Here is a 111,871-nt window from a genome sequence, read left to right as displayed (position 1 = left end):
GCTGGATATCGAGCACCTGCGGGATCTCGCCCGCGGGGCGGCGATCCTCGGGACCGGTGGTGGCGGGGATCCGCTGATCGGGCGGCTGCTGGTCGAGCAGGCGATCCGCGAACACGGGCCGGTGACGGTCCTCGACCCGGACGAGCTGGACGACGACGCGTTCGTCATCCCGACCGCGCAGATGGGCGCGCCGACCGTGATCGTGGAGAAGATCCCGCGCGGCAGCGAACCGGTCGGCGCGCTGCGAGCGCTCGAGAAGCACCTCGGGCGGACCGCCGACGCCACGATGCCGATCGAGTGCGGCGGCATCAACTCGATGATCCCGCTGCTCGTTGCCGCCCGCACCGGTCTGCCGGTGGTCGATGCCGACGGCATGGGCCGGGCGTTCCCCGAGCTGCAGATGGAGACGTTCTCGGTGTACGGCGTACCGGGGTCGCCGATGGCGATCGCGGGCGAGCACGACGAGACCGTGGTGATCGACACCGGCACGGACAACAAGCAGATGGAGTGGCTCGCGCGCGGGATCACGATCCGGCTCGGCGGGGTCGCGCACATCGCGGAGTACTCGATGACGGGCGCGGAGGTGAAGCGCACCGCCGTACCGCGGACGCTGTCGCTCGGACTGTCGATCGGGCGTGCCGTCCGGGAGGCGCGGGCGGCGCACAAGGATCCGGTCGAGGCGATCCGGGCCGCGCTGGCGCCGACGCTGTACAGCCACCTCCGGGTGCTGTTCCGCGGGAAGGTGGTCGACGTGGAACGCCGTACGCTCGAGGGCTTCGCGCGGGGGCGGGCACGCTTCACCGGGTACGACGGGACGTCGGAGCTCGAACTGCGCTTCCAGAACGAGAACCTGGTCGCCGAGGTCGACGGCGAGGTGGTGTGCACGGTGCCGGACCTGATCTGCGTACTGGAGGCGGACACCGCGGAGCCGATCACCACAGAGGGTCTGCGGTACGGCCAGCGGGTCACCGTGGTCGGCATCTCGACGCCTGACCTGATGCGTACGCCGGAGGCCCTGGCCGTCTTCGGACCGTCCTGCTTCGGTCTGGACGTGGAGTTCAACCCGGTCGAACGCCGCGGCGACCTCGTAACCACCCCATGACTCTCGGCCCGCCGTGCTGACCCCTCCGCGGCGGGCCGGGATTCCAACCTGTCGTGCAAGGATCGGCCTATGACGACAGTCGTCAAGGCGCAGGACCTGGAAGCGCTGGTTGTCGGCGTCACCCTGCTGGGGTCGGGTGGTGGCGGCGACACGGGGTCGTTCGGACGCATGTTGCGCCGGCGGCTCGGTGACGGCGAGCTGGTACTGCGGGACGCCGCCGACGTACCGGATGCGCTGGTGAGTCCGATCGGTGTGGTCGGGGCGACCAGTGTGCTGATGGAGAAGCTGCCGAGCGGTGGTGAGTTCGACACGGCGGTGCGGGCGGTCAGCCGGTGGGCCGGTGCGGACGTCACCGGGCTGATGCCGCTGGAGGCCGGAGGGCTCAACGGGCTGACTCCGTTGATCGCTGCGCTGGATCTGGGCCTTCCGGTGATCGACGCCGACCTGATGGGGCGGGCGTTGCCGCGGCTGGATCAGTTCTCCTGGGCGGTGGCGGGGCGTTCACTGACGCCTTGTGCGCTTAGCGAGCCGAGCGGTCAGGTGATCGTGGTCGACAACGTCGATGCGGCCGGGCTTGAGCGAGCTGTGCGCAGCTTCGTCGCTCACACCGGTGGCTGGGCGGTGCTGGCTCTGGCGCCCACTCCGGTAGAGGCTGCGGCGGCGGACGCCGTACAGGGGAGTTTGACGCGGGCGCTGGCGCTCGGGCGTGCGCATGCTGCGCTGGAGCCGTGGGCTACGCCGGCTGATATTGCTGACGGTTTGGGTGGGCGGCTGCTGGCGAGTGGTCGGGTCGAGCAGGTCGCTCGGCATTTGATTGCTGATGGTGGCGCTGCGTTCGGTCGCGGCAGTGTGTGCGTGGTCGACTCCGGCAGCCGTGCGGTGATTCGGATCGAGACCGAGAACGAGTACCTGCTCGCGCTGGTCGACGGTACGCCTGCGGTCACCACACCGGATCTGCTGTGCCTGCTGGATCGCCGTACCCTCCAACCGATCGCTGTCGACGCCATCCGGACCGGCGACGAGGTCCTGGTACTTGCATTGCCCGGACCGGCGTGGTGGCGACGCAGCGACCGCATCGCCCATGTCGGACCGCAGGCGTTCGGGCTCGCGTGCGAACCGCAGTTGCTGGAGGCATCATGACGCCGGGACTGTCGCCGACCTTGGCGGCCATGCTCGCGTCTCCTGGGTGGCGGGATGTGGTGGTGCTGGCCGGCGGTGGCGATCCTGGGCCGCGGCTGACCGGGTCCGTGGTGACGCTGGAGGTGTCGGTGCACCCGGAGCCGCTGGACGGGCAGGTGCTCGTCGTACTGCTGGCGAACGACCACACCGACTGGCGGATCGACGCTCTGATCAGCCGGGCGTCGGCGGCCAAGGCAGGGGCGGTGTTGCTGGCTGGTGTGGAGCCGCTGGGACGTGGGGCTCAGCTGCTGGCTGAGCGGTTGCAGCTGCCCGTGCTGGGATGCCCGGATCCGTTGGCCGCGCACGAGCAGCTGCGGCGGGTCACGGCCGAGCCTGAGGTGGTCCGGTCTGACCTGGTGCTCCGGGCGGTGTCAGCGTTGCGGCGGGCGAACGGTGATCTGGCCTCGGTACTGCGGACCACGGCAAGCGTCCTGGATCGACCTGTCACGTTGGCTGGTGCGGACGGCGGCACACTCGCCGGGGAGCCGCTGGAGCCTGAAGAGCGGACCGAGCTGGTTGCTGCGTTGCCTCGGGTGCCGGTCGGGTGGGCTGCGCCGTACCGGGTTGATCTGGCCAGTGGTGCGGTGCTGATTGCCGTTGCTGTGCTGGGGGTTGGGCCGGTGTGCTGGTTGGTTGCTCGGCTGCCCGACGTGGTGCCGGCTGAGGTTGCCGCCGTACCTGAGGTGCTGAGTGTGGTCGCGCCGGCCGTGGGGGAGCGGTTGGCGTTGCGGCGGTTGGAGCTGGAGCGGGATGCACGCCAACGTACATCGCTGCTTGGTGAGCTGCTGCATGGTGAGCCGTCGGAGGCTACGCGTCGACGGGCGGTGGATCTGGGGTGGCAGCTGGACGGGTGGCACACGGGGATCCGGATCGGCGCTGACGGACAGGTGGACGTTGCGGGGCGGCGTACGGATGTTGTGGAGGCGTTCGACGCCGAGGGGCTGCAGGCGGTTGTGGTGGAGCAGGGGGATGGGTGGTCGGCGTGGATCACCGCGGTGAGCGAACCGACGGCGACAGAGGTGCAGGAGCAGGCGGCGACGATCCGGCGGGTGCAGCGTCGGCTGGTGAAGACGGTTGACGCGTACGTCGGTGTCGGTCGGGTGCAGGCTGGTCCGAGCGGAATCGCCACCACCCTCGCCGAAGCCGGCGACGCGGCCGGGTTGGCCCGCGGACGCCCGGAAACAGGCCGTTTCCTTCACGTAGACCGTCTGGGCCTTGCCCAGCTGCTGCTCGCCTGGACGCGCACCGACACTTTCCAGCCAGCTGCCCAAGCCCTCCTAGCCCCCATCAAAGACCAACCCGGCGACCTGGTCACCACCCTTGCTGTCTACCTAGACACAGAGTCCTCAGTAGCCGAAACCGCCGCAGTCCTAGGCATCCACCGCAACACAGCCGCGGCCCGCATCCAGAAGATCCAACACCTACTAGGCGTAGATCTCACAAACCCCGACGAACGCCTGGCGCTACACCTCGCCTCCCGCACAACGCCTACGGAGTAGGCGCGTCCTCGCGGAGTAGGCCGGCGGACTTCAGGTCGGACCAGAGGGCTGTTGGGACCTCGGTGCGGGATAGGGCTGCGTTTGTGTGGACTTCTTCGGGGGTGCGGCAGCCGACTGCGATGCCCGCGACGGCTGGGTGGGCTAGCGGGAAGGCGAGGGCTGCGGCGGGGAGGGTGGTGTTGTGGGATTCGCAGAGGTCGGCGAGTTTGTTGGCTTTGTCGAGGAGGGCTTGGGCGGCCGGCTCGTAGTTGAAGGTGGTGCCGGCTGCGGGGCGGGGCTGGGAGAGTAGGCCGGAGTTGAAGATGCCTACGGCAACGACCTGGACGTTGTTTGCCAGGCAGGCGGGGAGTACGTCGTCCAAGCCGTCGGGGTCGATCAGCGTGTAGCGCCCGGCCAGCATGATCACGTCGATGTCGATCTCCTGCACGAACCGCGTCAGCATCGCGGTCTGGTTCATCCCGGACCCGATCGCGCCGATCACGCCCTGGTCGCGGAGCTCGATCAGCGTCGGGAACGCGGTCGCGACCGCCTCCTCGTAGTGATCGTCCGGGTCGTGCACGAACACCACATCGAGCCGATCGGTCCCGATCCGCTGCAGCGAGTCCTCGATGCTCCGCAGTACGCCGTCCCGGCTGAAGTCCCACCGCCGCCGACGCGTCGTGTCGACAGCGAACCCCTCGTCGTCCGTCGCAGCCTCGTCGGCGTGGTAGATGATCCGCCCGACCTTGCTCGACAGCACGTACGAGTCGCGCGGCTTGTCCCGCAGCCCGGCGCCGAGTCGCTCCTCGGCCAGTCCGAGACCGTAGTGCGGCGCCGTGTCGAAGTACCGCCAACCCTCGTCCCACGCTGCATTGACCGTGGCGATGGCCTCGACGTCGCTGACCTCGCCGAGCAGGTTGCCCAGCGGCGCGCCGCCGAGCCCGACGCGCTGGTCGTCCGGGAAGAGCTTCATCAGCGCGCCGCCGGGAGCCGCAGGTTCTGCATGCCGCCGTCGACGGCCAGCGCCGTACCCGTGGTCGAACCCGACAACGGGCTGGCCAGGTACGCGATCGCGTTCGCGACCTCGTCCGCCGACACCAACCGACCCATCGGCTGCCGAGCCTCGAGCGCGGCCCGCTCGGCCTGCGGGTCGGTTGCGACGTCGAGCAGCCGGCCGACCCAGGGCGTGTCCGCCGTACCAGGGTTCACGCAGTTCACCCGGATCCCCTCGCGCACGTGGTCCGCGGCCATCGCCATCGTCAGCGCGAGGACGGCGCCCTTGCTCGCGGAGTACAGCGCACGGTTCGGCAGGCCGGCGGTCGCGGCGATCGAGCAGGTGTTGACGATCGCGGCCGACTCCGACTTGCGGAGGTGCGGCAGCGCGGCCCGGGTCACGCGGGCGATCCCGACCACGTTCACGTCGAACACCCGGTGCCACTCGTCGTCGTCGTTCGCGGCGACCGTGCCCTGCGCGCCGATACCGGCGTTGTTCACCACGATGTCGATCCCGCCGAGCTGCAGCGCCGCGGCCGCGACCGCGTCCCGGATCGAGCCGTCGTCGGTGACGTCCGCGGCGATCCCGGTCAGCGGTGCGTCGACCTCAGGCTTCAGATCGAACACGACCACCTGGGCACCGCGCGCCGCGAGCAGTTGCGCCGCCGCGAGGCCGATCCCCGAAGCACCACCGGTCACCACGGCCCGAAGGCCGGCGAAATCCGTCACTTCTTCTCCTCTGCCAGGTCAGTCCAGATCTTGCCACTCGGGTACCGGAAGTCGGTCAGCGTCTCAGCGTCCATCTCAGCGCCGAACCCGGGCCGCACCGGTGCCACGTAGTGCCCGTCCCGGATCACGACCGGGTCCAGGAAGTGCTCGTGCAGGTGGTCGACGTACTCGATCACCCGGTCCTGCATCGATCCGCTCACCGCGACGTAGTCGAACATCGACAGGTGCTGGACCAGCTCACACAGTCCTACCCCACCCGCGTGCGGACACACCGGTACGCCGAACTTCGCCGCCAGCAGCAGGTTCGCGATGTTCTCGTTCACGCCCGCGACGCGCGCCGAGTCGAGCTGCAGCACCGACAGCGAGCCGGCCTGCAGCAGTTGCTTGAAGATCACCCGGTTCTGCACGTGCTCACCGGTCGCGACCTTGATCGGCGCGATCGCCCGCGCGATCGTCGCGTGCCCGAGGATGTCGTCCGGGCTGGTCGGCTCCTCGACCCAATAGACGTCGTACGGCGCCAGCGCCCCGACCCAGCTGATCGCGTCCGCGACGTCCCAGCGCTGGTTGGCGTCGACCGCGATCCGGATGTCCGGCCCGACCGCCTCGCGGGCCAGCTGCATCCGGCGGATGTCGTCGTCGAGGTTCGCGCCGACCTTGAGCTTGATCTGGGTGAACCCGTCCGCGACGGCCTCGTGGCAGAGCCGGACCAGCTTCGCGTCGTCATACCCGAGCCAGCCGGGCGTCGTCGTGTACGCCGGGTAACCGCGCTCGCGCAGTACCGCCTCCCGCTCCGCCCGCCCGGGCTTCGCCTTCCGGAGGATCTCCAGCGCGTCGTCCGGTGTCAGCGCGTCGGTCAGGTAGCGGAAGTCGACGAGGTCGACGATCTGCTCCGGGGTCAGGTCGGACAGCAGCTTCCACAGCGGTACGCCGGCGCGCTTGGCGGCCAGGTCCCACACCGCGTTGACGACCGCGCCGATCGCCATGTGCATGACGCCCTTCTCCGGGCCGAGCCAGCGCAGCTGCGAGTCGTGCACGAGCGACTTCCAGAACCCGCCGAGATCGTTCAGCGTCGTGTTCAGGTCGAGCCCGACGACGTGGTCGCGGAGCGCCTCGATCGCCGCGGTCTCGACATCGTTGCCCCGGCCGATCGTGAACGCGAAACCGTGTCCCTCGAGCCCGTCGCCGGCGTCGGTCCGCACGATCACGTACGCCGCGGAGTAGTCCGGATCGGTGTTCATCGCGTCGGAGCCGTCCAGGTCCAGCGACGTGGGGAAGCGGACGTCGTACGTCTCGAACTCGGTGAATCGTGGCATCGAGAACCCGATCTGCAGCGGTGGGCGGGACTGTCGAAGGGAATCCTATAGGATATGTGGCGATCGCGGCACCTGATAGGGCATGTACGCGGCGGCCCCCGTTACAGTCGGTGGGTGACTGGCGAGCGCGACGGGGTACTCCGGCTGGGCAGCCGGTCGTTCGGGGTGGGTGAGTTCGCGCTGATGGCGATCATCAACCGGACGCCGGACTCGTTCTTCGACCGCGGCGCGACGTTCGCCACCGATGCGGCGTACGAGGCCATCGACAAGGCGGTCGCGGACGGTGCCGACCTGGTCGACATCGGTGGCGTGAAGGCCGGGTACGGCGAACCCGTCAGCGAGGATGAGGAACTCCGCCGGACCGTGGATTTCGTGGCCGGTATCCGGGCCCGCCATCCGTCGCTGGTGATCAGCGTGGACACGTACCGTAGCGGCGTCGCCCGCCGGGTCGCCGAGGCCGGCGCGGACCTGCTCAACGACACCTGGGCGGGTGCCGATCCGGATCTGGTGTACGCCGCCGCGGAGTTCGGGACCGGACTGGTCTGCAGCCACGTCGGCGGTCTCTCACCCCGCACGGACCCGCACCGGATGGCGTACGACGACGTAGTGGCCGACGTGATCCGTACGACGACCGCGCTTGCGGACCGGGCGGTCGAGGCCGGCGTACGGCCGGACGGGATCCTGATCGACCCGACGCACGATTTCGGCAAGAACACGCTGCAGTCGCTGGAGCTGACCCGCCGCCTCGACGAGCTGGCTGCGACCGGTTGGCCGGTCCTGGTCGCAGTGTCGAACAAGGACTTCATCGGCGAGACATTGGAGCTGCCGCCGGGTCAGCGCGGGAACGGGACGCTGGCGGCGCTGAGCATCTCCGCCTGGCTCGGTGCGCGGGTCTTCCGGGTGCACGACGTACCCGCTGCTCGTCAGGCGCTCGATTTCATCGCCGTACTGCGGGGCAGTGCGCAGCCCGCCGGAACCCGAAGGAGCCTGGCCTGATGCGTGGACTCGACGAACTGACCGACGAGGAACTGATCGCGGTTTACGAGGTCGAGGACCGGTCGACGCCGCATCTGCGGGCGAACTTCGTCAGCAGCCTGGACGGCGCGGTCGAGATCGACGGGAAGTCGAAGGCGTTGTCGAGCGATTCCGACAGCCGGGTGTTCAGCATGGTCCGGCGGTTGGCGGACGTGGTGCTGGTCGGCGCGGGGACGATCCGTGACGAGGGGTACAACCCGCTGCGGCTGTCCAAGGCGGCGCGGGAGTGGCGCACGGCGGCGGGGCTGGCGGAGAACCCGACGCTGGCGATCGTGTCGTCGCGGCTCGAGTTGAGCCCGGTGAACCCGGTGTTCCAGTCCGCCGTACGGCCGATCGTCGTCACCCACGAGGCGTCACCGGCGGAGCGGCGGGAGGCGCTGGGCGAGGTCGCGGACCTGATCGTCCTGGGTGCCGGTGAGGTCGACCTCCAGGCGGTCGTCGAGGAGTTCGCCGCGCGCGGGATGCCGCAGGTGCTGTGTGAGGGCGGACCGCACCTGTTGGGCGCACTCACGGCGGCGGATCTGGTCGACGAACTGTGCCTGGCGCTCGCCCCACTCCTGGCCGGCCCTGGCTCCGGCCGCATCACAGCAGGTCTCCCAACCACCCTCACCCGCCAGATGAAGCTGAGGTCGACCCTGCAAGCCAGCGACGACTACCTCTTCTTCCGCTACACCCGAGAGGCCTGACCCGTGTCCGTAGTCGCGGCCGCGGTCTGCCCCCACCCGCCCCTCCTGGTCCCCGAAGTCGCCTCCGGTGCCGCCCCCGACCTGGACGAGCTGCGAGCCGCCTGCCTAGCCGCAATAGACACGCTGTCGGTCGCGTCAGCAGTCGTAGTCATCGGCTCCGCGCCGACGCCACCCGCCGTGTCGTCCGCCGCAGCACGCGCGGCCCGCTCGTCCTCCGCCGTTCCCTCAACCTCCGCCCCCCACCTGACGCCCGCCACCTATCCCGCCGCCGCAGGCGGCTCGTTTGCGGCCTACGGTGCGCCCGGCGTGCGGTTCGGCTCGGGCGATCCTGTCCTCCCGCTCTCCCTGGCGATGGGCGGTTGGCTGCTCGAGCAGTCCAAGGCGACCGGCCTGCCGCGCACGTATGTCGCCGTGCCGACAACCGCGACGCCGGACGACTGCATCTGGCTCGGCCGGGAGATTGCTGCAGGCAACGACCGCGTCGGCCTGCTGGTGATGGGTGACGGCTCGGCGCGCCGGAGCGAGCATTCACCGGTCCACCTCCACCCCCGCGCCGAGATCTTCGACACCACCGTCGCAACCGCCTTGCAGCGCAGCGATCTCGACGTACTGAAAGCCCTCGACCCGGACCTGGCCACTGAACTCCAAGCCGCAGGCCGAGCCCCCTGGCAAGTCCTCGCCGGAGCACTAGAAGGCACCGCGCTGACCGCCGATCTGACCTACAACGCCGCCCCGTACGGCGTCGGCTACCTCGTCGCATCATTCACCTAGATACTGGCCCCGTGACTGAGGAACGTGCGGGGTATCGACGGTCGGTGAAATCGCCGCGGGGTGAGGCGCGGCGCCGCGAACTGCTGGACAAGGTCGCCGACGAACTAGGTACCAACGGCCTGGTCGACTTCTCGCTCCGCCGCGCGGCACGAGCGGCGGGTACGACCCACAAGGTCCTCCTCTACCACTTCGAAGGCGCCGAAGACCTCCTCACCCAAGCCGTCCTCCAGCTCCGCGAACGCCGCATCACCCGCGCCCTCGCCGCCGCGACCGAAGGCCCAGACAACCGGAGTCTCGCCGACCGCGTGCGCTCGATGTGGCCGACGCTCATCGGCGAGGAGTCGTGGGTCCTCGACCAGGCGATCGGGCTCGCGATGTACGACGCCGGACGGTACGCCGACCTCGCGCGGACGGCCTCCCGCCAGTACCTGCCCACGCTGCTGTCACTCTGCCCGGAGTCGTGGTCCGAGCAGCGCCGGCAAGAGGTGGCCGAGTTCATCCTCGCCACCCTCCGCGGGTTCCTGATCGAGTGGCGGACGAGCGGTGACGCGGCCGGGATCGACGCCGGGCTGGCGGCGTTGACCCGCGCACTGGAGCGTGAAGAACAGGCGTAGACAGTTTGCGAACCACGTGGTTCACTTTTCTCATGCGCGAGAAAGTGAGCTTCATCAGTGGTGGGGTCGCGTGCGCGGCCTGGCACTACCCGGGGACCAACGGTGGGTGCGTGGTGATGACCGGCGGCTTCGCAGTGACGAAGGAGCCGGGGACGGACCGCTTCGCGGAGCGGTTCAATGCGGCCGGGTTCAGCGTGCTGGCCTTCGACCACCGGAACTTCGGCGAGAGCGCCGGCGAACCGCGCCAGGTCGCCCGGATCCCCGACCAGCTCGACGACTGGCGGGCCGCGATCTCATGCGCCGCCACGCTGCCGGGCGTGGAGCGCGTGGCCATCTGGGCGTTCTCCCTCCCCGGCGGCTACATCCTCCAGCTCGCCTCGGAAGACCTCGGCATCTCCGCCGCCATCGCCCAGTCCGCGAACGTCGACGGCCCGACCGTCACCCGGAATGCGTCCCGCTACCAAACCCCCGCAGCCGCCCTCCGCCTGGTCGGCCGCGCCCTCCTCGACAACCTCGGCGCTCTGTTCGGCCGCAAACCCAGACTGGTCGCGTTAGCCGGTCCGCCCGGCACCGTCGCCCTCCTCAACACCCCCGACGCGCAACAGACCGACGAGGCTCTCGACCCCGACAACCGCTACCGCGACTGGCAACAGACCCTCGCCGCCCGCTCCGTCTTCCCGGCCGCTTTTTACCGCCCGATCAAGTACGCCCCGAGCGTCCGCTACCCACTCCTGTACGTCGTCTGCGAAGACGACCAATCAGCCCTCGCCGCACCCACTCTGAAAGCCGCCGCCCAAACCCCGAACAGCACCGTCCTCAAAGTCCCCGGCGGCCACTACGCCCCGTTCCTCGACTCCCACGAACAGACTGTGGAAGCCGAGCTGACCTTCCTCCGCAAGCACCTGTCTAGGCAGGTTCAACCGGAACAGCCGGCCACCGAGGTGCGGTAGCCGCGAACTCGTCCCGGCCGGCCGCGCGCAACTGCTCGACCAGTTCGTCTCGTGCTGCTTGTACGGCGGTGACTGCGGCCTCGGCTGACTCGTGCGGGCCGGACCAGTTGCAGACGGCGTCCCCGGCGTACCAGGCGCCTGACGCGGCACGTCGTACATGAGCCGCCGCGAGTCGCGCCGCTGGGAGGTCCACGCCGGCGAGCTCGACAACCGCCTCAACCGCGACCACCTCTGCGTCGGGGTCGAGCACCGGTCGCAGCTCGACGGCGTCTGTCAGGACGAACTGATAGCCAGCTGGTGCACGCTCGGCCAGCCAGGCGAGGGCCTGCTGGGCGGTGTCCTGGAGGAGCTGGGCGTTGGACGGGTCGGCCAGCGTGTGTACTCCGACCAGTCGCGTGTGCGTCGGCCGCAGTTCGTTCTGCCACATCCGGACCTGCAGCTCCTCCCGCCCGGACAACCGCCGCCCGAGGATCCGCGCCAGCCCCACCACGTCGAAGTTCAGCTCGTCCGGCGTCCGCTTCCGCCCGGGCTCGAGCGGCTCGCCAGGACGAGTGCCGCGAGTGGTCCAGGGGCCGACGTGCCACCGAGTCAGAGTCACCCCCAGACCCTAACCAAGGCGGATCGCGGACCTTCCGACGGCGTTTCGCTCAGAGCGAAATGCGCTGTCCTGATCCGGCCAGAAAGTGTCGGTGGCCGCGGGGAACATGGCGGGCATGAGTCGATCCGCTGCCCAGGCGTCACCGATCGGTAAGTTTCTGGTCGGTTGTCCAGCCTCTGACCCGGAGCTAGGTTCGCTGACGTGACCTCGCCCGGTGGTTCTCCGGCGACGACTCCGATCGGCTCCCGGGCCGAGGCGGAGGGGTACGTCGCGATGGTCTGTTTCAAGCACGGTCCACCTCGGCTGTTCGGCGTCGAGCTCGAGTGGACGGTGCATCACGCGGATGATCCGCACCGGCCCCTCGACGCCGGCCGGTTGAGCAAAGCCCTGGGGCTGCACGCCCCCGCGACCCTGGTGAGAGGCAGTCCGCAACTGCCGCTGAGCCGGGGCGCTCTGGTCACCGTGGAGCCCGGTGGCCAGGTAGAGATCTCAGTGCCCGCGGCGGAATCGATTCCCCGGTTGATCGACGACACCGCCGCCGACGCCGCCGAGCTCACGGCGCTCCTTCTCGACGCGGACCTGATCCCGGGCGACTACGGCCTGGACGCCTTCCGCGCACCCCGCCGCATCCTCACCGTCCCGCGCTACGCGGCGATGGAACACGCATTCCAGCGGCTCGGACCGCACGGCCCGCGGATGATGTGCAGTACGGCGGGCCTGCAGATCTGCCTCGACGCCGGCGAGACCGATCAGACCGCGCTGCGCTGGCGCGCTCTGCACGATCTCGGTCCCGCCCTCGTCGGCCTCTTCGCCAACTCCCGTCGTCGCGCCGGTTCGGACACCGGGTGGGCCTCGGCCCGGACCGAGGCGACCTTCGGGACCTGTGCCCCGTTCACCGAGCCGCCGCCACTCGACGGCGACCCGGCCGCGGCCTGGGCGCGGACGGCGATGGAGGCACCGGTCCTCTGCCTCCGCCGGGGTGACACCTGGGACGCACCGACCGGACTGACCTTCGGTGCCTGGGCAGACGGACAGCTGCCCGGCGACAGACCGACGTACGACGACCTGGACTACCACCTGTCCACGCTGTTCCCGCCGGTCCGGCCGCGCGGGTATCTCGAGGTGCGCTACCTCGACGCGCAGCCGGGGGACGGGTGGATCGCCCCGACCCTGCTGCTCACCGCACTGATGTCCGCTCCGATGGACCAGGTGCTGGCCGCGGCCGAGCCCGCAGCCGGCCGCTGGTTCCCGGCGGCCCGCGAAGGGCTGGAGGACAAGCTGGTCCTGCAGGCCGCGCGAGACGTGGTCGACCTGGCCACCGAGGTGCTCGACCGGACCGGTGCGGATCCCGAACTCATCGCTGCCGTCGCAACCCGGCTGCAGCGCATCGTCGACGACACCCACGGAAGGCGAGCTTCGTGAATCACCAACTATCAGATCTGTCACCGGAAGGCCTGCGCACCTTCGTCGGCGAGCAACTCGAGCGGTCCCGGTCGCGGACCGTCCAGCTGACCGACGCGGTCGACACCGACGACCTGGTCCGGCAGCACTCCAAGCTGATGTCACCGCTGGTCTGGGACTACGCGCATATCGGCAACCAGGAGGAGCTCTGGCTGGTCCGCGACGTCGGCGGCCGCGAGCCGCTGCGCCAGGACATCGACGAGCTGTACGACGCCTTCCAGCATCCGCGCGCGGAGCGGCCTGCGCTGCCGCTGCTCGGCCCGTCCGAGACCCGCGCGTACGTGACCGAAGTACGCGACAAGGTCATGGACGTGCTGGACCACGTGAAGTTCGACGCCGGGCGGGAGCTGGTCGACAACGCGTTCGCGTTCGGCATGATCACGCAGCACGAGCAGCAGCACGACGAGACGATGCTCGCGACGCACCAGCTCCGTACCGGTGGTCCGGTGCTCGACGCGCCACCGCCGCCTCCCGGGCGAGAGCTGAGCCGCAAGGAGGTGTTCGTCCCGGGCGGTGTGTTCGAGATGGGTACGTCGATCGAGCCGTGGGCGCTGGACAACGAGCGGCCGGCGCATGCGGTGTACGTGGCGCCGTACGTGATCGACACGGTCCCGGTGACGAACGGGGACTACCTGGCGTTCGTGCTCGGCGGTGGGTATCAGGATCCGCAGTGGTGGTCCGACGCCGGATGGGCGCACGTGCAGAGGGCTTCGCTGGTCGCGCCGCGGTTCTGGGAGTCGCAGGACGGGGAGTGGTGGCGGCTGCGGTTCGGGCACCGGGAGCGGTTGCCGTTGGACGAGCCGGTGATGCATGTGTGCTTCTACGAGGCTGAGGCGTACGCGAAGTGGGCCGGGAAGCGGCTGCCGACCGAGGAGGAGTGGGAGTTCGCGGCCCGGTTCGACCCGGCCAGCGGCCGGACGCGGCGGTTCCCGTGGGGTGACGAGTCGCCCGGGCCGCAGCACGCGAACCTCGGCCAGCGGCACCTCAGGCCGGCGCCGGTCGGGGCGTACCCGGCGGGTGCGTCGCCGTTGGGCGTCGAGCAGCTGATCGGCGACACCTGGGAGTGGACGTCGAGCGACTTCCACGCGTACCCCGGGTTCCGCGCGTGGCCGTACGACGAGTACTCGCTGGTGTTCTTCGGGCCCGACTACAAGGTACTGCGCGGCGGCTCGTTCGGCACCGACGAGATCGTTGCCCGCGGCACCTTCCGGAACTGGGACTACCCGATCCGGCGGCAGATCTTTGCCGGTTTCCGCTGCGCCCGCGACCCGCGCCCCGAGGAGCTGCACGACTGATGTGCCGCCATCTGGCCTACCTCGGCCCGCCGGTCACCCTGGCGTCACTCGTCCTCGACCCCGACCACTCGCTCTACGAACAGAGCTGGGCCCCCGCCGACATGCGCGGCGGCGGCTCGGTCAACGCCGACGGCTTTGGCCTCGGTTGGTACCCCGAGGGTGATGTCGTCGTGTCCGGCGGCCCGGTCCGGTACCGGCGGAACGTACCGATCTGGACCGACGAGAACCTCCCCGGTCTGGCCGGCTCGATCCGCTCCGGCGCAGTCATCGCCGCCATCCGGAACGGGACGGTCAACATGCCGTACGGGCAAGCGGCGGTCGCGCCGTTCGTGCACGGCAACTGGCTGTTCAGTCACAACGGACGGATCCCCGGCTGGCCCGACTCGACACTGAAGCTGGCTGAGCGGCTCCCGGTCGCGGACCTGCTCCAGCTCGACGCTTCGGTCGACTCGGCGCTGTTGTGGGCGCTCATCACCAACCGCCTGACCGAAGGCGTCCCGCCGGCCGACGCGGTCGCGACCGTCGTCCAAGAAGTCGAGGCGGCCGCGCCCGGTTCTCGGCTGAACGTCCTGCTGACCGACGGCGAGCAACTGATCGCAACCACCTGGACCCACTCCCTGCACGTTCACCGGACCGCCGACTCCGTGACCGTCAGCTCCGAGCACTTCGGTCCCCACCAGTGGACCGAAGTACCCGATCGTTCACTGCTGGTGGCTACCGCCACGACCTTGCACATCACCCCGATGGAAGGACAAGAGTGACCCTCATCGACGTACATCTGACCCCGGACTACGTGTCTCGTGCGCTGCGGGAGGACGTTCGGGCGGGGCTGTCGGCGACGCCGAAGTGGTTGCCGCCGAAGTGGTTCTACGACGCGCGGGGGAGTGAGCTGTTCGAGGAGATCACCCGCCTGCCGGAGTACTACCCGACCCGGGCCGAGCGGGAGATCCTGCGCGCCCGGGCCGGTGAGATCGCGGCGATCACCAAGGCGCACACGCTGGTCGAGCTCGGATCCGGATCGTCGGAGAAGACCCGGCTGCTGCTGGACGGGCTGCGCGACCGCGGCACGCTGACCAGTTTCGTACCGCTCGACGTCTCGGAGTCCGCGCTGCGGGAGGCTTCCGACGCGATCAACGTCGATTACCCGACGCTCGACGTACACGGCGTGGTCGGCGACTTCACCGCGCACCTGGACAAGCTGCCCGGTGAACCGCCGCGGATCGTCGCCTTCCTCGGTGGCACGATCGGCAATCTGATCCCGGCCGAGCGCGAGGCCTTCTACACCTCGATCCGCGATGTCCTCGAGGCCGGCGAGTGGCTGCTCCTCGGCACGGATCTCGTCAAGGATCCCGCCACGCTGGTCGCGGCGTACGACGACTCAGCCGGCGTCACCGCGGAGTTCAACAAGAACGTGCTGCGGGTCATCAACCGGCAGCTCGGCGCGGACTTCGACGTCGACGCGTTCGAACACGTCGCGATCTGGGACGCCGACAACGAGTGGATCGAGATGCACCTGCGCGCCACCCGCGCGATGCAGGTGCTGATCCCGGAGATCCACCTCGAGGTCACGTTCGCCGAAGGGGAGGAGCTCAGCACCGAGATCTCCGCCAAGTTCCACCGCTCCGGCGTCGAGGCCGAACTCGACAAAGCAGGCTTCACCCCAGCCGCCTGGTGGACCGACACCCAAGCCCGCTTCTCCCTCTCACTCTGGCAAGCGGTCTAGCTGTCAAGAAAAAGAGCAAAGAACAAAGAACAAAGCAGGGAAGACAAGAAAAGAGAAAGAGAATATAGAGGGAGCTAGGTGCCGGGTCGAGTTCGGCTTCCGGTGACCGTCAGAACAGGCATCCGCAGACCGCCACCGGACCGGCGGAAGCACTGAGGGCCCTCAAGAACAAAGAACATCAGACAGCGAAGATCAGAGAGGGAGTTGGGTGCCTGGCCGGGTTCGGCTTTCCGGTGATCCCCAGCTACGTTCGGGCCTATTGCCGCCCCGCGGGCGGCCCCACGGCCTAACTGTTGCACGTGGCGACCGTCAGTGGACCGCCGGACGCCACGTGGCAATCAACTCCCACTCTATCTTTCGTCTTTCATTGTTTGTTCTTGGTATTCCTCTCTATCTCTTTTCTTGTTCTTCTTGCTTCTTTGAAGACTTCTGAATTGCCTTCTTGAGGCTCTAGCCGCCCTGCTTGATCAGGCCGTTGATCTTGTCGATGTAGGCCGGGAGGTCGCTGATCGGCTTTTTGCCGCTGAGGATGGGCTGGTAGTTGGCCGTGGTGAGGTCGCCGACCTGCTGGGCCCATTGGGTGGTGAAGCGGACGCCGACCGTCTTCTCGGCGCCCAGGTCGGCCTTCACGGTGTCGGCGACGGTGGTCTGCTGGGCCTTGGTGAGCGCGTCGAAGTAGCTCGCCTGGGCCGGCTTGTACGCCGGCGGCGCCACCGGGGAGGCCGGCAGTACGGCGTCCCAGACCTTGGTGTTGAGGTACTCGAGCACCTTGAACGTCGAGTCCTGGTCCTTCGTGTACTGCGGCGTGCAGATGCCGACCGAGTCGTACAGCGTGGTCGGCGTCTGCACCTGCGGGAACGGCGCGAACCCGTACTTGACCTTCGGCTTGTCGGTCTGGAACCCGGCCGCCAGCCACTGCCCGCCGAACGTCATCGGCACCTTGCCGGCCGCGAACAACGACTGCACGTTCGACGCGTCGTACCCAGGCGGTGCGACCGAACCGTTCTTGATCGCGGCGACCAGCTTCTCGACGCCTTCCTTGTACTTGTCGTCGGCCTCCGCCTTCGTCGGGTGGTTCACGTTGTCGGTGAACGGCGCACCGCCGGCGGACACGGAGTACATGCTCATCGTGAACGGTCCGTCCCCGGACGTCAGCTGGTCGGCGACCAGGCCGTACTTCGCTCCGTTCTTGTTGGCGAGCTTCGCGGCGTCGGCGTACATCTCGTCCCACGTCCAGCCGGCCTTCGGCAGCGGAAGACCCGCAGCGGTGAACGCGTCGGCGTTGTACCAGACGCCGTACGTGTTCATCAGCGACGGCAACCCGCCCATCTGGCCGTCGGCGGTCTTCCAGTTGTCCATCGCGGACGAGACGAAGTTGTCCGACTTGAAGTCGCCGTTGCCGTTCTTGATCTTGTCGGCCCAGTCGACCAGCAGGCCTTGCGACGTGTATTGCTGCTCGGTGTCGTTACCGCACCAGAACAGGTCCGGCAGCTTCTTCGCCTGGGTCAGCGACGCGAGCTTGTCGCCGTACTGACCGCTCGGTGTTTCGAGCAGTTGGACGGTGATGTTGTCGTCCTTGAAATCCGCCAGTGCCTTCTTGATCGCGGCGTTGGTCTCGGCCGACTCCCACGTCATCACCGTGACCGTGACCGGTCCGCTGCTGGAGCTGCCGCCGGAGTCCGAGCCGCTGCAGGCGGTTGCCGCCAGCAACCCGGCACAGGCCAGGGCGGTCACACCCAATGTCCTTTTCACAGGAGATCCCCTCTATTTCTGGTTCGTGCTGCCGAGAGCGCCGAGGCCCTGGATGAAGTAGCGCTGCGCGGCGAAGAAGATGATCAGCGGCGGCAGCATGTACAGCAGGTTGGTGGCCATGTAGTAGCTCCAGTCCGGCGTCTTCCCGGCGAACGGGGAGATGAACGACGCCATACCCACCGACAGTGGCCACTTGCCGGACGAGTACAGGTAGACCAGCGGATTCAGGTAGTCGTTCCAGGACGCCTGGAACGCGAGGATCGCCATCGTCAGCCAGGCCGGCCGGGTCAGCGGCAGCATCACGCTGACGAAGATCCGCAGGTGTCCGGCGCCGTCGATCTTGGCCGCTTCATCGATGGAATAGGGGATCGCGAGGAAGTACTGCCGGGCCAGGAAGATGAACAGCGGGTTCCCGCCCAGGAACGCCGGCACGATCAGCGGCAGCCAGGTGTCGTACCAGCCGATGCTCTTGTAGAGCTGGAACAACGGGATCAGCCCGACCACGCCGGGCAGCAACATGCTGCCGACGAACAGGTAGAACCACACCTTGCGACCCGGGAACCGCAACCGGGCCAGCGCGTAGCCGGCCATCATCGCGGTCAGCACGCCACCGAGCACGCTGAGCGCGGTGATGATCACCGAGTTGAGGAACAGCCGCGGGAAGTGGATCGCCTTCGGCCCGTTGATGAAGTTGCTCCAGGTCCACTCGTGCGGCAGCAACTTCGGCGGGATGTCGAACACCGCGGTCCGGCTCTTCAGGCCGATCGTGATCATCCACAGCAGCGGGACGATCATCACCGCGCAGATGAAGAACGCGACGACGTACCACGACGTCGTACCGATCAGGCGTGGTTTCTTCGCAGCGGGCGCCCTCGTCGCCGGCTCGGTGCCGGCCGTCAACGCGGTCGCTTCAGCGGCATCAGTCGGAAGTGTCACTGTACGTCCAGAGCGATGAGAACTTCGCGGTCAGGGCGATCACGGCGATGATGATGATGAACAGCACCCACACCTGCGCCGAGGCGTACCCGAGCTGCGGGATCCGGCCCAGGGTCGGGAAGCCGTTGTTGTAGATCGACAGCATCAGCACGTTGGTGCTGAATCCCGGCCCGCCGTTGGTCAGGATCTTCGGCTGATTGAACGTCTGCAGCGCGGCCGTGGTCTGCAGGATCACCTGCAACAGCACGATCGGGCTGATCATCGGCAGCGTGATCCGGAAGAACACCGACCACGGGCTCGCACCGTCGACGCGCGCGGCCTCGTACAACTCGGTCGGCACCGACTGCAGCGCGGCCAGGAAGATGATCATCGTCCCGCCGACACCCCACAGCATCACCAGGACGACCGACGGCATCGACGTACTCGAGCCCTGCAACCACAGGCTGGTCGGCAGCCCCAGCCGGTCGAGGATCGTGTTCAGCAGCCCGACCTGAGGGTCGAGCATGAACTTCCACAGCGTGATCGTCGCGACCGCGGGCAGCACCACCGGCAGGTACGCGAGCGTCCGGACCACCCGGACCCCGGCGAACCGCTGGTTGCAGAACATCGCCAGCGCCAGCCCGAGGATCAGCGAGAGCGGGACATAGAGGACCACCAGGTACCCCGTTGCCCGCAGCGCCGGCCAGAACGCCGGGTCGGTCGTGAACAGCCGCCGGAAGTTGCCCAGGCCAACGAAGACCGGATCGGTCAGGCCGTTGTACTTGGTCAGCGCGAGGTAGAACGAGCGGATCAGCGGATACCCCACGAAGACCAGGAAGCCGATGATCGCCGGCGCGATGAACAGGTACGCCGCCTTGACGTCGGACCCGGCGTTCCGACTCATCCCACCTCGGGACTTTGCAGGAGAAACTCTGCTCATGCTCCCCTCGCTTCGCTCGGACAGGAATTCACCCGGCCTCCTGGACGGTAACGTTTCCAACGTTTTACTGTTGGGTGACGATGCCGTGTCGCGAAAAGGAAGTCAACCCCGTGTCCGAAACGTTTCCAACCAAGCCGGAGGTACCCCGGCCGACGATGATCGACGTCGCCCGGCGGGCCGGTGTCGGGCTCGGTACGGTGTCCCGGGTGGTGAACGGCGGGCACGGTGTGCGGGACGAGACCGCGCAGCGGGTCCGGGCCGCGATCGACGAGCTCGGGTTCCAGCGCAACGAGGTCGCGCGGGCGCTCCGGCCGGGGAAGAAGTCGACCAGTCTGGCCCTGGTGCTGGGCGACCTGACCAACCCGTTCTACGCGACGATCGCGAAGTCGTCGCTGGAGATCGCGGGGCAGTCCGGGTTCGCCGTCGTACTCGGAAGCGTCGACGAGGATCCGGAGGGTGAGAAGCGTGCCATCCAGGAGCTCGTCAGTCGCCAGGTCGCGGGTCTGATGATCGTGCCCGACCAAGGCGATCACGCCTTCCTGGAAGGCGCCGGGGTGCCGGTGGTGTTCGTCGACCGGCCTGCGACCGGGATCGACGCGGACATCGTGATGGTCGACAACGAGGGCGGTGGCCGACTGGCCACGGAGCATTTGCTCGCGCAGGGGCACGAGCGGATCGCGATCCTGCTCGCCCCGTCGTACTACACGATCGGACGCCGGCTGCGTGGTTATCGGCGGGCGCACCGGGCGGCGGGGATCGACGTCGACGAGTCCTTGGTCATCCAGCTGCCCGAGGGCAACGCGGAGGCCGCGGAGAAGGCGACCCACGAGGTGATGCTGCGGCCGGATCCGCCGACCGCGATCTTCGCCTCGACGAACTTCCTCACCGAGGGCGTACTGCGCGCGCTCGGCGAGCTTGGTCGCGAGCCGGCTGTGGTCGGGTTCGACGACTTCCGGCTGGCCGACATGTTGCCGACGCCGGTCACGGTTGTTGCCTCTGACATCGCCGAGCTCGGTCGGAGTGCGGCGCGGTTGTTGCTCGATCGCGCGTCCGGCGCCGACACCCGACCGCCACAGCGGATCGTGCTGCCGTGCGGGCTGATCAAGCGCGGGTCCGGCGAACGCCCACCGGATTCTGCTGCCAAGAGAAAGGCTCGATGACAGGCTTCAGCGCTGGCTAGGGTCGGATTGTGTACTACGAGTCTTTCGGTGACGGCCGTCCGATCTTCTTCCTGCCCTGCTGGGGTGGCGACGGCGGCGAGGGTCGCGCCGTCCACGAGCCGGTCTTCGCAGACCGATCGGGCTGGCGACGGATCTACGTCGACCCGCCAGGCACCGGGAAGTCGCCGGCCGTTCCGTCGATCACCGACCAGGACGGCATGCTCGACGCGATCGCCGCACTGATCGACGACCTGTCCGGCGGCGAGCCGTTCGCGCTGGCCGGTACGTCGGCCGGCGGGCTGCACGCTCGCGGCATCGTGCGCCGCGACCCGGCCCGGGTTCTCGGATTGTTGCTGAGGGCACCGGGCATCGTCATCGACCGGGCCCGACGCACGCTTCCGACCGATGAACACCTCGTCCCGTCACCGGATCGGCAACGCCAGCATCAGTACTACGACGCAGCAGAGGCCGCCGCGGACCTCGCGTTCCTCGGTCACATCCAGCGCGACGTCACGACGTACGCCTTGCGCGAGGATCCCGCGGCCCGCTTCGAGCGCCCGACCCTGATCGTGACCGGCCGACAGGACACCACCGCCGGGTACGCCGACGCGTGGTCGATCCTCGACGACTACCCGCGCGCGACCTTCGCCGTACTGGATCAGGAGGATCACCTGCTGCCCGGGCCTGGCCTGGCGATGTATCGAGCGCTGGTGGCCGACTGGTTGGACCGGGTCGATGACATGTTCCGGACATGACCGGCTGGTGAGGGGCGTGCGTCCCCTATAACTGTCGGCATGGCGCCCAGATCGACCGTCCCCTGGATCGGCGTGCTGCTGGCGATGACGGTCGTCGTACTGGCCGATCCGCTGATCAAGGCGGATTGGATGCTGATCCCGCTCGCAGTCGTGGTCGCAGCAGTTGCTGCCTTCGCGATCTCCAGCGGAGTCAACCGGATCTCCGCGGGGACGCCGCGAAGCGCGGCGTGGACGACGGCCGTGGTGCTGGTGGTGGCGTGCATCGCCGTCGGGGTCGCGATGGCCTCGAAGCGCACGTCCTCGGTGCAGTCGCTGGTGCTGGCGTTCGGGCCGTTCGTCCTGTTCCGGCTGGTGGCGAAATCGATGGATCGGTTCATCGACGAGTTCACCCTGCCGCTGGTGGCCGGGATGATCGCGGCGGCGGTGTTCGCCGGCGCGGTTCCAGTGATCGCCTACGGGCATCCGGGGCTGCCGATCTGGCCAGCTATCGGCATCGGTGCGGGGCTCGGCTTCGCGGAGGGGCTCGTGTCGGGCGCGCTGTTGTGGCGGATGGTTCCGAAGTTCCTCCGCTGACCGGGTCGAGCACCCGGACGCGTGAGGGGCGGGACGCGCGTCCGGGTGCTCGCGATCAGAAGTTGGGCCAGGCCCAACCGAGGTAGCTGTTGAAGTAGGGCAGTGCGCGGGTGCCGATCGCGCCGCTGACGCTGGTGGCCCAGAAGGTGCCGTCTCCCTTGGCGACTCCGACGTGGCCGTACGGCGCGGCCAGGTCCCAGAACACCAGGGCGCCCTTCGGCGGGTTCAGGTCGCCGCGATGCGCGACCCCGCGGGCCACGGCGTCGTTCCAGTCGGCCTTGGCGGAGGCCCAGATCGCGGTCTTGCCGTACGAGTTCTCGGCGGCCATCTCGCAGTACCCCTGGTATGCGGTCGATCCGCTGCGCGCGGCGTACCAGGCGATGGCGGCGTCGGCGCGCGGGTTGCTGGTGCAGAGCGGCGCGATCAGGCCGCTGCTGCCGGTGTTGACGTAGGAGTCGGTGATGAAGCCCTTGCCGGGGATGTGGTCCCAGACGAGGCTGCGGCCGTACTTGCCGGTGACGGGTTCGCCGTAGATCTGGCAGTCGATCTCGACCGGTCCGTTCGGCTGGGTCCCGACCGAGCCGAAGCTGGTCGCATTGCCGGACCGGATGGCGACGCCTTGGCCGCTGTCGGTGACCACGGTCCCGGTGGCGGCGCTGGCGGTCAGCGTGCCGGTGCCGAGGGCGGCGGCGGTGGCCAGCAGGGTGGTGAGGGTGATGCGCAGGAGGGCGGTACGCATGATGTTGGTCCTTTTCGCTGGGCGACTGGCGAAGTGACACTTATTTACAGAGAACCAGCGCCGCCCGGCGTTGTCGCAGTAGGCAACGACCCCCTCATCTGCGCAGGTGGGCGCGCGCAGCGATCTCCTCGGCGTCCAGGTACGTCATCATCGGCACGTCGGGCGCGCACAGCATGAACACGACGAACTTGCTCTCGATGTCCGTGCGCAGGTTGGCAGCCTGGTAGTGGACGACGTCCCCGCCCGGCTCCCAGAAGGCTTCACCAGCCTTGATCGGGTACGGTGCCTCGCCCTCGAGCTCGAACAGGATCTCGCCCTCGAGCACGTACCCGAACACGGGCCCGGAGTGCCGGTGCGGGCCTGATCCGGGATCGCCCGGCGGGACGGTGACGGTCGCGACCATCGCGTGCGATCCGGGGGCGATCGTGGGCGTCTGGGTGAGCAAGCTGTCGAAGGTGTTTCTTCGCCGGTCCGATGATTCCCATGCTTCGACGGTAGGTCGCCGAGGGCCGCCGTCCTTGGGCCAGTTCGGGGCGGATTTCCTGGACCAGTTGAGATTCGCAGGGTTACGGTGTAGTCGCGGTACGCAACGATCGGAGTGCGGTGTGAGGCCTGCGCAGCTTCGTGTGGTGATCGGGTCGCGGATGCGTGAGCTCCGGGAAGCCGCCGGCGTACCTCTGAGCCGCGCCGCCGCGGAGTCCGGCTGGGACAAGGGCCACCTGTCGCGGGTCGAGCGCGGACACACCAAGCCCAGCCGCGAGCTCACCGAGTGGTACGACGTCTCGTTCGGCGCCGGCCAGTCGTTGGTGAACCAGTTGATGGAGCTGGACGCCGCCGTACGCGCCGGTCGCGACATCTCCCAGCGGGACCTGCGCCGGCACATCCAACCGGTGCTGCTCGGTGGATCCGTGCCGATCGACCATCACCCCGAGGACCGCGCCGAGCTGGTGGGGGAGACAGTCCCCGACGGCACCCGGGTCTGCCGGGACGAGGCGTTCGAGAAGACGTGGGAGATCCGCAACAGCGGCGAGCGTCCTTGGCGCGACCGCTGGCTGACCCGTCAGGGTGCGGCGGGTGCGCCCGGCTGGCTACGCTCGCCCATCCGCTCGCGAGTCCCCGACGCAGACGCCGGGGAGACCGTGACCGTCGCGATGCGGCTGCAGGCGCCGGCGCAGGTCGGCGCGTCGACGGCGTACTTCAAGATCACCGACGAGGCAGGCCGTCTGTACTACCCCGGGCTGGAGTCCCCACCCATCTACTGCACGATCTTCACCGTCTACGAGCTCTAGCCGAGCTCGGCGTCGATCTCCGCGTCCAGTTCGGCCTTGCGTTTGATCCAGCGCTCGCTCAGGCCCTTGACCTCTTCGCCGATGAAGTCGATGAAGCCCAGTGAGATGCGGATGCGACGGTGGGCGTCCGTGCCGTCGCCGGAGGCGTCGAGGACCTTGCGAAGGGACTCCGACCAGCGCACCAGCGAGGCGTCCTCGCTCATCATCGTCTGGTACCAGGCATCGTCCTGGACGACGTACACATCGCGGCGGGTGCCGGGCTCGCGCTCGCGGGTGGCGAGGCGCAGCTGCAGCAGATAGTTGACCGCACCGGAGACGGCGGCGGGACTGGCCTGCAGTTGGTCGGACAGCTCGGCGGCGGTCATCCGGCCCGACACGCTGGACAGGATCGCGGCGAACACCCGGGCCGCCATCCGCGGCCAGCCTGTCTCGGCGAGCAGGTTGCCGAACTGCTCGGTGTACCGCTTGACGGCGTCGTCGTCTCGATGTGCACTCACCGCCCCATCATCCCCTCTGAGCTGTCAGGAAGCTGTTAGCAAGATTCACAATCTTCTGAACACAGTGTACGTTATGAATCATGACATCAGCCATCGTGGTCTCTGGACTACACAAGTCGTACGGAAGTACGCACGCCCTCGATGGTCTCGACCTGGAGGTCGCGACCGGTGAGGTGCACGGCTTCCTCGGCCCGAACGGCGCCGGGAAGTCCACCACCATCCGCGTCCTGCTCGGCCTGCTGCGGGGTGACGCCGGCGATGTCTCGCTGCTCGATGGCGACCCCTGGCGCGACGCCGCCACGCTGCACCGGCGGCTCGCATATGTCCCCGGCGACGTCAACCTCTGGCCGAACCTGACCGGCGGTGAGGTGATCGACCTGCTCGGCCGGCTTCGTGGCGGACTGGACGAGAAGAAGCGCGACGACCTGCTGCGCCGGTTCGACCTCGATCCGACGAAGAAGGGCCGGACGTACTCGAAGGGCAACCGGCAGAAGGTCGCCCTGGTCGCGGCGCTCGCGTCGAACGTGGAGCTGCTGATCCTGGACGAGCCGACCTCCGGTCTGGACCCGCTGATGGAGGAGGTCTTCCGGCAGGTCATCGAGGAGGACAAGCGCGAGGACCGCACCGTACTGCTGTCCAGCCACATCCTCTCCGAGGTCGAGGCCCTGTGCGACCGCGTCAGCATCATCCGCCGCGGCAAGGTGGTCGAGACCGGCACGCTGTCCGACCTCCGCCACCTCACGCGTACGTCGATCCACGCCGAGCTGGCCGGATCGCCGAACGGGCTGGCGCAGCTGCCCGGCGTCCACGACCTCGATGTCGAGGGCAACCGTGTCCGGTGCGAGGTCGACACGGCACAGCTCGACGCGGTGATGCGGCAGCTGTCCGCGAGTGGGATCAAGAGTCTCGTCGCGCAGCCGCCGACGCTGGAGGAGCTGTTCCTGCGCCACTACGAGGACGACGTACCTGCTGAGGCTGAGGCGGCCGTGCGATGAACGACTTCGTCGGGACCGGGACGTTGGTGCGGCTCGCGCTGCGCCGGGACCGGCTGCTGATCCCGGTCTGGATCGTCGTGTTCGTGATCTCGGCGGCCGGGTCCGCCAAGGCGTCGATCGACCTGTACTCCGACCAGAACGCTCTGGCCGAGGCCGCGCGTACGTCGAACGCCTCGCCGGCGCTGGTGTCGCTGTACGGGCGGATCTTCGACGAGTCCTCGCTCGGGGAGGTCTCGCTGTTCAAGCTGACGGCTTTTGGCGCCCTGCTGGTCGCATTGCTCGCCGGGATCCTCGTCGTACGGCACACGCGCACCGAGGAGGAGAGCGGCCGGCTGGAGCTGCTCAGCGCCGGAGTCCTCGGGCGGTACGCCGCTTTGACCGCAGCGCTGATCGTCTCCGCTGGGACCGTCATCGTGCTCGGTCTGGTCACCGCACTCGCGTTGATGGGGAGCGGGCTGGACACGAAGGGCTCGTTCGCCTTCGGGCTGATGTGGGCCGGGGCCGGGCTTGCGTTCGCCGGTGTGGGTGCTGTGACCGCGCAGGTCACCGAGAGCGCCCGGGCCGCGAACGGACTGACTGCGGTCGTCCTCGGCGTGGCGTACGTGCTGCGGGCGATCGGTGACTCGTCGGCTGACGGCGGTACCCAATGGGTGTCGTGGCTGTCGCCGATCGGGTGGTCGCAGCAGGTCCGTGCGTACGCCGGCGACCGGTTCGTCGTACTGCTGATTCCGGTGGTGTTCCTGGTCGTGCTGATCGCTGCCGCGACCGCACTGATCCGGCGGCGCGACCTCGGCGCCGGACTGGTTCCTCCGCGTCCCGGTCCGCCGCGAGCTGCCGCGTCGCTGCGCTCGCCGCTCGCACTGGCGTGGCGGCTGCACCGAGGCTCGTTCTACGCCTGGGGATTCGCGTTCCTGCTGCTCGGATTGCTGGTCGGCAACATCGCCAGCAACGTCGACGGGTTCGTCACCAGCGACAGCGCCAAGGAGATGGTGCAGAAGCTGGGCGGCGTGGAAGGCATCACGGACGCGTTCCTGGCGACGGAGATGGGCGTCATGGGTCTGCTCGCGTCAGCGTTCGGCATCCAGGCTGCGCTCCGGCTCCGCTCCGAGGAGACTGCACTCCGCGCCGAGCCCCTGTTGGCGACCGGCGTCACCCGGTCGCGCTGGCTCGGCAGCCACGTGCTGATGGCGCTGCTCGGGACCGGTGCGCTGATCCTGATCGCCGGACTCGGCTCGGGGATCTCGAGTGGTGCGTCGCTCGGCAACATGGGCCGCCAGGTGCCGCGGATGCTCGGGGCGGCCGCCGTACAACTGCCTGCGATCTGGCTGGTGACCGCGCTGGTCGTCATCCTGTTCGGTTTCGCACCGAAGCTGGTGACCGGCGGCTGGGTCCTGTACGGCGTGTTCCTGCTGATCGGCCAGTTCGGCGAGATCTTCAACCTGCCGCAATGGATGATCAACCTCAGCCCGTACGGCCACACCCCGCGGCTGCCCGGCGGCGACTTCTCCGTCACCCCGGTGCTCTGGCTGACCGCGATCGCCGCCGCCCTCACACTGGCGGGGTTCGCGACCTTCCGCCGCCGCGACATCGGCTAGCTCCAGACCGCGCTGGTCTGAGGGGTCCAGCGCACCACGGCCCGCCCGGCACCGCACCGGGCGGGCCGTCTTGTCTACGATCGCTGGGTGTTGAGTGAGCGGCTGGCTGAGTTCTGGACCGAACGGCATCTGTGTGTGCTGAGTACCGTCCGCGCGGATGGGACTGTGCACGCGACGCCGGTGGGAGCGACGCTGGACGTCGAGGCGGGGCTTGTGCGGGTGATCTGCTCGGGTACGTCGTACAAGGCGCGGGCGATCCGCCGGCTCGGGGAGGCGGCGGTCGCGGTGACGCAGGTGGACGGGCGGCGCTGGAGCACGATCGAGGGGCGAGCCGTGGTGAGCGACGACCCTGAGCGTGTGCGGGAGGCCGAGCGGCGGTACGCCAAGCGCTACAAGGAACCGCGAGTGAACCCGCAGCGCGTGGTCATCGAAATCACCATCACCAAGGTCCTCGGCAATGCCTGACCCCGTCACCGTCGTGGGCATCGGCGCCGATGGCTGGCATGGCCTGTCACCCGCGGCCCGCGCTGCCATCGAGTCAGCCGACATTCTGATGGGCAGCGCCCGGCAGCTTGCGCTGGTCCCGGATGCTCCTCGAGTTGCCTGGTCCTCGCCGTTGTCCGAATCGCTCCCTCGGCTCCTGCAAGAGCATCGCGGCAAGCGGATCTGCGTACTGGCCAGCGGCGACCCGACCTTCCACGGCATCGGTACGACGCTGGTCCGGATGCTCGGCGCGGACGCCGTACGGGTCATCCCGCATCCGTCGAGCGTGTCGCTGGCCTGTGCGCGACTCGGCTGGCCGCAGGACCAGGTGCAGGTGGTCAGCCTGGTCAACCAGCCGGTCGAGCGCCTGCACCCGCACCTGCAGCCCGGTCGGCAGCTGCTGATCCTCAGCCGAGGTACGCAGACGCCGGCTGAAGTCGCCCAGCTGCTGGTGGCCCGCGGCTACGGCTCCAGTTCGATGACTGTTCTCGAGCAGCTCGGTGGATCGAACGAGCGTGTACGACGAGCAGCCGCCGCCGACTGGTCCGACGATGTCGATGCCCTCAACGTCATCGCCGTCGAGTGTGAAGGCCCTGTCCTCTCGACCGTGCCCGGCCTGCCCGACGACGCGTACGAGAACGACGGGCAGCTCACCAAGCGCGAAGTACGCGCGGTCACGCTGTCGCGGCTCGCCCCGGTGCCGGGGCAGTTGTTGTGGGACATCGGCGGCGGCGCGGGCAGTATTGCGATCGAGTGGTCCCGGCATCATCCGTCCTGCCGAGCAATCGCCATCGAACGCGACCCTGACCGAGCCAAGCGCCTGGAACGCAACGCTGCCGCGCTCGGCGGGGCAGTCACCGTCGTGGAAGGCGCCGCACCCGCTGCACTCGACGGTCTCGAGTCACCGGACGCGATCTTCATCGGCGGGGGAGCGACGGCGGCCGGCATGTTCGACGTCTGCTGGAACGCGCTCAAACCCGGCGGCCGCCTGGTGACGAACGGCGTCACCCTCGAAACCGAGTCCCTCATTGCCGCCTGGCACAAGACCCACGGTGGCGACCTGGTCCGCCTGTCTGTGCAACGCGCAGCCCCCGTCGGCACCATGACCGGCTGGCGCCCAGCCATGCCAGTCACGATCTGGAGCGTCACCAAATGACGGTGCACTTCATCGGTGCAGGCCCGGGTGCTGCCGATCTGATCACCGTGCGCGGGCGCGATCTGATCGCCTCGTCGCCGGTGTGTCTGTACGCCGGCGCGCTCGTCCCCGTCGAGCTCCTCGACCACTGCCCGCCCGGCGCGCGCAAGATCGACACCGCGAACCTGAATCTCGACGAGATCATCGCCGAACTCTCCGCCGCCCACACCGCCGGCCACGACATCGCCCGCCTGCACTCCGGCGACCCGTCCGTCTTCAGCGCGATGGCCGAACAAATGCGCCGCCTCGACGCCCTGAACATCCCGTACGACGTCACGCCCGGAGTACCCGCCTACGCCGCCGCGGCAGCAACTCTCGCCCGCGAACTGACCGTCCCCGAGGTCGGCCAAACCGTCATCCTGACCCGCATTGCCGGCAGCGCGAGTGCGATGCCCGCCGGCGAGGACCTCGCAACCCTCGGCGCGTCGCAGGCAACCCTCGTCCTCCACCTCGCCGTCCAGCAGATCGACCGCGTCGTGGACGAACTCGTCCCGAACTACGGCCCCGATTGCCCCGCCGCTGTCGTCGCCCGTGCGTCCCGCGATGACGAGGTGATCGTGCGGGGAACGCTCGCCGACATCGCCGACCAGGTGAAGGCCGCGGGCATCCGTCGTACCGCGGTGATCATCGTCGGAAAGGTGCTCTCGGCAACAACATTCCGAGACAGCCATCTCTATTCAGCCGACCGCAGCCGATGAAGGTTCTGCTGCTCGGAGGGACCGGGGAGGCGCGCGAGCTTGCGCGGGTGCTCGTCGGTGCGGGGGTCGGCGTGATCTCTTCGCTCGCGGGACGGACGACGGAGGCCCGTCTGCCTGTCGGGGAGGTGCGGACGGGTGGGTTCGGCGGCGCGGACGGTCTCGCGGACTGGCTTCGTGAGCATCCGGTCGACGCTGTGATCGACGCGACGCATCCGTTCGCCGCGACCATGACCGCGCACGCAGCCGCCGCACGCCGCGAGACCGGCGTACCGCTGCTCGTACTTCGCCGTCCGGGCTGGACTCAAGGTCCCGACGACAACTGGCACTGGGCCGACTTAGCCACCGCCGCTAACCTGCTCCCGAGTCTAGGGTCGCGGGTCTTCCTGACGATCGGAAGGCAGGGCCTCGACGCCTTCGCCACCACCGGACTCTGGACCCTCGCCCGCTGCGTCGACGCTCCCGAACCCCGCCCGACGTGGTGCACGCTGATCCTCGCCCGCGGTCCGTTCACGCTCGCCGACGAGCTGGCGCTTCTCCGCGAACACCGCATCGACGTCCTGGTCACGAAGGACAGCGGCGGCCCAGCCACCTCGGCCAAACTCGACGCCGCCCGCCAACTGCACCTTCCGGTCGTCATCATCCGCCGTCCGGACCTTCCCGCTGGCCTCGAGACGGTCTTGTCCGTCGACGAGGCCGTTCGCTGGGTGATGCGGCCCACCTAGCGCCGGTCGGGTGACGGCTCGATAGATTGGCGTCATGGGGATTCAGATCGCGCCAAGCATCCTGTCGGCCGACTTCGCTCGGCTGGCCGAGGAGGCTGTGGCGGTGTCCAATGCGGACTGGCTGCATGTCGACGTGATGGACAACCACTTCGTGCCGAATCTGACCCTCGGGATGCCGGTGGTCGAGTCGCTGGCGAAGGCGACCGACAAGCCGCTCGACTGTCACCTGATGATCGAGGACCCGGATCGTTGGGCGCCCGGGTACGTCGAGGCGGGCGCGTCGAGCGTCACGTTCCACATCGAGGCCTGCCGGGCGCCGATCCGGACCGCGCGGGAGATCCGGTCCAAGGGAGCACGGGCCGCGATGGCGCTCAGGCCCGCGACGCCGATCGAGCCGTACGAGGACCTGCTCTCGGAGCTCGACATGATCCTGATCATGACCGTCGAGCCCGGCTTCGGCGGGCAGAAGTTCCTCGACATCTGCGTCCCGAAGATCCGACGTACCCGCCAGCTGCTCGACAAGCACGGCCTGGACCTGTGGATCGAGATCGACGGCGGAGTCTCGGCCGACACCATCGAGCAGTGCGCCGAAGCAGGCGCTGACGTCTTCGTGGCCGGCTCGGCCGTCTACGCCGCCGACGACCCCAACGCCATGGTCGAGAACCTACGCACCCTCGCCGAGCAAGCCACCACCAGCTAACTCCGCCCGCACGGGCGCAACCGACTCCGGCGGCACGCGTAGCAGCAGCACCATCGACAAGCCGGCGAGTACGGCCGCCAGTAGCCACACGTACCGCACGCCGAACCCCTCGATCACCGCACCCGACACCGCCGCCCCGATCGCCGCGCCGCCCATGGCAGCGCTACCCATCCACCCGAACACCTCGGTCCGCGCCACATCCGGCGTCAACGCACCCAGCCGCTCGTACAGCGCGCCGATCGCCGGCGCCAACGTCAGCCCCGACACCATCAACGCGATCCCCAACGACACCGGCGACCACGTAGCAAATACACACAGCAGCATCCCAAAGGACACCAGCGCAGCCCGCCGCCAAAGGTACGACGTACGCCGACCAGGCAACGCGCCCGCGACGGCACCGCCGACCAGGCTGCCGAACGCCCAGACCGCCTCGAAGATCCCCGCGATCAGCCGCTGACCGTGCTCATCCGCGAACGCGACGATCCCCAGCGAGATCCCGTTGAACGACATCACCCACAGGCCGAACGAAAGGATCAACGGCAACCGATACCGATGCCACAGCAACTCCCGCGTAGTCACCCTCGCGTGGTGATCGTGCGCAACCGGCTCAGGTTGTCGAAGTGCATACCACCAGATGAAGACGGCCGACATCGCCGCCGCGAGCAGTACGCCGAGCCGCGGACTGGCAACGCTCACAGCAGTTGCCCCAAGCATCGGCCCGACCATGAACAGCAACTCCTGCGCCGTCGCATCCACCGAGTACGCCGTCCGCAGCGCCGGCCCCTGCACTACCCGAGGCCAGGCCGCCCGCAACGTCTGCATCACCGGAGGCACCAGCGCACCCGCGATCACCGCCAACGCAGGCAGCAACCGATGCAGCCCAGCCGGCAACAACGCGATCGCAAGCAGCGCCACACTCCACGCGAGACCCGTCACCAGCAACACGCCCCGGGGCCCACGCCGATCCGCGGCCCGCGACCACACCGGCCCGGCGATCGCCGTACCGATCGAGTAGGCACCGGCCACCACGCCGGCCCAGCGGAACGAGCCACTCGCATCCTTCGCGAGGAACGCGATCGGCACCATCGTCGCGAGCATCGGTAGCCGCGCGAGCAGCGAAGCCACCAGCAGCGACATCACGCCGTGTGCTCGCCACAACTCTCGGTACCCGGACAACTCCATGGCCGCATTCTCGCCGCCTCCACCGACAGTTTCCGTATTTCTCCGGGGCAGGCCACTACGATGAGCCGCGTGAGCGAGCACAAACCGGTCGAGAGTTGGCTGACGGACATGGACGGCGTGCTGGTGCACGAGGAGCGCGCGATCCCCGGAGCCGGTGAGTTCATCGCCGCGCTGCAGGCGTCCGGCAAGAAGTTCCTCGTCCTCACCAACAACTCGATCTTCACGCCGCGCGACCTCCGGGCCCGCCTGCTTGCCGCGGGCATCGACATCCCGGAGGAGGCGATCTGGACCAGCGCGCTCGCCACCGCCCAGTTCCTGGACGACCAGCGCCCGGGCGGTACGGCGTACGTGATCGGCGAGGCGGGCCTGACGACGGCGCTGCACGAGATCGGGTATGTGCTGACCGAGCGCAACCCGGACTACGTCGTCCTCGGCGAGACGCGGACGTACTCGTTCGAGGCGATCACCAAGGCGATCCGGCTGATCGCCGACGGCGCGCGGTTCCTCGCCACCAACCCGGACCCGACCGGACCGTCGCAGGAGGGGCCGCTGCCCGCGACCGGTTCGGTGGCCGCACTGATCACCCGCGCGACCGGCATCGCGCCGTACTTCGTCGGCAAGCCGAACCCGCTGATGATGCGCAGCGCGCTGAACCGGATCGAGGCGCACTCCGAGACCAGCGTGATGATCGGCGACAGGATGGACACCGACATCATCAGCGGTCTCGAGGCGGGCCTGCGCAGCGTGCTTGTGCTGTCCGGCTCCACCGGCGAGCACGAGGTCGAGCGGTTCCCGTACCGCCCGACCCGGATCGTCGAGTCGATCGCCGACGTCGTACCGCTGGTCAGCGCGCTGTCCTAGCAGGTCAGGGTGCGGAAGCCGTACCCCTGCGCCTTGAGTGTCTTGAGGATGGTCGGCAGCGCTGCGACCGTCTGACTGCGGTTCCCGCCGCCGTCATGCATCAGGATCACCGAACCGCTGTGCACGTTCTTCACCACACGCTGCACGATCGCCGCCGTGCCGGGCTTGGTCCAGTCACGCGAGTCGACGGTCCACACGACCAGGTCCTTGCCCAGCGCCGTGGCCCGTTGCCGGACGGTCGCGCTGACTCCGCCGTACGGCGGTCGCAGGCAGCCCGGCGTACTGCCGATCTGCGCGCGGATCGCCTGGTCCGTCGACATGACCTGCTGCCGGAACGCTGTCGCGCTGAGTTTGCGCAGGTCGGCGTGATTCCAGGTGTGGTTCTCCACGCTGTGACCGGCGGCGTGGATGCGCTTGGTCAGCTCGGGATGTTTCTGGACGTTCTGGCCGACCTCGAAGAACGTGGCCTTCGCGTCGTACTTCGCCAGGATGTCGAGCACCTTCGGGGTGTACTCGATATCGGGACCGTCGTCGAAGGTCAGTACGACGTACTTGGTAGGTAGCGGTGTCTTGGTCGGTGCGGCCGCTGCCGGCGCCGCTGCGGGTGGTTCGGGCGTGACTGGTTTGGCGGGTGACTTCGCGGCCGCGACCACGACCGTGCCGATCACCGCGCTCACCAGCATCATCATCGCCAGACCGATCATCCGGTTCCCGGCGCGGGTCAAGCGAACATCCATGCGTCCCCCAGGGCGGTGGGTGGCTCACTCCTCTCGTCCACCCTGTGCATGTCGCCGCCGAAAGCCAGCGCCCACGCCGCTGCCGCGTCAACGAGTAACGAATACCGGACGCCGGCTAGTGACACCACAACGGATAGAAGAGGTAACCCCGGGCCTTGAGCGCCTTCAGGATCTTCGGCAGCGCGGCGACGGTCTGACTGCGGTTGCCGCCGCCGTCGTGCATCAGAACCACCGAGCCGCTCCGTACCTTCGCCAGTACGCGGCGCACGATCACCGACGTACCCGGACGGCTCCAATCGGCCGGGTCGACGGTCCACAGCGTGAGCTTCTTGCCGAGCATCGCGGCTCGTTTCGCGACCACTCGGTTCGTCGCGCCGTACGGCGGTCGCAGGCAGCGCGGGGTGTAACCGGTCTGTGCCTTGAGGTAGCGGTCCGTGGTCCGGACCTGGTACTTGAACGTGGGCCAGCTGACCTTGGTGAGGTTCGGGTGCGACCAGGAATGGTTCTGCACGCTGTGGCCGAGCTGATCGACCCGCCGGGTGATGGCCGGGTACCGCTTGATGTTCTGGCCGACCTCGAAGAACGTCGCCCGCACGTGGTAGGCCTGAAGGATCTTCAGGATCTGTGCGGTGTAGCGCGCGCTCGGCCCGTCGTCAAAGGTGAGATAGACCCACTTCGGCCTCGCCACCTGCTGTTTCACCGTGGCTTGGACGGGCGCAGCCGCGGTGGCGGTGGCTCGTGGCTCGGTGCTCACCGTCAGGCCCAGCGTCGCTGTCAGCCCGACGGCGAGCGCCGTCGAGATCATCAACCGAAGATCTCTCACCACAACCATCCCCCAGCCATGGTCGACCCGGTCCCGGGCCTGTCTCCATAGTGGCCCTCGGCAACCAAATGCGCCAGAGGTGACTTTTACAGCACCTGCGAGAGGAACTGCCGCAGCCGCGGCGAATCCGCGTCCGTGAACACTTGCTCCGGTACGCCGGACTCCACCACCACGCCCTGATCGATGAACGCGACCTGATCCGCCACCTCGCGCGCGAACCCCATCTCGTGCGTGACCACGACCATCGTCATCCCCGCCTGCGCCAGATCCGCCATCAGCGCGAGCACACCCTTCACGAGCTCGGGATCGAGTGCCGACGTCGCCTCGTCGAACAGCATCACCTCGGGCTTCATCGCGAGCGCCCGCGCGATCGCGACCCGCTGCTGCTGACCGCCGGACAGGTTCCCGGGCCGCGCTCCCGCCTTCTCGGCCAGGCCGACGAGCTCGAGCTGCTCCCGGGCCGCCTGTTGCGCGGTGTCGGTGTCGAGCTTCTTGATCTTGCGGAGCGGGAGCGTGATGTTGTCCAGCACGGTCTTGTGCGGGAACAGGTTGAAGTGCTGGAACACCATGCCGATGCGACGACGCAGTACGTCGGGGTCACCGCGCAGTACCGACTCGCCGCCCAGCCTCACATCACCCGCATCCGGCTCGAGCAGCCGGTTGATCGCGCGCAGCAATGTCGACTTGCCCGAACCCGACGGCCCGATCACGCAGGCGGTGTGGCCGGCCGGTACGGCGAGGTTGACGCCGCGCAGGACCTTGTTGGTACCGAACGCGAGCTCGACGCCCTCGACCTCCAGGCTCGCGGCCTCAATGGTTCGCATGCGCGAGCTCCTCCAGCTTCACATCGTTGTTCTCGGTCGGCCGCCCTTCGCGCAGCCGCTTGTCGAAGTGGTTCACCAGGTGGGTCAGCGGCACGGTGATGCTCAGGTAGAAGATGCCCGCGAGCAGCAGCGGCGACAGGTTGCCGTTGGTCGCGGCCGCGTCCTGACCGATCCGGAACAGCTCGCGCTGACTCGCCAGCAGGCCGAGGAAGTAGACCAGGCTGGACTCTTTCACCAGCGCGATGAACTGGTTCACGAGCGCCGGCAGCACCCGCCGTACCCCTTGTGGGATGACGACCAGCCGCATCCCGCTGGGGTAGCTGAACCCGAGCGCGCGGGCGGCCTCGAGCTGGCCTTTCTCCACGCTCTGGATGCCGGAGCGGAAGATCTCGCCGATGTACGCGGCGGCGATCAGCGAGAGCGCGAGGATGCCGAGCGGGTACGGGTTCGGGCCCCACCAGTGCCGGGTGATGGGGGACAGGCCCTGACCGATCAGCAGGATGGTCAGGATCGCGGGCAGCCCGCGGAAGATGTCGGTGTAGATCTTCGCGGGCCAGCGCAGCCAGGGCTTGGTGGACAGGGCGAGGACCGCCACGATCATGCCGAGCACAGTGCCCAGCACGACCGAGGCGGCCGCCAGGATGAGGGTGTTGACCAGTCCCACCTTGAGCATCTCGGGCAGGACCGCCTTCATCGACTCCCAGTCGAGGAAGGTGTCGCTCAGCGTGGACCAGATGTCCATGCTCAGGCCTTGGGGGCGGTGAACTTCACAGACCCGCTGCCGGGCTTGAAGTTCGCCGGTACGGCGCGACCGGGGTAGTACTGCTCGACCAGCTTGGTCCAGGTGCCGTCGGCGATGACCTCGTCGAGCGCCTTGTTGACGGCGTCGCGGAGCTTGTCGTTGCTCTTGGCCACCGCGAACGCCATCGGGGCGTCGCTCAGCTCCTTGGCGGCGAGGATGACGGTGCCGCCACCCTGCTCCTTGGCCATCTTCTCGCCGATCTCGGCGGGGGAGACCCAGGCGTCCGCCGTACCCGCCTTGAGCTGGCCGAGGGCGGCGTTGTAGTTCGGTACGCGGACCGGGTTGAGGTTCTTGCCGGTCGCGTAGTCGTCCTGGACGGTGCCTTGTACGACGACGACCCGCTTGCCCTGGAGCTGGTCGAACGACGTGATGCCGGAGTTCTTGGTGGTGTTGAGACCGAGGTAGCCGAAGTCGTATCCGTTGCTGAACGCAACCGTCTTCTTCCGTGCCTCGGTGATCGTGATCGACGAGCTGCCGAGGTCGAACTGGCCGCCGTTCACCTGCGAGAGCAGCGCGGAGAAGTCCGTCCCGACGAACTCCGGCTTCAGGTTCAGCTTGGCCGCCACCGCGGTGATCAGGTCGTTGTCGAATCCGGTGAACTTGCCGTCCTTCACGTACACGTTCGGCGGCGCATCGGTCAGCGTCCCGATCCGCAACGTGCCGGCCTTCATCAGCCCGAGATCAGGACCGCCCGCGGCTTTGTCCTGATCGCTGCCGCAGGCAACCATCGACACTGCGAGCGTGACCGCTCCCGCCACCGCAACAACCCGCCGAAAAGCGCCGAACGCGCGCACAAGCCTCTCCTCACAACGTCAACGAATGCAGGACGATCCGCCCCGCCGAGGCAACCCAACAGCAGAGTTGGCGACGGAATTCCACGCTGACAAAGGATGAGATCGGGCCGAATGTCTACTCGACTCGTGCTATATAGAGGGCTCAGCCGTGATGTTGCTCATAGTGGGCGAGGGCGTCGGCGGTCCTGCCGGTCCCGTAGGCCAGCAGCAGTTCGGCGAGCGCGGGTGACTCCGCTTCCAGGGCGGCTGCTGCTTGCTGGATCTCGTCGGCTGACGCGACCTCGCGGAGGAGATCCTGGATCGCCCGTACGACGGCGCGAGCCGTGGCACCGTCATCCACCCGCACGCCCACGCCGGCGGGCCAAGCCGTATGGATGCCTGAAGCAACATCCGCCCCGGCCCCACCCGGCACCTGCCCGGCGATCCCCGACGACACCGTCCCCAACCCATCAGGCAGCTGGCCGGACCTCGGCGGGTGGCCGGTTGATCCCGAGGTTGTCAGTCCGCCGGTGGTTTGCCGGATGCGATCGAGCTCGGCCGGGATCTCGTGGTCCCCGATCTCGCTCGTGATCGCCAGATCGGCCAGCTCCGAGGCGGCCCGCAGGCGGGACATCACCGCCGGGTTGCCGATCTTCACCCGCTGCGCGCTGACCAGTTGGGACAACATCGGCGCAGACATGCCGATGAGCTGCGCGAGCCCGCCCTGCGTCAGCCCGAGTGGACCCAGGACACGCCGTACAGTCTCCCCGAGCGGCTCGCCGTACAGCTCGATCTGCTGCTGGAGGTTGTGCGCTGTCTGGTCCATCGGTCCGCCCCTTCCGTCGGCCACCGCATCGCGATTGCAAATATCTTCGCACCTGCGAACGCAGATATCCAGACCAAATCGGCTTGACATTTGCAATCGCAAACTGAAAGTGTTTGCGGCAGCGAATCTCACTGGAGGAAACGATGACGACTCACCAGGGACACCGCCGCCGCCCAGCGGTCTGGGCGCTCCTCGCCATCACACTGACTGCTGTGCTGGCCGGCCTGACCACCGGGAGCGCGGTGGCCGACCCTGCTCCGTCCGGCGGCAAACTCGTCCTGGTGCTCGACTCGTCCGGCTCGATGAAGGAGCCGGCCGGCGACGGGCAGACCAAGATCGCCGCGGCCCGGACCGCCCTGACCCAGGTGGTGACCAAGCTCCCGACGGCCGCCGAGGTCGGCCTGCGGGTGTATGGCGCGACTGTGTTCAAGCGCACCCAGCCCGGTGCCTGCTCCGACACGCAGCTCACCGTCCCGATCGGCACCGACAACCGGCCGCAGTTGCAGGCCGCGATCGCGAAGTACAAGCCGTACGGCGAGACTCCGATCGGCTATGCGCTCCAGCAGGCAGCCAAGGATCTCGGTCCGGTCGGCCAGCGCACCATCGTGCTGGTCTCCGACGGTGAAGCCACCTGCGCGCCAGATCCCTGTGTGGTGGCGCAGTCGATCGCCAAGCAGGGCATCGATCTGAAGATCGACGTCGTCGGGTTCCGCGTCGCCGGGAAGGCACGCACCCAGCTCCAGTGCGTCGCTCGAGAAGGCCGCGGCGACTACTACGACGCCGACTCGACCATCGACCTCGAGGCCGGCCTGGACCGCCTGTCCACGCGAGCCTTCCGCCCGTTCCGCATCTCCGGTACGCCGGTGCAGGGTGCGGCCCAACAGGAAGGCGCGCCGGAGCTTGCCCCGGGCCACTACTCCGACACGTTCGGGGTGGACAGCACCTCGAAGCACTACCTGCTCAAGCGGACCATGACGGGCTCGACGCTGCGGGCCGGGGTGAGCTTCCGGCGCCCGTCAGGTGGCAGTTTCGTCATCCAGACCGAGGTGAAGCTCAACACGCTCACCGGTGAGCAGTGTGGATGGAGCTACCCGAGAGGGTTCGACGGAGATCAGGGCCTCGCTACCGGGACCGCCGCGAGCTGGTCGAAGTACGAGAAGAAGAACGACGAGTGCGCCGAGTCCGAGCAGCTGGTGCTGACCGTCAACCCGGGCAAGGACTTCCGGGAGCTCAAGGGCGTGCCGTACGAGCTGCGGATCGACGAGGAGCCGCCGGTGGAGTCGACCACCAGCCTCCCGGCGGCGGCCGACGACCCGACGTGGGTTCCGATGCGGGGCTCGACGCCGCGGGCGATCGTTCCTGGTTCGAGCTTCCCGGATGCGCCGCTGCTGCAGCCCGGTAGCTACAAGACCACGCTGATGCCGGGCGAGCTGCAGCTGTACAAGGTCAAGGCCGATTGGGGTCAGCGCATCCAGGCGCAGATCACGGTGCCGGAGATGGCCGGTGCCACCGCCGAAGCCATCGACGGGATCCGGTATCTCGACACCGCACTGATCTCGCCGATCGGTGAGGACGTCTACGCCGTCTTCGCCAAGAAGGTGCCGGGCGGCTCGTACACGAAGGGCGTGCTCACCAAGCGTGGCCTGGTCAAGGCAGTCACCAGCAAGGAGATCCGTTACCTGAACCGTAACGGCGCCAACAACCAGGACACCGGCACCTCGACGCCCGGCGAGTACTACATCGCGGTGTCGCTGACCCGGAAGGACGACGACAAGGCGTTCACGATCCCGCTGACGCTGACCGTCGGCGTGGTAGGCACAGCCGGTGCGGGGAAGCCGACGTACGTCGACGGGGCGACGCCAGTCTCGGGCGACTCGATCACGCCGACACCGACCGCGGAGCCGTCAGCTTCGGACACCCCCGGCGATGGCGACAAGACCGAGGCCGGCGGCCCGGTCCAGGGCAGCAACTCTGATTCAGGCGATGGCGACGGCACTCCGGTTGCCCTGATTGCCGGTCTTGGCGGCGGGGGCGTGCTCCTACTGCTGGTCGGGGTGTTCGTGGTACTCCGTCTCCGCGCGAAGCCGGCCACCGCCCAGGCGGCAGGACCTTGGCAGCAATACCCGAACCAGGGCGGTCAGAACCCGCCGCAGCAGCCGCCGTACCAGCCATAGGCCGCGGCCCCATCAGAGTGTCGGTGCGATTGTCACCGTGATCTCTGGTGGGGCAGCGACCGCTGGTGGTCTGCCGGCCTCTGCGCGGACCTCGAGCGGGCCATGCGGTGTCGGTACCGTTGCCTGGGCCCACTCGAGGCCGCCGAGCTGGGGAGTGATCGTGACTGCGGTCATTCCGGGTGCGGTTGGCCGGACGCCGAGCAGCGTCGAGATGTAGTGGTAGAGCGGATGTGCACCCCAGGCGTGACAGTCGCTGCGGGTCGGCTCGGGGTGCTCGATCGCGGTCCGCAGGCCCCGGTCCAGCAGGCCGTACCAGAGTCCGAGCCGGTCCAGCAGCACATCGGTCCGGCCGATCCGCTGTAGTGCCTCGAACAGGTAGTGGTCGAAGTACACAGTCGTCCGCGCGAGGGCACCGGCCGGCTCCTGGAGCATCGTCCGGACGGCGGTCTCGCCGTACTTCGCTCCCGCGAGTAGTGCCAGCGACTGCGCGTGCTCGCTGAACGCGCTGTGCGCGAGGTCGTCGGCGTACAGCCCGCGGTCGGTGTCGTAGAAGGCGTCGTCGGCGGCTTCGACGAGCTGGTCGGCCAGCTGTGAGTATCCGGCGGCAGTGCCGACCCAGGACTCCAGGTCGGCGGCCTGCCGTGCGACCAGAGCCAGCTGGAGTTGCAGGACCGCGGACACGCCGCGTCCCGGGCCGGGCCAGTCGGGGTGTTGTTCCCCGTCCTGGACGATGCCAGGTGGGGTGCCGGCGTCCCAGCCCGGCACCCAGTCGGTGAAGTTCCAGCCGTGCAGCGCGTGGAAGATGCCGCGGTCGTCGACGGTACGGCGGTGTGCGTCGAGGGCTGCGCGGACGCCTGGCATGAGTTCGGTGACGAAGGCCAGGTCGCCGCGCCACAGGGCGAAGTCGTGCACCATCGCCACCCACCACAGCGTGAACGGCGGGATGGGGGAGGCGTGCCGGGACGGTGTCCGGGACTGCACCAGCCCGTTCTCGCCCTGGCTGCGGCTGAAGGCGCGCAGTGCCTGGCGGGCTAGCGCGTCGTCGCCGGTGGTGGCGTAGGCGACCAGGCACTGGAGGCGGGTGTCGCCGGCGTACTGGAGTTGTTCGTAGTACGGGCAGTCCATTGTTGTTTCGTGGCTGCAGGCTTGCAGGGTGCGGAAGGCGAGTTCGCCGATCTGGGCGAGCCGTGGGTCGCTGGCGGTGAAGGCGGTGCGGTTCTCGTACGGGTAGTGGGTTTCGCGGAACCGCAGGCCGGTGATCGTGAGCGGTTCGGTCGCTGTGGTGATGAGGAGCTCGACGTAGCGGCCGGACTGCCACCACAGGGTGCTGTGGTGCTCGCGGCCGCCGCCTGCGATGAAGAGGTCACCGATGCCGTCTTCCACGAGCCCTGGCCGGCCGAACAGCTTGCCGGCGACAACGTCGCGATGTCCTTTACCTGCTTGGGGATCCGTCTCGTAGAGGGACTCCTGCCAGTGCAGTCGTACTTCGGCATCGCGACCGCCCTCCAGGTCGAGGACGGGGTAGGCGCAGACGTACTGGTCGAGGTCGATCAACACCCGCCGACAGGTCGCGGGCGGCACCACGAGCGCGGTACCGCTGAGCAGCCCCTGCCAATCGCCGGCCTCATCGTCCAGGTGATCCGCCGGATCCACGACACAGTCACGAGTCGGTCGTCCCACCAGATGCTCCGCAACATGCCGAACCCGAGCCCCACCAACCCACCGCTGCACCGCCGCCGGCAACCGCCCCGGCACCAACAACCGCCCACCGCCACCAGACCGTCCGCCCGCTCCGCCCGGTCCGCCTGGTCCGCCCCCGCCTGCCGCGCCGCCCCCGCCTGCCGCGCCGCCCGCGTCTGCCGCGTTTGCCGGGCTCAGTCGTGCGCCGTCGCTTGGTCGTCCGGGGGCGCCGCTGGGCTTGGCTGGGGACCAGGTGAGGTTGTCTGTGTTGGTTTGCCAGCCCCAGGGATAGGTGCGGCCGTCGGTGGTGTGTCTGGCTCCGCAGCCGTAGCCGTCGCCTTTGGAGCGGCGGCCGTGGCCGGGGAGTGCGGCTGTTTGCCAGGGCGCCGTGCCGGTGGCAAGTTCAAGGTGTTGGCCGCGGACGGGCTCGGCGGCGAGGAGGAAGGTGGGACCGTCGCCGAGGCTCAGCTGCGCCAGTGGTGCGTCGTCCCCGAGGCTCCACACCCGGGCAGCAAGCCAGTGGCCGCCGGCGGGCAACCGCAGACGGTAGCTCTCGAACGACCAGTGGCTGACCTCGCCTCGCGAGGGGCCACGGCCGACGAGGTCACCGTCGACCCACAGTTCGTACCGCTCGTCGGCAGACACGTGGACAACGACCTCACCCGGCTCCGCGCAGTCGACCCGCAGCCGGAACCCGACCACGTCACCGCTCTCCGCCGCCCGGATCCACCGCGCCGGCCATTCGGTGACCACGTCGCCGCTCTCCGCCGCCCGGATCCACCGCGCCGGCCATTCGGTGACCACGTCGCCGCTCTCCGCGGCCCGGATCCAGCGCGCCGGCCAGTCGGATCGTCCGCCCGGTCGCCGGTCGGTCCTTGGTGCACCGACGAACGGGTCGTCCTCGAGTTGCAACTGCTCAACGTCAACGGTTCTAGGCATCGTCACAGTTGGGCCTCTCGGTGTCGGCGATGGCGGATCAGCCATTACCCAAATCCTGACGGTCCACCTGTAGCGGGCGGCGGACTGCGCTCAGTGGACGGTAGTTTCTCCGGGGTGGATGCGTTTGCGGGGCGGTACCGGCTGATCGACCTCGTCGGGACCGGAGGCATGGGCTCGGTCTGGCGGGCGTGGGACCTGCGGCGTTCGGCGTACGTGGCGGCGAAGGTGCTGGGCCAGCATGATGCGGCGACCTTGCTGCGGTTCGTACGGGAGCAGTCGCTGCGGATCGAGCATCCACATGTGGTCGCGCCGCACGGGTGGGCCGCGGACGACGACAAGGTCGTGTTCGCGATGGACCTGGTACGCGGCGGGTCCGTTGCCACACTGCTCGGCGATCACGGTCCGCTGCCGGAGTCGTACGTCGCGGTCCTGGTGGATCAGTTGTTGCACGGGTTGTCCGCGGTGCATGCGGCGGGCGTCGTACACCGCGATGTGAAGCCGGCCAATCTCCTGCTCGACGCGACGGGTACGGCGCGACCGCACCTGCGGCTGTCCGACTTCGGCGTGGCCGGCCTGGTCAACGAACCGCGGATGACCCGGCACAGCACAGTCCTCGGTACGCCGGGCTACCTAGCGCCCGAACAGCTGGCCGGCGCCGACCCCGACCCACGCCAGGACCTGTACGCCGTCGGCGCCGTCGCGGCCGAACTCCTCACCGGCGAGCGCCCCGGCACGGACAGCAGTCTGCCTGACCTCGACGGGCCCCTGGGCGAGTTCGTTCGCCGCCTGACGGCGAAGAATCCAGCCGACCGGCCCGAGTCCGCCGCCTCCGCCGGGCGCCTGCTGGCCGCGACCGGCGCCGTACCTCCGCCGGGAGCCGAGCCATGGCTGCAGGACCCCGACGCCCCCGAGGTGTTCGACCAGCTCCCACCCCTCCCACCGAACTGGACCCCTGCGGGCCCCCAACAGTCGCCACCCACCTCCGACCGAGTGCGTGCGGTGGTGGTGGAAGGTCCGAGGCGGTCGCGGGTTCTGTGGGCCGTGGCGGTCGGGTGTTTCGTGGGCGCGGTCGGGCTGTTGGGGAGTGCGACCTGGTTGCTGGTTCGGTGACGGCAACGACCACGATGTGACCTGGGTCGTGGTGTGGGTTGCGGGGGAGGGCATACTTGAAGCACGAGTGAACCCACTCGCGTGCTCCGGGGTCGGTGTAATTCCGAGCCGGCGGTGACAGTCCGCGACCCGGCCGCTGCAGTTCGGCGGCTGGTTGACCTGGTGGAATTCCGGGACCGACGGTGAAAGTCCGGATGGGAGGCGCACGCGGTCGGCGGGTGTGCTCTGACGTCCGGTCGAGGCGTGCGCGAGGTGGCGGCGTACGGCGAAGCCCGGGTGGCGGAGCGTGGTCGCCGGTCGTCACGAGACCCCGGTAGTGCGTCCGTGACGACGAGGGACCGAAGAGCAGTGAGCAACGCTTCGCCGATTGATGTCGCGTGGATGCGGCGTGCGGTCGAACTGGCCGCGAAAGGTGTCGGCAGCACCCATCCGAACCCGGTGGTCGGTTGTGTCGTCACCGGCCCCGACGGGCATCCCGTCGGCGAGGGCTTCCATGCCGTTGCCGGTGGCCCGCATGCCGAGGTCGAGGCGCTCCGGATGGCCGGAGCCCGGGCGCGCGGCGGTACGGCGTACGTGACGCTGGAGCCCTGCAACCACACCGGCCGGACCGGTCCGTGCGCTGACGCGCTGATCGAGGCCGGGATCGCGCGCGTCGTGTACGCCGTACCGGACCCGAACCGTACTGCGGCCGGCGGTGCCGAGAAGCTGTCCAGCAAGAACATCGAGGTCGTTGAGGGCGTACTGCGGGACGAGGCCGAGGCGGTCAACTACGTCTGGCTGCACAGCGTCCGGATGGGTCGCCCCTTCGTCACGTGGAAGTTCGCGACCACGCTGGACGGACGGTCCGCGGCGCCGGACGGGACGAGCAAGTGGATCACCGGCCCGATCGCGCGCGCCGACGTACACCGGCATCGGGCGGAGTGCGACGCGATTGCCGTCGGCACCCAGACCGTGCTGGACGACGACCCTGAGCTCACGGTCCGGGACGAGAACGACGTACCGGCGGCGCGGCAGCCGTTGCGGGTCGTCGTCGGCGATCGGGAGATCCCACCGACCGCGCGGGTCCGCAACGACCGCGCGGAGACGTTGCTGCTGCCGACCCATGATCCCGCCGAGGTGCTCCGGCAGCTGGACGACCGGCAGATCCGGCACCTGTGGCTCGAAGGCGGCCCGACGCTGGCCGCTGCGTTCGTCCGCGCCGGTCTGGTCGACCAGATCATCGCGTACGTCGCCCCGGCCGTGCTCGGTTCCGGGTTCGCCGCGGTCGGCGATCTCGGCGCGGAATCGATCGACCACCTTCGGCGGTTCAAGCTAGCGGACGTCAGCCGGCTGGGCGACGACGTCCGGCTGACCCTGGTTCCTCTGGGAGGAAAGTAGATGTTCACCGGCATCATCGAAGAACTCGGCACGGTCGAGTCTCTCGACCTGCTCGACGGCGACGCCGCGCGGCTCACGATCCGCGGGCCGAAGGTGACCGAGGACGCCGGTCACGGCGACTCGATCTCGGTCAACGGCTGTTGCCTGACGGTGGTCGAGTATGGCGACGGCCTGTTCACCGCGGACGTGATGCGCGAGACGCTGCAGCGCACCAGCCTCGGCGGCCTCGACAAGGGCTCGTCGGTCAACCTGGAGCGCGCCGTCACGGCGCACGCGCGGCTGGGCGGGCACATCGTCCAAGGGCATGTCGACGGCACCGGCACGATCGCGAGCCGTACGCCGGGCGAGCACTGGGAGGACGTCCGCGTCGCGACGACGCCGGAGATCCTCAAGTACATCGCCGAGAAGGGCTCGATCGCGGTCGACGGGGTCTCGCTGACCGTGACCGATGTCGACGACGCGTCCGGGACGTTCGGGATCAGCCTGATCCCGACCACGCTCGAGCTGACGGTTCTCGGCCGGAACAAGGTGGGCGACACGGTCAACCTCGAGGTCGACGTGATCGCGAAGTACGTAGAGAGACTAATTGCTGGAGGCAACAAGTGAACCCGATCGACTGGCTGTTGCACTCCCAGGTGACGATCGCCGGGTCGCCGGTGCTCGTCCGGGAGATCGTCGGCAACGTGTTCGGTCTGGCCAGTGCCCTGTTCGGTATGCGCCGGCTGGTCGCGGCGTGGCCGGTGGGCATCGTCGGCAACGTGCTGCTGTTCACGGTCTTCGTCGGCGGGATCTTCGACACCCCGCAGGACAAGGACCTCTGGGGCCAGGCCGGCCGGCAGGTGTTCTTCGCGCTGATCAGCCTGTACGGGTGGTACCGCTGGTACCAGACCCGGCACCAGGGCGCCGCGAAGGGCGTGCAGCCGCGCTGGGCCACGACCCGCGAGCGGCTCGAACTGCTCGGGTTCGCGGTGGTGCTGTACGCGATCTCGTACTTCGTACTCCGTGCGCTGGGCTCGTGGGGTCCGCGGTGGGACGCGTGGATCCTGACCGGTTCGATCCTGGCGACGTACGGGATGGCCCGCGGGTTCGTCGAGTTCTGGCTGATCTGGGTCGCGGTGGACGTGGTCGGCGTACCGCTGCTGGTGCAGGCGAAGTTCTACCCGTCGGCGACGATGTACGTCGTCTACGGGCTGTTCTGCGTGATCGGATTCGCGTCGTGGTGGAAGATCCAGAACCGCGAGCGGGTCGAAACTCCGGAACCAGTGGTGGTGGGCTGACATGGGTGCCGTCTTGAAGCTCGACACGATCGAGCATGCGATCGACGAGATCCGCGCCGGGCGACCGGTGATCGTGGTCGACGACGAGGACCGCGAGAACGAGGGCGACCTGGTCTTCGCGGCGTCCAAGGCGACGCCGGAGTTGCTGGCGTTCCTGATCCGGTACAGCTCGGGTGTGGTGTGTGTGCCGATGGAGGGTGCGGAGCTCGACCGGCTCGGGATCCCGCTGATGACGCCGCACAACCGCGAGCGGATGCGGACGGCGTACACGATCTCGGTCGATGCGCGGGACGGGATCAGTACTGGCATCTCCGCGGCTGACCGGGCTCGGACGATCCGGGTGCTGACGGATTCGGCGTCGGAGTCGTACGACGTGGTGCAGCCGGGGCATGTGTTCCCGCTGCGCGGCCGGGAGGGCGGCGTACTCGTGCGGCCAGGGCACACCGAGGCGTCGATCGATCTCGCCCGTCTTGCCGGGCTGACGCCGGCGGCGGTGATCTCCGAGATGGTGAACGACGACGGGACGATGAAGCGTGGCGCGGACCTGCGGACGTTCGCGGACGAGCACGGGCTGGTGCTGGTCTCGATCGACGACCTGATCCGGTACCGGCGTCGTACGGAGTCCCAGATCGAACGGGTCGCCACGACCACGCTGCCGACGCAGTACGGCGATTTTGTTGCCCACGGCTACCGGAACACGGTGGACGGGTCGGAGCAGCTGGCGCTGGTGCGCGGGCCTCTGGGTGATGGGCCGACGTTGGTGCGGTTGCACTCGGAGTGTTTGACGGGCGATGTCTTTGGATCGCTGCGGTGCGACTGCGGGCCGCAGCTGGACGAGGCGATGCGGCAGGTCGCGGCTGAGGGCGGTGTGGTGGTGTACCTGCGCGGCCATGAGGGGCGCGGGATCGGGCTGCTGCACAAGCTGCAGGCGTACGAGCTGCAGGACGCGGGGCGGGACACGGTCGATGCGAATCTTGATCTGGGTCTGCCGGCTGATGCTCGTGACTACGGCACTGGGGCGCAGATCTTGGCTGATCTGGGCGTGAAAGAGGTGCGGTTGCTGACCAATAACCCTGACAAGCTCGCTGGTGTTCAGGGATATGGCATTGATGTGGTCGAGCGTCGCGGGATCTCGATCGACCCGACGGAGCACAATCTGCGCTACCTACGGACCAAGCGCGACCGGATGGGTCACCACCTTCCGGGCGGCGTACTCACGGAAGAGAACGGAGCCGGCTGATGTCGGGCAGTGGAGCACCAACCATCGAAGCCCCGTGGGTCGAGGGTGCCCGTGTTGCGGTCGTCGCGGCGCAGTGGCATCCGAAAGTCACCGACGCTCTGGTCGCCGGCGCCATCCGCGCACTCGACGACTCCGGCGTGACGGACTACACCGTGGTCCGCGTTCCCGGTTCTTTTGAACTTCCGGTGGCTTCGTTGCATGCGGCAAAGGCTGGGTACGACGCTGTCGTGGCGTTGGGCGTGGTGATCCGCGGGGATACGCCGCATTTCGAATATGTGTGCCAGGCGGCGACTGAGGGTCTTATGCAGGTAGGTGTGTCGACCGGCGTTCCTGTCGGCTTCGGTGTCCTGACCTGCGACAACGACCCCCAGGCGCTGGACCGCGCCGGCCTTCCGGACAGCCGCGAGGACAAGGGCTACGAGGCAACCCAAGCCGCCCTCTCCACTCTCGCCGCCGTCCGGCAACTGGGGTAAGCCCCCGCACGCTACACAGCCGCTCCCTTCGTCGCTCCGCTCCTCACCGCGGCTGCTTCGCGCGCTACCCACCCGCCCCCCCGGCTCATCGCCGGTGCATCCTTTCCGGCTACCGCCGGAGGTGCCCGCTACCGCCGGGGTGGCGGGCTGCCGCCCGCGGCCGACTGCGGGCCCCACGCGTGCTGCGCAGCCGCTTCCTTCGTCGCTCCGCTCCTCAGCGCGGCTGCTCCGCGCGCTTCCACCCACCCGCCTGCTGCTCCACCGTCGATTCGAAGGACATCCCGCGCTCAGCGCGGTGACTGCTTGCTGGGCCGTTCTCGGGCAGCGGGCTCTGGCGGCGGCTGCCGCGCTGATGGTCCGAGGCCGGTCCGTCGACGGCGCGCTAGGTGAGCCGCATGCCCGGGCATCTGCTGGCTATCGGTCAGCGGGCGGGCCGGCGTGAGGTGGCCCAGCCTTATCCGGGCCTCGCAGCCGATCCTCGACCAACCACATGCAGCCCGACCACGTGGCGGTCACCCGCGAGCGCCAGCGAGCAAACCGCGGGCGGCAGCCCGCCACCCCGGCGATAGGCCGGCAACCGGCGATAGGCCGGCACCTCCCGGCGATAAGCCGGGCACGTCCGGCGATAGCCGGAAAGGATGCACCGCGCTGAGCGGGGGGTGGGTGGGCAGCGTGCGGAGCGGCTGCGCTGAGGAGCGCAGCGACGAAGAAAGCGTCCGCGTAGCACGCGGGGGCCTTCTCTCACCCGATCCGCGTGTGGTTCATATGCCAGTTAGCCGTCCAACTCTTGCCCCCATCCGTCGAGAACGACTGTTCCCACGACGCCTTGTCGATGCCGCGGTTCCACAGGAACCGGACGTCGATCGGTTGCCCGTCCCACTCGTCCGGCCCCTCGAACGTGCCGACGTCCCCGTCGAACGAGCCGATGACCGGTGTCTCCAGATGCCCGCGTTCGCTGTTGATCCAGTGGATTGCCCACGTGCGTGACGTCCGGTCGTACAGCCGGAACGTCGCACCCCGGAACCCTTCAGTCGGGTACCACCCCTCATCCACGCTGATCGCCCCATCAAAATACGTCGTACCCTCCAGCTCCGCGTCGAACTCGTGCCACTCGAACGGCTCCCCAAGCACCGGCCGGCGCCGCAGGTTGTGGAACGACCAGCGGCCGGTCAGGAAGTCGAAGTCGTCAGTCATCTTCGGTACGTCGAGAGCCGGCGGCGGATCAGACCGCCGGGTGAAGTCCATGATCCAGTTGGTTTCCCAGGTCTTGCCGCCGTCGCTGGAGTACGCCTGCTCCCAGTGCGCCGTCTTGTCGGTGATGTCCGACCACTCGTAGCTGCACAGGATCGGGAACCCGTCCAGCGAGTCCTCCCCGACGAGCCGGCAAGTAGTACCGTCCGCGGACCAGCCGCCACGCACCGGCGGGTACAGCGTCATCGTGGTGCTGTTGACCCACCAGATGCTCCACTGCTTGGCCACCGGGTCGAACACCCGCAGCGACAGCCCGTACGACCCCTTCGTCGGGAAGCGCATCTCGTCGATGCTGATCTGGCCGTCGAAGTACGTGTGGGCGGTCGTGGTCCCGTCGTACTCGAGCCACTCGTCGCAGTCGGCGAAGGCCTGTTTCAGCGTGCGGTGGTGGACGTCGAAGTACCCGTTGAGGAAGTCGAAGTCGCCGGTGACCTTGTTCCATGTCGTCATGCAGCAAGCCTCCAGCCAATACCTGACAACCGATGGCAGCGATAAGCACTAACCTGAACAGCATGCGTTCGAGCCGGCTGTTGTCGATCCTGCTGTTGCTGCAGACGCGCCGACAGCTGACGGCGCGTGAGCTCGCGGACGAACTCGAGGTGTCGCTCCGCACGATCTACCGCGACGTCGAAGCGCTGGCAGCGGCCGGGGTTCCCGTGTACGCCGATCAGGGTCGCGCCGGCGGCTATCGACTCGTCGAGGGGTACCGCACCAAGCTCACCGGCCTGACTGAGCAGGAAGCGGCCGCGCTGTTCTTAGTTGGTATGCCGGGCGCAGCCGCCGCGCTCGGCCTCACTGCGGAGACCAGCGCGGCCGAGCTCAAACTGCTCGCCGCCCTCGCGCCCGACCAACGCGACCGCGCCGGCCGCCTCAAGAACCGCTTCCACCTCGACCTGCCCGCTTGGTACCAGGACGCCGAGGACTCGCCGCACCTGTCCGCAGTCGCCGACGCCGTGCTCCACGACCGCCGGATCAAGGTCCTCTATCGCCGCTGGGAAGAACCGCGCGAGGTCGAGCGCCTCCTCGAGCCGCACGGCTTGGTCCTCAAGAACGGCAGCTGGTACGTCGTCGCCGCGACGCCCCGAGGTCTGCGCACGTACCGCGTCTCCAACATCCTCGAGCTGACGCCGACCGAGGACAGCTTCGAGCGGGATCCGGACTTCAACCTGACCCAGTTCTGGCAGGACCACCTCGAAGGCTTCGACCGCGTCCGGTACACCGACGAGGCCGTCGTCCGAGTCTCCGCAGGACTCGCCGCCAGGATCTACGACGTCTCGTTCCCGAGCCTGGTCAAGGCGGTGGCGGCCGCCGAACCGGAGCCTGACGGGAGCGTCGTGGTGACGATCCCGATCGAGTCGATCGGCAACGCGGCAGCCTCACTGAGCAGGTTCGGAGCATCGGTCGAGGTGCTCGAGCCTCCCGAACTACGGGCAGAGCTGGCGAATCTCGGCCGCGCGCTCCACGACCTCTACTCCTGAGCCAACTCTTCGTTGGCCCGCTGGCCGGCCTCGGTACTGCGACGCAGGAAGTCGGCGATCAGCTTCAACTCCGGCTCGGAGTACTCGGCGAGTACGTCGTCCATCGCGCCGATCATCGGCTGATACACGCGGAACACCTCCATCCCGCGATCCGGCAGCACGCGGATCGTGACGCTGCGGCGGTCCGCCCGGGCGCGGTCCCGGGCGATCCAGCCGGCCTTCTCGAGCCGGTCGAGGATGCCGGTCAGCGTGGCCGGGTGCAGGCCGGCCTGACGAGCGAGCGCGCTCGGCGTGAGCGGTCCGCTGCGGGCGAGCACGTCGAGGCAGTCCAGGTCGACGTCCTTCAGTGCCAGCTTGCCGCCGACCTGATGGTTCAGCAGGGCGAGCTGGATCCGCAGGTCGCGGAGCGCGGCCTTGATCTCGTTGCCGGTACGCCGGTGGTGGCGTGCGTCACTCGGTTCTGTCTGTTCCATATATTATGATTCCCGTACTATATGAGTTACAGATCAGATTCACGATAGCGCAAGGAGACGCGGGATGAGGATCACGGTGTTCGGCGCGACGGGTGGGATCGGCGGTCACGTCGTACGGCAGGCGCTCGATGCGGGGCACAAGGTGACCGCGGTGGTGCGGAAGTCGTCGTCGTTCGAGGTGGAGCATCCGTCCCTCGAGGTGGTCCGGGTGGCGGGTCTGGACGATCCGGAGCCGCTGCGTGAGGCGCTCGACGGGAGTACGGCGGTCATCTCCGGCGTCGGCGCCCGCGGGCGGAAGGACGGGCCGGTCGCGTCGCGCAGTACGCGATCGATGCTGACGGCAATGGAAGCGGCCGGGGTACGGCGGTTCGTCGCGGTCAGCGCCGCGCCGCTCGGGCCGATTCCGGCGGACGAGAGCTTCCTGAACCGCCGGGTGGTGTACCCGATGATCAACGCGTTCGCGGCCGATGTGTACGCCGACCTGCGGCTGATGGAGGCGGCGATCATGAGCAGCGCCACGGACTGGACGATCGTGCGCCCGCCGAAGCTCAACAACAAGGCGCTCACCGGTCACTACCGCACGGTCGTGGGCGGCACGGTCACCAAGGGGTACTTCATCTCGCGTGCCGACGTCGCGCACTTGATGCTCGCCGTACTCGACGACCCGGCGACGATCGATCAGCCGGTCGGAGTGTCGTACTGATGACGCGGTTCGTGCGTTCTGCGAGCTTGTTGTTCAGCGGGGTGTTCGCCGGATTTCTGGTGTGCGTGCTCGTGCTCGAGAACTCGTTGCGCGGGTTCGATGCGTCGGTCTACACGCAGACCCGGTTGGTGGAGCTGGACTCGTTGGACAAGTTGGCCTCGGCAACGTTGATCCCGGAAATGATCACGACCGTGGTGCTGGCGATCCGGGCTCGGGGCAACGATCGGCGGATGGTGCTGGTGGCGGTCGCGTTGCTGGCGGTCGTGTTCGCGACCACGTTCGCGATCAACCTGCCGATCAACTCGGACCAGTCCGCCTGGTCGGTGCCGACCCCGCCGTCCGATTGGGCGAGCGTCCGGGATCGATGGCAGGTCGCCCACGCGATCCGTACGGTAGCGGCGGTCCTCGCCTTCGGTGTGCTCATCGTCGCCAGTCAGGTCGGCGCGACGGTCCGAGGTCGCGTGCGACGCGTGACCGCCGCCGTGGGGGTGTGACTAGGCGAGGAGGTCGTGGGGTACGGCGTGGGCGGTGCCCCTGTGCCCGGTGGTGGTTCGGGCCATGGTGAGCGAGTTGAGCAGCGCTTCCTCGAATGATTCCGTGACGGCTTGGAACGGGCCGCGGAGATCGTTGTCGGCGTAGCCCGGGGTGCGGTTCGTGGTGAAGGCGATCGCGTAGTCGCCGCTCCCGGGCGCGAAGTCGGAGCCGACCCGGCCCATCGCAAACACCGCCCGCCGCGCAAGCCGGCCCAGCTGCCGGGCGTCGAGCGGAAGATCCGTGGCCACGACGATCATGCAACTGTTGCCATCAGCATCAAGAGGCTTCGCGGGGACAGGTCGCCCGAGCACCGTCAACAAGCCGGAGAAGTTCGATTGCACAATCGCTCCTACGGTGCCGGACGCCACAAGGCGGGAGGACGTGCCGATGCCGGCTTTGAAGCCGAGGGCGGTGGTGCCGGTGCCGGCTCCGGCGCAGCCTTCGAGGGGGAGGTCCGACGAGGCAGTGTCGAGGGCGGCGTGGACGTGGGCGGGTGTGATCGGGCGGCGGCGGATGTCGGACAGGTAGGCGTCGTTGGTTTCGCCGACGATCGGGTTGAGGCTCGTGGCGCGAGGGTCGCGGTCGAGGAGCCAGGTCAGCAAGGCGTCGGCGACCCGGAAGGTGCTCAGGGTGCCGGTCAGCAGGATCGGGGTCTCGATCACGCCGAGCTCGTCGACCTGGGTGGTGCCGATGAGCTTGCCGTACCCGTTGCCGACAGCAACAGCTGCCGGCAGCGTCCCGGCGTACCCGTCGGGGACGATCGCGGTGACCCCGGTGTTCAGCCCGTCGCCGGTGAGCGTGGTCTGGCCGACGCGGACGCCGGGGACGTCGGTGATCGCGTTGAGGGGACCGGTGGGCAGGGTGCCGACGATGACGCCGAGGTTGCGGACTCTCCGGGGATTCTGCATACGGATATCGTCGGCCACATGCTCCAGCACCTCGCCGCCCGGGTCTGGCTCTACCCGCACGACCCGGACCCCGATGCGATCCGCCCGTCGGTCGCCGTCATCGCCGACGACCGCGGCTCGGTCCTCGTCGACGCGGGCAACAGCCCCGAGCACGCCCGAGCCATCCGTACGGCGATCACCGCAGCAGGACTGCCCGCGCCGAGGTGGCTCGTCTACACCCACCACCACTGGGACCACACCTGGGGCGCCTCCGCCTGGGACGATGTGACCGTCATCGCCCACGAGTTAGCTGTCGACCTCCTGACAGCCGAGGCCGGCAGACCGTGGAGCCACCAATACCTCCACGACGAAGTCGAGGCCAACCCCAAGCTCGGCCCCAGCTTCCGCGCCCGAGCGCTCGCCGTACCCGACTGGACCGATTTCCGGATCGTCCTCCCCGACCAGACGCTCGGCGACACCCTCACCCTCCCGACCGGCGTCGTACTGCGCCACGTCGGCGGGAACCACGCCCCCGACTCCCTGATCGCCGTGGCCGATGGGGTCGCCCTCCTCGGCGACGCGTTCTACCCGCCGCCGTACCACCTGCGCACGCCCGACGACACCATCGATTACGCCATGGTCAAGCAACTCCTGTCCGAGCAACACGACTGGTACGCCGACGCGCACTCAGCGCCGCGCACCCGATCAGCCGCGCTCGCTGGGGCCTAGCGGAGACCTGTCGCCGACGAACCACAAGTGCCCGAACGGATCCAGGAACGACCCCTGCCGATGCGTCCCCCACGGCACCGCGTGATCGCGGACCGGGTCGAAGCTCCCGTCCGCGCCCGCCTCGACGGCACGCCGTACGAAACCGTCCGGATCGTCCACGAACATCTCGACCCGGACCGTCGGGGCGCCGGTCGCCGCGGGTGTTTTCCAGATGTTGTCCCCGGGTTCGCCGAGGAAGATCGGGGCGCCGTTGACGCTCAGCCCGATCACACTGCCGAGGTTCCAGAGCTCGACCGCTCCGAGCGCCTCGGCGTACCAGGCCGCGGCCGCCGGCGCGTCCGGCACGGCGAGCATCACGGAGATCTGCGCGAATCCGTCCATGGCTCCAGTAACCCACAGACGAGCCGCGGAGAGGTCCGATCGGCGGACCTGGGGGCGGGGGAGGGTGACCGGACCCCGTAGGCTGGGCGCGCGATGAAGAGTTTTGAGGAGCTGTTTGCCGAGCTGGGTGAGAAGGCGGCGACACGGCCGGAGGGTTCCGGGACCGTGGCGGCGCTGGATGCCGGCGTGCACGCGATCGGCAAGAAGCTGGTCGAAGAGGCCGCCGAGTCATGGATGGCAGCCGAGTACGAGGGCAAGGAGCGGGCCGCGGAGGAGCTGTCACAGCTCTTCTACCACGCTCAGGTGATGATGCATGCCCTCGGCCTGGACCTCGAGGACGTGTACCGACATCTGTAGGAGCCACCTCCACAGATGACCGGTTAACACCCCCAGAAAGGGCAGTCGCCATGCTGCGCGTCGCAGTACCGAACAAGGGCTCGCTGAGCGAGGCCGCCACCGAGATGCTCGTCGAGGCCGGCTACAAACAGCGCCGTACCACCAAGGACCTCACACTCACCGACTCGGCCAACGAGGTCGAGTTCTACTACCTCCGCCCGCGGGACATCGCGGTGTACGTCGGGGAGGGCACTCTCGACGTCGGCATCTCCGGCCGTGATCTCGTGCTCGACTCGCACGCCGACGCGGACGTGATCATGGGCCTCGGGTTCGGCTCGTCCACGTTCCGATTCGCCGGGCGGCCCGGGGTCGCGGACTCCATCAAGGACCTGGCCGGCAAGCGCATCGCCACGTCGTACGCCGGCGTACTGCAGGACCACCTGGCCGAGAACGGCGTCGACGCATCCGTGGTCCGCCTGGACGGAGCGGTCGAGTCGGCCGTACAGCTCGGGGTCGCCGACGTGATCGCCGACGTGGTGGAGACCGGTACGACGCTGCGCCAGGCCGGGCTCGAGGTGTTCGGCGAGCCGATCCTGAAGTCCGAGGCCGTGCTGATCAAGCGGCACGGCGTCGAGAACCCGCCGAACGGAATGCACCAGCTGGTACGCCGGCTCGAAGGCGTCCTGATCGCGCGGAACTACGTGATGATGGACTACGACATCCGCGCCGAGAACGTCGACGCGGCCACCTCGGTCGCGCCCGGCCTGGAGTCGCCGACGATCTCCCCGCTGCACAAGCAGGGCTGGGTCGCCGTCCGGGTGATGGTGCAGCGTGCCGAGGCGCAGCGCCTGATGGACCAGCTGTGGGAGGTGGGCGCCCGTGCCATCCTCACCACAGACATCCACGCCTGCCGGATCTGACATGAGCGACAGGCTCTTCACCTTCCATCCGCGGATCCTCGCGCTGATGGCCGGGGTGATGGGCCTGTCGCTGCTGGCGGTGTTCGGGGTGATCTGGGTCCGGTTGCCGGCCGAGTCGCGGGATTCGTTCAGCTGGTTCCAGCGGATCACGTTGCTGGTGTTCTTCGGGGCGATCCTGTGGATCCTGTACCGGATGACGACGCTGCGGGTGACGGCGTACGCCGACGGGCTCCGGGTGCGGAACGTGTTCAAGTCGTACACGCTGACCTGGGCGGAGATCAGCGGACTGCGGTTCCGGCCGGGGGACGCGTGGCTGCAGCTGTTCGATGCCGACGGCAACCGGATCGGCATCCTCGCGGTCCAGGCCGCGGAAGGCGCCCGGGCGAGCCGCGCCGCGAAGGAGCTCGCGGCGGTGGCTCGCGACCACGGTGCCGGAGCTAACCGGCCACCGAAAAGCTAGTCGTGTGCGATTCGCCCGGCTTCAGGACGACCAGGTCCTGACCGGTGATGAACGCGTCCGGCGGACACGTCATCGGCTCGACCGCCAGCGCCGTACGCCCGACCGCTTCGCCGGTGAACAGCTGCATCCAGGGTGTGTCACTGGTGAGCACCGACCGGGCGCCGCTGTCGGGATCCGTCAACGAGACCGACCAGGCGCCACCGAGTCCGGTGAAGGCGTTGTCGATCGACGTCGCCCCGATCCCCCGGCCGTCGCTGAAGTCGAACTCCGATCCGGCGACCGGTGTCAGGCCGACCGGCTGCATGCGATCCGCGGACACCTCCAAGCGGTCGGCGGCGGTGAACTCGAGCACGCATTCGTCGATCGGGCGGCCGACGCTGAGATACGGATGTGCTCCGTAGCCGTACGGCGCCGCGGACCTGCCAATGTTGGTGGCAGTCGCGGTGACAGTCAGGCGATCGGTGAGGCGGTAGTCGAGGCGGAGGTCCAGCTGGTGGGGGTAGCCGGGCTGGCCGTGGAGGCGATGGCCGACGACCAATGCCGCCGGGTCTGAGCCGTCGTCCACGCGGAGCCAGTTGGCCCAGCGGGTCAGTCCGTGGATGGCGTTCTGGCGGGCCGGCTCGGTCAGGTACAGCTGCTGGGCGACGCCCTCGAACGTGTACTTCCCGTCGGTGATCCGGTTCGGCCACGGGAACAGGTGCTGCCCGATCCCCGCGTGCGCCGCCTCGTCCTCGCCGTACCCGAGCAGGACCGGGTGTCCGTCGTACGTGAGCCCGCGCAGCCCACCGCCGACGCTGACCACTGTCGCCTCGTACCCGCCGCCGCGGAGGACCCACTGCTCACCCGATGGGGAAACATTCATGGTCCAATCCTGACTGACGCTGTCCATCCTGGGCGAACCCGTTCGTGGTGATGCTGTAGACACGGGTGAACAGGAGGTTCCGATGAAATACATGCTGCTGATCAACGCCGGGGAGCTCGACACGGAGAACGCGCCGGTCGGATGCGAGCCGGAGGACTGGATGCGGTTCGACAAGGAGATCACCGACTCCGGGGTCGTGGTCGCGTCGGAGTCGCTGGCCGATCTGGTCACCGCGACCCGCGTCCAGGTCGCCAACGACGGCAAGCGGACCGTGACGGACGGACCGTTCGCCGAGACCCGCGAGGTGCTCGGCGGGTTCTACGTGATCGACGTACCGGATCTGGATGTCGCGCTGGACTGGGCCGCGAAGTGCCCGGGCTCGCGGGCCGGCGGGTCGGTTGTGGTTCGGCCGGTCGCGGAGTTCTGAGGATGGACCAGGTCGAGGCGGTCTTCCGGGAGGAGCGGGGCCGGCTGCTGGCCGCGCTCGCCCGGCGGTTCGGGGACCTCGACCTGGCCGAGGAGGTCACCTCGGAGGCGATCGAGGCGGCGCTGGTGCGCTGGCCGGTGGACGGCGTACCGCCGAACCCCGGCGGCTGGCTGATGACGACCGCCAGGCGGAAGGCCGTCGACCGGCTCCGGCGTGACCAGGTGTACGCCGCGAAGCTCGCCGTACTGCAGGTCGATATGGACCGGGCTGCGCCGCAAGCGACCGGGGACGAGTTGCCGGACGAGCGGTTGCAGCTGTTCTTCACCTGCACGCACCCCGCGCTCGCGGCCGAGGACCGTGGCGCGTTGACGCTGCGCTGCCTGGCTGGTCTGACCACGCCGGAGGTCGCGCGCGCGTTCCTGGTCCCGACCGCGACGATGGCGAAACGGATCGTCCGGGCGAAGCAGAAGATTCGCGATGCGCGGATCCCGTTTCGCGTGCCCGGCCCGGATGAGCTGCCGGAGCGGCTGCCCGGCGTACTGCAGGTCGTCTACTCGGTCTTCACCGAGGGGTACGCCGCAAGCTCGGGACCGTATCTGCAACGTCTCGACCTCGCCGAGGAAGCGATCCGGCTGGCCCGGATCCTGCACCGGCTGCTCCCCGCCGAGCGCGAGGTGACCGGTCTGCTCGCCCTCATGTTGCTCGTCCACGCCCGCCGCGACGCTCGCACCGGGGCAGACGGGTCATTGGTCTTGCTCGAGGACCAGGACCGCAGCCGCTGGGACCACGAGCTGATCGTCGAGGGCCGCGACCTGGTCGTCACCGCGCTCACCGGCGGAGCCGGACCGTACGCCGTCCAGGCCGCGATCGCCGCGCTGCACGACGAGGCGGCCGACTTCGCGGACACCGATTGGGCGCAGATCGTCGCGCTGTACGACGTACTGCTGGAACTGGATCCGTCGCCCGTGGTCGCGCTCAACCGGGCGGCCGCGATCGCGATGCGCGACGGCGCCGAGGCCGGCCTCGCACTGCTCGACGAACTGGCCGACGAACCACGGCTGCGCGAGTACCACCCGTTCGCCCTCGCCCGGGCCGACCTGCTGCACCGTCTCGGACGCTTGCCCGAGGCAACTGCGGCGTACGAGCGCGCGCTCCGACTGGCCGGATCCGAACCGGAACGGGCGCACGCACGTGACCGGCTGGCGTCGATAGAGCAGACTTGACCGCCATGGAGACCGTTTACGAGGCGGCGGGTGGGTCCGAAGGCATGCTCCGGCTGGCGCGAGCCTGGCACGAGCGAGTGATGGCCGACGAGGTCGTCAGCCATGCGTTCCACGGTGACGTCGAGCCTGATCACATCGAGCGGCTGGCGGCGTACTGGGCCGAGGCGCTCGGCGGGCCGGAAGGCTACACCGGTGTGTACGGCGACGAGGCGTACGTCGAGCGGCGACACAGCGGGAACGGCGAGCACGACGAGATGAACCGGCGCGCGATCGAGCGCTTCGACGAGGCGATGACGGATGCCGAGCTGACCGATCCGAAGCTCCGGCAGGTCCTGCACGACTACTTCGCCTGGGCGACGTTCACGACGATGTACCACCACAACACGGCAGACATTGCCGATGATCTGACCGTCCCGCGCTGGTCCTGGGACGGTCTGCAGACGTGACGGACCGCCTCTCGAGGCTCGCCCGCAGCTGGGACGAGGCAGCCGAGGGCTACGAGCAGTACTTCGTGCCGCGCTTCGCGCCGTGGGTGCAGGCTGCTGTCGACGCCTTGCATACCATACCGTTTGGTACGGTCCTCGTGCCCTGCTGCGGGACCTTTCCCGAGCTCGAGCTGCTCGCTCCACGCTTCCCCAACCGGCGGATCGTCGGCATCGACCTGTCCACAGAGATGGTCCGCCTGGCCGGCCTCCGCGCCGCGGGACGTCCGGGCGTCGAGGTGATTCAGGGCGATGCGGCCGCGCTTGACCCGGCCTGGTCCGCGGCCGCGGTCGTGTCCGTCTTCGGGCTCCAGCAGTTGCCTGATCCTGCTGCAGCGATCCGCTCCTGGTACGACGTACTTCGTCCCGGCGGCCGGCTCTGTGTCGTCTACTGGCCTGAGTTCGCCGAGGAGACCGGTCCGTTCGCGCTCCTGGACGAGGTGATCGACGGGCGGCGCGACCGCTCGTGGGAGGACGCGCTGATCCCGGCCCTAGGCGGTGCCGTGGTCGAGCGGGACGAGCTCGTGTCGTACCCGATGGTGCATCCCGACGCAGCGGCGTACTTCGATGCGGCCGACCGCTCGGGCCCGCTGCGCGCCACGGCGTTGGCCCGTGGCGACGAGTACATCGCGAGGCTGCGGGCGAGCTACCTGGCGAAGGCACCCGCGGGGGAGTGGATCCACCATCCGCAGGCGCGGTTGATCTCGGCTACGAAGCCGCCGAGTCGTGCGGAGGCAGTGCCACCGACTTCGTGACGAGTTCCACCGTGGGGTCGAACGGGATGGCCGGGTCGCCGTCGACGATCACATGGGCGCGTGAGCGGGTGGCCTGCTCGGCGAAATGGTCGCGCTCCCAGCGCATCCACTCCAGCCAGTGGTCGCGGAGGGCCTCGCCGTCGCGGTCGATGCCACGCTCCAGGCGGACCTCGTTCGACGTCTCGACCCACAGCCGCAGCGATTGCCAGTGCGCCGCGTCCCGGTCGCAGGCGGTGACACCTTCGACGATCAGCAGGTCCACGGTGTTCGGTACGACGTGCAGCTCGGCGTACGCGCCGACGTACCAGTCGTAGCGGCGGTAACGGCCCTCGCGGCCGTCGGCGAGCCGTTGCAGCACATGGTCGCGGAGCAGACCGAATCCACGCTCGGCTCCGGTCCAGCCGTCGTACAGATCGTCCATGTGGATGACGTACGTGTTCAGGTCGCGCAGCTTGGCCCGGGCTTCGAGCGCGGCGGCGACGGTGGTCTTGCCGGATCCGGCGGGTCCGTCGATGCCGATCAGCCGGGTGCTGCCGAGGCCTGCCGGTCCGGCCAGAACGTTGTCGAGCAGCAGGTCGATGGTCAGGGGCGAGCTGTGGTCAGCGGCTGTATCGGAGGCTTTCCCCACCCCACCACCCCGGTCAGGGTCAGTTGATTCCATGGCGCTTCAGAATGTCCTCGATCTCGTCGAACTCCGACGATTCCTGCTGCTTCGCCTTCCCCTTTGACGGCTTGGCAGCTTTGGCGGTGGTGGCCGACGCGGGCGCTGGGCCCGTCGTGGTCAACTCACCCGCGGGCGAGGCGGGCTTCTTCTTCTCGGCCTTCTGGTTCCCCCCACGACCCCGGGCCACACCTGACACGACGTACAGCACCACCGAGACGCCGAACAGCGCGACCCCGGCCCAGACGGTCGGCGAGAAGATCAGGTGGGTGACCCAGCTCACCGTCGAGCGGACCACGTCCCAGACCAGCTCCAGCAGACCGGTCAGGTACAGCGAGACCGGCAGCAGGGACCAGGCCACGCCGCGGGTGCCGGCTGCCACCCCGCGTCGCCGCCAGGCGAACCACGAGCCGATCAGACCGAGCAGCGTGAGGCCTACGCAGAACGGCAGCAGCGTCAAATCGTTGAAGTCAGGCACATACCCAGGCTCGCACAGTCCCGCCCGGAACCAAGAGGGGAAGAGCCCTGACGCACCCCTGAAAGAGACCTCCGGGGACAATATCCGCATGCAACCAGAGCGCCGCTTGGCCTTCACCGGGTTCGACAACGACGACGGTACGGCGGACCTCGCGCTCGCGACCGCGCTCGCGGAGGGTGACGAGGGCGCGGTGCTGGCGGCGCTGGCAGGACCGACCGGGGCGCGGCTGCTGGTGCCGGTGGTGGCGATGCTCGGCGAGGTCGAGTACGACGAGAACGGGCTCGCGCACGACAAGACCTCGGACATGGCCGTCGCGCTGCTCAAGGGACAGGACGGGCGGAACGCGCTGCTCGCGTTCACCGGCACCGAGAGCCTGGCCCGGTGGAGCCCGGAGGCGCGGCCGATGCCGGCCCAGGCGCAACTGGTCGCGACCGCGGCGATCCAGGAGGGCGCGGCCGCGATCGTGCTCGACATCGCCGGCCCGGCCGCGGGTGTGATCGAGACCGACGACGTACGCCGGTTGGCCGCCGGCCTCCAGGTGGTTCGCCTGGAGGACGGCGGCTACGGGTGGATCGAATCAGCCGACGGGTGAGCTGAGCGCGTCCATCGGCTTGGCGCGCATCGCGATGCGACCGGTGATCGCTGTGGTCGGGAGGACCAGCAGGAGGACGACCGCGATCCACGCGACCAGGACCCACACCGGACCGGACGGGATCGGCCAGCCTCGGGTTGCCACCGCGATCGGGAGGACCGTGAACGCTGCTGTGATCAGACCGCTTGCCAGCCCGAGTGCTGCGATGAGCAGGCCCTCGAGACCGAGCATGCGGGAGACCTCGCGGCGGGTCGATCCGGTCAGGCGCTGCAGTCCGAATTCGCGGCGGCGGTCGAGTACGGCGACTGCGATCGTGTTGACCGAGGCGATGGCGGTGTAAGCGACTGCGATCGCGGCCAGCAGGTAGCCGATCCACGCGTCTACGCCGAGGCCGGTGTCCAGTCCGTCGGCGAGCAGCTCGCGGCCGCCCATCGTCGTACCGGGCCATTTCGACAGGTCCAGGTGGAGCTTCTCGTCGGTCTTGAGGACCAGCTGGCTTGGTAGGCCGGTTGTGGTGTGGGCGGCCAGCAGTTGTGCGGGGAGCAGGAGGGATTGGTAGCCGGACGGGCCTTCGGCGAGTGCGACCACCTTGACCTTGACCAGTGCGTCGTCGCCCAGCCGCACCCCGATCTCGGAGCCGACGTCGACCTTGAGCTTCTTCGCCGTACCTGGTGGCAGGGCGATGGTGTTGCCGGTCAGGTCGTTGAGCGAGCCCTTCGTCACCTTGTCCTTGTAGATCGGGCCGCTGAGCCCGAGGAGAGGCCAGGCGTCGCTGGTGTGGGAGGTGTCGTACGGCTCCTCGATCCAGCCTTTGCTGCGGACGAGTTCGGACGATGCGGTGACGCCGGGTTGTTCGCTCGCTGCTTTGGTGAGGGAGGCGGGGATGCCGCCGGTGATGACGACGTCGCCGGACAGGTTGCTGGTGAAGGCCTCTTCGGCAGCCTTCTGTTGGGTGGTCTGGGAGTAGATGTTGCCTACGGCAATCGCTGTGGCGATGGTGATCGGGACCAGGATCGCGCCGAACTGGACTGCGCGGACGCGGAGGTTGATGACCGCTAGGACTCCGCTGGTGCCGCGGTTCTCGACGTACCGGGTGATGCGGGGGATCAGGGCGCGTTGGATCACCAGCGGGGCGAGGATCGCGACGGCGATCGAACCGGTCAGGCCGGCCGGGCCGCCGATCGCGGCTGCGTTGGTCGGACCCATGAACGGGGTCGAGAGGGCGATCGCCACGGTGGCGCCGGCGAAGACCAGGCCGATGATGATGCGGATGCGGCTGAGGGCGACGTTCGGTACGGCGGCCTCGGCGAGGGCCTGGATCGGGCGGATTCAGGCGGCTCGGCCGGCGGCGAATCCGACGGTGATGCGCAGTACTGCGAACGTCAGGATGGCTGCGCCGGCGAACGGGAGCGGGCCCTGGTCGTACCGGAGCTGGGGCGGAACGATGCCGCCGTCGGCGAGCAGGCCGAAGATCCAGTTGCCGGCGAACCGGCCGGCCAGTAGGCCGATTGCCAGCCCGATGAGGCCGACCAGCATGGTCTCGGCGATCACCATCTTGCCGACCTGCCGCGGGGTGGCACCGCTTGCCCGCAGCAACGCGAGCTCACGACGACGCTGGCGGACGGACAGCCCGATCGTTGCCGATACCACGAGCGCCATGACCGCAGCCACCATCCCACCGAAGACGCCGGACATGATGATCAAAGGCAGACTCGTAGCAATCCCTTGGTACTCCGCGACACCGCGGTCGTCGCCGGTGTAAGCCTTCACACCTTGGGGCAGTTCCAGCTGCTTGGCCAACTCCCGAGCCGACATCCCGTCCGCCGGAAACACGCCGATCGCGTCCACCCCGGCCGGCACATCCCCATCCGCAAAGAACACCGCCGGCACATCAACCCGATGCCCAGCCCGCGCAACCCCAGCCAACACCAGGTCCCGAGGCTCGCCGCCCACGGTCACCGTGACGTGGTCACCAGGCTTGGAGGTGCCGACCAGCCGCTCGTCGAGCACAACCTGCCCGCCAACCGGAGCTCTCCCGATCATCAGCTGATACGGGGTAAGCCCCGCCGAACTCCACGGGTGGCCGGCAAGCCCACTCGAACCTGCGCCGGAGGAGCCGCCCGCCCGACCCGCTCCTGCTCCGGAGGAGCTGCGCGGGCTGCTTGTGACTGTTGCCGGGAACGACCTGTCGGCGATCGCCTTGGACACGCCTGGGGCGCCGGTGAGCTTGGTGACCAGCGACTCGTCTACGCGGTGGCGTTCTGGGAAGGCGGCGGAGCCGCTGCCGTTGGGGGGATGGTAGGCGGGGTCGCCTGCCACCACGATGGGGGCAGCGGTCACGCGTTGGGGTGGGGCGTTGAGGCGTAAGGCGGTTTCCAGGAGGCCGCCGGCGGCGGCCAGGAGTGCTCCGCCGAGGAGGACTGCGACGAAGATCGCGAGGAAGGCGGCGGTGCGGTAGCGCAGGGTGGTGACGGCGAGGCGGAACATGTCAGATCTCCGTGGGTGAGAAGCGGCCGGCGCTCAGCTGGGCGAGTTCCGCGGCGACGGCCTCGGCGGTGGGACGGGCGGTTTCGGACACGATCCGCCCGTCGACGAGGAAGACCACGCGATCGGCGTACGACGCCGCGACCGGATCGTGGGTGACCATCACGATCGTCTGACCGAGCTCGCGGGACTGATCCCGAAGCAGCGTCAGCACCTCGAGCGCAGTGGTCGTATCGAGCGCGCCGGTCGGCTCGTCCGCGAACGTGATCGCCGTACGCCCAGCCAGCGCCCGCGCAATCGCCACCCGCTGCTGCTGACCACCGGACAACTCGCTCGGCCGGTGCTTCATCCGCGCATCGAGCCCGACCCGCCGGATCACCTCAGTCACCCATGCGTCATCCGGCGACTTCCCCGCCAACGTCAACGGCAGCACGACGTTCTGCCGCACCGTCAGCGCCGGCATCAAGTTGAACGACTGAAACACGAAGGCCACTGACTCGCGCCGCAGCTCCGTCAGCGCAGTCTCGTCCAGACCGCGAAGCGACCGCCCGGCCAACTCGACCTCACCGGAGGTCGGCACATCAAGCCCGGCCGCGCAATGCAACAGCGTGCTCTTGCCAGACCCGGACGGTCCCATCACCGCGGTGAAGGTGCCCGCCTCGAAGCCGTAGGTGACACCGGCCAGCGCCTCAACCGCGCCAGGCCCGGTGCCATACACCTTCCGTACGTCGCTCAGCTGGACGCTCATGGCGCGACCAGGACGTCGGACTTGCGGTGGTACGACTCGTTCGTCCACCACAGGATCGCGACGACCGCGCCGAGACCGAGGTCCGACCAGAGCCACCACGGTCCGTCGAAGTGACCGAACATCGCCAGCGCCACCCAGATCACGAACTGCACCACACAGGTCACCAGCCAGACGCCGGTGAACGCACGCAGCGCCGTGGTCAGCCCGCGAGGCGGAGTCGCGTCCGGAACGCCGGCCATGATCTTGCGCAGCTCACCGCGCGTCTCGGCGGTGAGCAGCTGCAACTGCCGCTCGCTGGCCTGTGAGGGAGCGAGGGCGGCCTGCCGTACGGCGCTGTCGAGCTTGGCGACCGCGGCGCGGCGGTCGGCGTCGGTCAGCTTGATCTGGTCGGGGGTCAGGAGGGGTTCGAGCAGCGTGTACATGATCTGGGTTCCTTTCCGGAGGTTCGATGTGAAAAAGCGTAGGGGTTGAACAGTTTCGGCCGCCCGCTGCTCAGGACCCGTTTCGAGGGTGGTGCTAGCACCCCTGTCACGCCCCTGGCGTCGTGCGTCAGGATGGAGACATGACCGAGGACCGCGGGGAGCTGCCGCCGGGGCTCGCCCTGTCCTGGGGTGTGCTGCCGGCGCAGCGGCGCGGGCCGAAGCCGGCGTTGTCGATCGAGCAGATCGTCGACACCGGCATCGAATTCGGCGACCGGGACGGGTTCGAGGCGATCTCGTTGCAGCGGATCGCGGCGCACCTCGGCGTCACCACGAACGCGATGTACCGCTATGTCCGGTCGAAGGAAGAGCTGATCGTGCTCGTGCACGAGAAGGCGGTCGGCCTGCCGCCCGAGCTACCGCAGGGCTGGCGCCCGGCCGCGATCGCGTGGGTCGACGCGCAGGTGAAGTTGTACGACGATCGCCCGTGGCTGCTCGACGTACCGATCCGTGGCGCGCCCGTCACGCCTAACCTGCTCCGCTGGGTCGAGGCCATGCTGCAGGCGCTCGCCGAGACCGGACTCAGCCAGCACGACAACCTCGGCTGCCTGATGCTGCTCGACGGCTACGCCCGCAACTACGCGAACCTCGCCCGCCAGCTCGGCTCGAGTGACAACACCCCGGTCCAAGCCGAACAGGTGGGCCGTTTCCTGGTCCCGAGGCTGATCGACGGCAACTACCCGATCCTGACCTCGATGTACACGAACCAGGAGTACGAGGACGGCCTCGACGACGACCTGGAGTTCGGGTTGGCGCGGATCCTCGACGGCATCGAAGTACTGATCGCCAAGCAGTAACGCGATCAGGGCAGGACGATGCGGACCGGGCCTGCCGTTCGGGCCTCGACCCAGTGCAGGTGGAATTCGCTGCCGGGGGCAACTTCCGGGCGCCGGCCCGGCTCGGTGCGGAGGTTGGCCGGCGCGGTCAGCGTGGTGGCATCCGGCGTGGACGGTACGCCGTTCGCCTTGACGTCAGCGATCACGTCGGCGAGGGCTTGGGCAGCGGGCTTGCGCTGGTGGTCGACGGTGAACAGACCCAGGTCGTATTCGCGGTCCGGGAAGTCGAGCAGGCTGCGGTCGATGTCGTGCGACGACCACCACGTCACGCCGTACAGCGCCGGGTTCGGAAGCACGATCTCGAGCGTACGGCGGGTGAACTCGGCCTGCAGATCCGTGGGGATATCCGGCCCGGGTACGCCGATCTCCTGCAGCCAGACGGGTCGCGCAGGGTCGAGTGAGGTGGCGCGGGCCAGTTCGACCAGGTAGTCGGCGTGGGTGAGTGTGGCCGGCCCGAGGGGACCGTCCACTCGTGAGACCCCGTTGAAAACCCACGAGTGGACAGTGCTCAGGTCACCCAGATCCACGGCGTCAACGGGGTGGAACGGGTGGTCGGCCTTGTACCAGGCGTCGTCGAACACGGAGTGCAGGGCGAGCACGTCCGGCGCCGCCTTCTTCAGCGTGGTCAGCAGATCCTGCGCCCAGGCCGTCGACGCATCCGGCGTGGTCGGGCTGTCGGGCCAGAGGTTGTTGACCTCGTTCCCGAGCGTGATCGCGAAGACGTTCGGCTTCGTCGCGACCGCGCGCGCCACGGTGTCGACGTACGCCGTGAGGCCGTCGCGGACCGTCGGATCCTCGAACAGGCTGCTCTTGTGCCAGGTCAGCACCCACGACGGGAGGAAGTCGAAGCTGGACAGGTGACCCTGGATCAGGTCGACCGCGACGGACAGCCCGTACTCCGCGGCGGCGTCGATCGTGTCGAGCAGATCCGCGATCGCGCGCTCACGGATGATCGCCCGGTTCGGCTGGATCCACGGCCAGACCGGGAACACCCGGACGTGGTCCAGCCCGATCGCGGCCAGGTCGGCGAAGTCCCGCCGTACTGCGGCGCCGTCGTAGTCCAGCCAGCTGTAAAACCAGCCGCTGGAGGGGACGTAGTTGGCGCCGAACCTGGGAACCGAAGGCATGCCGAGGATGCTAAATCGGTTTAGGCGCGAAGAGCAACATCACGCCGGGGGAGCGGTCGACTCACGGACCGTCAGCACCGGGTCAGCGGTGCGGCGGTTGATGACCGTCGTGGGGTCGGCGATGGTCTCGAGGAGCACCTCGGCGGCCTGGCGACCGAAGTCGAAGGTGTCGCGGGACAGGGCCGTCAGCGCAGGGTGCATGAGCTGGGTGAGGATCGAGTCGTCGAAGGCGACGATCGAGAGGTCGCCGGGGACCGAGACGCCCATCTCCATCGCGACGCCCAGGCCGGCGACCGCCATCACGTCGCTGTCGTAGACGATCGCGGTCGGCCGCACGGACTGCGAGAGCAGCTTGCGCGTGATCGCGGCACCCTCCGCGTCGCTGAAGTCCGTGGTCAACGACGGCGAATCCACCAGGCCCAGGCGGGGCGCCGCGTCGCGGACGGCGCGGATCCGGCGCTGGGTGTGCTGGAAGTTCGGCGTACCGGCGACGTGGGCGATCCGGCGATGGCCGAGCGCGGCGAGGTACTCCACGATCGAGAGCATCGCGTCGCGGTCGTCCGCCCAGACCGATGCCAGCGCGCCTTTGCCGCCGCGGCCGCCGATCACCACGGCGGGCAGCTCGAGTGCCTTGAGCTCGTCGACCCGCGGGTCCTTGACGGTGAGGTCGACCAGGATCACGCCGTCGACGCGGTGCTCCGAGGCCCACCGCCGATACACCTCGATCTCGGCCGCGGTGTCCTCGACGATCAGCAGTTGCAGCGAGATCGACTCCGCGGACAGGCCGGACTGTACGCCGGACAGCAGGTGCGCGAAGAACGGCTCGACCCCCAGCGTCCGGGCCGGCCGCGCGATCACCATCCCGACCGAGTCGACCCGCGACGCCCCGAGCGCCCGGGCCGCGCTGTGCGGCCGCCAGCTCATCTGCTCGGCGATCTTCAGGATCCGCTCCCGGGTCGCGTCGCTGACCCCGGGCCGCCCGTTCAGCGCGAACGACACCGCACCCTTGGACACCCCTGCCCTGGTCGCAATATCCGCAATCGTCGGTCTGGCCACACGTTCCTCCCTCACCCTTGACAGCGGATTCTACGATCCCCGATAGTGCAGGAGCTATACCGGTTTATCAAACCCAGGAGATTCCATGCGTAGACGCCGTCTGGCGCCGGTGGCCGCCCTTGCCGCCGCCGCTCTCACTCTGGCAGGTTGCGGCCTCGGATCCGAGGACTCCGGCAGCGGTGGCGCCAAGCCGACCGTCGACGCGAACGCCCAGGTGACCGGTGAGGTCAGCTTCCAGACGTGGGCGCTGAAGCCGAAGTTCACGTCGTACGTCGAGGGCGTGATCAAGGCCTTCGAGGCGAAGTACCCGGGCACGCACGTGACCTGGCTCGACCAGCCCGGCGACGGCTACGACAAGAAGGTGCTGAGCCAGGCGTCGGCCGGCCAGCTGCCCGACGTCACGAACCTCCCGCCGGACTTCGCCCTCAGCCTGGCCAAGCAGAACATGCTGCTCGACGTCGGCGCGGCCGACTCCAAGCTTGCCGACGAGTACGTCGAGGGCGGCGTACAGGCGTACCAGTACCAGGGGATGAACGGCACGTTCGGCTACCCGTGGTACCTGAACACCGACATCGACTACTGGAACGCGACCAAGTTCGCCGCGGCCGGTCTGGATGTGAAGAACCCGCCGAAGACGTTCGACGAGCTGCTCGCGGCCGCGAAGACGATGCACGACAAGACTGGCGGCAAGGAATACCTGATGTCGCGCCTGCCGGGCATCGGTGACTTCACCAACGCGGGCGTCAAGATCCTGTCCGACGACGGTAAGAAGTTCGTCTTCAACACTCCCGAGGCCGCCGCGCTGCTGGACAAGTACCGCGACGCGTACAAGGCCGGCTACATGCCGCGGGACATCCTGACGAACGAGTACCTGGGCAACTCCAAGCTCTTCACCCAGGGCAAGGTTGCCTGGACCACCGGTGGCGGCAACGCGATCCAGGACTTCCAGAAGGACAACCCGTCGCTGAAGGGCAAGGTCGTCCCGTCGCCCGCGCTCGACACCCCGCCGCTGTACGTACAGGGGCTGTCGGTATCAGCCAAGACCAAGAACCAGGCCGCGGCGATCGCGCTCGCCCGGTTCGTCACCAACGCGGAGAACCAGGCCGCGTTCGCGAAGATCGTCAACATCTTCCCGTCGACGAAGGCCTCCGCCCAGGACCCGTACTTCTCGAAGTCCGACGGTACGCCGGAGAGTGACGCGAAGGTGCTCGCGTTCCAGTCGCTGGCCAAGGCCAAGAACCTGCAGCCGCCGGTGATCAGTGGCGCGACCAACGACTTCATCGGTCAGCAGATCTCGCTCGCGATCTCCGGGAAGATCACCTCCCAGGCAGCCCTCGACGCCGCGGTGGCCAAGGCCAACCAGCTGCTCACGCAGTAATGCGGTATCACCGTTGGTTCACCCCGTGGGTGCTGGTGATCCCAGCACTCGCGTGGTTGCTCGTCTTCAACCTGTGGCCGTCGATCAACACCGTGATCCTGTCGTTCACGAACGCCAGGCCGATCGGCGGCGGCCACTTCGTCGGGCTGAAGAACTTCGAGACCCTGCTGCACGACGAGCAGCTGCGGTGGGCGCTGCTGAACAGCGTCATCTACATGGTGGTCTGCCTGCCGTTCCTCACGGTCCTGCCGCTGCTGCTCGCCGTACTCGTCGAGAAGAAGCTGCCCGGCATCACGTTCTTCCGTACTGCGTTCTACACGCCGGTGGTCGCGTCCGCGGTCGTGGTGGCGCTGATCTGGCAGTGGATCCTCGACGACCGAGGTTTGGTCAACGGGATGGCCGAGAAGCTCGGGTTCATCTCCGGGCCGCTGCCGTTCCTGTCCGACCAGTGGCTGTTGTTGCTGAGCGCAATCAGTCTGACGATCTGGAAGGGGCTCGGGTACTACATGATCATCTACCTGGCCGCCCTCGGGAACGTCGGACGTGAGCTGCACGAGGCGGCCGCGGTCGACGGCGCCGGGCCGTTCCGGCGGTTCGTGCACATCACGATCCCCGGCGTCCGCGGGACGATGATCCTGATCTCGATCCTGATCTCGGTGTCGGCGCTGCGGGTGTTCTCGGAGCTGTTCATCCTCAGCGGCGGCAAGGGCGGGCCGGGCGGGCGCGACAACTCGGTGGTGATGCTGATCCAGCAGTACAGCCAGGGTTTCGAGGGCAACCTCGGGTACGCGTCGGCGTTGTCGATCGTGCTGTTCTTCGTCACCGTCGTACCGATGCTGGTCCTGGCTCGCCTGAACCGCAGAGGAGCTGAAGCATGACGACTGTGACCGATCCGGTGCGCCCGGCCGATGTCTCGGAGGCGCCGCGTCCTGCTGGTCGTCGGCGGGGATCCTTCGGGTTCAACACGGTGTCGCCGCGCGAGAAGGTCGTGCGGTATCTGCTGCTGGTGTTCGTGCTGCTGATCACGATCGGGCCGTTCCTGTGGCAACTGTCCACGTCGCTGAAGGGATCCGGGGAGGACATCTACACCCGGATCCCGCGGCTGCTGCCGGCCCAGCCGACGTTCTCGCACTACAAAGAGGTCACCGACACGATTCCGGTGCTGGACTACGCGCGGAACTCGCTGGTCGTCGCCGTACTGGTTGTCGGCGGCAACGTGATCGGCGCGTCGCTGGCCGGGTTCGCGATCTCGCGGTTGCAGTTCCGCGGGCGCCGGATCGTGCTCGGGTTGTTCCTCGCGACGCTGGTGTTGCCGGGTGAGGTCACGATCATTTCGCAGTACGTGACGGTGCGGGAGTTCGGGTTGGCGAACACGCTGTTCGGGGTCGCGTTGCCCGGGATGATCGGGGCGTTGAACGTACTGCTGATGTACAACGCGTTCCGCGCCCTGCCGCTGGAGGTGGATCAGGCCGCGATCGTCGATGGTGCGAACGCGTGGCAACGGTTCGTGTACGTCGGTCTGCCGTCGGTCCGCGGAACGATCAGCGTGATCGCGATCTTCGCCTTCATCGGCGCCTGGGACGACTTCCTCTGGCCGCTGATCGTGCTCACCGACCCGAACAAGTACACGCTGACCGTCGGCCTCCAATACCTGTCCGGCACCTTCAGCAACAACCCCCGCCTGATCGCCGCCGGCACGATGATCGCCTTCATCCCGATCGTGATCGTCTTCGCCACCCTCCAACGCTTCTTCTTCAAAGGCGTCGAAGAAGGAGCCGTCAAGGGATAGCCCTCCGTGCCGGCTCCGACCCCGGGTGGGGGTCGGAGCCGGCACGGTTGTTGTCAGCGCACGAGGACGATCGAGTTGATCGGGGTGAAGTCGTGCGGTTCGGCCGGGCCCGTCCAGCGGTAGACCGGACCGCAGCCGGTGCCGTTGGAGCCCGTGCAGATTTGGAAGCCCGCGCCGCCGGTCTGGCTGTTGATCAGCGTCTTGGTGCCGATCACGTTCGACAGGTTGTGCGCGCCGTAGCTGTACCAGATGTTCTTGCTCAGGATGCTGCCGTTCGGCTCCTGCAGACAGACTGCCCCCGACGGGCACGCCGTCGCCGTACCTGCGGTCGCCGCGTCGGCGGTCGGCGCGAGCGCCACGCCCGTACCGATCACAGCGGCGGCGATTCCGGCGGCAGTCATCGCGATCTTGCGCATGCTTTCGTCCCCTCTTGTCCGTACGGTCCCCGGTCGGAGACCGCACTTCGAAGTTAGGAGACTTCCGCCGCGCTGTGGGGCGCTCCGGCCCGGTTTCGGTCTGCTCCGAAACGGGTTGCGATCAGGCCCTGCTACTTCACCAGCACGAACGAATTGATCGTGGTGAGGTCGGACGGTTGGGACTCGCCGACCCAGCGGTTCACCGGACCGCAGGGTGCGCCGCCGTTGTAGCCCTTGCAGACCTTGAAGCCTGCGTTGTTGGTCTGGTTGTTGACGATCACATGAAAGCCGATGACGCCCGACAGGTTGTGCGGGCCGAAGCTCCAGAAGATGTTCTTGGCCAGGATGTGCCCGTCGGTCTCACGGATGCAGACCGCACCCGTCGGGCACGGCGTCGCCGCCTGCGCGCTCGGCGTCAGCGCCAGCCCGATGCCGAGCACACCGGCCGCGATCCCCGCGGCAGTTGTCGCGATCTTGTGCATGCTGTTTCCCCTCGCGTCCGAGCCCTCCGATCGAAGGCTTCGGCCGCGAAAGTAGTCCGCGCGGGGTCTGCCACAGAGCCGCTTCGAAAGACTTCGAAGCGACCGTGCTCAGCTCATCCGCGTCTCGGCGAAGTCCAACCACCGCGCGGTGTCCGCCGGCCCGTGATGCCGAATCGACCAGTCGACCAGCCGCAAGCTCATATGCGCCCAGTACAACCGCAGCACGCCGGGTTCCAACACGCCCTCAAGCAACTCGTCAAACCACCCGAGCTCCGCGTCGAGCGGCGGTCGCGTCTCGGCGTCGAGCTGGGGTGCGGTGGGGTCGAGCGGCGGTCGCGTGTCGGCGTCGAATCGCAGGCGCGACTCGGCGTCGAACCGTAGTGTGACGAGGCCGAAGAGCCGGTCGCCGCGGCCGATTCCGTCCCAGTCGACAATGCCAGTCAGCTCGCCGGCCTCGTCGACCAGCACGTTGCCGGTGTGGAAGTCGAGGTGGACGAGGTCGTCGCCGGTCATCCCGCTCGGCTCGTCGCGGCCGACCTCGCGTACCCAATCGAGCAGCCGCCGCGTGCGACCGTCGTACCGCAGCAGAGACTCATGCAGGCAGAAACCCGGTCCGCTCTCGAGTAGATACATCGACGGCACCGGCAGATCAGCGCCCAGCCCCGCGAACCGATCGGTCAACGCGATCATCGCCTCGAGCAGCGCCCGGTCGACCACCTCAGGCGGCCACCCCGGCAGACGCTCCTGTACGACGGCAACCCCGTCCATCACCTCGGTCAACAACTGGTACTGCGGCACCGGCAACCCACCCGACCGCGCCGCGTCGAGGACCCTCGCCGTACGCCGCAGGTCGTCGAGAGACCCGAACCCGCGCGTGAGAACCCCGTCCCGCCCATCAGGCCACCGCACAAACCCGGCCCCAACCTCACCGGCAGCCGCCCGCCCGACGAACGTCAGCCCGACCCCCGATCGCTCATTCACCTGCCGAAGCAACTCCTGCGCATCGAGCTTGGCAACCGGCGCAGGCATCCCGTCATCAGACACGACCGCCGACCGTACTCGCGGTCGACCCCTGGCACCATCTGAATTGTTTGATGGGGACGTCAGCCCATCGCGGTACTACGCGCGACTCCTTCGTCGCCGCCCTCCGCGCCGCACCCGCCCACCCTCCGGCTATCGCCGGCGCATCCTTTCCGGCTGTCGCCGGACCTGCGGGCTACCGCCCGCACCCGTGCGCGCTACCGCGCGTGCGACCGCCCCGTGGTGCGGCTGGTTCGTATCCGTTGAGGTGGCTGCGATCAGCCCACCGCTGTGCTACGCGCGGCTCCTTCGTCGCCGTGCTGCGCCCCACCCCGCCCACCCTCCGGCTATCGCCGGCGCATCCTTTCCGGCTGTCGCCGGACCGGCGGGCTGCCGCCCGCACCCGTGCGCGCTGCCGCGCGTGCGACCGCCTCGTCGTTGCGGCTGGTTCGTGTCTGTTGAGGTGGCTGCGATGGGCCTATTTGCACCACGAACTTGTTCGTAACGAACATGTTCGTTAGGCTGAAGGCATGGATGAGCCGGGGAGTAGGCGGGAGCGGCCGGCTAAGGAAGCGTTGACGCGGCGGGGGATTGTCGCGGCTGCTGTCGACGTGATGGGGGCCGAGGGGCTGGGTCGCGTCACGATGCGGCGGTTGGCGAAGGAGCTTGATACCGGGCCTGCTTCGCTCTACGTCTACTTCCGCAACACGGCCCAGTTGCACGCTGCCGTGCTCGACGAGTTGCTCGGCGCCGTGGACCTCTCGCCGGTCGACGCGAAGGGCGACTGGCGGGATCGGCTTCAGGCGGTGTTGGCGTCGTACACGCTGGTGCTTTTCGAGTATCCGAGCCTCGCGCAGTCGGCCGTGAGTGCGCGGCCATCCGGACAGAACTATCTGAGGCTGGTCGAGTCGATCCTGACGTTGCTCGACGAAGGTGATGTGCCGCCCCGGCAGGCGTCATGGGGTGTCGATCTGCTGCTGCAACTGGCCACCTCGACCGCTGCTGAGCATGCGGGTGGCGACGACCCGGAGGAATGGAATGCGGTGGCTGCCGCCCTGCGTGCGGTCCAACCCGAGACGCATCCGCGGATCGCGGCGCTGGGCGAGGACCTGCTGAGCGGGTCTGGCCCGGACCGGACCTCCTGGGGCGTCCGCGCACTGATCAACGGAGTGCTCGCCACTCCACGCACAGAAGACGGAGTGCTCGGCACTCCACGTACAGAAAACGGAGTGCTCGGCACTCCGCGCACAGAAGGAGAACGAGCATGATCGCGATCATCGGCGCCGGCCTCGGCGGTTTGACCCTGGCCCGCATCTTGCACGTCAACGGCATCGAGGCCGTTGTCTACGAAGCTGAATCCTCACCGACCGTTCGCACCCAGGGCGGCATGCTCGACATCCACGAGGAGTCCGGCCAAGCGGCGCTCAAGGCAGCCGGTCTGTACGACGACTTCCTGCGGATCATCATGCCCGGCGGCGAGTCGATGAAGGTCTACGACCAGCACGCCGTACTGCGGTTGTCGCACGACCACGAGGGCAGCGGCCGGCCAGAGGTGCATCGCCGTGACTTGCGCGACCTGCTGCTCGGCAGCTTGCCGGACGGCATGATCCGCTGGGGCTCGAAGGTCGTCGGCATCTGCAACGATCGGGAGGTGCGGCTGGCCGACGGAAGCACGTTCAGCGCCGACGTCCTGATCGGTGCGGACGGCGCTTGGTCGAAGGTACGGCCACTGGTTTCGGATGCGACTCCGGCGTACCTCGGCCTGTCGTTCGCCGAGCTGAATCTGCTCGACCCCGACACGCGCCACCGGGACGCAGCCGAGCTGATCGGCGGCGGCATGATGATGGCCCTCGGCGACGGTCGCGGCTTCCTGGCTCACCGTGAACCCGATCGCCTGCACGCGTACGCCGCCGTGCGAGTCGACGAGCCGTGGACCGCGGTCACGAAGGACGACCTGCTGGCTGAGTTCAAGGACTGGGACGACCGGTTCCTCCGGCTCGTCCAGGAAGCCGACGGCGAGCTGACCCCGCGCGCGATCCACGCCCTGCCGATCGGGCACCGCTGGAGCCGCGTCCCCGGCGTCACCCTCCTCGGCGACGCCGCCCACCTGATGTCCCCGTTCGCCGGTGAAGGCGCCAACCTGGCCATGCAGGACGCCGCCGACCTGGCCGCCGCCCTCATCGCCAGCCCCGAGGACACCGAAGCAGCCCTCACCACCTACGAATCAACCCTCTTCCCCCGCGCCGAAGAAGCCGCCAAGGAATCAGCCGAGAACCTGAACATCTCCTTCGCCCCCGACGCCCCAACCGGCATCCTCAACTTCTTCGCCGGCATGCCTGAGCCGGGCAACGGCTGAGTCGGACGTGCGATGAGCCGGGCAAGGGGCTGAGCCCGGCATGCCCTGATCCGGCGGCAGGGTCAGCGACCGGAGGCCGACGGGAAGACGGCGCCCGTGTACTTCTCGCCGGGGCCTTGGCCGGGCTCGTCCTGGATCGAGCTGGCTTCGCGGAAGGCTAGTTGGAGGGAGCGGAGGCCGTCCTTGAGGGGTGCGGCGTGGTGGTGGCCGAGGGACGGGGCGGCCGCGTCGAGGAGGCCGGCCAGGGAGTCGATCAGGGAGCGGGCCTCGTCGAGGTCTTTGTGGTCGGGCAGGTCGGCGGCCAGGCCGAGGTTGACGGCGGCGGCGCTCATCAGGTGAAGTGCGGCGGTCGAGATGATCTCGACGGCAGGAACCTCGGCGATGTCACGAGAAGCGGTCGAGAGCGGGTCCGGCTGCACGGCGTCGGGCTGCGAAGTGGCATCTGCGTCGGTCATGCTGTTACTCTTACATGGCGACCGACCCGGTCTGTTGGTGACCCCTGAGTGGAATATTCGAGGGTTGCCAGTGGTTCTGGTCTAAGCGGAGGGCCACCTCCCACCCAGTCGATGAACAGTCGGCGGGTCCCGGTCAACGCTGAGAAATTCTGGAGGATATCCGGAGCATCACAGCGATCGTACGGCGTACCACCCGGAGGGGTTGGGGCGTCGTCGATCTGGGAATTGGGCCTTCGTGTGATCGCACGAGGGCCCTTTGTGTTTTCCAGGGGGCTCGCGGCGATGACGAGGTGGCACCAGTACTAGTTCAACCCAGGAGGACCCATCACCACTGATTTGCGCGTCAACGAGCGCATCCGCGTTCCCGAGGTGCGGCTGGTCGGACCGAACGGTGAGCAGGTTGGCATCGTCCGGATCGAAGACGCACTGCGGCTGGCCCAGGAGGCCGATCTCGACCTGGTCGAGGTCGCGGCAACCGCCCGGCCTCCGGTCTGCAAGCTGATGGATTTCGGCAAGTACAAGTACGAGACCGCGCAGAAGGCGCGCGAGTCCCGCCGGAACCAGACAAACACCATCATCAAAGAGATGAAGCTGCGGCCGAAGATCGACCCGCACGACTACGAGACCAAGAAGGGTCACGTGGTCCGGTTCCTGAAGGCCGGGGACAAGGTCAAGATCACCATCATGTTCCGCGGACGTGAGCAGTCCCGGCCCGAGCTCGGGTTCCGGTTGCTGCAGCGGCTGGCCGAAGACGTGAACGAGCTCGGCTTCGTCGAGTCCTCGCCGCGCCAGGACGGCCGGAACATGATCATGGTGCTCGGACCGCACAAGAAGAAGTCCGAGGCGCGCGTGGACGTGGAAGCCGAGAAGGCGCAGCGCAAGGCCGAGCGGGAGGCCGAGGAGCAGGCGGAGCGCGCAGAACGCGCCGAGCAGGCCCAGGCCCACGAGGCAGAACGCGCCGCCGGCGTCACGAAGAAGCCGAAGGGTCCGGCCGACAACCTCGACCCGGAGTGACGAAACGCTCCGGCCGCCAGGTCAGTCACAGCAGCCGGAGCCGGTCACACCAGAGTTCGAGTCAACGAAGATAATCAGGAGCACAACAGCCATGCCGAAGATGAAGACCCACTCGGGGATGAAGAAGCGCGTCCGGATCACCGGCACGGGCAAGGTTCGCCGCGAGCAGACCGGTGTCCGTCACCTCGCCGAGGCGAAGACGTCGAAGCGTAAGCGGCGCCTGAGCGGCACCGTCGAGGTTGCACCCGCGTTCGCGAAGAAGGCCAAGAAGCTTCTCGGCATCTGAGCAGCACCCATAACCCCCCGAACATCCCCGCCGAGTGGGCCTACCTCTCTCCGGCGCAGAAATACAAGGAGTAACACCTCATGGCACGCGTGAAGCGGGCAGTCAACGCCCACAAGAAGCGTCGTACCGTACTGGAGCAGGCCAGCGGCTACCGCGGCCAGCGCTCGCGGCTGTACCGCAAGGCCAAGGAGCAGGTCACCCACTCGCTCGTCTACGCCTACCGTGACCGCAAGGCGCGCAAGGGCGACTTCCGCAAGCTGTGGATCCAGCGGATCAACGCCGCGGTCCGGGCCGAGGACCTGACCTACAACCGCTTCATCCAGGGCCTGCGGCTGGCCGAGGTCGAGGTCGACCGCAAGATCCTGGCCGACCTGGCTGTCAACGACCCGGCGGCGTTCTCCGCGCTCGTGCAGGTGGCCAAGGCCGCCCTGCCGGCGGACGTGAACGCGCCGAAGACCGACGCCGCGGCCTGAGCAACACCCGTACACCACAGTGGCGAGTCCCGGTCTGCTGACCGCGCAATCAACGCGCATCAAGCAGGCTCGGCGGCTCGCCACTCGTGCGTTCCGGCGCAAAGCCGGCCGCTTCCTCGTCGAAGGCCCGCAGGCGGTCCGGGAAGCTCTCGAGCACCGCGAGCTCGTCGTCGAGGTGTACGCCGAACCGGAGGTCGCGACCCGTCATCGTGACCTGTACGACCTCGCCGCGGCGGCCGGCGTCCCGTGGTTCGAGGTCAACCGCGCCGCTGTCGAGGCATTGAGCGAGACCGTCACCTCGCAGGGCGTCGTCGCCGTCTGCGCGCTGGTGACCGTGCCCTTCACGCCGACCGGCAAGCTGATCGCGGCCGGCGTACAGGTCCGCGACCCCGGCAACGTCGGCACCTTGATCCGTACTGCGGACGCGGCCGGCGCCGATGCCGTCGTACTGTCCGCGGAGTCCGTCGACCCGCACAACCCGAAGGCGGTACGGGCCAGCGTCGGCAGCATCTTCCACGTGCCCGTCACCGTGGACGTCGACATCGTCGCGGCCGTCGAAGCCTGGCGTGAGCAAGGTCTGCAGGTGCTCGCCGCCGACGGGTACGGCGCTACCGATCTCGACACCTGCATCGACGACGGGACGCTCGCCAAGCCGACCGTGTGGCTGTTCGGCAACGAGGCCCACGGTCTGCCCGACGACCTCAACGCCATCGTCGACCACTCGGTGAAGGTCCCCATCTACGGCCGCGCCGAGTCGCTCAACCTCGCAACCGCCGCCGCGATCTGCCTGTACGCCTCCGCCCGCGCCCAACGCCGATGACCTTCGACCAACCGGGCCGGTTCTGGCGCGGGAATCTGCACACCCACACGAACCTGTCCGACGGAGCGCTGTCGCCGCGCGAGACCGCGGACGTATACCGCGACGCCGGCTACGACTTCGTCGCGATCACCGACCACTTCCGGCCCGAGTACGGATACCCGGTCACCGACACCAGGGACCTGCGGACGGACGGATTCACCACGCTGATCGGCGCCGAGCTCCACGCCCCGCGGACCGAAGCCGGTCAGCAGTGGCACATCATCGCGGCCGGCCTGCCGCTCGATTTCGCACCTCCGTCGGACTCCGAGACCGGTCCTGAGCTCGCCCGCCGAGCCCGGGCGGCAGGCGCCTTCATCGGCATGGCCCACCCGTCAGCTTCACTCCTCACAGCGGCCGACGCCGAGAGTCTCGACGCGGCCCACTCGATCGAGGTCTACAACGCCCTGTCCGACCGCGAGAACCGCGGCGACAGCTGGCACCTCGCCGATGTCCTGCTCAACCGCGGCCACCGCCTCACGACGTACGCCGCCGACGACGCCCACCTCCAACCCCAGGACCCGCCGCCCTGCCAGGCCTGGGTCCACGTCCGCGCCGAAGCACTCGAACCAGCCGCCCTCCTGACTGCGTTGAAGGCCGGCCACTTCTACTCCAGCACCGGCCCCGAGTTGTACGACGTACACCTCGAAGGCGACGTCATCGCCGTCCGCTGCTCACCCGCCACCAAGATCCTCCTCACCGGCGGCCACCCCGGCGCAGAACTTGCCCAAGGCACCGACCTCACCGAGTGCACGCTGCCCCTCACCCTTTTCCGCAACACCCATTGCCGCATCACGATCGAGGACGCCTCCGGCCACCGCGCCTGGACCAACCCGATCCACCTGCCACGCTGATTGACGCGGCGGGCCATCGCGTGTCAGCGTTGGGTTAGCGCGCGCCAGGGCGCCTCTTCTCCGCGGCAAGCACTGAGTGCACCTGGATGGTGGGAGTGGTACCTGTATCGACCGGTGAACCCTTCGGGACGGTCTGATTCAGCGGAGCGGGCTGTCTGGAAGGACTGATGATGTCGATTACACCCCTGCCCGCCAAGGCGAGTCTCAGCCAGCTGCGCGCCCGCGCGAAGGAGCTCCGCAAGGCGGTCGTCAAAGGCCGGCCCGATGCCATCGAGCGGGCTCGCGCGCATCACCCGGCGTACGACGAGGGGACCTTCACGTTGCGGGACGCGCAGTTGACGATCGCCCGCGAGTACGGCTTGGCCAGCTGGCCGGAGTTGATGGAGAAGGTCGCCACCGAGCTGGTGGAAGGCCGCGAGCTGCACCGGTACTTCGGCGTCGAGCTCAACAACGAGACCTGGGACCTGCTCGAAGAGATCGACGAGACGAGTCCGCTGGAAGACCAGGAGCGGTTGCTGTACGGCGCTTATGCCGCCTGCCTGCACTGGTTGGAGGCGGGCAACGAGGCGAATCAAGCGCGCGGCGAGCACCTGATCGCGCGGGTGGCGCTCCGGATCGGTCGCGTCGAGGTCGGGCTGCAACATGCACAGCGTTGTCTTCAACTGATCGAGACCTATCCCGAGCAGATGGGCGACTGGGACGAGCCGTTCGCCCGCGAGGCACTGGCTCGGGCGCTGGCGGCGACAGGTCAGCCAGCGGCCGCACGCGTCGAGCTGGAGAAAGCTCGTGAGCTGACGAAGCTCGTCGCCAGTGAGGGCGATCGCAAGGTGCTGGACGAGGAGCTCGCCAAGGAGCCGTGGTTCGGCCTTACTTCTTGACGCGGGCCTGCAGGCCGTCGAGCAGGGCGTCGAGGCCGAAGACGAAGTTCTCGGTGAGCTCGGAGTCCAGGTTCACCGACGTACGCCGGCGGACCGACTCCTGCATCTGCGGATAGTCGGTCGCCACCGACTGCGCCTGCTCGAGCAGTTCGCTCACCCAGCTCTCCTCGGAGCGGCCGGACTTCCGGACCATCTCCCGGGTCGCCACCTCGGCGCTGACTGTGCCGAGCACGTACGACATCACGCTGCCCATCGCGAGATCGACCTCGCGCGGCGTGAACCCGGCCGCTCCGAACAGCACCAGACCGCGCTCGCCGAGCGACATCGCGTTCGGCCCAATGCTCGGCCGCGTGTACATCACCTCGGGCAGCCACGGATGCCGCAGTACGGCGGACCGCAGGCTGTGCCCGAACAGCAGCGCTCCGCTCCGCCACCCGGCCAGCTCCGGCTCGGGTACGTCGATCTCCGCCCAGACCTGGTCGATCAGCAGGTCGACGAGGTCGTCCTTGGTCGGCACGTGCCAGTAGAGGCTGGTCGCGCCGGAGCCGAGCCGGGCCGCGAGCTTGCGCATGCTCAGCCCGGCGACGCCCTCGCTGTCGAGAATCTCCATCGCGGTCTTCACGATCTGCTCCCGGCTGAGCGTCTCGCGCGCCGGTGCAGCTGAGCGTTGCCGGGACCAGATCGTTTCCCTCATGCGCCCATCCTACAAAGCACTCGCACAGCGTACGAGTTTGTCGTACAGTGTGCGAGTGACTAGTACACCGTTCGAGTCCTCCGAGACGTCCGCTGACACGCCCGCAGCGACCGGTCACCCGCGTCGCTGGTGGATCCTGCTGATCCTGTGCCTGAGCCTGATGGTTCTGGTCGTCGACAACACCGTCCTGAACCTGGCCATCCCGTCGCTGATGCGCGACCTGGGCGCGACGCCCGCGGACATCCAGTGGGTGATCGACGCCTACATCCTGGCCTTCGCCGGGCTGCTGCTGACCGCCGGAAGCCTGTCCGACCGGTTTGGCCGACGGAAGATGCTGCTCCTCGGCCTGGTGATCTTCGGCGCGGCCTCGCTGCTGGCGACGCTGGCCGACAACCCGTGGCAGCTGATCGCCTGCCGCTTCCTGATGGGCGTCGGCGGATCGCTGCTGATGCCGAGCACGCTGTCGCTGTTGTTCACCGTGTTCCCGCCGGACGAACAGCGCAAGGCGATGGCCGGCTGGTCGATGGTCGCGATGCTCGGCGTGGTCGCCGGCCCGACCATCGGCGGCGTGCTGTTGAACCACTTCTGGTGGGGCTCGATCTTCCTGCTGAACGTACCGATCGCCGCGCTCGCGATCATCGGCACGCTGGCGCTGATCCCCGAGTCGAAGGGTCCGGCGCGTGATGTCGACCCGGTCGGGGCGGTGCTGACGATCGTCGGTATGGCGTCGATCGTCTGGGCGATCGTGTCGATCCCGGCGCACGGCTGGGGCTCGGCCCGGGTGCTCGGCGGTCTCGCGGTCGGAGTGGTCGCGTTGACCGCGTTCGCGCTGTGGGAGAAGCGGAGTGAGCACCCGATGGTGCCGCTCGCGCTGTTCCGGGATCGCCGGTTCAGCGGTACGAGTTTCTCGATCGTGCTGCTGTCCTTCACTGCCGGCGGGCTGCTGCTGGCGTTGACGCAGTACCTGCAGTTCGTGCTCGGGTACAGCCCGTTGAAGGCTGGGCTGGCGCTGATTCCGTACGCCGTTGCCGCGGCCGCCTTCAACGGGCTCGGGGCTGCGCTGGGCAAGAAGGTCGCGGACCGGACGCTGATCTCTCTCGGGCTGCTGATCATCGCGGGCAGCTTCGCGATCCTGATGCGGGTGTCCGACTCGAGCGGATACGGGCTGCTGATCATCGGCCTGCTGGTGATGGGCATCGGCGGTGGCCTGGCGGGACCAGCGGCGTACACGCTGTTGATGCAGGCCGTTCCGGCGGAGCATCGCGGTGTGGGTTCGGCGATGAACGACACCGTGCAGCAGACCGGTGCGGCGCTGTCGGTCGCCGTACTGGGCAGTGTGCTCGCGGCGGCGTACTCCTCGGCGCTGCCGGACTCCGTGCCGGAGGCAGCCCGGAAGTCGATCGCGGACACGCTCGCGCTCGGGCCGGATTTCTTCGCCTCGGCTAAGCACGCATTCATCGACGCGATGTCGATCTCGATGACCGTCGGAGCCGGCGGTGCGATCGCGGGTGCTGTGGTTGCGTTGGTGCTGCTGCCACGTGGCGAGGCCAAGGTGCAGGACTCCGCTCAGGCACAGGTGGACGACCCAGTGCACTGACACGATGTGCGCATGCTGCAGGGGAGTGACGCGCAGGGAGTCGTGAATCTGATGCTTTCCTGCACGTTGGTGCTGATCCCGGTCGCTCTCGTGACATTCGCGATCGGCTGGCGGAGATCGCATCGATTCGTTCTCAAATGGGCGCAGGCCGCCGGCGTCGTGTCCACGATGCTGGCCCTCGGGTACGTCGTGACCGCGGCGGCCTGCCTCATCCTGGAAGACCGCGCGCCGGGGCCTTCGGCGTACCCGATCTTCCTGCTGCCGGTCGGCGTCGGCGCGCTGCTGGCCGCGCTGGCGGTCCTCGGCGCCATCGTCCGGGGCAGATACAAAATGGGCTGATCCACAGGGTTGTGGACAGCCGATTCACGCTCTTGGGGTTCGGGTTTCTAGACTGCAATTCGCAGAAGTTCCGAATTGAGAGCGAGCCATGTCCGGTCCCAACACTAATTACGACCCGGTCGAAGTGACGCCGCTGCATGCCGAAGAGGTGGAGCGGACCCGCGACGAGGCGCTGACGGCGTTTACCGAGGCGGCCGATCTGGCCGCCCTGCAGGAAGCCAAGTCCACCCATCTCGGCGACAAATCGCCGATCGTGCTGGCCAACCGGGAGATAGGCGCGCTGCCGCCGCAGGCCCGCAAGGAGGCCGGTCAGCGGATCGGCGCGGCCCGGAAGGCGATCAACGAGGGCTTCGCGTCCCGGCTCGCCGTCCTCGAGGCCGCGCACGAGGAGCAGATGCTGGCCACCGAGCGCGTCGACGTGACGCTGCCGTGGCACACCCCTGAGCTCGGCGCGCGGCACCCGCTCTCGCTGATCTCCGAGCAGGTCGCGGATGTCTTCACCGCGCTCGGCTGGGACGTCGCCGAAGGCCCGGAAGTAGAGGCCGAGTGGCTCAACTTCGACGCGCTGAACTTCCAGCCCGACCACCCGGCGCGGCAGATGCAGGACACGTTCTTCGTCGAGCCGGCCGGCTCCGGCAAGGTGCTCCGGACGCACACGTCGCCGGTGCAGGCGCGGTCGATGCTGAGCCGCAAGCCGCCGATCTACGTGATCTGCCCGGGCCGCGTGTTCCGCACCGACGAGCTCGACGCGACCCACACGCCGGTCTTCTACCAGGTCGAGGGCCTGGTCGTGGACGAAGGCATCACGCTCGCGCACCTCAAGGGCACGCTTGACCACTTCGTCGTCTCGATGTTCGGCGAGGGTCTCGAGGCGCGTCTGCGGCCGAACTTCTTCCCGTTCACCGAGCCGTCGGCCGAGGTCGACCTGAAGTGCTTCGTCTGCCGCGGCGAGTCCGTCGGCAACCCCGACCGCCCGTGCCGCACCTGCGGTAGCGAGGGCTGGATCGAGTGGGGCGGCTGCGGCGTGGTGAACCCGCGGGTCCTGCAGGCCAACGGCATCGACACCCAGCGGTACTCCGGATTCGCGTTCGGCATGGGCCTGGAGCGGACGCTGATGTTCCGCAACGGGGTCGAGGACATGCGGGACATGGTCGAGGGTGACGTGCGGTTCAGCCGCCAGTTCGGGATGGAGATCTGATGCGGGTCCCACTGTCATGGCTTCGTGAGTACGTCGACCTCCCGGCCGGGGTGACCGGTCGCGACGTCGGGGAGAAGCTGATCCGGGCCGGCCTCGAGGTGGAGACCGTCGAGGAGTCCGACCTGACCGGTCCGCTCGTCGTCGGCAAGGTGCTGACGTTCGAGGACGAGCCGCAGAAGAACGGCAAGACGATCCGCTGGTGCTCGCTCGACATCGGCAAGGACGAGCCGCAGTGGGTCGTCTGCGGCGCGAACAACTTCGCCGTCGGCGATCTCGTGGTCGTCGTGCTGCCGGGTGCGGTGCTGCCCGGTGGGTTCGCGATCTCGGCGCGGAAGACGTACGGGCATATCTCCAACGGGATGATCTGCTCGAGCGCGGAGCTCGGCCTCGGCGATGACGGTACGCACGGCATCGTGGTACTGGAGCCGGGTGAAGCGACGCCGGGTGATGACGCGATCGAGTTGCTGGCGCTGGCCGATGACGTGCTCGATATCGCGGTGACGCCGGATCGCGGGTACTGCCTGTCGATCCGCGGGGTCGCGCGCGAGGCGGCGACGGCGTACGGCGTTGCGTTGAAGGATCCTGCTCAGCTGGCGCTGGACGGGTCGGGTTCCGGTGGGTACCCGGTGCGGGTGGACGATGCCGAGGCGTGCAGCGTGTTCGTCACCCGGACGGTGACCGGGATCGACGCGAAGGCGTTGTCGCCGCGGTGGATGCAGAAGCGGCTGCTCGCGTCCGGGATGCGGCCGATCTCGATCGGGGTCGACGTCACGAACTACGTGATGCTCGAGCTCGGTCAGCCGATCCACGGGTACGACAAGGCCCGGCTGTCCGGCGAGATCGTCGTACGGCGGGCGAACGCCGGCGAGAAGCTGATGACGCTCGACGACCAGACCCGCGAGCTGGACGTAGAGGACCTGCTGATCACCGACGACTCCGGCGCGATCGGTGTCGCCGGGGTGATGGGTGGTGCGTCGACCGAGATCTCCGACGCGACCACGGACGTGGTGATCGAGGCCGCGCACTTCGACCCGATCGTCATCGCGCGCGCATCCCGCCGGCACAAGCTGTCCTCGGAGGCGTCCCGCCGATTCGAGCGCGAGGTCGACCCGCTGCTCCCGAGGTACGCCGCTCAACGCGTAGCCGACCTACTCGCCGAGTACGCCGCCGGCACAATCCTCCCCGACGAAACAGTCGTCGACACCCACCCGTCCCCGGCTCCCGTCAACTTCCGCGCCGACCACGCAGCCCGCGTTGCGGGTGCGCCGATCACCATCGCCGACACGCTGCAGCACCTGCGGTCGGTCGGTTGCACCGTCGACCGCGCCGCCGCGGACGCGGTGCCCGCGCCGCTCGCGGCGGGCGTCCACGCCCCCGCCCTCGTCATCGACGCCCCGGCCCGGCCTGCGGCCGGCCCGGGCCGGGAAGAGGCAGAAGGCGGACCGGCCGCCGTCGGCGGCTCCGCGACGGCCGGCGACGGCTCGGCCGTCGACCTTGCTGGTGACGATCTGCTGACGGTGACTCCGCCGTCGTGGCGGCCTGATCTGCGGGACCCCAACGACTTTGCCGAAGAGGTTATTCGGTTGTTCGGGTTCGACAACGTGCCGTCGATCTTGCCTGCCGCGCCTGGGGGACAGGGGCTGACGGTTTCGCAGCGGCGGCGGCGTCGGGTGGCGACGGCGCTGGTCGGTGCGGGGCTGACCGAGGTGGTGTCCTACCCGTTCACGGGTGAGGCGGACTTCGACGCGATGGGCTTCCCCGCCGACGACCCACGCCGTACGACGGTGAAGCTGGTCAACCCGATCTCCGACGAAGAGCCGTCGATGCAGACGACGCTGCTCGCGACCCTGCTCCGGACCGCCGAGCGCAACGTCGGCCGGGGTGCGACAGACCTGGCGATCTTCCAGACTGGCCTCGTCTTCCTCCCGAAGGCCCAGACCAAGCCTGCGCCGCTCCCGTCGGTCGCGCACCGGCCGAGCGACGCCGAGATCCAGTCGCTGTACGACGCCCTGCCGGACCAGCCGCTGCACATCGGCGTAGTGCTGACCGGCTCCCTGACCCCGACCGGTTGGTGGGGCAAGGGCCGCCCGGCCGGCTGGGCCGACGCGGTCCAGATCGCCAGGCTGATTTCGTCTGCAGTCGGTGTCGAGCCCGTAGTCACGAACGTCGAGCTCGCGCCCTGGCACCCAGGCCGCTGCGCGCAGTTCGCCATCGACGGCCCAAATGGCAAGGTCGTCGGCCACGCCGGCGAGCTGCACCCGAAGGTCTGCCAGGCGTTCGGTCTGCCGACCCGCTCGAGTGCCGTCGAGCTCGACCTCGAAGCGTTGATCGCTGCCGGCCCCGAGTCGATCACGGCGCACCCCTTCTCGTCGTACCCGGTGGCCAAGGAGGACGTGGCGTTGATCGTCGCGGCCGATGTGGCAGCAGCCGACGTGCAGGCGGCGCTGGCCGAGGGCGCGGGCAACCTGCTGGAGTCGGTCCGGCTGTTCGACGTGTACACCGGCGAGCAGATCGGCGAGGGCAAGAAGTCGCTCGCGTTCGCACTGCGCTTCCGGGCGCCGGACCGGACCCTGAAGGAGAACGAGGTCGCCGATGCCCGGCAGGCCGCCGTCCAGGTCACCGTCGACCGGTTCAACGCCGTCCAACGGGTCGGCTAGTTCCATGACCGAGGAGGCGCGATGAGCGGCCGTCACCCGCGGGTGGCGGTCGCCGCGCCCAACGAGGCGGCCGCGGAGGCCGGCGTCCGGGTTGCCGCCGAGGGCGGCAACGCGGTGGACGCCGCCATTGCGGCCACCCTGGTCACGATGGTCAACGAGATCGGCGTCGTCTCGCCGGCCTCTGGCGGATTCGTCACGTTGCAGGTCGCAGGTGGTGAGGCGATCACCATCGATGGCTGGGTCGAGATGCCCGGCCGCGGCCTGTCGAGCGACCGGTTCGGCCAGGGCGTCTGGGACATCACGACCGACTACGGCGGCGGTACGACGACCACCGTCGGCCACGGCTCCGTCGCGACCCCGGGCGGGATGAAGGCCCTCGACCTCGCCCACCGGCGGGCCGGTAAGGCGGCGTGGCGTGAGGTCGTCCAGCCCGCGATCGAGGTTGCCCGCAACGGCTTCCCGCTCAGCCGCACGTCCGGGTACTACCTCGGCTTCACCCACGAGATCATCTTCGGCTGGCACCAGCCCAGCCACGGCGTCGTCCACAACGAGGACGGCGAGGTGATCAAGGCCGGCAGCACGGTCGTGATCCCCGAGCTCGCCGAAGCCCTCGAGCTGATCGCCCGCGACGGCGCCGAGACCATGTACACCGGCCGGCTCGCGCAGCTCCTCATCCATGACATGGCCGCGAACGACGGCATCCTCACCGCCGAGGACCTCGCGGCGTACGAGGCCGTCGTCCGTCCGGCCCTCGTCGTCAAGCAGAACGGCTGGCGCCTGGCGACCAACCCGCCGCCGGCCGTCGGGGGAGTCGCCGCCGCCGCGATGCTCGCGCTGCTCGATGGCGTACCGGCCGACGGCAGCTGGAATCAGTTCGAGATCGAGCGACTCGTCGACGTGCAACACGCCGTCCTCGGCCGCCGGCTCGCGGAGCTGGACGAGGAAGACGTCCGGCGACTCGAAGGCCAGAAGCTCCTCGACCTGGCCGCGGCCGGCGACCTGCGCGCGCTGACCTCACCGAGTACGGCGACGGTCTCGGTCGTCGACGACGAAGGCGACGCGTGCGCGATCACCGTCTCGTCCGGCTACGGCTCCGGCGTACTCACCCCGGGCACAGGCATCTGGCTGAACAACGCCCTCGGTGAGCAGGAGCTCCTGCACGGCGGCCCGCACAGCCTCGCGCCCGGCACCCGCCTCACCTCGAACATGGCCCCGAGCGTCGCCCGCCGCGAGAGCGACGGCGCCGTGCTGGCGATCAGCTCGCCGGGATCGGACCGGATCCCGACCGCACTCGCCCAGGTCTACGCCCTCTACACCCACGGCGGTCTCTCGCTCCGCGAAGCCGTCGAGCATCCGCGCCTCCACGTCCGCGTCCGCGAGGACATCGTCGTCGACTACGAGGACGACCTCCCGGTCTCCGGTTCGACCGCGCTCCCGACCCGCCCGATGCCGCCGCACTCGATGTACTTCGGCGGCGTGGCCGCCGCGTTCTGGGATCCGACCGACGGCCTCCTCGCCGTCGGCGACCCCCGCCGGACCGGCGCGGTGGCCATCTCCCCCTGAGTGCCCTAGTAAGGTCAGCCACCTCAGATCCGAAAGGTGACCCGATGCGGGACCCGCACCCCGAGCTCTCCGTCGTCGTACCGATGTACGACGAGGAGGAGGTGCTGCCGATCTTCTTCGAACGGATGCACCCGCTGCTCGACGGCCTGGGGATCACCTACGAGCTGCTCGTCGTCGACGACGGCAGCCGGGACAAGACCGCGGCCCTGCTGCTCGCGGCCGCCGAGGACTGGCCGCAGCTCCGGGTGGTCCGGCTGCTCCGCAACAGCGGGCACCAGGCCGCGCAGTCGGCCGGCTTCCGGCGCGCCCGCGGCCAGTACGTCGTCACGATCGACGCCGACCTCCAGGATCCGCCGGAGGTCATCGCCGAATTCCTCGAAGCGGTCAACGAGCAGGACGTCGATGTTGTGTACGGCGTACGCTCCGACCGCTCCAGCGACTCGTGGGCGAAGCGGACCAGCGCCCGGCTGTACTACCGGTTGATGTGCCGACTGGTCGGCAAGGACATCCCGTTCGACGCGGCCGACTTCCGGTTGGTGACGCGACGCGTGGTCGATGCGGTGAACGCGCTGCCGGACGACGGGCGGGTCTTCCGCCTGGTGATCCCGTGGCTCGGCTTCCCGAGCGCCGAGGTGCGGTACGTGCGGGCGGAGCGAGCCGCCGGCACGACGAAGTACAACTTCTCGAAGATGCTGCGGCTCGCGTTCGACAGCGTGACCGCGTTCTCGGCCGCGCCGCTGCGGCTGGCGACCTGGCTGGGGCTGCTCGGTGGCGCGATGTCCGGGCTGTTCGTCGTCGGTGCGCTGGTGATCAAGCTGACCGGCCGGAGCATCCCCGGCTGGACGTCGACCGTGCTCGCGGTCAGCGTGATCGGTGCGATCCAGTTGCTGTGCCTCGGTCTGCTCGGTGAGTACGTCGCGCGCCTGTTCCAGTCGAGTCAACGCAGACCGCAGTTCCTCGTCGGCTATGACAGCCTCGGCGACCACGGCCATCAGGAACCGCTGCACCACAAGGCCCCCTCTGACAGATGAAAAGGTCGCTTCCGTGGCTGCTGCCGATTCTGGTAGCGGCCGGCGGGTTCGTTTCGCTGGGCGATGTCGGACCGGGTCCGATCGTCAAGTACGCCGCGTACTTCGCGTTGGCGATCGCGCTGCCCGGCACGCTGCTGCTCCGCGCGGCCTGGCGCAGTACCGGTAACTGGGCCGAGGACCTCGGACTCGGCTCGGTCGTCGGCGCGACCTGGCAGCTGATCGGCTGGGCGATCTTCACCGCGCTCGGCTGGCAACGCTGGCTGATCGTCTGGCCGGCGCTGGTCCTGATCGGCTTCGCGATCTTCGGACGCTCCCATTGGCGCATCGCCGATCCGAAACCGCTGCCGGTTGCCTGGACCTGGGGACTGGCTGTGTCGGCGGCGGTGATGATGGGCGCGGTCACGTTCGGCGTGATGGCGTACCACCCGATGCCGCCGCACGGCGAGGCGTACTACCCGGACCTCCTCTACCACCTGTCGATGGTGAACGAGCTGACCCGGACGGTGCCGCCCGAGATCCCGCAGGTGGTGGGGGAGCGGCTCGAGTACCACTGGTTCGCTAACGCCGACATGGCCGCCGCAGTCGACACCACCCGCCTCACCCCGATGGTCGTGCTGTTCCGGCTCTGGATACTGCCCTGGCTAGTCGTTTCACTCCTCGTCTGCGCGACACTGGCCCGCACTGTCAGCCGCACGTGGTGGACCGGCGTACTCGCGGCTCTCGCACTGGCCGCGCCGCAGCTGTTCCTGCTCGTCGACACGAGCGTGAACCTCGCACCGCCGGTCAGTCTGCTCAGTCCGTCGCAGACGTTCGGCATGGTCGCCGGCGTGGCAGTCGCGATCTTCCTGATCGAGCTCCTGTTCAAGGGCGGCACCAGCCGGCTATGGCTGCTCGCTGTTCCCGTTGCAGTCGTCGGCGGCGGTTCGAAGCCCACAGTGCTCCCGTTGCTGGTCGCAGCAGTCGGCCTGGCCGCGCTTTACCTGCTGATCACCACGCGACGTCTGCCGTGGCGTCTGATCGGTACGACGGTCGCACTGCTTCTGGTAGGTGCAGTCACCTTCCTGACGGTGGCCGGCAGCACCAGTGGGTCGCAGCTGCAGTTCCTCGCCGTACTGAAGTCGCTTCCCGTCTACACCGCAGCCACCGGCGACACCACACAACCTGGCGACGGCGGGCTGATCCTTCCAGCGCTCGCACACGGCCATGTGCTCGGAACACTCAGCCTGCTTCTTGGTCTGCTGCTGACCTTGCAAGCGATGTCCTGGGCCGGCTTCGGTGTCGTCGGTCGCAAGGATCCGGTCGCGTGGTTCCTGCTCGGCGCGATGATCGCGGGCTGGGCCGGCTACCTGCTGATCGACCACCCGTCCGTGAGCGAGTCGTACTTCGTCTACATGGCCGCACCGTTCAGCCTGGCCGGCGCCGGATGGTTCGCCGCGACCAGCGCACGCGCTTCGCGCCGGCCGATCCCGATAGCGATCGCCGCCTTCGCGCTCTCGATCGTGTACGCCGGCATGCTCGTCTGGGCCCGTGGTGTGCCGGCCGCGTCGACCGGTCGGCAGCTGTGGTTGAGCACGCGGATGTTGCTCGTCGTCCTCGGCATCACGCTCGTGCTGCTCGCGGCGTGGCGGCTGTTCTTCCGGCAAGCAGGCGGCGGCATGTTCGTCGTACTCGTGCTGTTGTCGACGGCACCGGTCAGCTCGTTCCTGCAAAGCGCCCTACGCGGTGACACCGAGAAGGCGCCGACGTATCGGGCCGCGCGCTGGTGGGTCTACCCGGACGAGGCCGAGGCAGCGTTGTGGCTCGGTGAGAACTCGGCGCCGACCGACGTCGTCACGACCAACACCTGGTGCCGCCCGGCCGGTACGACGGCGCCGGGCTGCGATGCACGCGGGTACCTCGTCAGCGGGATCGCCGGTCGTCGCACCCTGATCGAGGGCTGGGCATACACGAACCAGGCGATGGCCAAACAGGGCAACGGCGGCCGTCGCTACACCGAGCAGCCGTCGCCGTGGCCGGACCGCGTCGCCCTCACCAACCAGGCCCTCACCGCGCCGACCGCCGAAGTACTGCGACGGATGCACGACGAGTACGGCGTCCACTGGCTGTATGCCGACGCACGCAACGGCCCGGTCTCGCCCGCACTCGACCAGCTCGCCCTACGCCGACACAGCATCGGCAAGGTCGTGATCTACGAACTCGGAGAGTGATTCTCCCGTAACATTGGGTCGGCGCAGACCGTTGTGTCTACGCAGGTCCGCCCGCCCGCGGCCGATGCACTTCGGCACCCTGATCGTTCGGGAGGGCGGGACACATGCGGGCTACCCGACCGGGGGCCATTCTTCTTGCCACCGGCCTGTTGAGCCTGGGCACTGTCACCGCAAACGCGTACCAAGTGCCGGCCACTCCGTTCACCGAGCAGGCGACCGCGGTCATGCCGGGTTCGGGGTTGCGGCAGACGATCACGGCGAGCGGGCACACCGAGCTCGGAGACCCGACAACAGCCGGCTTCCGCGGCATCGGCCCGACCACCTACCAGCCCGCGATCGGCACGGACGTCCCCGCGCAGGACGTCGTAGTCAACACCGGCGACTGCGCGTCGACCGGCGGCTGCGGCGATCGCGGCACGGTGACGATCGCGTTCTCCCAGCCCGTCCGCAACCCGGTCCTGCACCTCGGCGGCATCGGCGGCTCCGTCACCCGGACCGACAGCGGCAAGCCGATCGCGCAGTCCGAGCTGCACTCGATCCTGAAGCTGACCACCGCCGGCCTCAGTCTGACGAAGCTTGGGCAAGGCAACAACCTCACCGTCACCAGCGACACGATCACCGCCGCCAACCACGACGCCGGCCCGAACTGCGTCAACACCAAATCCCCGTCCGGTCTCGACACCTCCGCGACCGCCGCGTGCGGATCGGTCCGGGTGAACGGCGTTGTCAGCAAACTCTCCTTCGCGATCAGCGCACAATTCACGAAGCACCCGAAGCTCCCAGCCATCAACAACGCGTCCTCCGGCGACGCATTCTCGATCGTCGCGTCGATGCCCGAGGACTTCGGTGACGCGCCGACGTCGTACGGCGCAGCGTGGTCGGTGCTCAGCGACGTACAGCTGGGGAAGGACGTCACCGAGGACAACGCCGACGTCGCGAACGGCACCACCGGTCCGGCCACAGCGGATCAGGCCGACGACGGGGTCGTCTTCAAGCCGCTTCGCACCAACCAGACGACGTACGCCGCCGACCTGCAGCTCGCGGGTACGTCGAAGGCCGGACGCGCGTGCGCGTGGATCGACTTCAACGTCAACGGCACGTTCGAGCCGGGCGAGCGAGCCTGCGCCGCATTCGCCGCCCAGCAGACGACCGTCACGTTGCAGTGGTCCGAGATCGCTCCCAAGGCCGGAGCGTCGTACGCGCGGGTGCGGGTCGGCTACAGCGACGTACAGGTCGAGAAGTCGACCGGAGCCGCCGACTCGGGTGAGGTCGAGGACTACCCGTTCGCGATCACGCCACCGCCACCGCCGGTGCTGACCGACGACACCGCGACGACTGCGTTCAACACCGCGGTCATCGTCCCGGTGCTCGCCAACGACAAGCCCGGCGACCCCTCGGCCCCGCTGGCGCCCGCGACTCTCTGCCTCCTCGACGGCGGCAAATGCGTCGAGATGGTGAACGTGGTCGGCCAGGCGAAGTACGTCGCCAAACCCGACGGCACGATCCGTGTCGAGTCGGTGCCCGGGTTCGTTGGTCCGGCCAAGCCCGTCGCGTACCGCGTTGCCGACAGCAATGGCATCACCGCGACCGCCAAGCTCACCGTCACGGTCTCGCTGCCCGACCACCCTGTGGCCATGCCCGACACCGCGACCACTCCGCAGAACGTCAGCGTGTCCGTCAAGCCGTTGGCCAACGACCGCGCCGCGGCCGGTGTGCAACTTGACCCCACATCCGTCGTACTGCGCGATCCGGCCGACGCGACCTTCAAGAAGAAGGTGGTGATCGCCGGCGAGGGTGAGTACGTCGTGAAGCCCGACGGCGGCGTGGACTTCGTACCGCAGCCGCAGTTCACCGGCGTCGGTACGTCGATCGGCTACCGCGTCTCCGACACCACCCACCAGACCGCCGAGTCCACGCTCGCCGTAACGGTCACGCCGGTCACGCCGACAGCCAACGGCGACTCGATCTCGACCGCGTTCGACACGGACGTCGTCGTACCCGTGCTCGACAACGACCTCCCAGGCTCGCCGGACGCACCGCTCGTGCCGACCACGCTGCGGCTCGTCGACCCGGTCACCCGGCAGCTCGTCGACAAGGTGACGATCGCGCAGCAGGGCACGTATCTGGTTGCCGCCGGCGAGGTGAGCTTCCAGCCGGTGCACGGGTTCAAAGGCGTCGGTAAGCCGCTGACCTACCAGGTCCTCGACAAGAACGGTACGCCGGCACGCGCCGTACTCACCGTCTCCGTCGACGCACCCGGGCCGCCGGTCGCGAACCCGGACACGATCACCACACTGCAGGGTCGCTCGGTGGTCATTGCCGTCCTCGACAACGACAAGCCAGGTCCGACCGGTGCCGTACTGAAGCCGGAGAGCGTGCGGTTGCTGGCGCTGTCGGACGGTGATCCGTTGACGACTCTGGTGGTCGCCGGTCAGGGCAAGTACACCGTCAAGCCGGACGGCCAGGTGCTGTTCGAGCCGTTGCCGACGTTCAGTGGAACCGCGACTCCGATCCCTTATCAGGTTGCTGATAGCAACGACGCGATCGGGAAGTCGACGCTGACCGTGCGGGTGACAAGGGTGCAGCCCGACGCGTCCGACGACACCGCGAGTACGGCGTACGACACGAACGCGACCGTGCCGGTGCTGGCGAACGACGACGCGGGTGACCCGTCCGTGCCGCTGGTGCCGAGCAGCGTGCGGCTGATCGACCCGACGACGAAGGAGCCGACAGCAACGGTCGTGATCGTGGGCCAGGCGACTTACACGGCGACGCCGGAGGGCAAGGTCGTGGTCGATCCGATGCCGAAGTTCACCGGCGTCGCGACGCCGGTCACCTACCGCGTCTCGGACGTGAACGGTACGACGACCACGGCAACGCTGACCGTCACCGTCGCGAAGCCACCCGCGCCAACCGCCGCGCCCGACACCGCGACCGGCAAGCAGAACCTCCCGTTGCTGGTGAAGCCTTTGGTCAACGACACAGCTGGGCGTGGATCCGGACTCGATCCGCTCAGCCTCACGCTCGTGGATCCTGCGGACGGCTCGCTGAAGAAACTGGTGAAGATCCCGGGCCAGGCCGACTACCAGGTCAACCCGGACGGCACGGTGAGGGTCGATCCGCTGCCGGGGTTCACCGGTCCGGCGACCAAGGTGACGTACGGGATCTCGGACTGGTTCGGCCAGTCCGCGCGGTCGACGATCACAGTCACGATCACCCCGATCACTCCGGATGCCGCCGATGACACGGCACGGACGCCGTACGGGAAGACTGTCACGGTCAACGTGCTTGCGAACGACAAGCCCGGTGACCCGTCGGCGCCGCTGGTGCCGGGCAGTCTGCTCCTCGTCAACCCCGCCGATGGGTTGCCGACGGCATCGGTGCGGATCCCGAACGAGGGTGTGTACACGGCGGCCGGGGGATCGGTTCGGTTCGATCCGGCCGCGACCTTCCGCGGACCCGGTACACCGCTGACGTATCAGGTTGCCGACAGCAACGGGACCAGGACGACGGCTCGCCTGACGGTGACGGTCGGCAAGCCGCCGGTCGCGGTCGCCGACCATGCCTCGACTCTGCAGAACGTCACCGTGACGGTGAACGTGCTGTCGAACGACATCCCGGGTACGGATGCGAGCCTCGACCGCGGCTCGATCGGTCTGCTCGACGCGACCGAGTATGGCAAGAAGCTGACGGTCTCCAAGCAGGGCACGTACGCCGTGCTGCCGAGCGGGGCGATCGAGTTCGACCCGCTGCCGGCGTTCCAGGGCAAGGCGCTCCCGATCCGCTATCGGGTCGCGGACTCGGACGGCAACTACGCGGCGACCACGCTGAGCATGACCGTGACGCCGGTCCGGCCGGTGGCGGTCGGGGACTCGGCGATCACGCCGTACGGGCATGCGGTCACGGTGAACGTGCTGGTGAACGACAAGGCGGGTGATCCGTCCGCGCCGCTGGTCCCGTCGAGCCTGGTCGTGAAGGATGCGGCCGGGCATTACGGCAAGGCGATGACGCGGGCCGGCGAGGGGAGTTATCGCGTCGGCGACGGCGGAGCGGTGACGTTCACGCCGGTGAAGGGGTTCGAGGGCGTGACGACGCCGACGACGTACCGGATTGCCGACGGCAACGGGACGACCGCCGAAGGTCTGCTGGTGCTGACCGTCGGCAAGGGCCCGTCGGCGGTGGCGGATGTCGCGACCACCAAGCAGAACGTGAACGTCACCGTCGATCCGCTCGCGAACGACGAACCGGGGACGGGCGCGCAGCTCGATCGGACCAGCCTGCAGCTGTACGGCGGTTCGTGGACCGGCAAGGTTGCGATCCCGGGGCAGGGCGTGTTTACGGTCGCCAACGGGAAGATCGTCTTCGATCCCGAGCCGGCGTACCGCGGCACCGTCTCCGTCCCGTATCAGGTCACCGACACCACCGGGAACAGGGCGAGCGCGTCGGTCACCGTCACGGTCGCGCCGGTCACGCCGGTGATCGCGGACGATACGGCGACGACGCCGTATGAGACTCCGGTGACGGTCGACGTGCTCGCGAACGACAAGCCGGGTGATGCGAGCGCGCCGTTGGGCAACGTGCAGCTGGTTGATCCGTCGACCGGGGATCCGGTGGCGACGCTGGCCGTGCCGGGGGAGGGGACGTTCACGGTGCAGCCGACCGGGCCGATTCAGTTCGCGCCCGAAGACGGGTTCGCCGGGCTGACGGTTCCGGTCGGATACCAGGTTGCCGACCGCAACGGAACGTTCGGCTACGGCACGCTGACGATCACGGTGCAGGATCGTCCGGTGGCAATGCCGGACCTGGCGCGAACGAAGCAGCACGTCGTGGTGACGATCGACCCGCTCGAGAACGACAAGCCGGGTCCGGGAGCGAAGCTCGACCCCGACTCACTGCTCCTGGTCGGGCCGGACGGCGCGCTCGTCAACCAGCTGACGGTCCCCGCGCAGGGCACGTATGTCGTTGCCGCCGGCAAGATCGCGTTCAGCCCGCTGGCCGCATTCACGGGCACCGCGAGATCGACGGTGTACGACGTGAAGGACACGAACCAGAACTCCGCCCGCGCCACGATCACCGTCACAGTCGCGCCGGTGCGTCCGATCGTCGTCGACGACAACGCCGACACGGCCTTCGGCAAGCAGGTCGTGGTGCCGGTCCTCGACAACGACAAACCCGCCAACCCGTCCGCACCGCTCCGACCGGCCTCCGTCGTACTGCGCGACCCGGCCGACAGCAAGGAGAAGAAGTCCGTCACCGTCCCACACGAAGGCACCTACGCGGTCAACGCAGACGGCGCCGTCACCTACACACCCGCGAAGGACTTCGTCGGTACGACGCGATCGCTCGCCTACCGCGTCACCGACGCGAACGGCACCTCCGACACCGCTCTCCTCGATGTGACCGTCGCCGGACCACTGCTGATCAAGGCCGTGCCCGACACGGCAACCGGTACGCCGGGCAACCCGGTCGCGGTCAACCCGCTCCTCAACGACAGCGGCGCAATCAAGCCGAGCTCAGTCTGCCTCCGCACGACCGCAGGCACCTGCGCCAAACACGTCACCGACGGCGTAGGCACCTGGTCGGTCGCCGGCGATGGCACGGTCACCCTCAAACCAGCCGCCGCCTTCACCGGCTCCGCCAAGGCGACCTACCAAGTCGGCGAGTCCACCGCCCCGGTCAAGTTCACCGTCGGCGCCGAGCCCACCGAGAACCCCCGCACAAACACCAGCGCTGATCTCCCACCAACCGGCGGCCCACCCGCGATCGTGCTCACCCTCGGCACCCTGCTCGCAGCCCTCGGCGCCACCCTCCTGGCCCTGGCCCGAACCCGCCGCTAGAGGTTCTGCACCAGCATGATCTCGTCGCGGTAGTCGTCGGCCGCGAGGCGGATCGCGCGTGGCTGAGTGCCGACGATGCGATAGCCGAGGGGGACGTAGAACTTCTCCAGGCCGAGCCCGCCGCGGATCGTCAGCTGGAGTTGCTCGAGGCCGAGATCGACCGCCGATCCGCGCAACCCCTCCATCAGTACGCGGCCGGCACCGTTGCCCTGGTGCTCCGGGTGGACCATCACCCGCAGCACCGTGCGCCAGTGCTCCTGCAGCCAACTCCCACGACTCACCAGCAGGCCCATCCCGACGTACCGCTCGCCGTTGTGGAGCACGCCGAGCAGGTCCAGTCCGGCCGCCACCCGGCCGAGCGAGCCGTCGAGGTCCTCGGCGATCTGCTCGACCGGCGCGGGCGGCGTGTACCCGACCGCGCCGCCGGCGTTCGTCGCCGCGACCCAGGTGTCCAGCAGGTCCGCCCGCAACCCCGGGTCGAGCGCCTCGTCCGAGTCCTTCACCAGGTACTTCACCGCACCTCCATCTGCGACTGAGTTGCAGATAGTCTACGGCTCAGTGGATGTGCTCGAGCTTGTCCGGGTTCCGGATCAGGTACAGCTCGTTGATCAGGCCGTCCTCGGTCTTCAGGAACGCGACTGTGTCCGGCGAGTCCCCGTCGTACGCGATGTAGGCGATCTCGCCGTTCAGTGTCCCCATCCGGACCTCGAAGCCCGGGTTCTCCGCGATCACCGCGAACAGCCAGCGCGCGATCTTGTCCGCACCGTGGATCGGCCGCAGCGCCGCCTTCTTCTTCCCGCCGCCGTCGCTGATCAGTACGGCGTCCGGCGCGAGCAACGCGACCACCTGGTCGAAGTCGCCCGACCCGGCCGCCTGCATGAACCGCATCGTCACCTCGTCGTGGCGCGCCTTGTCGACGTGGTGCCTCGGCTGCCGCGCGGAGACGTGCTCGCGGGCCCGATGAGCGAGCTGCCGTACGGCGGTCTCGGACCGGCCGAGCGTGTCCGCGATCTCGTCGTACGGGAGATCGAACACCTCACGCAGTACGAACGTCGCACGCTCGAGCGGCGACAGAGTCTCGAGTACGACGAGCATCGCCATGCTGACAGAATCCGCCAGCTCGACCGCAGCCTCCGGGTCGTCGTCCGTCGCGAGGGGCTCGGGCAGCCAGGGGCCGACGTACTGCTCCCGCCGGGCCTTCTGTTCCCGCAACCGGTTGAGCGCCAACCGGGTGGTGATCCGGATCAGATAAGCCCGGGCGTCGCGCACCTCGTCGTGGTCGACCCCGGCCCACCGCAGCCACGCCTCCTGCACCACGTCCTCGGCGTCGCTCACGCTGCCGACGACCCGGTACGCCGCGCCGACCAGCACGGACCGATGCTCGGCGAACTCGCTTGCCAACTGTTCCTCGGTCATTTGACCGGCCTCAGTTCGCAGGTCTCCTTGAAGCCCTGGCTGGTCAGCCCGAGGGCGGCGTTCGTGCGGGAGCGGTAGTTCTCCAGCGAGATGACCGACGTGAGCTCGACCAGCTGCTCGTCGGTGAGGTCGGTGCGCAACCGCTCGACCTGGTCATCGGTGACCTCCGGCGGGGTCGCCGTCATCGCCTCGGCGTAGTCCATCACCGCGCGCTCCAGATCCGAGTAGACGTCGCTGTCCCGCCACCCTGGCACATCGCGCAGCTTGGCCGGGTCGACACCCTGGTGATGGAACTCCCAGTACCCGAAGTCCATGCACCAGCTGCACCCGATCCGCGCCGACGTCACCATCACCGCGAGCGCCTTCAGCTCCGGATCGAGCTTGTTCCACCGAGCCGCCGACCCCTCCAGCAGCAGCATCGACGTCAGCACCCGCCGGTTGTGCAGCGCCGCCTGCCCCGGCTCCAGCACCGTCCCGTACTTCCGCCGGCTGCCCCACTCGGCCAGCCGGACAAACCAGCCCCGCTGATGCTCCAACGCGATCCGCGCCATCTCACCCTCCAGAGTTCGTCGTCGACCACTGGACACGCGGCAGCACGCGCCGTGTGACATGACGCGCGTCACAGCACGTGGTTGGCTGGTGGTCTCAGGAGGCGGAACCGGTTGGATATTCATCCGGTTCGTGGCATACTCATTCATATGAGTGTGAAGGTGGCGGTGGCCGGTGCCAGCGGATACGCGGGAGGCGAGCTGCTCCGGTTGCTGAGCAGCCACCCCGAGGTGGAGATCGGCGCCCTGACCGCCGGCGGGAACGCCGGTACGGCGCTCGGCGTGCACCACCCGCACCTCGTGCCGCTGGCCGGGCGCATCCTGGTCGAGACCACGGCGGAGAATCTCGCCGGTCACGACGTGGTGTTCCTGGCCCTGCCGCACGGACAGTCCGCCGGAATCGCCGACCAGCTCGGCGAGGACGTCACCGTGATCGACTGCGGCGCGGACTTCCGGCTGACCGAGGCCGAGGCGTGGGTCGAGTTCTACGGCGGCGAGCACGCCGGCTCGTGGCCGTACGGACTCCCGGAGCTCCCCGGACAGCGGGACAAGCTCCGCGGGTCGAACCGGGTCGCCGTACCGGGTTGTTACCCCACTGTCTCCACGCTGGCCCTGCTTCCCGCCGTACAGCACGGGCTCGTCGACCCCACCCAGTTGGTCGTGGTCGCAGTCACCGGTACGTCGGGTGCGGGCAAGGCCCCGAAGGCGCATCTGCTCGGCGCCGAGGTGATGGGTTCCGCGTCGGCGTACGGCGTCGGCGGGGTGCACCGTCATACGCCGGAGATCGAGCAGAACCTCACGCCGTACGCCGATCAGCCGGTCAGCGTCTCGTTCACGCCGGTGCTGGTCCCGATGGCCCGCGGCATCCTCGCCACCTGCAGCGCGCCGATTGCCGACGGCACCGACCTCGCGAAGCTCCGGCAGGCGTACGAAGATGCCTACCGCAACGAGCCGTTCGTGCACGTGCTGCCCGAGGGGCAGTGGCCGCAGACGCAGGCCACCCTCGGCGCGAACACGGTGCAGTTGCAGGTAGCCCTCGACCAGCGCACCGGCCGCGCCGTCGTCGTGGCCGCGATGGACAACCTCACCAAGGGCACCGCCGGCGGAGCCGTGCAGTGCATGAACCTGGCCATCGGGCTCGACGAAGCCCTGGCCCTGCCTCTCGTAGGAGTCGCACCGTGACCGTTGCAGTTACCCCAGCCACCCAAGTCGATCGGAGCGCCGGTGTCACCGCGCCGGCCGGCTTCCGCGCGGCCGGGGTGATCGCCGGGATCAAACCAGCCGGTACGCCGGACCTCACCGTCGTCGTGAACGACGGCCCGTCGGACGTCGCGGCCGGCGTCTTCACCACGAACAAGGTGAAGGCCGCGCCGGTGCTCTGGTCCCAGCAGGTCCTGACCGCCGGCGCGTTGAAGGCCGTCGTACTGAACTCCGGCGGCGCGAACGCGTGCACGGGCCCGGAAGGCTTTCAGGACACGCACAAGTCCGCCGAGAAGCTGGCCGAGTTGCTCGATGTCGGCGCGGCGCAGATCGGCGTCTGCTCGACCGGCCTGATCGGCGAACGTCTCCCGATGGACCAGCTGATCCCGGGGATCGAGACCGCGGTCGGTGCCCTTGGTGCGACGACCGGCCACGACCTGTCCGCGGCGACCGCAGTGATGACGACCGACAACGTGCCGAAGCTGGGCGTGTTGCGGCACCCGGACGGCTGGAGCATCGGCGGGTTCGCGAAGGGCGCCGGGATGTGCGCGCCGAACATGGCGACGATGCTCAGCGTGATGACCACCGACGCCGTGCTCGACCAGCCGCACCTCGACCACGCGCTGCGGAACGCGGTCGCGAAGACGTTCAACCGGCTCGACGTCGACGGCGGTACGTCGACCAACGACACGGTGCTCCTGCTCAGCTCGGGTGCGTCCGGTGTGAATGTCACCCCCGAGGCCTTCGAGGCCGCGTTGACAGTGCTGGCTGCTGACCTGGTGAAGCAGTTGCAGGCCGACGCCGAGGGCGTCACCAAGCACGTCAGCATCACCGTGCAGGGCGCCGCGACCGAGGCCGAGGCGCTGGCCGCCGCCAAGATCGTTGCCGAGGACAACCTCTGCAAGACCGCGTTCTTCGCCTCCGACCCGAACTGGGGCCGGATCGCGATGGCGGTCGGCAACGCACCCACCGCGTTCGACCCGTCGCTGCTCGACATCACGCTGAACGGCGCGGCGATCTGCGTCGCCGGCGGCAAGGGCGTCGACCGCTCCGAGGCAGACCTCAGCGGCCTGGAGATCGACGTACTGATCGACCTGCACGCCGGTCCCGCCTCGGCGACCGTACTCACCACCGATCTTTCGCACGCCTACGTCGAAGAGAACTCGGCCTACTCCTCGTGAACAGTCATGCAGACGCGGTCGAGAAGGCCGCCGTACTGACCGAAGCCCTGCCCTGGCTCAAGGAGTTTCACGGTAAGACGGTCGTCGTGAAGTACGGCGGGAACGCCATGGTCGACGACAAGCTCAAGCAGGCCTTCGCGTCCGACATCGTCTTCCTCCGGTACGCCGGGGTGCGGGTCGTCGTCGTCCACGGCGGCGGGCCGCAGATCAGCGACATGCTCGGCCGGCTCGGGATCGACAGCGAGTTCCGCGGCGGGCTGCGGGTCACCACGCCGGAGGCGATGGATGTCGTCGGCATGGTCCTCGTCGGCAAGGTCGGCCGCGAGCTGGTCGGTCTGCTGAACGCGCACGGTCCGTTCGCGGTCGGCATGTCCGGTGAGGACGCAGGCCTGTTCACCGCGGAACGCCGTACGGCGCTCGTCGACGGGGAGCACGTCGACATCGGGCTGGTCGGCGACGTGGTCGAGGTACGGCCGGAGGCGGTGGTCGACCTGATCGACGCCGGCCGGATCCCGGTGGTGTCGACGATCGCGCCGGACGAGGACGGCCAGGCGCACAACGTCAACGCCGACACCGCGGCCGCCGCGCTCGCGGTCGCGCTCGGCGCCGAGAAGCTCGTCGTCCTGACCGATGTCGCCGGGCTCTACCGGAACTGGCCGGACAGCGACGAGATCATCACGCAGATCGACGCGGCCGAGCTGGCCGAGCTGCTGCCGTCGCTGGCGTCCGGAATGGTGCCGAAGATGGAAGCCTGCCTGCGCGCGGTCCAGTCGGGCGTGTCCCGGGCGACCGTGATCGACGGCCGCGTCCCGCATTCGCTGCTCCTCGAGATCTTCACCGACGCCGGAAGTGGAACCCAGGTGATCCCCTCATGACCGAACTCGTCACTGTCGACGGCTCCCAGGCCGCACTCACCGAGCGGTACTCCGGTGCGCTGATGAACACCTTCGGGGCGCCGAAGCGCGTGCTGGTGCGCGGCGAGGGCGCGTACCTGTGGGATGCCGACGGCAACAAGTACCTCGACCTGCTCGGCGGGCTCGCGGTGAACTGCCTCGGTCACGCGCACCCGTTCGTGGTGTCCGCGGTAACCTCGCAGCTCGCCACCCTCGGCCACGTCTCGAACTTCTTCGCCTCCGCGCCGCAGATCGCGCTGGCCGAGAAACTGCTCGGTCTCTTCGATGCCCCGGGCAAGGTGTTCTTCACCAACTCCGGCACCGAGGCGAACGAGGCGGCCTTCAAGATCACCCGGCGGACCGGCCGGACCAAGATCGTCTCGACGGTCGGTGCGTTCCACGGACGGTCGATGGGCGCGCTCGCGGTCACCTGGAAACCGGCGTACCGCGAAGCGTTCGCGCCGCTGCCCGGCGATGTGGAGTTCGTTCCGTACGGCGACGCCGAGGCGCTCGCCGCAGCCGTTGACGACCAGACGGCGGCCGTCGTCCTCGAGCCGATCCAGGGCGAGAACGGCGTCGTCGTACCGCCGGCCGGATACCTGCGGGCCGCTCGGAGCATCACCGCCGAGCACGGCGCGCTGCTGTGGATCGACGAGATCCAGACCGGGATCGGCCGGACCGGCACGTGGTTCGCGTTCGAGCCCGAGGGCATCACGCCGGACATCGTGACCGTGGCGAAGGGCCTCGGTGCGGGCATCCCGATCGGCGCGTGCATCGGTCTGGGCGCGGCGGCGGACCTGCTGCAGCCGGGCAACCACGGTACGACGTTCGGTGGCAACCCGGTCGCGTCGATCGCCGGCCTCGCCGTGCTGACCGTGATCGAGCGGGACGGGCTGCTCGCCCAGGTGAATGCCGTCGGCAACCACCTCGCGTCGTCGATCATCGCGCTCGACCACCCGATGATCGCGGGCGTCCGCGGGCGCGGGCTGCTGCTCGCGATCGAGCTGACCGCGCCGGTGTCGGACCAGGTGGCGGCGCTCGCGCTGGAGGCCGGGTTCGTGATCAACAATCCGATTCCGAACGCGTTGCGGCTGGCGCCGCCGTACATCCTGAGCAAGGCTGATGCGGACAATTTCGTCGCGGCCCTTCCGGGGTTGCTCGACAAGGTGGAGGCGTAGATGGTTCGGCACTTCCTTCGGGACGACGACCTGTCGCCGGTCGAGCAGGACGAAGTATTGACGCTGGCCGCGCAGTTGGCGGGGGATCGGCACGGGCACAAGCCGCTGAGCGGGCCGAAGACCGTCGCGGTGATCTTCGACAAGACGTCGACGCGGACCCGGATCTCGTTCGCGGTCGGGATCTCCGAGCTCGGCGGCGTACCGCTGATCATCGACGCGCAGACCTCGCAGCTGGGCCGTGGCGAACCGATCGCGGACACGGCCCGCGTGCTGGACCGGCAGGTCGAGGCGATCGTTTGGCGGACGTTCGGTCAGAGCCGGATCGAGGAGATGGCGGCTGCGTCGCGGGTCCCGGTGATCAACGCGTTGACCGATGAGTTCCACCCGTGCCAGATCCTGGCCGACCTGCAGACCGTGCGCCAGCACAAGGGCGCGACCGCCGGGCTGAAGCTGGTTTACCTCGGCGACGGCGCCAACAACATGTCGCACTCGTACCTGCTAGGTGGCGCGACCGCCGGCATGCACGTCGTCGTCGGATCGCCGACGGAGTACCAGCCGGATCCTGCGATCCTGGCGCGCGCCGCCGAGATCGCCGCGTCGACCGGGGGATCGGTGGCCTGGACGGCGGACGCGATCGCGGCGGCCGACGGAGCGGATGTGCTTGCCACCGACACCTGGGTGTCGATGGGGCAGGAGGCCGAGGCGGCTTCGCGTGAGGCGCCGTTCGTGCCGTACGCCGTGACCGAGCAGCTGCTGTCCAAGGCGAAGCCGGACGCGATCGTGCTGCACTGCCTGCCCGCGTACCGTGGCAAGGAGATCGACGCGGCTGTGATCGACGGCCCGCAGTCGGTCGTCTGGGACGAGGCCGAGAACCGGCTGCACGCGCAGAAGGCGCTGCTGTCGTGGCTGTTGGCAAGGAGTTTCGGGGAATGAGTATCGCCGTACCGACGACCAAGACCGCGCGTCAGCAACGGATCGTCGACCTGCTCGGGCGGCAGCCGGTGCGGTCGCAGACCGAGCTGGCTGACCTGCTCGCTGCGTCCGGCCTGGTTGTCGGGCAGGCGACGCTGTCGCGCGACCTGGTCGAGATCGGTGCGGTGAAGGTCCGCGACTCGTCCGGCCAGCTCGTGTACGCCGTACCGGGTGAAGGCGGTGACCGTACGCCGCGAGCCGGCGAGGCAGCTGCTTTCGAGGCACGTCTGGCCAGAGTGGCGTCCGAGCTGCTGGTGTCGGCGGAGGGCAGCGCCAACCTGGTGATCCTGCGAACCCCGCCGGGTGCGGCCCAGTACTTCGCGTCGGCGATCGACCACGTGGGACTGGACGACGTACTCGGCACCATCGCCGGCGACGACACCGTGATGGTCGTGTCCCGTAACCCGGTCGGCGGCGAGGCCCTCGCCGCCCGCTTCCTGTCCCTGGCCGCACGTGAACCGAAGTAAGGAATTGTTGTGAGTACTGCTGGACTGTGGGGCGGCCGGTTTGCGGGCGGCCCGGCGGATGCGTTGGCGGCGTTGAGCAAGTCGACGGATTTCGACTGGCGGCTGGCGCCGTACGATATCGCCGGTTCGAAGGCGCACGCGAAGGTGTTGCACCGCGCGGGTCTGCTGACCGACGAGGATCTGACGGCGATGCTGGCAGGCCTCGACGGGTTGCTCGAGGACGTTTTGTCGGGGAAGTTCCTGCCGGCTGAAGCTGACGAGGACGTGCACACCGCGCTGGAGAACGGCCTGCTCGACAGGCTCGGTGCCGAGCTGGGCGGTCGGCTGCGGGCCGGGCGTTCGCGGAACGACCAGGTCGCGACGCTGTTCAAGAGCTACTTGCGTGAGCACGCCCGGATCATCGCCCGGCTCGTGCTGGAGCAGGTGAACGCGCTGGCGGATCAGGCTGCGCAGCACCTCGGCGTTGCCATGCCGGGGCGGACGCATCTGCAGCACGCGCAGCCGGTGTTGCTGTCCCACCATCTGCTCGCGCACGCTTGGCCGCTGATCCGGGACCTTGATCGGCTCGCCGACTGGGACGCGCGGGTCGCGGCGGATTCGCCGTACGGCTCGGGTGCACTGGCCGGTAGCTCGCTGGGGCTGGACCCGGTGTTCGTCGCTCATGAGCTGGGCTTCACGAACTCGTCGGCGAACTCGATCGACGGGACCTCGTCGCGGGACTTCGTGGCAGAGTTCGCGTTCATCACCGCGCAGATCGGCGTCGACCTGTCCCGGCAGGCCGAGGAGGTGATCATCTGGGCGACGAAGGAGTTCGGTTTCGTCGAGCTGGACGACGCGTTCTCGACCGGGTCGAGCATCATGCCGCAGAAGAAGAACCCGGACATCGCCGAGCTCGCCCGCGGCAAGGCGGGCCGGCTGATCGGGAACCTGAGCGGCCTGCTGGCGACACTCAAGGCGCAGCCGCTCGCGTACAACCGGGACCTGCAGGAGGACAAGGAGCCGGTCTTCGACTCCATCGACACCCTCGAGGTCCTGCTGCCCGCGTTCACCGGGATGATCCGGACGCTGCGCTTCAACACCGCCCGCCTGGAAGAGCTCGCACCCCAGGGCTTCTCGCTGGCAACCGACATCGCCGAGTGGCTGGTCCGCCAGAAGGTCCCGTTCCGGGTAGCCCACGAGTTGGCCGGCGCCTGCGTCCAGGCCTGCGAGAAGCGCGGCATCGAGCTGTGGGACCTGTCCGACGACGACCTCGCCGCGATCTCACCCCACCTCACCCCAGAGGTCCGCTCCGTCCTCACCGTCCAGGGCTCCCTCGCCTCCCGCAACACCCGAGGCGGCACGGCCCAACCCCAGGTCGAGGCCCAGCTGACCGAACTCCGCACCCGCGCGGGAGAGCACAGCACGCGTCTCGCTTAGGGTGCTGCGCATGCGCCGTTCTCTTCTTGCTGGTCCTGTGCTGGAAGTGGCGCCTCAGCTGCTCGGCATGCTGGTGAGCAGCACCACCGACGAGGGCACCGTCGTCGTACGCCTCACCGAGGTCGAGGCGTACGACGGCCCGAACGACCCGGGCTCGCACGCCTACCGCGGCGAAACGCCCCGGAACGCGATCATGTTCGGCCCGCCCGGCTTCCTGTACGTGTACTTCACGTACGGCATGCACTTCTGCATGAACGTCGTCGTCGGGCCGCCCGGCAAACCATCGGCCGTCCTGCTCCGCGCCGGCGAGATCATCGAAGGCGTCGAACTCGCTCGCGCCCGGCGCGGCCAACCAGCCGTCGAGAAGGTCGCCTTCAATCAGGTCAGGCAAGGTCCCGTGGTGAAACGACCGAAGGTCAACCCCGACCGGGACCTCGCCCGCGGCCCGGCCCGCCTGTGTGTTGCCCTCGGCATCAGAGGCGTAGGCAACGGCACGGACCTGTTCGCCAAGGACTCACCGATCCGGCTCTTGTCGGGCCCCGGCTTCGACGGCGAACCATCCACCGGTCCGCGCGTAGGGCTTCGTGAGGCGGCCGACCGTGCGTGGCGTTTCTGGATCCCGGGCGACCCGACGGTCTCGCCGTACCGCCCGCATGTCCCGAAGCGCCGCGCCTAACGCTTGGCCAACTCCAGCACGTAGTCGAGCTGCGGAAGCCCGTGCTCCACTTCCGGATCCGGGAACAGCCCGATGTGATGCACGCCGGCGGCCTCCAGCGCATCGATATGCGCAGCCGCGTCCTCGAGCGTCCCGATCGCGCCGATCTCCGTCCACCAGTCGGTCGGCATCCCCACGAGTCCCTCGACCCCGGAGTCGTCGAACAACTTCTTCATCTCGTCGAAGAACGGCAGCGCAGTCACCCCCGGGTGGTTGTCGCCGATCCGCCACCCCAGCCACGGCGCGGTCCACTCGTACGCCGTCTTGCGGTCGTCCCGCACGCACATCGCGGCGAACACCGCGACCACGAACCCATCCGGCGATCCGGCGTACTCCACCGACTGACGCACGTACGCCGGAGTGGCCGGCTCCGCGAGCACGACACCGCCCGCGACCCGACCAGCGAGCGCCATCGACTTCGGACCCATCACGCCGAGCAGGATCGGCGGCGGGGTGACCGGCGGTGCGTCGAGCTTCACGTCCTTCAGGTACACCGTCTTGCCCTCGAAGCTGACCTCCTCGCCGGCGAGCAACCGGGTGACCGTCGTGGTGACTTCCTCGAGAGTTGTCAGCGGCGACTTCGGCCGGACACCCATCTGCTCCATCCACGACTGCACGCCGTGACCGATGCCCGGCAGGAACCGCCCGGGCCCGAGCGCGTCCAGCGTCGCGAACTCCATCGCTGTGATCGCCGCCGTACGCGCGACCGCGGGCGCGATGCCGAGACCGACCGTCAGCCGCTCGGTCGACGTCAGTGCAGCCGACACCAACGACGGCCCGGCCGTGAAGAAGCAGTCCTCGATGATCCACAGCTCGTCCGCGCCACCGCGGTCGAGCCGCCGCGCCACATCGGTGACGAGGGCGGCGGGGAAGGTACGCGGGAAGCACATTCCGACACTGGTCATGAGGAGACGGTAGGAGACGCCGCCGACAGTTCGTGAAGTGCGGGTCAAAGCTTGTCGCCGCGCGCGAGTGAGGACGACTAGGGGACCGTGCTCCGGGTAGGTTTCTGGTATGGCCCGTCCGCACTACGCGTCCCGTCTCGAGGACTGGTTCAACGTGGGAGTGCAGGCTGTGTTGCGGCGGCGCGGCTGGCAGGAGCGGATCATCCCGCAGGTCGGTTACGGCAATACGGAGTTCGTCCGGGTGCTGGCCCGCGTCGTACTCGGCCGGGACCCGATCAACCAGCCGCGGTACGAAGAGGATCAGGTGGTGCGCGGCTGGCGGGTCTTCGTCACGGCGCCGGCCACCAAGGTGCTGGTGTCGGTCACCGTCAACGGGCGGACCTACGACGCCGTCACCGACCGCGGCGGGTTCATCGACCTGACCGTTCCGGAGGTGCTGCCGGCGGGGTGGCACGAGATCATGCTCGGCGTCCACGGCGAACGGCAGGCCCGGGCGCGCATCTACGTACCGGATCCGGACGCGACGTTCGGACTGGTCAGCGACATCGACGACACGGTCATCCTGACGATGCTGCCGCGTCCGTTCATCGCGGCCTGGAACACGTTCGTCCGCGACGAGCAGGCGCGCCGCGTCGTACCAGGAATGGCAGGGCTGTACGACGAGCTGCTGGCGGACCACCCTGGTGCGCCGATGTTCTACCTGTCCACGGGAGCGTGGAACACCGCGCCGACGCTGACCCGCTTCTTCGCGCGGCACGGGTACCCGCCGGGACCGTTGTTGATGACGGACTGGGGGCCGACGAACACGGGCTGGTTCCGCAGCGGCCAGGAGCACAAGCGGACCGCACTGCGCCGGCTGGCGCGCGAGTTCCCCAATGTGCGCTGGGTGCTGATCGGTGACGACGGCCAGCACGACCCCCAGCTGTACGGCGACTTCGCGCAGTCGCACCCGGATCACGTGCTGGCCATCGGCATCCGCCAGCTGACCCCGGCCGAGCAGGTCCTGTCCCACGGTCTGCCCGTACCGAACCCGGACCCGGGCGCTCACGACCCACAACGCCCGACCGCGGTCACCGTGCAGGGGCCGGACGGACATGCGCTCCGTCCGCAGCTCCGCGCCGTACTGACACGTCCGGAACCCACCTGAGCGCTGTCCGGTCGGCGTACAGGACACTAGGGGTGACCGACGTACTCGAGGAGAGACCAAGTGACCGAACGCCGCACCCAGGTACTGGATGACCTGGAGAGCCGTGGCCTGATTGCCCACTCCACCGACCCGGATGCCCTTCGGGCCTCGATGGCGGAGGGACCGATCACCTCTTATGTCGGCTTCGACCCCACCGCGCCCAGCCTGCACATGGGGAACCTGCTGCAGCTGCTGACGCTGCGGCGACTCCAGCTGGCCGGCCACAACCCGATCGGGCTCGTCGGCGGCGCCACCGGGTTGATCGGAGACCCCAAGGAGTCGTCGGAGCGGGTGCTGAACCCGAAGGACGTCGTCCAGCAATGGGTCGAGAAGGTCCGCGCCCAGGTGGAGAAGTTCATCGACTTCGACGAGTCGCTGCCGAACCCGGCCCGGATCGTCAACAACTACGACTGGACCAAGGACCTCAACACCCTCGACTTCCTGAGGGACATCGGGAAGCACTTCCCGGTGAACCGGATGCTCGGCCGCGAAGTGGTGAAGGCGCGGCTGGAGCAGGGGATCAGTTACACGGAGTTCAGCTACGTGCTGCTGCAGTCGCTGGACTACCTGGAGCTCTACCGCCGGTACAACTGCACTCTGCAGACCGGCGGCAGCGACCAGTGGGGGAACCTGACCGCCGGCGTGGAGCTGATCCGCCGTAGCGATGGCGGGAGGGCGCATGCGCTGGCCACCCCGCTGGTGACCAAGGCGGACGGCACCAAGTTCGGGAAGACCGAGTCGGGCTCAGTCTGGCTGGACCGGGAGCTGACGTCGCCGTACGCCTTCTACCAGTTCTGGTTCAACAGCGACGACCGAGACGTCATGCAGCTGGTGCGGTATTACACCTTCCGTACGGCGGAGGAGATCGCCGCCCTCGAGCAGGCGACCGCGGAACGTCCACAGGCTCGCGAAGCGCAACGTGTCCTCGCGGAGGACGTGACCACGCTGGTGCATGGCGCTGAGGAGACCCGGCGTGTGCAGGAGGCTTCGAAGGCGCTGTTCGGCCAGGGGGAGTTGGCGTCGCTGGATGGCTCCACGCTGGTCGCGGCGCTGCGAGAAGCACCCCACGTGGAGCTGGGTGCCGGCGAACCAATGCCAACGTACGGCGACCTCCTGGTGAAGTCCGGACTGGTCGCTAGCAAGTCGGCTGCACGGCGAACGGTGGCTGAGGGCGGCGGGTACCTGAACAACGAGAAGGTGAAGGACGCGGAGTACGTGCCTGGCACGGACGACCTGCTGCCCGGCGGCGTGCTCGTGCTGCGGCGCGGGAAGCGTTCATTTGCAGGGGTTCTGGCGTCACCGGTGCAGGGCTGAGGGCTGCGGGGTGGGGGTGGGCTCCACTCCCACACTCGGGTTGCCGAAGGCAAATTACAGGCCTGTGATTCAGCACACCGGGAACCGATTTGACCGGCTACCTGCGAGCCACGTAATGTTCTTCTTGTTGGAGCGAGGCGCGGGACGCGAAAGCGGCCGGTCGCTCCGAACCCCCCAAGGCTAGCTGAGCCGAACCGGGTTGTCTGATCCGGGGCGGTAGCTTGGATGCGGGTGGATGGTCAGAAAATCGGGTCTTGACTCGGTGAATCTGATCCGGTAAGGTAGCGCAGGTTGCCCCGGAAGCCTGGCCGAAAGGTCATGCTGCGGTGTGCGTCCGATTCTTGAGAACTCAACAGCGTGCCGAAAGTCAATGCCGAAAGATGCATTAACCCCGTTCACAGGCATTGAACAATCTTCCTGGACCCTGGGTCTTTTGATCTTGGGTTGGGGTTTGTTGTTGTCTGTGACGGATTCCTTTGAAATTAATACGGATGACAAGCCAGTTATTGGTTTTGTTTCTGATTCAAAGGATCGCTCAAATGTTGTCGACTCACCGGTTTCGACTGGTTTGTCATATTTTTCAACGGAGAGTTTGATCCTGGCTCAGGACGAACGCTGGCGGCGTGCTTAACACATGCAAGTCGAGCGGTAAGGCCCCTTCGGGGGTACACGAGCGGCGAACGGGTGAGTAACACGTGAGCAACC

Annotated in this window: 113 protein-coding genes, 1 rRNA gene and 1 riboswitch (1 of these 115 cut by a window edge); of the genes, 74 read left to right on the top strand and 40 right to left on the bottom strand. The window is 68.5% G+C overall.

The features are described from left to right. The 3 genes from FDA38_RS32580 to FDA38_RS32570 all read left to right on the top strand — a co-directional run. Positions 1-1,102, top strand: partial view of a DUF917 domain-containing protein gene (locus FDA38_RS32580; protein ID WP_137258026.1) — the 3' portion only. 11 nt of this gene lie to the left of the window's left edge; the window shows 1,102 of its 1,113 coding nt (coding positions 12-1,113); its start codon lies beyond the left edge, outside the window; the stop codon is at positions 1,100-1,102. Between the two features lie 69 nt (positions 1,103-1,171). Further along, positions 1,172-2,242: a DUF917 domain-containing protein gene (locus FDA38_RS32575; protein WP_137258025.1), complete on the top strand. Its 1,071-nt coding sequence runs from the start codon at positions 1,172-1,174 to the stop codon at positions 2,240-2,242. Continuing rightward, positions 2,239-3,780, top strand: coding sequence for a helix-turn-helix domain-containing protein (locus FDA38_RS32570; protein WP_137258024.1), 1,542 nt, complete (start codon positions 2,239-2,241; stop codon positions 3,778-3,780). The genes FDA38_RS32575 and FDA38_RS32570 overlap by 4 nt, the downstream gene beginning before the upstream one ends. Here the strand turns inward: FDA38_RS32570 and FDA38_RS32565 are convergent. The 3 genes from FDA38_RS32565 to FDA38_RS32555 are packed head-to-tail and all read right to left on the bottom strand — an operon-like array spanning position 3,770 to position 6,794. Next, a complete protein-coding gene (locus tag FDA38_RS32565) occupies positions 3,770-4,732 on the bottom strand; it encodes an aldo/keto reductase (RefSeq protein ID WP_137258023.1) in 963 nt (320 codons plus the stop codon). The genes FDA38_RS32570 and FDA38_RS32565 overlap by 11 nt on opposite strands. Further along, a complete protein-coding gene (locus FDA38_RS32560) occupies positions 4,732-5,481 on the bottom strand; it encodes an SDR family NAD(P)-dependent oxidoreductase (protein ID WP_137258022.1) in 750 nt (249 codons plus the stop codon). The genes FDA38_RS32565 and FDA38_RS32560 overlap by 1 nt, the downstream gene beginning before the upstream one ends. Continuing rightward, positions 5,478-6,794, bottom strand: a complete 1,317-nt coding sequence (locus tag FDA38_RS32555) for an L-fuconate dehydratase (RefSeq protein WP_137258021.1) — start codon at positions 6,792-6,794, stop codon at positions 5,478-5,480. Before FDA38_RS32555 ends, FDA38_RS32560 begins: the two co-directional genes overlap by 4 nt. A 114-nt stretch (positions 6,795-6,908) precedes the next feature. On the opposite strand from FDA38_RS32555, the gene folP reads away from it, so the two are divergent. Genes folP through FDA38_RS32530 form a run of 5 tightly spaced genes read left to right on the top strand, consistent with a single transcriptional unit; the run spans position 6,909 to position 10,850 of the window. Then, positions 6,909-7,790 carry a dihydropteroate synthase gene (folP, locus tag FDA38_RS32550; protein WP_456073111.1) on the top strand — a complete coding sequence of 294 codons (882 nt, stop codon included), beginning with the start codon at positions 6,909-6,911 and terminating at the stop codon, positions 7,788-7,790. After that, on the top strand, positions 7,790-8,515 hold the full coding sequence (locus FDA38_RS32545) for a pyrimidine reductase family protein (RefSeq protein ID WP_137258019.1): 726 nt from the start codon (positions 7,790-7,792) through the stop codon (positions 8,513-8,515). Before folP ends, FDA38_RS32545 begins: the two co-directional genes overlap by 1 nt. 3 nt (positions 8,516-8,518) lie before the next feature. Further along, the gene (locus tag FDA38_RS32540; protein ID WP_137258018.1) at positions 8,519-9,286 is read left to right on the top strand and encodes a class III extradiol dioxygenase subunit B-like domain-containing protein; all 768 of its coding nucleotides are present in this window, start codon (positions 8,519-8,521) and stop codon (positions 9,284-9,286) included. Between the two features lie 11 nt (positions 9,287-9,297). After that, positions 9,298-9,900 (top strand): TetR/AcrR family transcriptional regulator, encoded by a 603-nt coding sequence (locus FDA38_RS32535; protein WP_137258017.1) that lies wholly within the window; start codon positions 9,298-9,300, stop codon positions 9,898-9,900. 32 nt (positions 9,901-9,932) lie between these two features. Continuing rightward, complete coding sequence (locus FDA38_RS32530) at positions 9,933-10,850, top strand: alpha/beta hydrolase (RefSeq protein WP_137258016.1); 918 nt, start codon at positions 9,933-9,935, stop codon at positions 10,848-10,850. Here the strand turns inward: FDA38_RS32530 and FDA38_RS32525 are convergent. Further along, entirely contained in the window at positions 10,807-11,448 is a 642-nt protein-coding gene (locus tag FDA38_RS32525) for a hypothetical protein (RefSeq protein WP_137258015.1), read from the bottom strand. The two genes, FDA38_RS32530 and FDA38_RS32525, sit on opposite strands and share 44 nt — an antisense overlap. Positions 11,449-11,649: 201 nt before the next feature. On the opposite strand from FDA38_RS32525, the gene FDA38_RS32520 reads away from it, so the two are divergent. From FDA38_RS32520 to egtD, 4 genes are read left to right on the top strand one after another with little or no spacing between them, the layout of a single operon-like run. Continuing rightward, positions 11,650-12,870: a glutamate-cysteine ligase family protein gene (locus FDA38_RS32520; protein ID WP_137258014.1), complete on the top strand. Its 1,221-nt coding sequence runs from the start codon at positions 11,650-11,652 to the stop codon at positions 12,868-12,870. Next, positions 12,867-14,204, top strand: a complete 1,338-nt coding sequence (egtB, locus tag FDA38_RS32515) for an ergothioneine biosynthesis protein EgtB (protein ID WP_137258013.1) — start codon at positions 12,867-12,869, stop codon at positions 14,202-14,204. Before FDA38_RS32520 ends, egtB begins: the two co-directional genes overlap by 4 nt. Next, a complete protein-coding gene (gene egtC, locus FDA38_RS32510; protein WP_137258012.1) occupies positions 14,204-14,965 on the top strand; it encodes an ergothioneine biosynthesis protein EgtC in 762 nt (253 codons plus the stop codon). Before egtB ends, egtC begins: the two co-directional genes overlap by 1 nt. After that, positions 14,962-15,927: an L-histidine N(alpha)-methyltransferase gene (egtD, locus tag FDA38_RS32505; RefSeq protein ID WP_137258011.1), complete on the top strand. Its 966-nt coding sequence runs from the start codon at positions 14,962-14,964 to the stop codon at positions 15,925-15,927. The genes egtC and egtD overlap by 4 nt, the downstream gene beginning before the upstream one ends. A 450-nt stretch (positions 15,928-16,377) precedes the next feature. Here egtD and FDA38_RS32500 read toward each other — a convergent pair whose 3' ends face one another. Genes FDA38_RS32500 through FDA38_RS32490 form a run of 3 tightly spaced genes read right to left on the bottom strand, consistent with a single transcriptional unit; the run spans position 16,378 to position 19,498 of the window. Further along, on the bottom strand, positions 16,378-17,679 hold the full coding sequence (locus FDA38_RS32500; RefSeq protein ID WP_137258010.1) for an ABC transporter substrate-binding protein: 1,302 nt from the start codon (positions 17,677-17,679) through the stop codon (positions 16,378-16,380). 12 nt (positions 17,680-17,691) lie between these two features. Next, complete coding sequence (locus FDA38_RS32495) at positions 17,692-18,615, bottom strand: carbohydrate ABC transporter permease (protein WP_233715065.1); 924 nt, start codon at positions 18,613-18,615, stop codon at positions 17,692-17,694. Continuing rightward, complete coding sequence (locus FDA38_RS32490) at positions 18,599-19,498, bottom strand: carbohydrate ABC transporter permease (RefSeq protein WP_233715064.1); 900 nt, start codon at positions 19,496-19,498, stop codon at positions 18,599-18,601. Before FDA38_RS32490 ends, FDA38_RS32495 begins: the two co-directional genes overlap by 17 nt. A gap of 146 nt (positions 19,499-19,644) precedes the next feature. Here FDA38_RS32490 and FDA38_RS32485 point away from each other — a divergent pair, with 146 nt between their 5' ends. Genes FDA38_RS32485 through FDA38_RS32475 form a run of 3 tightly spaced genes read left to right on the top strand, consistent with a single transcriptional unit; the run spans position 19,645 to position 22,022 of the window. Further along, positions 19,645-20,694 carry a LacI family DNA-binding transcriptional regulator gene (locus FDA38_RS32485; RefSeq protein ID WP_233715063.1) on the top strand — a complete coding sequence of 350 codons (1,050 nt, stop codon included), beginning with the start codon at positions 19,645-19,647 and terminating at the stop codon, positions 20,692-20,694. Positions 20,695-20,723: 29 nt separating this feature from the next. Beyond that, positions 20,724-21,449: an alpha/beta fold hydrolase gene (locus FDA38_RS32480; protein ID WP_170989950.1), complete on the top strand. Its 726-nt coding sequence runs from the start codon at positions 20,724-20,726 to the stop codon at positions 21,447-21,449. Between the two features lie 39 nt (positions 21,450-21,488). Then, on the top strand, positions 21,489-22,022 hold the full coding sequence (locus FDA38_RS32475) for a hypothetical protein (RefSeq protein ID WP_137258008.1): 534 nt from the start codon (positions 21,489-21,491) through the stop codon (positions 22,020-22,022). A 55-nt stretch (positions 22,023-22,077) separates the two neighbouring features. Here FDA38_RS32475 and FDA38_RS32470 read toward each other — a convergent pair whose 3' ends face one another. Together FDA38_RS32470 and FDA38_RS32465 are read right to left on the bottom strand one after the other, a co-directional pair. Beyond that, complete coding sequence (locus FDA38_RS32470; protein ID WP_137258007.1) at positions 22,078-22,761, bottom strand: CHAP domain-containing protein; 684 nt, start codon at positions 22,759-22,761, stop codon at positions 22,078-22,080. A gap of 94 nt (positions 22,762-22,855) precedes the next feature. Further along, positions 22,856-23,206 (bottom strand): cupin domain-containing protein, encoded by a 351-nt coding sequence (locus FDA38_RS32465; protein ID WP_233715062.1) that lies wholly within the window; start codon positions 23,204-23,206, stop codon positions 22,856-22,858. Positions 23,207-23,366: 160 nt separating this feature from the next. Between FDA38_RS32465 and FDA38_RS32460 the strand changes: the two genes are divergently transcribed. After that, complete coding sequence (locus tag FDA38_RS32460; protein ID WP_137258006.1) at positions 23,367-24,050, top strand: NBR1-Ig-like domain-containing protein; 684 nt, start codon at positions 23,367-23,369, stop codon at positions 24,048-24,050. On the opposite strand, the gene FDA38_RS32455 is transcribed toward FDA38_RS32460, so the two are convergent. Then, on the bottom strand, positions 24,047-24,547 hold the full coding sequence (locus FDA38_RS32455; RefSeq protein WP_137258005.1) for a GbsR/MarR family transcriptional regulator: 501 nt from the start codon (positions 24,545-24,547) through the stop codon (positions 24,047-24,049). The two genes, FDA38_RS32460 and FDA38_RS32455, sit on opposite strands and share 4 nt — an antisense overlap. 80 nt (positions 24,548-24,627) lie before the next feature. Here FDA38_RS32455 and FDA38_RS32450 point away from each other — a divergent pair, with 80 nt between their 5' ends. The 7 genes from FDA38_RS32450 (at position 24,628) to rpe (ending at position 30,935) form a co-directional block, all read left to right on the top strand. Then, positions 24,628-25,542 (top strand): ABC transporter ATP-binding protein, encoded by a 915-nt coding sequence (locus FDA38_RS32450; RefSeq protein ID WP_137258004.1) that lies wholly within the window; start codon positions 24,628-24,630, stop codon positions 25,540-25,542. Next, positions 25,539-27,137 (top strand): ABC transporter permease, encoded by a 1,599-nt coding sequence (locus FDA38_RS32445; protein WP_137258003.1) that lies wholly within the window; start codon positions 25,539-25,541, stop codon positions 27,135-27,137. The genes FDA38_RS32450 and FDA38_RS32445 overlap by 4 nt, the downstream gene beginning before the upstream one ends. Before the next feature lie 87 nt (positions 27,138-27,224). Then, positions 27,225-27,602 carry a pyridoxamine 5'-phosphate oxidase family protein gene (locus FDA38_RS32440; protein ID WP_137258002.1) on the top strand — a complete coding sequence of 126 codons (378 nt, stop codon included), beginning with the start codon at positions 27,225-27,227 and terminating at the stop codon, positions 27,600-27,602. Beyond that, on the top strand, positions 27,595-28,776 hold the full coding sequence (cbiE, locus tag FDA38_RS32435; RefSeq protein WP_137258001.1) for a precorrin-6y C5,15-methyltransferase (decarboxylating) subunit CbiE: 1,182 nt from the start codon (positions 27,595-27,597) through the stop codon (positions 28,774-28,776). The genes FDA38_RS32440 and cbiE overlap by 8 nt, the downstream gene beginning before the upstream one ends. Further along, positions 28,773-29,513, top strand: coding sequence for a precorrin-4 C(11)-methyltransferase (cobM, locus tag FDA38_RS32430; RefSeq protein WP_137258000.1), 741 nt, complete (start codon positions 28,773-28,775; stop codon positions 29,511-29,513). Before cbiE ends, cobM begins: the two co-directional genes overlap by 4 nt. Continuing rightward, positions 29,510-30,235, top strand: a complete 726-nt coding sequence (locus FDA38_RS32425; protein WP_137257999.1) for a cobalt-precorrin-6A reductase — start codon at positions 29,510-29,512, stop codon at positions 30,233-30,235. The genes cobM and FDA38_RS32425 overlap by 4 nt, the downstream gene beginning before the upstream one ends. Positions 30,236-30,269: 34 nt before the next feature. Further along, positions 30,270-30,935 carry a ribulose-phosphate 3-epimerase gene (gene rpe / locus FDA38_RS32420; protein ID WP_137257998.1) on the top strand — a complete coding sequence of 222 codons (666 nt, stop codon included), beginning with the start codon at positions 30,270-30,272 and terminating at the stop codon, positions 30,933-30,935. Here rpe and FDA38_RS32415 read toward each other — a convergent pair. After that, positions 30,900-32,117, bottom strand: a complete 1,218-nt coding sequence (locus FDA38_RS32415) for an MFS transporter (RefSeq protein WP_137257997.1) — start codon at positions 32,115-32,117, stop codon at positions 30,900-30,902. The two genes, rpe and FDA38_RS32415, sit on opposite strands and share 36 nt — an antisense overlap. 108 nt (positions 32,118-32,225) lie before the next feature. Between FDA38_RS32415 and FDA38_RS32410 the strand changes: the two genes are divergently transcribed. Further along, complete coding sequence (locus FDA38_RS32410) at positions 32,226-32,978, top strand: HAD-IIA family hydrolase (RefSeq protein WP_380178905.1); 753 nt, start codon at positions 32,226-32,228, stop codon at positions 32,976-32,978. Here the strand turns inward: FDA38_RS32410 and FDA38_RS32405 are convergent. The 6 genes from FDA38_RS32405 to FDA38_RS32380 all read right to left on the bottom strand — a co-directional run bounded on the left by FDA38_RS32405 (position 32,975) and on the right by FDA38_RS32380 (position 37,763). Continuing rightward, positions 32,975-33,715, bottom strand: coding sequence for a polysaccharide deacetylase family protein (locus FDA38_RS32405; protein WP_233715061.1), 741 nt, complete (start codon positions 33,713-33,715; stop codon positions 32,975-32,977). The two genes, FDA38_RS32410 and FDA38_RS32405, sit on opposite strands and share 4 nt — an antisense overlap. 115 nt (positions 33,716-33,830) lie before the next feature. Further along, positions 33,831-34,538 (bottom strand): polysaccharide deacetylase family protein, encoded by a 708-nt coding sequence (locus FDA38_RS32400; RefSeq protein ID WP_233715060.1) that lies wholly within the window; start codon positions 34,536-34,538, stop codon positions 33,831-33,833. A gap of 86 nt (positions 34,539-34,624) precedes the next feature. Further along, positions 34,625-35,362, bottom strand: a complete 738-nt coding sequence (locus tag FDA38_RS32395; protein ID WP_137257994.1) for an amino acid ABC transporter ATP-binding protein — start codon at positions 35,360-35,362, stop codon at positions 34,625-34,627. Next, positions 35,349-36,104, bottom strand: coding sequence for an amino acid ABC transporter permease (locus FDA38_RS32390; RefSeq protein WP_137257993.1), 756 nt, complete (start codon positions 36,102-36,104; stop codon positions 35,349-35,351). The genes FDA38_RS32395 and FDA38_RS32390 overlap by 14 nt, the downstream gene beginning before the upstream one ends. A 2-nt stretch (positions 36,105-36,106) precedes the next feature. Beyond that, positions 36,107-36,958, bottom strand: a complete 852-nt coding sequence (locus FDA38_RS32385; protein ID WP_137257992.1) for a substrate-binding periplasmic protein — start codon at positions 36,956-36,958, stop codon at positions 36,107-36,109. Positions 36,959-37,100: 142 nt separating this feature from the next. Beyond that, positions 37,101-37,763 carry a helix-turn-helix domain-containing protein gene (locus FDA38_RS32380; protein ID WP_137257991.1) on the bottom strand — a complete coding sequence of 221 codons (663 nt, stop codon included), beginning with the start codon at positions 37,761-37,763 and terminating at the stop codon, positions 37,101-37,103. Positions 37,764-37,906: 143 nt separating this feature from the next. On the opposite strand from FDA38_RS32380, the gene FDA38_RS32375 reads away from it, so the two are divergent. After that, complete coding sequence (locus FDA38_RS32375) at positions 37,907-39,937, top strand: vWA domain-containing protein (protein WP_137257990.1); 2,031 nt, start codon at positions 37,907-37,909, stop codon at positions 39,935-39,937. Between the two features lie 12 nt (positions 39,938-39,949). Here FDA38_RS32375 and FDA38_RS32370 read toward each other — a convergent pair whose 3' ends face one another. Further along, positions 39,950-42,556, bottom strand: a complete 2,607-nt coding sequence (locus FDA38_RS32370; RefSeq protein WP_137257989.1) for an alpha-L-rhamnosidase-related protein — start codon at positions 42,554-42,556, stop codon at positions 39,950-39,952. 114 nt (positions 42,557-42,670) lie between these two features. On the opposite strand from FDA38_RS32370, the gene FDA38_RS32365 reads away from it, so the two are divergent. The 6 genes from FDA38_RS32365 (at position 42,671) to ribH (ending at position 48,033) form a co-directional block, all read left to right on the top strand. Next, complete coding sequence (locus FDA38_RS32365) at positions 42,671-43,666, top strand: serine/threonine-protein kinase (protein WP_233715059.1); 996 nt, start codon at positions 42,671-42,673, stop codon at positions 43,664-43,666. Positions 43,667-43,744: 78 nt separating this feature from the next. Then, positions 43,745-43,876: riboswitch (FMN riboswitch) on the top strand. A 138-nt stretch (positions 43,877-44,014) separates the two neighbouring features. Next, positions 44,015-45,043 carry a bifunctional diaminohydroxyphosphoribosylaminopyrimidine deaminase/5-amino-6-(5-phosphoribosylamino)uracil reductase RibD gene (gene ribD, locus FDA38_RS32360; protein WP_137257988.1) on the top strand — a complete coding sequence of 343 codons (1,029 nt, stop codon included), beginning with the start codon at positions 44,015-44,017 and terminating at the stop codon, positions 45,041-45,043. Further along, positions 45,044-45,649, top strand: coding sequence for a riboflavin synthase (locus tag FDA38_RS32355; protein WP_137257987.1), 606 nt, complete (start codon positions 45,044-45,046; stop codon positions 45,647-45,649). Continuing rightward, complete coding sequence (gene pnuC, locus FDA38_RS32350; protein WP_137257986.1) at positions 45,646-46,320, top strand: nicotinamide riboside transporter PnuC; 675 nt, start codon at positions 45,646-45,648, stop codon at positions 46,318-46,320. Before FDA38_RS32355 ends, pnuC begins: the two co-directional genes overlap by 4 nt. A gap of 1 nt (position 46,321) precedes the next feature. Continuing rightward, positions 46,322-47,560: a bifunctional 3,4-dihydroxy-2-butanone-4-phosphate synthase/GTP cyclohydrolase II gene (locus FDA38_RS32345; RefSeq protein WP_137257985.1), complete on the top strand. Its 1,239-nt coding sequence runs from the start codon at positions 46,322-46,324 to the stop codon at positions 47,558-47,560. After that, on the top strand, positions 47,560-48,033 hold the full coding sequence (ribH, locus tag FDA38_RS32340) for a 6,7-dimethyl-8-ribityllumazine synthase (RefSeq protein ID WP_137257984.1): 474 nt from the start codon (positions 47,560-47,562) through the stop codon (positions 48,031-48,033). Before FDA38_RS32345 ends, ribH begins: the two co-directional genes overlap by 1 nt. Before the next feature lie 741 nt (positions 48,034-48,774). Here ribH and FDA38_RS42755 read toward each other — a convergent pair. Continuing rightward, positions 48,775-49,734 (bottom strand): hypothetical protein, encoded by a 960-nt coding sequence (locus FDA38_RS42755; protein WP_202877960.1) that lies wholly within the window; start codon positions 49,732-49,734, stop codon positions 48,775-48,777. 62 nt (positions 49,735-49,796) lie between these two features. On the opposite strand from FDA38_RS42755, the gene FDA38_RS32330 reads away from it, so the two are divergent. After that, positions 49,797-50,762 (top strand): helix-turn-helix transcriptional regulator, encoded by a 966-nt coding sequence (locus FDA38_RS32330; protein ID WP_137257983.1) that lies wholly within the window; start codon positions 49,797-49,799, stop codon positions 50,760-50,762. Here FDA38_RS32330 and FDA38_RS32325 read toward each other — a convergent pair. Beyond that, complete coding sequence (locus FDA38_RS32325; RefSeq protein WP_137257982.1) at positions 50,753-51,235, bottom strand: MarR family transcriptional regulator; 483 nt, start codon at positions 51,233-51,235, stop codon at positions 50,753-50,755. The two genes, FDA38_RS32330 and FDA38_RS32325, sit on opposite strands and share 10 nt — an antisense overlap. Positions 51,236-51,299: 64 nt before the next feature. Between FDA38_RS32325 and FDA38_RS32320 the strand changes: the two genes are divergently transcribed. Next, positions 51,300-51,938: an NAD(P)-dependent oxidoreductase gene (locus FDA38_RS32320; RefSeq protein ID WP_137257981.1), complete on the top strand. Its 639-nt coding sequence runs from the start codon at positions 51,300-51,302 to the stop codon at positions 51,936-51,938. Next, a complete protein-coding gene (locus FDA38_RS32315) occupies positions 51,938-52,432 on the top strand; it encodes an anthrone oxygenase family protein (RefSeq protein ID WP_137257980.1) in 495 nt (164 codons plus the stop codon). The genes FDA38_RS32320 and FDA38_RS32315 overlap by 1 nt, the downstream gene beginning before the upstream one ends. Here the strand turns inward: FDA38_RS32315 and FDA38_RS32310 are convergent, their stop codons facing one another. Further along, a complete protein-coding gene (locus tag FDA38_RS32310; RefSeq protein WP_137257979.1) occupies positions 52,433-53,380 on the bottom strand; it encodes a P1 family peptidase in 948 nt (315 codons plus the stop codon). It lies immediately after the preceding gene. Positions 53,381-53,398: 18 nt separating this feature from the next. On the opposite strand from FDA38_RS32310, the gene FDA38_RS32305 reads away from it, so the two are divergent. Next, a complete protein-coding gene (locus FDA38_RS32305) occupies positions 53,399-54,088 on the top strand; it encodes an MBL fold metallo-hydrolase (RefSeq protein ID WP_137257978.1) in 690 nt (229 codons plus the stop codon). Here FDA38_RS32305 and FDA38_RS32300 read toward each other — a convergent pair. Further along, on the bottom strand, positions 54,065-54,469 hold the full coding sequence (locus tag FDA38_RS32300) for a VOC family protein (protein WP_137257977.1): 405 nt from the start codon (positions 54,467-54,469) through the stop codon (positions 54,065-54,067). The genes FDA38_RS32305 and FDA38_RS32300 overlap by 24 nt on opposite strands. 93 nt (positions 54,470-54,562) lie before the next feature. On the opposite strand from FDA38_RS32300, the gene FDA38_RS32295 reads away from it, so the two are divergent. Genes FDA38_RS32295 through FDA38_RS32285 form a run of 3 tightly spaced genes read left to right on the top strand, consistent with a single transcriptional unit; the run spans position 54,563 to position 56,185 of the window. Continuing rightward, entirely contained in the window at positions 54,563-54,826 is a 264-nt protein-coding gene (locus FDA38_RS32295; RefSeq protein ID WP_134109136.1) for a phosphoribosyl-ATP diphosphatase, read from the top strand. 50 nt (positions 54,827-54,876) lie between these two features. Next, positions 54,877-55,725: an ATP phosphoribosyltransferase gene (hisG, locus tag FDA38_RS32290; RefSeq protein WP_137257976.1), complete on the top strand. Its 849-nt coding sequence runs from the start codon at positions 54,877-54,879 to the stop codon at positions 55,723-55,725. A 1-nt stretch (position 55,726) separates the two neighbouring features. After that, on the top strand, positions 55,727-56,185 hold the full coding sequence (locus tag FDA38_RS32285; RefSeq protein WP_137257975.1) for a PH domain-containing protein: 459 nt from the start codon (positions 55,727-55,729) through the stop codon (positions 56,183-56,185). Here the strand turns inward: FDA38_RS32285 and FDA38_RS32280 are convergent. Beyond that, positions 56,163-57,047, bottom strand: coding sequence for an aldose 1-epimerase family protein (locus FDA38_RS32280; protein ID WP_137257974.1), 885 nt, complete (start codon positions 57,045-57,047; stop codon positions 56,163-56,165). The genes FDA38_RS32285 and FDA38_RS32280 overlap by 23 nt on opposite strands. Positions 57,048-57,129: 82 nt before the next feature. Here FDA38_RS32280 and FDA38_RS32275 point away from each other — a divergent pair, with 82 nt between their 5' ends. From FDA38_RS32275 to FDA38_RS32260, 4 genes are read left to right on the top strand one after another with little or no spacing between them, the layout of a single operon-like run. Next, positions 57,130-57,474, top strand: coding sequence for a YciI family protein (locus FDA38_RS32275; protein WP_137257973.1), 345 nt, complete (start codon positions 57,130-57,132; stop codon positions 57,472-57,474). 2 nt (positions 57,475-57,476) lie between these two features. Then, positions 57,477-58,697, top strand: a complete 1,221-nt coding sequence (locus FDA38_RS32270) for an RNA polymerase sigma factor (RefSeq protein ID WP_137257972.1) — start codon at positions 57,477-57,479, stop codon at positions 58,695-58,697. Between the two features lie 5 nt (positions 58,698-58,702). Then, entirely contained in the window at positions 58,703-59,143 is a 441-nt protein-coding gene (locus tag FDA38_RS32265) for a globin domain-containing protein (protein ID WP_137257971.1), read from the top strand. After that, on the top strand, positions 59,140-59,934 hold the full coding sequence (locus FDA38_RS32260) for a class I SAM-dependent methyltransferase (protein WP_202877959.1): 795 nt from the start codon (positions 59,140-59,142) through the stop codon (positions 59,932-59,934). The genes FDA38_RS32265 and FDA38_RS32260 overlap by 4 nt, the downstream gene beginning before the upstream one ends. Here the strand turns inward: FDA38_RS32260 and FDA38_RS32255 are convergent. Together FDA38_RS32255 and FDA38_RS32250 are read right to left on the bottom strand one after the other, a co-directional pair. Then, positions 59,888-60,562, bottom strand: a complete 675-nt coding sequence (locus FDA38_RS32255; RefSeq protein WP_233715058.1) for a uridine kinase family protein — start codon at positions 60,560-60,562, stop codon at positions 59,888-59,890. The genes FDA38_RS32260 and FDA38_RS32255 overlap by 47 nt on opposite strands. A 19-nt stretch (positions 60,563-60,581) precedes the next feature. Next, a complete protein-coding gene (locus FDA38_RS32250) occupies positions 60,582-61,073 on the bottom strand; it encodes a hypothetical protein (RefSeq protein ID WP_137257968.1) in 492 nt (163 codons plus the stop codon). Between the two features lie 88 nt (positions 61,074-61,161). On the opposite strand from FDA38_RS32250, the gene FDA38_RS32245 reads away from it, so the two are divergent. Next, positions 61,162-61,665, top strand: a complete 504-nt coding sequence (locus FDA38_RS32245) for an SseB family protein (protein WP_137257967.1) — start codon at positions 61,162-61,164, stop codon at positions 61,663-61,665. Here FDA38_RS32245 and FDA38_RS43265 read toward each other — a convergent pair. The 4 genes from FDA38_RS43265 to FDA38_RS32230 form a co-directional block, all read right to left on the bottom strand. After that, positions 61,651-62,898 (bottom strand): ABC transporter permease, encoded by a 1,248-nt coding sequence (locus tag FDA38_RS43265; protein ID WP_233715057.1) that lies wholly within the window; start codon positions 62,896-62,898, stop codon positions 61,651-61,653. The genes FDA38_RS32245 and FDA38_RS43265 overlap by 15 nt on opposite strands. 96 nt (positions 62,899-62,994) lie before the next feature. Then, positions 62,995-64,152, bottom strand: a complete 1,158-nt coding sequence (locus FDA38_RS43260) for an ABC transporter permease (protein WP_233715056.1) — start codon at positions 64,150-64,152, stop codon at positions 62,995-62,997. Position 64,153: 1 nt separating this feature from the next. Continuing rightward, complete coding sequence (locus FDA38_RS32235; RefSeq protein ID WP_137257966.1) at positions 64,154-64,897, bottom strand: ABC transporter ATP-binding protein; 744 nt, start codon at positions 64,895-64,897, stop codon at positions 64,154-64,156. Then, entirely contained in the window at positions 64,894-65,319 is a 426-nt protein-coding gene (locus tag FDA38_RS32230) for a DUF1707 domain-containing protein (protein WP_137257965.1), read from the bottom strand. The genes FDA38_RS32235 and FDA38_RS32230 overlap by 4 nt, the downstream gene beginning before the upstream one ends. 140 nt (positions 65,320-65,459) lie before the next feature. Here FDA38_RS32230 and FDA38_RS32225 point away from each other — a divergent pair, with 140 nt between their 5' ends. Next, positions 65,460-66,173, top strand: coding sequence for a TetR/AcrR family transcriptional regulator (locus tag FDA38_RS32225; RefSeq protein WP_137257964.1), 714 nt, complete (start codon positions 65,460-65,462; stop codon positions 66,171-66,173). 5 nt (positions 66,174-66,178) lie between these two features. Here FDA38_RS32225 and FDA38_RS32220 read toward each other — a convergent pair whose 3' ends face one another. Together FDA38_RS32220 and FDA38_RS32215 are read right to left on the bottom strand one after the other, a co-directional pair. Then, positions 66,179-67,339 carry a glycoside hydrolase 5 family protein gene (locus FDA38_RS32220; protein ID WP_233715055.1) on the bottom strand — a complete coding sequence of 387 codons (1,161 nt, stop codon included), beginning with the start codon at positions 67,337-67,339 and terminating at the stop codon, positions 66,179-66,181. Between the two features lie 39 nt (positions 67,340-67,378). Continuing rightward, entirely contained in the window at positions 67,379-68,395 is a 1,017-nt protein-coding gene (locus FDA38_RS32215; RefSeq protein WP_137257962.1) for a LacI family DNA-binding transcriptional regulator, read from the bottom strand. An 85-nt stretch (positions 68,396-68,480) separates the two neighbouring features. Here FDA38_RS32215 and FDA38_RS32210 point away from each other — a divergent pair, with 85 nt between their 5' ends. From FDA38_RS32210 to FDA38_RS32200, 3 genes are read left to right on the top strand one after another with little or no spacing between them, the layout of a single operon-like run. After that, on the top strand, positions 68,481-69,773 hold the full coding sequence (locus tag FDA38_RS32210) for an ABC transporter substrate-binding protein (protein ID WP_137257961.1): 1,293 nt from the start codon (positions 68,481-68,483) through the stop codon (positions 69,771-69,773). Beyond that, positions 69,773-70,651, top strand: a complete 879-nt coding sequence (locus tag FDA38_RS32205; protein WP_137257960.1) for a carbohydrate ABC transporter permease — start codon at positions 69,773-69,775, stop codon at positions 70,649-70,651. Before FDA38_RS32210 ends, FDA38_RS32205 begins: the two co-directional genes overlap by 1 nt. Further along, positions 70,648-71,562 carry a carbohydrate ABC transporter permease gene (locus FDA38_RS32200; RefSeq protein WP_137257959.1) on the top strand — a complete coding sequence of 305 codons (915 nt, stop codon included), beginning with the start codon at positions 70,648-70,650 and terminating at the stop codon, positions 71,560-71,562. Before FDA38_RS32205 ends, FDA38_RS32200 begins: the two co-directional genes overlap by 4 nt. A 53-nt stretch (positions 71,563-71,615) precedes the next feature. On the opposite strand, the gene FDA38_RS32195 is transcribed toward FDA38_RS32200, so the two are convergent. The 3 genes from FDA38_RS32195 to FDA38_RS32185 all read right to left on the bottom strand — a co-directional run bounded on the left by FDA38_RS32195 (position 71,616) and on the right by FDA38_RS32185 (position 73,504). Continuing rightward, entirely contained in the window at positions 71,616-71,978 is a 363-nt protein-coding gene (locus tag FDA38_RS32195) for a hypothetical protein (protein ID WP_137257958.1), read from the bottom strand. Between the two features lie 131 nt (positions 71,979-72,109). After that, entirely contained in the window at positions 72,110-72,460 is a 351-nt protein-coding gene (locus FDA38_RS32190; RefSeq protein ID WP_137257957.1) for a hypothetical protein, read from the bottom strand. A 108-nt stretch (positions 72,461-72,568) separates the two neighbouring features. Then, positions 72,569-73,504 (bottom strand): phosphotransferase, encoded by a 936-nt coding sequence (locus tag FDA38_RS32185; RefSeq protein WP_233715054.1) that lies wholly within the window; start codon positions 73,502-73,504, stop codon positions 72,569-72,571. Positions 73,505-74,010: 506 nt separating this feature from the next. Here FDA38_RS32185 and FDA38_RS32180 point away from each other — a divergent pair. Beyond that, the gene (locus FDA38_RS32180; RefSeq protein ID WP_137257956.1) at positions 74,011-74,748 is read left to right on the top strand and encodes a TetR/AcrR family transcriptional regulator; all 738 of its coding nucleotides are present in this window, start codon (positions 74,011-74,013) and stop codon (positions 74,746-74,748) included. Next, positions 74,745-75,836 carry an FAD-dependent oxidoreductase gene (locus tag FDA38_RS32175; RefSeq protein WP_137257955.1) on the top strand — a complete coding sequence of 364 codons (1,092 nt, stop codon included), beginning with the start codon at positions 74,745-74,747 and terminating at the stop codon, positions 75,834-75,836. Before FDA38_RS32180 ends, FDA38_RS32175 begins: the two co-directional genes overlap by 4 nt. Positions 75,837-75,898: 62 nt before the next feature. On the opposite strand, the gene FDA38_RS32170 is transcribed toward FDA38_RS32175, so the two are convergent. Continuing rightward, positions 75,899-76,291 (bottom strand): DUF1844 domain-containing protein, encoded by a 393-nt coding sequence (locus tag FDA38_RS32170; protein WP_137257954.1) that lies wholly within the window; start codon positions 76,289-76,291, stop codon positions 75,899-75,901. Positions 76,292-76,627: 336 nt separating this feature from the next. Here FDA38_RS32170 and infC point away from each other — a divergent pair, with 336 nt between their 5' ends. From infC to FDA38_RS32140, 6 genes are all read left to right on the top strand, one after another. Then, positions 76,628-77,305 (top strand): translation initiation factor IF-3, encoded by a 678-nt coding sequence (infC, locus tag FDA38_RS32165; protein ID WP_202877958.1) that lies wholly within the window; start codon positions 76,628-76,630, stop codon positions 77,303-77,305. A gap of 91 nt (positions 77,306-77,396) precedes the next feature. Further along, positions 77,397-77,591, top strand: a complete 195-nt coding sequence (gene rpmI, locus FDA38_RS32160) for a 50S ribosomal protein L35 (RefSeq protein ID WP_130439409.1) — start codon at positions 77,397-77,399, stop codon at positions 77,589-77,591. 80 nt (positions 77,592-77,671) lie between these two features. Continuing rightward, on the top strand, positions 77,672-78,064 hold the full coding sequence (gene rplT, locus FDA38_RS32155) for a 50S ribosomal protein L20 (protein ID WP_130439407.1): 393 nt from the start codon (positions 77,672-77,674) through the stop codon (positions 78,062-78,064). A 19-nt stretch (positions 78,065-78,083) separates the two neighbouring features. After that, positions 78,084-78,884 (top strand): TrmH family RNA methyltransferase, encoded by an 801-nt coding sequence (locus FDA38_RS32150; protein ID WP_137257952.1) that lies wholly within the window; start codon positions 78,084-78,086, stop codon positions 78,882-78,884. Continuing rightward, positions 78,881-79,774, top strand: a complete 894-nt coding sequence (locus FDA38_RS32145) for a CehA/McbA family metallohydrolase (protein ID WP_137257951.1) — start codon at positions 78,881-78,883, stop codon at positions 79,772-79,774. The genes FDA38_RS32150 and FDA38_RS32145 overlap by 4 nt, the downstream gene beginning before the upstream one ends. A 170-nt stretch (positions 79,775-79,944) precedes the next feature. Then, positions 79,945-80,652 (top strand): hypothetical protein, encoded by a 708-nt coding sequence (locus tag FDA38_RS32140; RefSeq protein WP_137257950.1) that lies wholly within the window; start codon positions 79,945-79,947, stop codon positions 80,650-80,652. On the opposite strand, the gene FDA38_RS32135 is transcribed toward FDA38_RS32140, so the two are convergent. Next, positions 80,642-81,346: a TetR/AcrR family transcriptional regulator C-terminal domain-containing protein gene (locus FDA38_RS32135; RefSeq protein ID WP_137257949.1), complete on the bottom strand. Its 705-nt coding sequence runs from the start codon at positions 81,344-81,346 to the stop codon at positions 80,642-80,644. The two genes, FDA38_RS32140 and FDA38_RS32135, sit on opposite strands and share 11 nt — an antisense overlap. 55 nt (positions 81,347-81,401) lie before the next feature. Between FDA38_RS32135 and FDA38_RS32130 the strand changes: the two genes are divergently transcribed. The 8 genes from FDA38_RS32130 (at position 81,402) to FDA38_RS32095 (ending at position 97,775) form a co-directional block, all read left to right on the top strand. Further along, positions 81,402-82,943 (top strand): MFS transporter, encoded by a 1,542-nt coding sequence (locus tag FDA38_RS32130; RefSeq protein ID WP_233715053.1) that lies wholly within the window; start codon positions 81,402-81,404, stop codon positions 82,941-82,943. Between the two features lie 12 nt (positions 82,944-82,955). Continuing rightward, a complete protein-coding gene (locus FDA38_RS32125) occupies positions 82,956-83,282 on the top strand; it encodes a hypothetical protein (RefSeq protein ID WP_137257947.1) in 327 nt (108 codons plus the stop codon). Between the two features lie 88 nt (positions 83,283-83,370). Continuing rightward, positions 83,371-84,480, top strand: coding sequence for a phenylalanine--tRNA ligase subunit alpha (gene pheS / locus FDA38_RS32120; RefSeq protein WP_137257946.1), 1,110 nt, complete (start codon positions 83,371-83,373; stop codon positions 84,478-84,480). After that, positions 84,480-87,137: a phenylalanine--tRNA ligase subunit beta gene (locus tag FDA38_RS32115; RefSeq protein WP_137257945.1), complete on the top strand. Its 2,658-nt coding sequence runs from the start codon at positions 84,480-84,482 to the stop codon at positions 87,135-87,137. The genes pheS and FDA38_RS32115 overlap by 1 nt, the downstream gene beginning before the upstream one ends. Before the next feature lie 21 nt (positions 87,138-87,158). Further along, positions 87,159-88,700: a gamma-glutamyltransferase gene (locus tag FDA38_RS32110; protein ID WP_137257944.1), complete on the top strand. Its 1,542-nt coding sequence runs from the start codon at positions 87,159-87,161 to the stop codon at positions 88,698-88,700. Positions 88,701-88,744: 44 nt separating this feature from the next. Beyond that, positions 88,745-89,731 carry a glycosyltransferase family 2 protein gene (locus FDA38_RS32105; RefSeq protein WP_137257943.1) on the top strand — a complete coding sequence of 329 codons (987 nt, stop codon included), beginning with the start codon at positions 88,745-88,747 and terminating at the stop codon, positions 89,729-89,731. Further along, a complete protein-coding gene (locus FDA38_RS32100) occupies positions 89,728-91,938 on the top strand; it encodes a hypothetical protein (RefSeq protein WP_137257942.1) in 2,211 nt (736 codons plus the stop codon). Before FDA38_RS32105 ends, FDA38_RS32100 begins: the two co-directional genes overlap by 4 nt. Positions 91,939-92,123: 185 nt before the next feature. Beyond that, positions 92,124-97,775, top strand: coding sequence for an Ig-like domain-containing protein (locus tag FDA38_RS32095; RefSeq protein ID WP_233715052.1), 5,652 nt, complete (start codon positions 92,124-92,126; stop codon positions 97,773-97,775). Here the strand turns inward: FDA38_RS32095 and FDA38_RS32090 are convergent. From FDA38_RS32090 to FDA38_RS32080, 3 genes are read right to left on the bottom strand one after another with little or no spacing between them, the layout of a single operon-like run. Next, positions 97,772-98,290, bottom strand: coding sequence for a GNAT family N-acetyltransferase (locus tag FDA38_RS32090; protein WP_137257940.1), 519 nt, complete (start codon positions 98,288-98,290; stop codon positions 97,772-97,774). The genes FDA38_RS32095 and FDA38_RS32090 overlap by 4 nt on opposite strands. Before the next feature lie 40 nt (positions 98,291-98,330). After that, positions 98,331-99,191: an RNA polymerase sigma-70 factor gene (locus FDA38_RS32085; protein WP_137257939.1), complete on the bottom strand. Its 861-nt coding sequence runs from the start codon at positions 99,189-99,191 to the stop codon at positions 98,331-98,333. Continuing rightward, the gene (locus FDA38_RS32080; RefSeq protein ID WP_137257938.1) at positions 99,188-99,742 is read right to left on the bottom strand and encodes a carboxymuconolactone decarboxylase family protein; all 555 of its coding nucleotides are present in this window, start codon (positions 99,740-99,742) and stop codon (positions 99,188-99,190) included. Before FDA38_RS32080 ends, FDA38_RS32085 begins: the two co-directional genes overlap by 4 nt. A gap of 147 nt (positions 99,743-99,889) precedes the next feature. On the opposite strand from FDA38_RS32080, the gene argC reads away from it, so the two are divergent. From argC to FDA38_RS32040, 8 genes are read left to right on the top strand one after another with little or no spacing between them, the layout of a single operon-like run. Continuing rightward, on the top strand, positions 99,890-100,921 hold the full coding sequence (argC, locus tag FDA38_RS32075; RefSeq protein ID WP_137257937.1) for an N-acetyl-gamma-glutamyl-phosphate reductase: 1,032 nt from the start codon (positions 99,890-99,892) through the stop codon (positions 100,919-100,921). After that, positions 100,918-102,120 (top strand): bifunctional glutamate N-acetyltransferase/amino-acid acetyltransferase ArgJ, encoded by a 1,203-nt coding sequence (gene argJ / locus FDA38_RS32070; RefSeq protein ID WP_137257936.1) that lies wholly within the window; start codon positions 100,918-100,920, stop codon positions 102,118-102,120. The genes argC and argJ overlap by 4 nt, the downstream gene beginning before the upstream one ends. Continuing rightward, positions 102,117-102,995, top strand: coding sequence for an acetylglutamate kinase (gene argB, locus FDA38_RS32065; RefSeq protein WP_134109219.1), 879 nt, complete (start codon positions 102,117-102,119; stop codon positions 102,993-102,995). The genes argJ and argB overlap by 4 nt, the downstream gene beginning before the upstream one ends. Beyond that, positions 102,992-104,191: an acetylornithine transaminase gene (locus FDA38_RS32060; protein WP_137257935.1), complete on the top strand. Its 1,200-nt coding sequence runs from the start codon at positions 102,992-102,994 to the stop codon at positions 104,189-104,191. Before argB ends, FDA38_RS32060 begins: the two co-directional genes overlap by 4 nt. Beyond that, entirely contained in the window at positions 104,192-105,124 is a 933-nt protein-coding gene (argF, locus tag FDA38_RS32055; RefSeq protein ID WP_137257934.1) for an ornithine carbamoyltransferase, read from the top strand. Continuing rightward, the gene (locus tag FDA38_RS32050) at positions 105,121-105,630 is read left to right on the top strand and encodes an arginine repressor (RefSeq protein WP_137257933.1); all 510 of its coding nucleotides are present in this window, start codon (positions 105,121-105,123) and stop codon (positions 105,628-105,630) included. Before argF ends, FDA38_RS32050 begins: the two co-directional genes overlap by 4 nt. 3 nt (positions 105,631-105,633) lie before the next feature. Further along, complete coding sequence (argH, locus tag FDA38_RS32045; RefSeq protein WP_202877984.1) at positions 105,634-107,046, top strand: argininosuccinate lyase; 1,413 nt, start codon at positions 105,634-105,636, stop codon at positions 107,044-107,046. 10 nt (positions 107,047-107,056) lie between these two features. After that, the gene (locus FDA38_RS32040; protein ID WP_137257931.1) at positions 107,057-107,722 is read left to right on the top strand and encodes a DNA-3-methyladenine glycosylase; all 666 of its coding nucleotides are present in this window, start codon (positions 107,057-107,059) and stop codon (positions 107,720-107,722) included. Here the strand turns inward: FDA38_RS32040 and FDA38_RS32035 are convergent. Then, positions 107,719-108,666 carry an LLM class flavin-dependent oxidoreductase gene (locus FDA38_RS32035; RefSeq protein WP_233715051.1) on the bottom strand — a complete coding sequence of 316 codons (948 nt, stop codon included), beginning with the start codon at positions 108,664-108,666 and terminating at the stop codon, positions 107,719-107,721. The genes FDA38_RS32040 and FDA38_RS32035 overlap by 4 nt on opposite strands. 109 nt (positions 108,667-108,775) lie before the next feature. Here FDA38_RS32035 and FDA38_RS32030 point away from each other — a divergent pair, with 109 nt between their 5' ends. The 3 genes from FDA38_RS32030 to FDA38_RS32020 form a co-directional block, all read left to right on the top strand. After that, complete coding sequence (locus FDA38_RS32030; protein ID WP_137257930.1) at positions 108,776-109,813, top strand: App1 family protein; 1,038 nt, start codon at positions 108,776-108,778, stop codon at positions 109,811-109,813. 60 nt (positions 109,814-109,873) lie between these two features. Beyond that, the gene (tyrS, locus tag FDA38_RS32025) at positions 109,874-111,166 is read left to right on the top strand and encodes a tyrosine--tRNA ligase (RefSeq protein ID WP_137257929.1); all 1,293 of its coding nucleotides are present in this window, start codon (positions 109,874-109,876) and stop codon (positions 111,164-111,166) included. 580 nt (positions 111,167-111,746) lie between these two features. Continuing rightward, positions 111,747-111,871 (top strand): 16S ribosomal RNA (locus FDA38_RS32020); the annotation flags it as partial.

The sequence above is a fragment of the Kribbella jiaozuonensis genome, from assembly GCF_005233875.1.
GTDB lineage: Bacteria > Actinomycetota > Actinomycetes > Propionibacteriales > Kribbellaceae > Kribbella > Kribbella jiaozuonensis.
This window is presented reverse-complemented; position numbering and strand designations above follow the sequence as displayed.

What these genes read in the sequence shown, in the direction of transcription:
- FDA38_RS32175 (WP_137257955.1), top strand. Translation starts at nt 74,745, where the DNA reads ATGATCGCGATCATCGGCGCCGGCCTCGGCGGTTTGACCCTGGCCCGC.
- rpmI (WP_130439409.1), top strand. Translation starts at nt 77,397, where the DNA reads ATGCCGAAGATGAAGACCCACTCGGGGATGAAGAAGCGCGTCCGGATC.
- FDA38_RS32570 (WP_137258024.1), top strand. Translation starts at nt 2,239, where the DNA reads ATGACGCCGGGACTGTCGCCGACCTTGGCGGCCATGCTCGCGTCTCCT.
- FDA38_RS32060 (WP_137257935.1), top strand. Translation starts at nt 102,992, where the DNA reads ATGACCGAACTCGTCACTGTCGACGGCTCCCAGGCCGCACTCACCGAG.
- FDA38_RS32245 (WP_137257967.1), top strand. Translation starts at nt 61,162, where the DNA reads ATGCAACCAGAGCGCCGCTTGGCCTTCACCGGGTTCGACAACGACGAC.
- FDA38_RS32080 (WP_137257938.1), bottom strand. Translation starts at nt 99,742, where the DNA reads ATGGCGCGGATCGCGTTGGAGCATCAGCGGGGCTGGTTTGTCCGGCTG.
- FDA38_RS32445 (WP_137258003.1), top strand. Translation starts at nt 25,539, where the DNA reads ATGAACGACTTCGTCGGGACCGGGACGTTGGTGCGGCTCGCGCTGCGC.
- FDA38_RS32285 (WP_137257975.1), top strand. Translation starts at nt 55,727, where the DNA reads ATGAGCGACAGGCTCTTCACCTTCCATCCGCGGATCCTCGCGCTGATG.
- FDA38_RS32180 (WP_137257956.1), top strand. Translation starts at nt 74,011, where the DNA reads ATGGATGAGCCGGGGAGTAGGCGGGAGCGGCCGGCTAAGGAAGCGTTG.
- FDA38_RS32575 (WP_137258025.1), top strand. Translation starts at nt 1,172, where the DNA reads ATGACGACAGTCGTCAAGGCGCAGGACCTGGAAGCGCTGGTTGTCGGC.
- FDA38_RS32115 (WP_137257945.1), top strand. Translation starts at nt 84,480, where the DNA reads ATGCGGGTCCCACTGTCATGGCTTCGTGAGTACGTCGACCTCCCGGCC.
- egtC (WP_137258012.1), top strand. Translation starts at nt 14,204, where the DNA reads ATGTGCCGCCATCTGGCCTACCTCGGCCCGCCGGTCACCCTGGCGTCA.
- FDA38_RS32305 (WP_137257978.1), top strand. Translation starts at nt 53,399, where the DNA reads ATGCTCCAGCACCTCGCCGCCCGGGTCTGGCTCTACCCGCACGACCCG.
- FDA38_RS32110 (WP_137257944.1), top strand. Translation starts at nt 87,159, where the DNA reads ATGAGCGGCCGTCACCCGCGGGTGGCGGTCGCCGCGCCCAACGAGGCG.
- cobM (WP_137258000.1), top strand. Translation starts at nt 28,773, where the DNA reads ATGACGGTGCACTTCATCGGTGCAGGCCCGGGTGCTGCCGATCTGATC.
- FDA38_RS32295 (WP_134109136.1), top strand. Translation starts at nt 54,563, where the DNA reads ATGAAGAGTTTTGAGGAGCTGTTTGCCGAGCTGGGTGAGAAGGCGGCG.
- FDA38_RS32030 (WP_137257930.1), top strand. Translation starts at nt 108,776, where the DNA reads ATGGCCCGTCCGCACTACGCGTCCCGTCTCGAGGACTGGTTCAACGTG.
- FDA38_RS32415 (WP_137257997.1), bottom strand. Translation starts at nt 32,117, where the DNA reads ATGGAGTTGTCCGGGTACCGAGAGTTGTGGCGAGCACACGGCGTGATG.
- FDA38_RS32425 (WP_137257999.1), top strand. Translation starts at nt 29,510, where the DNA reads ATGAAGGTTCTGCTGCTCGGAGGGACCGGGGAGGCGCGCGAGCTTGCG.
- argF (WP_137257934.1), top strand. Translation starts at nt 104,192, where the DNA reads ATGGTTCGGCACTTCCTTCGGGACGACGACCTGTCGCCGGTCGAGCAG.
- FDA38_RS32555 (WP_137258021.1), bottom strand. Translation starts at nt 6,794, where the DNA reads ATGCCACGATTCACCGAGTTCGAGACGTACGACGTCCGCTTCCCCACG.
- FDA38_RS32450 (WP_137258004.1), top strand. Translation starts at nt 24,628, where the DNA reads ATGACATCAGCCATCGTGGTCTCTGGACTACACAAGTCGTACGGAAGT.
- FDA38_RS32395 (WP_137257994.1), bottom strand. Translation starts at nt 35,362, where the DNA reads ATGCGAACCATTGAGGCCGCGAGCCTGGAGGTCGAGGGCGTCGAGCTC.
- FDA38_RS32355 (WP_137257987.1), top strand. Translation starts at nt 45,044, where the DNA reads ATGTTCACCGGCATCATCGAAGAACTCGGCACGGTCGAGTCTCTCGAC.
- FDA38_RS32310 (WP_137257979.1), bottom strand. Translation starts at nt 53,380, where the DNA reads ATGCAGAATCCCCGGAGAGTCCGCAACCTCGGCGTCATCGTCGGCACC.
- FDA38_RS32475 (WP_137258008.1), top strand. Translation starts at nt 21,489, where the DNA reads ATGGCGCCCAGATCGACCGTCCCCTGGATCGGCGTGCTGCTGGCGATG.
- FDA38_RS32325 (WP_137257982.1), bottom strand. Translation starts at nt 51,235, where the DNA reads ATGGAACAGACAGAACCGAGTGACGCACGCCACCACCGGCGTACCGGC.
- FDA38_RS32545 (WP_137258019.1), top strand. Translation starts at nt 7,790, where the DNA reads ATGCGTGGACTCGACGAACTGACCGACGAGGAACTGATCGCGGTTTAC.
- FDA38_RS32315 (WP_137257980.1), top strand. Translation starts at nt 51,938, where the DNA reads ATGACGCGGTTCGTGCGTTCTGCGAGCTTGTTGTTCAGCGGGGTGTTC.
- FDA38_RS32470 (WP_137258007.1), bottom strand. Translation starts at nt 22,761, where the DNA reads ATGCGTACCGCCCTCCTGCGCATCACCCTCACCACCCTGCTGGCCACC.
- FDA38_RS32190 (WP_137257957.1), bottom strand. Translation starts at nt 72,460, where the DNA reads ATGCACAAGATCGCGACAACTGCCGCGGGGATCGCGGCCGGTGTGCTC.
- FDA38_RS32265 (WP_137257971.1), top strand. Translation starts at nt 58,703, where the DNA reads ATGGAGACCGTTTACGAGGCGGCGGGTGGGTCCGAAGGCATGCTCCGG.
- FDA38_RS32125 (WP_137257947.1), top strand. Translation starts at nt 82,956, where the DNA reads ATGCTGCAGGGGAGTGACGCGCAGGGAGTCGTGAATCTGATGCTTTCC.
- FDA38_RS32040 (WP_137257931.1), top strand. Translation starts at nt 107,057, where the DNA reads ATGCGCCGTTCTCTTCTTGCTGGTCCTGTGCTGGAAGTGGCGCCTCAG.
- cbiE (WP_137258001.1), top strand. Translation starts at nt 27,595, where the DNA reads ATGCCTGACCCCGTCACCGTCGTGGGCATCGGCGCCGATGGCTGGCAT.
- FDA38_RS32270 (WP_137257972.1), top strand. Translation starts at nt 57,477, where the DNA reads ATGGACCAGGTCGAGGCGGTCTTCCGGGAGGAGCGGGGCCGGCTGCTG.
- FDA38_RS43260 (WP_233715056.1), bottom strand. Translation starts at nt 64,152, where the DNA reads ATGTTCCGCCTCGCCGTCACCACCCTGCGCTACCGCACCGCCGCCTTC.
- FDA38_RS42755 (WP_202877960.1), bottom strand. Translation starts at nt 49,734, where the DNA reads ATGACGACATGGAACAAGGTCACCGGCGACTTCGACTTCCTCAACGGG.
- FDA38_RS32320 (WP_137257981.1), top strand. Translation starts at nt 51,300, where the DNA reads ATGAGGATCACGGTGTTCGGCGCGACGGGTGGGATCGGCGGTCACGTC.
- FDA38_RS32200 (WP_137257959.1), top strand. Translation starts at nt 70,648, where the DNA reads ATGACGACTGTGACCGATCCGGTGCGCCCGGCCGATGTCTCGGAGGCG.
- ribH (WP_137257984.1), top strand. Translation starts at nt 47,560, where the DNA reads ATGTCGGGCAGTGGAGCACCAACCATCGAAGCCCCGTGGGTCGAGGGT.
- FDA38_RS32390 (WP_137257993.1), bottom strand. Translation starts at nt 36,104, where the DNA reads ATGGACATCTGGTCCACGCTGAGCGACACCTTCCTCGACTGGGAGTCG.
- FDA38_RS32370 (WP_137257989.1), bottom strand. Translation starts at nt 42,556, where the DNA reads ATGCCTAGAACCGTTGACGTTGAGCAGTTGCAACTCGAGGACGACCCG.
- FDA38_RS32225 (WP_137257964.1), top strand. Translation starts at nt 65,460, where the DNA reads ATGACCGAGGACCGCGGGGAGCTGCCGCCGGGGCTCGCCCTGTCCTGG.
- FDA38_RS32345 (WP_137257985.1), top strand. Translation starts at nt 46,322, where the DNA reads ATGGGTGCCGTCTTGAAGCTCGACACGATCGAGCATGCGATCGACGAG.
- FDA38_RS32140 (WP_137257950.1), top strand. Translation starts at nt 79,945, where the DNA reads ATGTCGATTACACCCCTGCCCGCCAAGGCGAGTCTCAGCCAGCTGCGC.
- FDA38_RS32050 (WP_137257933.1), top strand. Translation starts at nt 105,121, where the DNA reads ATGAGTATCGCCGTACCGACGACCAAGACCGCGCGTCAGCAACGGATC.
- FDA38_RS32105 (WP_137257943.1), top strand. Translation starts at nt 88,745, where the DNA reads ATGCGGGACCCGCACCCCGAGCTCTCCGTCGTCGTACCGATGTACGAC.
- FDA38_RS32405 (WP_233715061.1), bottom strand. Translation starts at nt 33,715, where the DNA reads ATGGATGTTCGCTTGACCCGCGCCGGGAACCGGATGATCGGTCTGGCG.
- FDA38_RS32380 (WP_137257991.1), bottom strand. Translation starts at nt 37,763, where the DNA reads ATGGACCAGACAGCGCACAACCTCCAGCAGCAGATCGAGCTGTACGGC.
- FDA38_RS32375 (WP_137257990.1), top strand. Translation starts at nt 37,907, where the DNA reads ATGACGACTCACCAGGGACACCGCCGCCGCCCAGCGGTCTGGGCGCTC.
- FDA38_RS32100 (WP_137257942.1), top strand. Translation starts at nt 89,728, where the DNA reads ATGAAAAGGTCGCTTCCGTGGCTGCTGCCGATTCTGGTAGCGGCCGGC.
- FDA38_RS32330 (WP_137257983.1), top strand. Translation starts at nt 49,797, where the DNA reads ATGCGTTCGAGCCGGCTGTTGTCGATCCTGCTGTTGCTGCAGACGCGC.
- FDA38_RS32170 (WP_137257954.1), bottom strand. Translation starts at nt 76,291, where the DNA reads ATGACCGACGCAGATGCCACTTCGCAGCCCGACGCCGTGCAGCCGGAC.
- FDA38_RS32410 (WP_380178905.1), top strand. Translation starts at nt 32,226, where the DNA reads ATGGACGGCGTGCTGGTGCACGAGGAGCGCGCGATCCCCGGAGCCGGT.
- rplT (WP_130439407.1), top strand. Translation starts at nt 77,672, where the DNA reads ATGGCACGCGTGAAGCGGGCAGTCAACGCCCACAAGAAGCGTCGTACC.
- FDA38_RS32530 (WP_137258016.1), top strand. Translation starts at nt 9,933, where the DNA reads ATGCGCGAGAAAGTGAGCTTCATCAGTGGTGGGGTCGCGTGCGCGGCC.
- FDA38_RS32565 (WP_137258023.1), bottom strand. Translation starts at nt 4,732, where the DNA reads ATGAAGCTCTTCCCGGACGACCAGCGCGTCGGGCTCGGCGGCGCGCCG.
- FDA38_RS32235 (WP_137257966.1), bottom strand. Translation starts at nt 64,897, where the DNA reads ATGAGCGTCCAGCTGAGCGACGTACGGAAGGTGTATGGCACCGGGCCT.
- argC (WP_137257937.1), top strand. Translation starts at nt 99,890, where the DNA reads ATGAGTGTGAAGGTGGCGGTGGCCGGTGCCAGCGGATACGCGGGAGGC.
- FDA38_RS32280 (WP_137257974.1), bottom strand. Translation starts at nt 57,047, where the DNA reads ATGAATGTTTCCCCATCGGGTGAGCAGTGGGTCCTCCGCGGCGGCGGG.
- FDA38_RS32145 (WP_137257951.1), top strand. Translation starts at nt 78,881, where the DNA reads ATGACCTTCGACCAACCGGGCCGGTTCTGGCGCGGGAATCTGCACACC.
- FDA38_RS32210 (WP_137257961.1), top strand. Translation starts at nt 68,481, where the DNA reads ATGCGTAGACGCCGTCTGGCGCCGGTGGCCGCCCTTGCCGCCGCCGCT.
- FDA38_RS32300 (WP_137257977.1), bottom strand. Translation starts at nt 54,469, where the DNA reads ATGGACGGATTCGCGCAGATCTCCGTGATGCTCGCCGTGCCGGACGCG.
- FDA38_RS32205 (WP_137257960.1), top strand. Translation starts at nt 69,773, where the DNA reads ATGCGGTATCACCGTTGGTTCACCCCGTGGGTGCTGGTGATCCCAGCA.
- FDA38_RS32195 (WP_137257958.1), bottom strand. Translation starts at nt 71,978, where the DNA reads ATGCGCAAGATCGCGATGACTGCCGCCGGAATCGCCGCCGCTGTGATC.
- rpe (WP_137257998.1), top strand. Translation starts at nt 30,270, where the DNA reads ATGGGGATTCAGATCGCGCCAAGCATCCTGTCGGCCGACTTCGCTCGG.
- pheS (WP_137257946.1), top strand. Translation starts at nt 83,371, where the DNA reads ATGTCCGGTCCCAACACTAATTACGACCCGGTCGAAGTGACGCCGCTG.
- FDA38_RS32035 (WP_233715051.1), bottom strand. Translation starts at nt 108,666, where the DNA reads ATGACCAGTGTCGGAATGTGCTTCCCGCGTACCTTCCCCGCCGCCCTC.
- FDA38_RS32220 (WP_233715055.1), bottom strand. Translation starts at nt 67,339, where the DNA reads ATGCCTTCGGTTCCCAGGTTCGGCGCCAACTACGTCCCCTCCAGCGGC.
- hisG (WP_137257976.1), top strand. Translation starts at nt 54,877, where the DNA reads ATGCTGCGCGTCGCAGTACCGAACAAGGGCTCGCTGAGCGAGGCCGCC.
- FDA38_RS32135 (WP_137257949.1), bottom strand. Translation starts at nt 81,346, where the DNA reads ATGAGGGAAACGATCTGGTCCCGGCAACGCTCAGCTGCACCGGCGCGC.
- FDA38_RS32085 (WP_137257939.1), bottom strand. Translation starts at nt 99,191, where the DNA reads ATGACCGAGGAACAGTTGGCAAGCGAGTTCGCCGAGCATCGGTCCGTG.
- FDA38_RS32490 (WP_233715064.1), bottom strand. Translation starts at nt 19,498, where the DNA reads ATGAGTCGGAACGCCGGGTCCGACGTCAAGGCGGCGTACCTGTTCATC.
- FDA38_RS32275 (WP_137257973.1), top strand. Translation starts at nt 57,130, where the DNA reads ATGAAATACATGCTGCTGATCAACGCCGGGGAGCTCGACACGGAGAAC.
- FDA38_RS32230 (WP_137257965.1), bottom strand. Translation starts at nt 65,319, where the DNA reads ATGTACACGCTGCTCGAACCCCTCCTGACCCCCGACCAGATCAAGCTG.